The 115,343-nt window shown below is 65.7% G+C and carries 104 protein-coding genes, 2 tRNA genes and 6 pseudogenes (2 of these 112 only partly in view); 52 read left to right on the top strand and 60 right to left on the bottom strand.

Features of this window, described 5'->3' with window-relative positions:
- Nucleotides 1-382, bottom strand: partial view of a hypothetical protein gene (locus AB0L63_RS01790; protein ID WP_364493975.1) — the 5' portion only. Its footprint begins 170 nt before the window's first position; only the first 382 of its 552 coding nucleotides appear in the window; the start codon lies at nucleotides 380-382; its stop codon lies beyond the left edge, outside the window.
- Nucleotides 383-521: 139 nt separating this feature from the next.
- The gene (locus AB0L63_RS01795) at nucleotides 522-1,298 is read right to left on the bottom strand and encodes an isoprenyl transferase (RefSeq protein WP_364493191.1); all 777 of its coding nucleotides are present in this window, start codon (nucleotides 1,296-1,298) and stop codon (nucleotides 522-524) included.
- A 270-nt stretch (nucleotides 1,299-1,568) separates the two neighbouring features.
- On the opposite strand from AB0L63_RS01795, the gene AB0L63_RS01800 reads away from it, so the two are divergent.
- Together AB0L63_RS01800 and AB0L63_RS01805 are read left to right on the top strand one after the other, a co-directional pair.
- Entirely contained in the window at nucleotides 1,569-2,192 is a 624-nt protein-coding gene (locus AB0L63_RS01800) for a hemolysin III family protein (RefSeq protein WP_364493977.1), read from the top strand.
- 468 nt (nucleotides 2,193-2,660) lie between these two features.
- Complete coding sequence (locus tag AB0L63_RS01805) at nucleotides 2,661-4,238, top strand: adenylate/guanylate cyclase domain-containing protein (protein ID WP_364493193.1); 1,578 nt, start codon at nucleotides 2,661-2,663, stop codon at nucleotides 4,236-4,238.
- A gap of 112 nt (nucleotides 4,239-4,350) precedes the next feature.
- On the opposite strand, the gene AB0L63_RS01810 is transcribed toward AB0L63_RS01805, so the two are convergent.
- From AB0L63_RS01810 to AB0L63_RS01830, 5 genes and pseudogenes are all read right to left on the bottom strand, one after another.
- The gene (locus AB0L63_RS01810; protein ID WP_364493195.1) at nucleotides 4,351-4,875 is read right to left on the bottom strand and encodes an AAA family ATPase; all 525 of its coding nucleotides are present in this window, start codon (nucleotides 4,873-4,875) and stop codon (nucleotides 4,351-4,353) included.
- 7 nt (nucleotides 4,876-4,882) lie between these two features.
- Nucleotides 4,883-6,982, bottom strand: a pseudogene (locus tag AB0L63_RS01815) (thioredoxin domain-containing protein).
- A 243-nt stretch (nucleotides 6,983-7,225) separates the two neighbouring features.
- A pseudogene (locus tag AB0L63_RS01820) lies at nucleotides 7,226-7,506 on the bottom strand (transposase); the annotation flags it as partial.
- A gap of 137 nt (nucleotides 7,507-7,643) precedes the next feature.
- A complete protein-coding gene (locus tag AB0L63_RS01825) occupies nucleotides 7,644-8,084 on the bottom strand; it encodes a hypothetical protein (protein ID WP_364493197.1) in 441 nt (146 codons plus the stop codon).
- A complete protein-coding gene (locus tag AB0L63_RS01830; RefSeq protein WP_364493199.1) occupies nucleotides 8,081-8,812 on the bottom strand; it encodes a hypothetical protein in 732 nt (243 codons plus the stop codon). Before AB0L63_RS01830 ends, AB0L63_RS01825 begins: the two co-directional genes overlap by 4 nt.
- Nucleotides 8,813-9,263: 451 nt before the next feature.
- Here AB0L63_RS01830 and AB0L63_RS01835 point away from each other — a divergent pair, with 451 nt between their 5' ends.
- Nucleotides 9,264-10,733 carry a LuxR C-terminal-related transcriptional regulator gene (locus tag AB0L63_RS01835; RefSeq protein ID WP_364493201.1) on the top strand — a complete coding sequence of 490 codons (1,470 nt, stop codon included), beginning with the start codon at nucleotides 9,264-9,266 and terminating at the stop codon, nucleotides 10,731-10,733.
- A 21-nt stretch (nucleotides 10,734-10,754) separates the two neighbouring features.
- Here AB0L63_RS01835 and AB0L63_RS01840 read toward each other — a convergent pair.
- Nucleotides 10,755-11,372, bottom strand: a pseudogene (locus tag AB0L63_RS01840) (catalase); the annotation flags it as partial.
- A 13-nt stretch (nucleotides 11,373-11,385) separates the two neighbouring features.
- On the opposite strand from AB0L63_RS01840, the gene AB0L63_RS01845 reads away from it, so the two are divergent.
- Complete coding sequence (locus AB0L63_RS01845) at nucleotides 11,386-11,754, top strand: MFS transporter (RefSeq protein WP_364493203.1); 369 nt, start codon at nucleotides 11,386-11,388, stop codon at nucleotides 11,752-11,754.
- Nucleotides 11,755-11,767: 13 nt separating this feature from the next.
- Here the strand turns inward: AB0L63_RS01845 and AB0L63_RS01850 are convergent, their stop codons facing one another.
- On the bottom strand, nucleotides 11,768-12,367 hold the full coding sequence (locus AB0L63_RS01850; RefSeq protein WP_364493205.1) for a TetR/AcrR family transcriptional regulator: 600 nt from the start codon (nucleotides 12,365-12,367) through the stop codon (nucleotides 11,768-11,770).
- A 118-nt stretch (nucleotides 12,368-12,485) separates the two neighbouring features.
- Here AB0L63_RS01850 and AB0L63_RS01855 point away from each other — a divergent pair, with 118 nt between their 5' ends.
- The gene (locus AB0L63_RS01855) at nucleotides 12,486-12,710 is read left to right on the top strand and encodes a hypothetical protein (RefSeq protein WP_364493207.1); all 225 of its coding nucleotides are present in this window, start codon (nucleotides 12,486-12,488) and stop codon (nucleotides 12,708-12,710) included.
- A 101-nt stretch (nucleotides 12,711-12,811) separates the two neighbouring features.
- Complete coding sequence (locus AB0L63_RS01860; protein ID WP_364493209.1) at nucleotides 12,812-14,275, top strand: carboxylesterase family protein; 1,464 nt, start codon at nucleotides 12,812-12,814, stop codon at nucleotides 14,273-14,275.
- 394 nt (nucleotides 14,276-14,669) lie between these two features.
- Here AB0L63_RS01860 and AB0L63_RS01865 read toward each other — a convergent pair.
- The 4 genes and pseudogenes from AB0L63_RS01865 to AB0L63_RS01880 form a co-directional block, all read right to left on the bottom strand.
- Nucleotides 14,670-14,843, bottom strand: a pseudogene (locus AB0L63_RS01865) (DUF255 domain-containing protein); the annotation flags it as partial.
- A 300-nt stretch (nucleotides 14,844-15,143) separates the two neighbouring features.
- Entirely contained in the window at nucleotides 15,144-15,452 is a 309-nt protein-coding gene (locus AB0L63_RS01870; RefSeq protein WP_364493211.1) for a hypothetical protein, read from the bottom strand.
- 49 nt (nucleotides 15,453-15,501) lie between these two features.
- The gene (locus AB0L63_RS01875) at nucleotides 15,502-17,091 is read right to left on the bottom strand and encodes an ABC-F family ATP-binding cassette domain-containing protein (RefSeq protein WP_364493213.1); all 1,590 of its coding nucleotides are present in this window, start codon (nucleotides 17,089-17,091) and stop codon (nucleotides 15,502-15,504) included.
- Nucleotides 17,092-17,488: 397 nt separating this feature from the next.
- Nucleotides 17,489-20,041 carry an AAA family ATPase gene (locus AB0L63_RS01880; protein ID WP_364493215.1) on the bottom strand — a complete coding sequence of 851 codons (2,553 nt, stop codon included), beginning with the start codon at nucleotides 20,039-20,041 and terminating at the stop codon, nucleotides 17,489-17,491.
- 614 nt (nucleotides 20,042-20,655) lie between these two features.
- Here AB0L63_RS01880 and AB0L63_RS01885 point away from each other — a divergent pair.
- Both AB0L63_RS01885 and AB0L63_RS01890 read left to right on the top strand, forming a co-directional pair.
- Nucleotides 20,656-21,648 carry a helix-turn-helix domain-containing protein gene (locus AB0L63_RS01885; RefSeq protein WP_364493217.1) on the top strand — a complete coding sequence of 331 codons (993 nt, stop codon included), beginning with the start codon at nucleotides 20,656-20,658 and terminating at the stop codon, nucleotides 21,646-21,648.
- 23 nt (nucleotides 21,649-21,671) lie between these two features.
- On the top strand, nucleotides 21,672-22,619 hold the full coding sequence (locus tag AB0L63_RS01890; protein WP_364493219.1) for a LysR substrate-binding domain-containing protein: 948 nt from the start codon (nucleotides 21,672-21,674) through the stop codon (nucleotides 22,617-22,619).
- Here AB0L63_RS01890 and AB0L63_RS01895 read toward each other — a convergent pair.
- From AB0L63_RS01895 to mca, 3 genes are all read right to left on the bottom strand, one after another.
- Entirely contained in the window at nucleotides 22,571-23,491 is a 921-nt protein-coding gene (locus AB0L63_RS01895; protein WP_364493221.1) for a serine hydrolase, read from the bottom strand. The two genes, AB0L63_RS01890 and AB0L63_RS01895, sit on opposite strands and share 49 nt — an antisense overlap.
- 167 nt (nucleotides 23,492-23,658) lie before the next feature.
- Entirely contained in the window at nucleotides 23,659-23,928 is a 270-nt protein-coding gene (locus tag AB0L63_RS01900; protein WP_364493980.1) for a hypothetical protein, read from the bottom strand.
- Nucleotides 23,928-24,794: a mycothiol conjugate amidase Mca gene (gene mca, locus AB0L63_RS01905; protein ID WP_364493223.1), complete on the bottom strand. Its 867-nt coding sequence runs from the start codon at nucleotides 24,792-24,794 to the stop codon at nucleotides 23,928-23,930. Before mca ends, AB0L63_RS01900 begins: the two co-directional genes overlap by 1 nt.
- Nucleotides 24,795-24,936: 142 nt before the next feature.
- On the opposite strand from mca, the gene AB0L63_RS01910 reads away from it, so the two are divergent.
- Both AB0L63_RS01910 and greA read left to right on the top strand, forming a co-directional pair.
- Nucleotides 24,937-25,377, top strand: coding sequence for a DUF4307 domain-containing protein (locus AB0L63_RS01910; RefSeq protein ID WP_364493225.1), 441 nt, complete (start codon nucleotides 24,937-24,939; stop codon nucleotides 25,375-25,377).
- Nucleotides 25,378-25,674: 297 nt separating this feature from the next.
- Nucleotides 25,675-26,169, top strand: a complete 495-nt coding sequence (gene greA, locus AB0L63_RS01915) for a transcription elongation factor GreA (RefSeq protein ID WP_364493227.1) — start codon at nucleotides 25,675-25,677, stop codon at nucleotides 26,167-26,169.
- An 83-nt stretch (nucleotides 26,170-26,252) separates the two neighbouring features.
- Here the strand turns inward: greA and AB0L63_RS01920 are convergent, their stop codons facing one another.
- On the bottom strand, nucleotides 26,253-27,428 hold the full coding sequence (locus AB0L63_RS01920) for a cystathionine gamma-synthase (protein WP_364493229.1): 1,176 nt from the start codon (nucleotides 27,426-27,428) through the stop codon (nucleotides 26,253-26,255).
- 101 nt (nucleotides 27,429-27,529) lie between these two features.
- On the opposite strand from AB0L63_RS01920, the gene AB0L63_RS01925 reads away from it, so the two are divergent.
- A complete protein-coding gene (locus AB0L63_RS01925) occupies nucleotides 27,530-28,705 on the top strand; it encodes an acyl-CoA dehydrogenase family protein (protein WP_364493231.1) in 1,176 nt (391 codons plus the stop codon).
- A gap of 46 nt (nucleotides 28,706-28,751) precedes the next feature.
- Nucleotides 28,752-28,973, top strand: coding sequence for a hypothetical protein (locus AB0L63_RS01930; RefSeq protein ID WP_364493233.1), 222 nt, complete (start codon nucleotides 28,752-28,754; stop codon nucleotides 28,971-28,973).
- A gap of 122 nt (nucleotides 28,974-29,095) precedes the next feature.
- On the opposite strand, the gene AB0L63_RS01935 is transcribed toward AB0L63_RS01930, so the two are convergent.
- Nucleotides 29,096-30,478: a cystathionine beta-synthase gene (locus tag AB0L63_RS01935; protein WP_364493235.1), complete on the bottom strand. Its 1,383-nt coding sequence runs from the start codon at nucleotides 30,476-30,478 to the stop codon at nucleotides 29,096-29,098.
- 94 nt (nucleotides 30,479-30,572) lie between these two features.
- On the opposite strand from AB0L63_RS01935, the gene AB0L63_RS01940 reads away from it, so the two are divergent.
- The 3 genes and pseudogenes from AB0L63_RS01940 to AB0L63_RS01950 all read left to right on the top strand — a co-directional run bounded on the left by AB0L63_RS01940 (nucleotide 30,573) and on the right by AB0L63_RS01950 (nucleotide 32,547).
- Nucleotides 30,573-31,046: a hypothetical protein gene (locus AB0L63_RS01940; RefSeq protein WP_364493237.1), complete on the top strand. Its 474-nt coding sequence runs from the start codon at nucleotides 30,573-30,575 to the stop codon at nucleotides 31,044-31,046.
- Nucleotides 31,047-31,080: 34 nt separating this feature from the next.
- Nucleotides 31,081-31,257 (top strand): annotated as a pseudogene (locus AB0L63_RS01945) (SGNH/GDSL hydrolase family protein); the annotation flags it as partial.
- Between the two features lie 69 nt (nucleotides 31,258-31,326).
- On the top strand, nucleotides 31,327-32,547 hold the full coding sequence (locus AB0L63_RS01950; RefSeq protein ID WP_364493239.1) for an acetyl-CoA C-acetyltransferase: 1,221 nt from the start codon (nucleotides 31,327-31,329) through the stop codon (nucleotides 32,545-32,547).
- A 60-nt stretch (nucleotides 32,548-32,607) separates the two neighbouring features.
- Here AB0L63_RS01950 and AB0L63_RS01955 read toward each other — a convergent pair whose 3' ends face one another.
- A complete protein-coding gene (locus AB0L63_RS01955; RefSeq protein ID WP_364493241.1) occupies nucleotides 32,608-33,456 on the bottom strand; it encodes a Bax inhibitor-1/YccA family protein in 849 nt (282 codons plus the stop codon).
- A 162-nt stretch (nucleotides 33,457-33,618) separates the two neighbouring features.
- A complete protein-coding gene (locus AB0L63_RS01960) occupies nucleotides 33,619-34,767 on the bottom strand; it encodes a methyltransferase (protein WP_364493243.1) in 1,149 nt (382 codons plus the stop codon).
- 128 nt (nucleotides 34,768-34,895) lie between these two features.
- Between AB0L63_RS01960 and AB0L63_RS01965 the strand changes: the two genes are divergently transcribed.
- From AB0L63_RS01965 to AB0L63_RS01980, 4 genes are all read left to right on the top strand, one after another.
- A complete protein-coding gene (locus tag AB0L63_RS01965) occupies nucleotides 34,896-35,471 on the top strand; it encodes a hypothetical protein (RefSeq protein ID WP_364493245.1) in 576 nt (191 codons plus the stop codon).
- Nucleotides 35,472-35,534: 63 nt separating this feature from the next.
- Nucleotides 35,535-35,939 (top strand): DUF6153 family protein, encoded by a 405-nt coding sequence (locus AB0L63_RS01970; RefSeq protein ID WP_364493247.1) that lies wholly within the window; start codon nucleotides 35,535-35,537, stop codon nucleotides 35,937-35,939.
- 81 nt (nucleotides 35,940-36,020) lie between these two features.
- The gene (locus AB0L63_RS01975; RefSeq protein WP_364493249.1) at nucleotides 36,021-36,707 is read left to right on the top strand and encodes a DUF305 domain-containing protein; all 687 of its coding nucleotides are present in this window, start codon (nucleotides 36,021-36,023) and stop codon (nucleotides 36,705-36,707) included.
- Between the two features lie 220 nt (nucleotides 36,708-36,927).
- Complete coding sequence (locus AB0L63_RS01980; RefSeq protein ID WP_364493251.1) at nucleotides 36,928-37,470, top strand: hypothetical protein; 543 nt, start codon at nucleotides 36,928-36,930, stop codon at nucleotides 37,468-37,470.
- Between the two features lie 33 nt (nucleotides 37,471-37,503).
- Here AB0L63_RS01980 and AB0L63_RS01985 read toward each other — a convergent pair whose 3' ends face one another.
- Both AB0L63_RS01985 and AB0L63_RS01990 read right to left on the bottom strand, forming a co-directional pair.
- Nucleotides 37,504-37,791: a hypothetical protein gene (locus AB0L63_RS01985; RefSeq protein ID WP_364493253.1), complete on the bottom strand. Its 288-nt coding sequence runs from the start codon at nucleotides 37,789-37,791 to the stop codon at nucleotides 37,504-37,506.
- A 110-nt stretch (nucleotides 37,792-37,901) separates the two neighbouring features.
- Nucleotides 37,902-39,503 carry an FAD-dependent monooxygenase gene (locus tag AB0L63_RS01990; RefSeq protein WP_364493255.1) on the bottom strand — a complete coding sequence of 534 codons (1,602 nt, stop codon included), beginning with the start codon at nucleotides 39,501-39,503 and terminating at the stop codon, nucleotides 37,902-37,904.
- A gap of 88 nt (nucleotides 39,504-39,591) precedes the next feature.
- Here AB0L63_RS01990 and AB0L63_RS01995 point away from each other — a divergent pair, with 88 nt between their 5' ends.
- Nucleotides 39,592-40,308 carry a TetR/AcrR family transcriptional regulator gene (locus tag AB0L63_RS01995; protein WP_364493257.1) on the top strand — a complete coding sequence of 239 codons (717 nt, stop codon included), beginning with the start codon at nucleotides 39,592-39,594 and terminating at the stop codon, nucleotides 40,306-40,308.
- Nucleotides 40,309-40,452: 144 nt separating this feature from the next.
- Here the strand turns inward: AB0L63_RS01995 and AB0L63_RS02000 are convergent, their stop codons facing one another.
- Together AB0L63_RS02000 and AB0L63_RS02005 are read right to left on the bottom strand one after the other, a co-directional pair.
- Complete coding sequence (locus tag AB0L63_RS02000; protein WP_364493259.1) at nucleotides 40,453-42,465, bottom strand: glycosyltransferase family 39 protein; 2,013 nt, start codon at nucleotides 42,463-42,465, stop codon at nucleotides 40,453-40,455.
- 137 nt (nucleotides 42,466-42,602) lie between these two features.
- Nucleotides 42,603-43,799 carry a hypothetical protein gene (locus AB0L63_RS02005; protein WP_364493261.1) on the bottom strand — a complete coding sequence of 399 codons (1,197 nt, stop codon included), beginning with the start codon at nucleotides 43,797-43,799 and terminating at the stop codon, nucleotides 42,603-42,605.
- Between the two features lie 240 nt (nucleotides 43,800-44,039).
- Here AB0L63_RS02005 and AB0L63_RS02010 point away from each other — a divergent pair, with 240 nt between their 5' ends.
- From AB0L63_RS02010 to AB0L63_RS02025, 4 genes are all read left to right on the top strand, one after another.
- On the top strand, nucleotides 44,040-44,927 hold the full coding sequence (locus tag AB0L63_RS02010; RefSeq protein ID WP_364493983.1) for an alpha/beta fold hydrolase: 888 nt from the start codon (nucleotides 44,040-44,042) through the stop codon (nucleotides 44,925-44,927).
- 118 nt (nucleotides 44,928-45,045) lie between these two features.
- Nucleotides 45,046-46,167: a metallophosphoesterase gene (locus AB0L63_RS02015; protein WP_364493263.1), complete on the top strand. Its 1,122-nt coding sequence runs from the start codon at nucleotides 45,046-45,048 to the stop codon at nucleotides 46,165-46,167.
- Between the two features lie 59 nt (nucleotides 46,168-46,226).
- Entirely contained in the window at nucleotides 46,227-47,399 is a 1,173-nt protein-coding gene (locus tag AB0L63_RS02020; protein ID WP_364493265.1) for a permease, read from the top strand.
- A gap of 74 nt (nucleotides 47,400-47,473) precedes the next feature.
- Nucleotides 47,474-48,778, top strand: a complete 1,305-nt coding sequence (locus AB0L63_RS02025) for a family 1 glycosylhydrolase (protein WP_364493267.1) — start codon at nucleotides 47,474-47,476, stop codon at nucleotides 48,776-48,778.
- 64 nt (nucleotides 48,779-48,842) lie between these two features.
- On the opposite strand, the gene AB0L63_RS02030 is transcribed toward AB0L63_RS02025, so the two are convergent.
- On the bottom strand, nucleotides 48,843-49,610 hold the full coding sequence (locus AB0L63_RS02030; RefSeq protein ID WP_364493269.1) for a hypothetical protein: 768 nt from the start codon (nucleotides 49,608-49,610) through the stop codon (nucleotides 48,843-48,845).
- Between the two features lie 51 nt (nucleotides 49,611-49,661).
- Complete coding sequence (locus tag AB0L63_RS02035) at nucleotides 49,662-51,083, bottom strand: MFS transporter (RefSeq protein WP_364493271.1); 1,422 nt, start codon at nucleotides 51,081-51,083, stop codon at nucleotides 49,662-49,664.
- A gap of 72 nt (nucleotides 51,084-51,155) precedes the next feature.
- Between AB0L63_RS02035 and AB0L63_RS02040 the strand changes: the two genes are divergently transcribed.
- Nucleotides 51,156-51,812, top strand: coding sequence for a TetR/AcrR family transcriptional regulator (locus tag AB0L63_RS02040; protein ID WP_364493273.1), 657 nt, complete (start codon nucleotides 51,156-51,158; stop codon nucleotides 51,810-51,812).
- Between the two features lie 34 nt (nucleotides 51,813-51,846).
- Here AB0L63_RS02040 and AB0L63_RS02045 read toward each other — a convergent pair whose 3' ends face one another.
- The 3 genes from AB0L63_RS02045 to AB0L63_RS02055 form a co-directional block, all read right to left on the bottom strand.
- Nucleotides 51,847-52,008, bottom strand: a complete 162-nt coding sequence (locus tag AB0L63_RS02045) for a hypothetical protein (protein ID WP_364493275.1) — start codon at nucleotides 52,006-52,008, stop codon at nucleotides 51,847-51,849.
- Nucleotides 52,009-52,179: 171 nt separating this feature from the next.
- Nucleotides 52,180-52,530 (bottom strand): hypothetical protein, encoded by a 351-nt coding sequence (locus tag AB0L63_RS02050; RefSeq protein ID WP_364493280.1) that lies wholly within the window; start codon nucleotides 52,528-52,530, stop codon nucleotides 52,180-52,182.
- Nucleotides 52,531-52,704: 174 nt separating this feature from the next.
- Nucleotides 52,705-53,625, bottom strand: a complete 921-nt coding sequence (locus AB0L63_RS02055) for a LysR family transcriptional regulator (protein WP_364493282.1) — start codon at nucleotides 53,623-53,625, stop codon at nucleotides 52,705-52,707.
- Nucleotides 53,626-53,711: 86 nt separating this feature from the next.
- Between AB0L63_RS02055 and AB0L63_RS02060 the strand changes: the two genes are divergently transcribed.
- The gene (locus AB0L63_RS02060; protein WP_364493284.1) at nucleotides 53,712-55,046 is read left to right on the top strand and encodes an aspartate aminotransferase family protein; all 1,335 of its coding nucleotides are present in this window, start codon (nucleotides 53,712-53,714) and stop codon (nucleotides 55,044-55,046) included.
- 2 nt (nucleotides 55,047-55,048) lie between these two features.
- Here the strand turns inward: AB0L63_RS02060 and AB0L63_RS02065 are convergent, their stop codons facing one another.
- Nucleotides 55,049-55,390, bottom strand: coding sequence for a hypothetical protein (locus AB0L63_RS02065; RefSeq protein WP_364493286.1), 342 nt, complete (start codon nucleotides 55,388-55,390; stop codon nucleotides 55,049-55,051).
- 222 nt (nucleotides 55,391-55,612) lie between these two features.
- On the opposite strand from AB0L63_RS02065, the gene AB0L63_RS02070 reads away from it, so the two are divergent.
- The 4 genes from AB0L63_RS02070 to AB0L63_RS02085 all read left to right on the top strand — a co-directional run bounded on the left by AB0L63_RS02070 (nucleotide 55,613) and on the right by AB0L63_RS02085 (nucleotide 60,542).
- On the top strand, nucleotides 55,613-56,299 hold the full coding sequence (locus AB0L63_RS02070) for a hypothetical protein (RefSeq protein WP_364493288.1): 687 nt from the start codon (nucleotides 55,613-55,615) through the stop codon (nucleotides 56,297-56,299).
- Entirely contained in the window at nucleotides 56,300-56,614 is a 315-nt protein-coding gene (locus tag AB0L63_RS02075; RefSeq protein WP_364493290.1) for a hypothetical protein, read from the top strand.
- Nucleotides 56,615-56,966: 352 nt separating this feature from the next.
- A complete protein-coding gene (locus tag AB0L63_RS02080; RefSeq protein ID WP_364493292.1) occupies nucleotides 56,967-57,833 on the top strand; it encodes a hypothetical protein in 867 nt (288 codons plus the stop codon).
- A 756-nt stretch (nucleotides 57,834-58,589) separates the two neighbouring features.
- Nucleotides 58,590-60,542 (top strand): serine/threonine-protein kinase, encoded by a 1,953-nt coding sequence (locus AB0L63_RS02085; RefSeq protein ID WP_364493294.1) that lies wholly within the window; start codon nucleotides 58,590-58,592, stop codon nucleotides 60,540-60,542.
- Here the strand turns inward: AB0L63_RS02085 and AB0L63_RS02090 are convergent.
- The 3 genes from AB0L63_RS02090 to AB0L63_RS02100 all read right to left on the bottom strand — a co-directional run bounded on the left by AB0L63_RS02090 (nucleotide 60,494) and on the right by AB0L63_RS02100 (nucleotide 63,312).
- Nucleotides 60,494-61,579 carry an IS481 family transposase gene (locus AB0L63_RS02090; RefSeq protein ID WP_364493296.1) on the bottom strand — a complete coding sequence of 362 codons (1,086 nt, stop codon included), beginning with the start codon at nucleotides 61,577-61,579 and terminating at the stop codon, nucleotides 60,494-60,496. The two genes, AB0L63_RS02085 and AB0L63_RS02090, sit on opposite strands and share 49 nt — an antisense overlap.
- 69 nt (nucleotides 61,580-61,648) lie before the next feature.
- Nucleotides 61,649-62,539: an alpha/beta hydrolase gene (locus tag AB0L63_RS02095; protein ID WP_364493298.1), complete on the bottom strand. Its 891-nt coding sequence runs from the start codon at nucleotides 62,537-62,539 to the stop codon at nucleotides 61,649-61,651.
- On the bottom strand, nucleotides 62,536-63,312 hold the full coding sequence (locus AB0L63_RS02100) for a TetR/AcrR family transcriptional regulator (protein ID WP_364493300.1): 777 nt from the start codon (nucleotides 63,310-63,312) through the stop codon (nucleotides 62,536-62,538). The genes AB0L63_RS02095 and AB0L63_RS02100 overlap by 4 nt, the downstream gene beginning before the upstream one ends.
- A gap of 71 nt (nucleotides 63,313-63,383) precedes the next feature.
- On the opposite strand from AB0L63_RS02100, the gene AB0L63_RS02105 reads away from it, so the two are divergent.
- The 4 genes and pseudogenes from AB0L63_RS02105 (at nucleotide 63,384) to AB0L63_RS02120 (ending at nucleotide 66,054) form a co-directional block, all read left to right on the top strand.
- A complete protein-coding gene (locus tag AB0L63_RS02105) occupies nucleotides 63,384-63,713 on the top strand; it encodes a DUF4158 domain-containing protein (RefSeq protein WP_364493302.1) in 330 nt (109 codons plus the stop codon).
- Nucleotides 63,710-64,080, top strand: a pseudogene (locus AB0L63_RS02110) (Tn3 family transposase). The gene AB0L63_RS02105 and the pseudogene AB0L63_RS02110 overlap by 4 nt, the downstream one beginning before the upstream one ends.
- A gap of 117 nt (nucleotides 64,081-64,197) precedes the next feature.
- A complete protein-coding gene (locus AB0L63_RS02115; protein ID WP_364493304.1) occupies nucleotides 64,198-64,629 on the top strand; it encodes a hypothetical protein in 432 nt (143 codons plus the stop codon).
- Nucleotides 64,630-65,118: 489 nt separating this feature from the next.
- Nucleotides 65,119-66,054 carry an immunity 49 family protein gene (locus AB0L63_RS02120; protein WP_364493306.1) on the top strand — a complete coding sequence of 312 codons (936 nt, stop codon included), beginning with the start codon at nucleotides 65,119-65,121 and terminating at the stop codon, nucleotides 66,052-66,054.
- Between the two features lie 105 nt (nucleotides 66,055-66,159).
- Here the strand turns inward: AB0L63_RS02120 and AB0L63_RS02125 are convergent, their stop codons facing one another.
- The 4 genes from AB0L63_RS02125 to AB0L63_RS02140 all read right to left on the bottom strand — a co-directional run bounded on the left by AB0L63_RS02125 (nucleotide 66,160) and on the right by AB0L63_RS02140 (nucleotide 70,598).
- Nucleotides 66,160-67,098: a site-specific integrase gene (locus AB0L63_RS02125; RefSeq protein ID WP_364493308.1), complete on the bottom strand. Its 939-nt coding sequence runs from the start codon at nucleotides 67,096-67,098 to the stop codon at nucleotides 66,160-66,162.
- 287 nt (nucleotides 67,099-67,385) lie between these two features.
- Nucleotides 67,386-67,459 (bottom strand) — tRNA-Leu (locus AB0L63_RS02130).
- A 106-nt stretch (nucleotides 67,460-67,565) separates the two neighbouring features.
- On the bottom strand, nucleotides 67,566-69,089 hold the full coding sequence (locus AB0L63_RS02135) for an amino acid permease (protein ID WP_364493310.1): 1,524 nt from the start codon (nucleotides 69,087-69,089) through the stop codon (nucleotides 67,566-67,568).
- 42 nt (nucleotides 69,090-69,131) lie between these two features.
- Nucleotides 69,132-70,598, bottom strand: a complete 1,467-nt coding sequence (locus AB0L63_RS02140) for a peptide MFS transporter (RefSeq protein ID WP_364493312.1) — start codon at nucleotides 70,596-70,598, stop codon at nucleotides 69,132-69,134.
- A gap of 294 nt (nucleotides 70,599-70,892) precedes the next feature.
- Between AB0L63_RS02140 and AB0L63_RS02145 the strand changes: the two genes are divergently transcribed.
- Entirely contained in the window at nucleotides 70,893-71,705 is an 813-nt protein-coding gene (locus AB0L63_RS02145) for a neutral zinc metallopeptidase (protein WP_364493314.1), read from the top strand.
- A 48-nt stretch (nucleotides 71,706-71,753) separates the two neighbouring features.
- On the opposite strand, the gene AB0L63_RS02150 is transcribed toward AB0L63_RS02145, so the two are convergent.
- The 9 genes from AB0L63_RS02150 to AB0L63_RS02190 all read right to left on the bottom strand — a co-directional run bounded on the left by AB0L63_RS02150 (nucleotide 71,754) and on the right by AB0L63_RS02190 (nucleotide 81,262).
- Complete coding sequence (locus AB0L63_RS02150; protein ID WP_364493316.1) at nucleotides 71,754-72,701, bottom strand: Ppx/GppA phosphatase family protein; 948 nt, start codon at nucleotides 72,699-72,701, stop codon at nucleotides 71,754-71,756.
- Nucleotides 72,694-73,236, bottom strand: coding sequence for a DUF501 domain-containing protein (locus AB0L63_RS02155; RefSeq protein WP_364493319.1), 543 nt, complete (start codon nucleotides 73,234-73,236; stop codon nucleotides 72,694-72,696). Before AB0L63_RS02155 ends, AB0L63_RS02150 begins: the two co-directional genes overlap by 8 nt.
- The gene (locus AB0L63_RS02160; RefSeq protein WP_364493321.1) at nucleotides 73,233-73,880 is read right to left on the bottom strand and encodes a septum formation initiator family protein; all 648 of its coding nucleotides are present in this window, start codon (nucleotides 73,878-73,880) and stop codon (nucleotides 73,233-73,235) included. Before AB0L63_RS02160 ends, AB0L63_RS02155 begins: the two co-directional genes overlap by 4 nt.
- A 94-nt stretch (nucleotides 73,881-73,974) precedes the next feature.
- Complete coding sequence (eno, locus tag AB0L63_RS02165) at nucleotides 73,975-75,261, bottom strand: phosphopyruvate hydratase (protein WP_364493323.1); 1,287 nt, start codon at nucleotides 75,259-75,261, stop codon at nucleotides 73,975-73,977.
- Nucleotides 75,262-75,417: 156 nt separating this feature from the next.
- Entirely contained in the window at nucleotides 75,418-76,107 is a 690-nt protein-coding gene (locus tag AB0L63_RS02170) for a lytic murein transglycosylase (RefSeq protein WP_364493986.1), read from the bottom strand.
- Between the two features lie 247 nt (nucleotides 76,108-76,354).
- Complete coding sequence (locus AB0L63_RS02175; RefSeq protein WP_364493325.1) at nucleotides 76,355-77,908, bottom strand: ATP-binding cassette domain-containing protein; 1,554 nt, start codon at nucleotides 77,906-77,908, stop codon at nucleotides 76,355-76,357.
- A complete protein-coding gene (locus AB0L63_RS02180) occupies nucleotides 77,905-78,777 on the bottom strand; it encodes an ABC transporter permease subunit (RefSeq protein WP_364493327.1) in 873 nt (290 codons plus the stop codon). The genes AB0L63_RS02175 and AB0L63_RS02180 overlap by 4 nt, the downstream gene beginning before the upstream one ends.
- Nucleotides 78,778-78,821: 44 nt before the next feature.
- Complete coding sequence (locus AB0L63_RS02185) at nucleotides 78,822-79,748, bottom strand: ABC transporter permease (RefSeq protein ID WP_364493329.1); 927 nt, start codon at nucleotides 79,746-79,748, stop codon at nucleotides 78,822-78,824.
- The gene (locus AB0L63_RS02190; RefSeq protein WP_364493332.1) at nucleotides 79,745-81,262 is read right to left on the bottom strand and encodes an ABC transporter substrate-binding protein; all 1,518 of its coding nucleotides are present in this window, start codon (nucleotides 81,260-81,262) and stop codon (nucleotides 79,745-79,747) included. Before AB0L63_RS02190 ends, AB0L63_RS02185 begins: the two co-directional genes overlap by 4 nt.
- A 313-nt stretch (nucleotides 81,263-81,575) precedes the next feature.
- On the opposite strand from AB0L63_RS02190, the gene AB0L63_RS02195 reads away from it, so the two are divergent.
- The 6 genes from AB0L63_RS02195 to AB0L63_RS02220 all read left to right on the top strand — a co-directional run bounded on the left by AB0L63_RS02195 (nucleotide 81,576) and on the right by AB0L63_RS02220 (nucleotide 88,899).
- Nucleotides 81,576-82,769, top strand: a complete 1,194-nt coding sequence (locus tag AB0L63_RS02195; protein ID WP_364493334.1) for a TauD/TfdA family dioxygenase — start codon at nucleotides 81,576-81,578, stop codon at nucleotides 82,767-82,769.
- On the top strand, nucleotides 82,741-83,751 hold the full coding sequence (locus AB0L63_RS02200; protein WP_364493336.1) for an ornithine cyclodeaminase family protein: 1,011 nt from the start codon (nucleotides 82,741-82,743) through the stop codon (nucleotides 83,749-83,751). Before AB0L63_RS02195 ends, AB0L63_RS02200 begins: the two co-directional genes overlap by 29 nt.
- A complete protein-coding gene (locus AB0L63_RS02205; RefSeq protein WP_364493338.1) occupies nucleotides 83,742-85,253 on the top strand; it encodes a Y4yA family PLP-dependent enzyme in 1,512 nt (503 codons plus the stop codon). The genes AB0L63_RS02200 and AB0L63_RS02205 overlap by 10 nt, the downstream gene beginning before the upstream one ends.
- Nucleotides 85,254-85,304: 51 nt before the next feature.
- Nucleotides 85,305-86,336: a cysteine synthase family protein gene (locus AB0L63_RS02210; protein WP_364493340.1), complete on the top strand. Its 1,032-nt coding sequence runs from the start codon at nucleotides 85,305-85,307 to the stop codon at nucleotides 86,334-86,336.
- Nucleotides 86,337-86,511: 175 nt separating this feature from the next.
- Nucleotides 86,512-87,918, top strand: a complete 1,407-nt coding sequence (locus AB0L63_RS02215) for an MATE family efflux transporter (RefSeq protein ID WP_364493342.1) — start codon at nucleotides 86,512-86,514, stop codon at nucleotides 87,916-87,918.
- A gap of 66 nt (nucleotides 87,919-87,984) precedes the next feature.
- Nucleotides 87,985-88,899 (top strand): putative PEP-binding protein, encoded by a 915-nt coding sequence (locus tag AB0L63_RS02220; RefSeq protein WP_364493344.1) that lies wholly within the window; start codon nucleotides 87,985-87,987, stop codon nucleotides 88,897-88,899.
- Here AB0L63_RS02220 and AB0L63_RS02225 read toward each other — a convergent pair.
- The 8 genes from AB0L63_RS02225 to AB0L63_RS02260 all read right to left on the bottom strand — a co-directional run bounded on the left by AB0L63_RS02225 (nucleotide 88,881) and on the right by AB0L63_RS02260 (nucleotide 98,140).
- Nucleotides 88,881-89,456, bottom strand: coding sequence for a TerD family protein (locus AB0L63_RS02225; protein ID WP_364493346.1), 576 nt, complete (start codon nucleotides 89,454-89,456; stop codon nucleotides 88,881-88,883). The two genes, AB0L63_RS02220 and AB0L63_RS02225, sit on opposite strands and share 19 nt — an antisense overlap.
- Before the next feature lie 76 nt (nucleotides 89,457-89,532).
- Entirely contained in the window at nucleotides 89,533-90,018 is a 486-nt protein-coding gene (locus AB0L63_RS02230; RefSeq protein ID WP_364493348.1) for a hypothetical protein, read from the bottom strand.
- Nucleotides 90,019-90,139: 121 nt separating this feature from the next.
- Entirely contained in the window at nucleotides 90,140-90,598 is a 459-nt protein-coding gene (locus AB0L63_RS02235; protein WP_364493350.1) for a flavodoxin domain-containing protein, read from the bottom strand.
- Between the two features lie 182 nt (nucleotides 90,599-90,780).
- Nucleotides 90,781-91,899, bottom strand: a complete 1,119-nt coding sequence (locus AB0L63_RS02240; RefSeq protein WP_364493352.1) for a glycerol dehydrogenase — start codon at nucleotides 91,897-91,899, stop codon at nucleotides 90,781-90,783.
- Nucleotides 91,900-92,060: 161 nt separating this feature from the next.
- The gene (locus tag AB0L63_RS02245; RefSeq protein ID WP_364493988.1) at nucleotides 92,061-92,693 is read right to left on the bottom strand and encodes a MazG family protein; all 633 of its coding nucleotides are present in this window, start codon (nucleotides 92,691-92,693) and stop codon (nucleotides 92,061-92,063) included.
- A gap of 173 nt (nucleotides 92,694-92,866) precedes the next feature.
- Nucleotides 92,867-96,478: a transcription-repair coupling factor gene (gene mfd, locus AB0L63_RS02250; protein ID WP_364493354.1), complete on the bottom strand. Its 3,612-nt coding sequence runs from the start codon at nucleotides 96,476-96,478 to the stop codon at nucleotides 92,867-92,869.
- A 216-nt stretch (nucleotides 96,479-96,694) separates the two neighbouring features.
- Nucleotides 96,695-97,342: a TetR/AcrR family transcriptional regulator gene (locus AB0L63_RS02255; protein ID WP_364493356.1), complete on the bottom strand. Its 648-nt coding sequence runs from the start codon at nucleotides 97,340-97,342 to the stop codon at nucleotides 96,695-96,697.
- 183 nt (nucleotides 97,343-97,525) lie between these two features.
- Entirely contained in the window at nucleotides 97,526-98,140 is a 615-nt protein-coding gene (locus AB0L63_RS02260) for a TetR/AcrR family transcriptional regulator (protein ID WP_364493991.1), read from the bottom strand.
- 406 nt (nucleotides 98,141-98,546) lie between these two features.
- Between AB0L63_RS02260 and AB0L63_RS02265 the strand changes: the two genes are divergently transcribed.
- From AB0L63_RS02265 to AB0L63_RS02295, 7 genes are all read left to right on the top strand, one after another.
- Nucleotides 98,547-98,617, top strand: a tRNA-Gln gene (locus AB0L63_RS02265).
- A gap of 92 nt (nucleotides 98,618-98,709) precedes the next feature.
- A complete protein-coding gene (glmU, locus tag AB0L63_RS02270; protein ID WP_364493358.1) occupies nucleotides 98,710-100,200 on the top strand; it encodes a bifunctional UDP-N-acetylglucosamine diphosphorylase/glucosamine-1-phosphate N-acetyltransferase GlmU in 1,491 nt (496 codons plus the stop codon).
- On the top strand, nucleotides 100,197-101,177 hold the full coding sequence (locus AB0L63_RS02275; protein ID WP_364493360.1) for a ribose-phosphate diphosphokinase: 981 nt from the start codon (nucleotides 100,197-100,199) through the stop codon (nucleotides 101,175-101,177). Before glmU ends, AB0L63_RS02275 begins: the two co-directional genes overlap by 4 nt.
- Before the next feature lie 147 nt (nucleotides 101,178-101,324).
- A complete protein-coding gene (locus tag AB0L63_RS02280; protein ID WP_364493362.1) occupies nucleotides 101,325-101,546 on the top strand; it encodes a hypothetical protein in 222 nt (73 codons plus the stop codon).
- 58 nt (nucleotides 101,547-101,604) lie between these two features.
- Nucleotides 101,605-101,865, top strand: a complete 261-nt coding sequence (locus AB0L63_RS02285) for a hypothetical protein (protein WP_364493364.1) — start codon at nucleotides 101,605-101,607, stop codon at nucleotides 101,863-101,865.
- Between the two features lie 38 nt (nucleotides 101,866-101,903).
- Nucleotides 101,904-102,575 (top strand): hypothetical protein, encoded by a 672-nt coding sequence (locus AB0L63_RS02290; RefSeq protein WP_364493366.1) that lies wholly within the window; start codon nucleotides 101,904-101,906, stop codon nucleotides 102,573-102,575.
- Between the two features lie 198 nt (nucleotides 102,576-102,773).
- Nucleotides 102,774-103,424, top strand: coding sequence for a DUF2461 domain-containing protein (locus tag AB0L63_RS02295; RefSeq protein ID WP_364493368.1), 651 nt, complete (start codon nucleotides 102,774-102,776; stop codon nucleotides 103,422-103,424).
- Between the two features lie 24 nt (nucleotides 103,425-103,448).
- Here the strand turns inward: AB0L63_RS02295 and egtD are convergent, their stop codons facing one another.
- The 4 genes from egtD to egtA all read right to left on the bottom strand — a co-directional run bounded on the left by egtD (nucleotide 103,449) and on the right by egtA (nucleotide 108,090).
- A complete protein-coding gene (gene egtD, locus AB0L63_RS02300) occupies nucleotides 103,449-104,420 on the bottom strand; it encodes an L-histidine N(alpha)-methyltransferase (protein ID WP_364493370.1) in 972 nt (323 codons plus the stop codon).
- Nucleotides 104,417-105,250, bottom strand: a complete 834-nt coding sequence (gene egtC / locus AB0L63_RS02305) for an ergothioneine biosynthesis protein EgtC (protein WP_364493372.1) — start codon at nucleotides 105,248-105,250, stop codon at nucleotides 104,417-104,419. The genes egtD and egtC overlap by 4 nt, the downstream gene beginning before the upstream one ends.
- Nucleotides 105,251-105,359: 109 nt before the next feature.
- Nucleotides 105,360-106,700, bottom strand: a complete 1,341-nt coding sequence (egtB, locus tag AB0L63_RS02310) for an ergothioneine biosynthesis protein EgtB (protein WP_364493374.1) — start codon at nucleotides 106,698-106,700, stop codon at nucleotides 105,360-105,362.
- 55 nt (nucleotides 106,701-106,755) lie between these two features.
- A complete protein-coding gene (gene egtA / locus AB0L63_RS02315) occupies nucleotides 106,756-108,090 on the bottom strand; it encodes an ergothioneine biosynthesis glutamate--cysteine ligase EgtA (RefSeq protein WP_364493376.1) in 1,335 nt (444 codons plus the stop codon).
- A 267-nt stretch (nucleotides 108,091-108,357) separates the two neighbouring features.
- On the opposite strand from egtA, the gene AB0L63_RS02320 reads away from it, so the two are divergent.
- From AB0L63_RS02320 to AB0L63_RS02330, 3 genes are all read left to right on the top strand, one after another.
- Nucleotides 108,358-109,536, top strand: coding sequence for an aminotransferase class V-fold PLP-dependent enzyme (locus AB0L63_RS02320; protein WP_364493378.1), 1,179 nt, complete (start codon nucleotides 108,358-108,360; stop codon nucleotides 109,534-109,536).
- Complete coding sequence (locus AB0L63_RS02325; RefSeq protein WP_364493380.1) at nucleotides 109,536-110,453, top strand: ribonuclease Z; 918 nt, start codon at nucleotides 109,536-109,538, stop codon at nucleotides 110,451-110,453. The genes AB0L63_RS02320 and AB0L63_RS02325 overlap by 1 nt, the downstream gene beginning before the upstream one ends.
- A gap of 478 nt (nucleotides 110,454-110,931) precedes the next feature.
- The gene (locus AB0L63_RS02330; protein WP_364493382.1) at nucleotides 110,932-112,569 is read left to right on the top strand and encodes a fatty acyl-AMP ligase; all 1,638 of its coding nucleotides are present in this window, start codon (nucleotides 110,932-110,934) and stop codon (nucleotides 112,567-112,569) included.
- A gap of 13 nt (nucleotides 112,570-112,582) precedes the next feature.
- Here the strand turns inward: AB0L63_RS02330 and pth are convergent, their stop codons facing one another.
- Together pth and AB0L63_RS02340 are read right to left on the bottom strand one after the other, a co-directional pair.
- A complete protein-coding gene (gene pth, locus AB0L63_RS02335) occupies nucleotides 112,583-113,164 on the bottom strand; it encodes an aminoacyl-tRNA hydrolase (protein WP_364493384.1) in 582 nt (193 codons plus the stop codon).
- 24 nt (nucleotides 113,165-113,188) lie between these two features.
- The gene (locus AB0L63_RS02340) at nucleotides 113,189-113,782 is read right to left on the bottom strand and encodes a 50S ribosomal protein L25/general stress protein Ctc (RefSeq protein ID WP_364493386.1); all 594 of its coding nucleotides are present in this window, start codon (nucleotides 113,780-113,782) and stop codon (nucleotides 113,189-113,191) included.
- Between the two features lie 359 nt (nucleotides 113,783-114,141).
- Between AB0L63_RS02340 and AB0L63_RS02345 the strand changes: the two genes are divergently transcribed.
- Nucleotides 114,142-115,343, top strand: the 5' portion of a protein-coding gene (locus tag AB0L63_RS02345; RefSeq protein ID WP_364493388.1) for a peptide chain release factor 3. 442 nt of this gene lie beyond the right edge of the window; the window shows 1,202 of its 1,644 coding nt (coding positions 1-1,202); it begins with the start codon at nucleotides 114,142-114,144; its stop codon lies off the right edge, out of view.

A 115,343-nucleotide genomic window follows, 5' to 3' on the forward strand; every position in this document is an offset into this window, starting at 1 on the left:
CATTGACGCGGACGTCGCTCGGGCGCGGTTCGGCGATATCGATGATTATCCGCAACGGTTCGGCGGTGCGCACGGTCAAGTGCAGGTGGATATTGCCGTCGACCTGGAAGCGGTGCCGATCGATGGCGAGATCGAGCAGTAGATCGAGATCGAGCGAAATGATCAGCTCGAAGGAGATGACCTTGTCGACGTACCGTTGCAGCTTCGGTTCCCCGAGTTGCACCTGCGCGGAGACCTTCGCCAATCTGGCGGGCCCGACGCCGATCGGGCCGAAATCGAAGGCGGCACCGGTCAACTGGGCAAACGCTGCCAAGATGCGCTGCTCGGAAGCCGCGTATGCCAGGAAGCGCCGCCCGAATTCCTCGTAGCCGATGTAGGACATATCCCCATCGCCCCACTGCGGGTTCACTTTTCGACCCCACCCGTCGTCGCCGACGCAACCACAGCGGAGCGAGTCTTACGAGCGACGTTCGCGGTCCGTCTCGCGTCCGCGCCGAAGGCGCGGCCATCGAACACAGAAATCAAACACCGAACCGGCGATGTCGAGCGGCATAGTCGCGCAAGGCGCGCAGGAAGTCCACCCGTCGGAATTCCGGCCAATACGCCTCGGTGAACCATATTTCCGAGTATGCGCTCTGCCACAGCAAAAACCCGGAAAGCCGCTGCTCACCGGAGGTTCGGATGACCAGATCGGGATCCGGCTGACCGGAGGTGTAGAGGTGCTGGCCGATGGAGTTCACGGTGATCGACTGGACCAGATCCTCGCCGGTCTCCCCTGCCGCGATCTCCTGGCGGACCAGCTTGCGGACCGCGTCCGCGATCTCTTGCCGACCGCCGTAGCCGACCGCGACATTCACGTGTACACCGTCGCGTCCGCTGGTGCGTTCGGCCGCGGTGCGCAGCCGCTTGGCGACCAGCTCTGGAAAGCCGTCGAGCGTGCCGACGATGCGCACACTCCAGTTCTGCTCCGGTGCGGACAGTTCCTCGACGACATCGGTGATCACCTCGAACAGGGTCTCCAGTTCGTCGGGATCGCGCTGCAGATTCTCGGTGGACAGCAGATAGACGGTCACCATCTCAATGCCCTCGTCCGCGCACCAGCCGACCAGCTCCGCGATCTTCAGCGCGCCGATCCGATGTCCATGACTCACATCGGTGAAGCCGTTTTCTCTGGCCCAGCGCCGATTACCATCGCACATCACCGCGACGTGCCGAGGATGTTGTTTGCCGGTCAGCTGCTTGGACAGCCGCGACTCGTAGATGCGGTATGGCAAACGCACCGGACTCGGAAGCTCCACGGCGACCCACCCTACGCCTCAGCGGCGCGATCCCGGCATCGGCTGTGTTCGATGTGCGCGCGCAATCCCTCCGCGGTCACGCTGCACTACCGACTCCGGACCCGTCGCGCGCGTCGCGGGTTTCCCGGTACAGTTACGGAGCACCGCAACTTACGACACCGTAGGTTACTGACGGGTACCACTAGGAGGTAACTCGTGTCCGAATTGGTCCGCACGGCCGATGCGACACCGGTCGCGATCCCGGGCACAGCGACACCGATCAAGCCACGGATGCGGGGCTGGATTCACACCTGGGCGGTCGGCATCGCGGCAATCGCGGTGCTGGTGTTGGTCTCGAGCGCAGCGCGCGTCTCAGCGACGGCAGGCTGGTCCACCCTGGTCTACGGGCTGACCGTGTGCGGGTTATTCGGGATCAGCGCCGTCTACCACCGGGTGACCTGGGCGACCGCGCAGACACGCGTCCAGATGAAGCGCGCCGATCATTCGATGATCTTCCTCTTCATCGCGGGCAGCTATACGCCGTTCGCATTACTCGGCCTGCCGGGGCGGACGGGCCGGATACTACTGCTGGTGGTGTGGCTCGGCGCGCTGGCCGGTGTGGCATTGAAACTGTTGTGGCCGACCGCTCCCCGCTGGGTCGGGGTGCCGCTGTATCTGCTGCTCGGCTGGGCGATCGTGCCGGTGGCCGGGCAGCTCAATACGAATATCGGAATCGCACCGCTGCTCCTGCTGCTCATCGGCGGCCTGGTCTACAGCGGCGGCGCGATCCTCTATGCGACCAAATGGCCGAATCCGTGGCCCACCGTCTTCGGCCACCATGAGTTCTTCCACGCCGCGACCGTCCTGGCCGCCCTCTGCCACTACGCCGCCATCTGCCTTGTCGTGCTGCGCTGAGCGCATAGGAACATCGTGGGCATGCCGAATTGCCCTTTGCGGCAATAGAGTTGGGGAGCGATGCGGATCCGGAAGATGGCGGGGCAGACAACACCCCGAGCGGGCGGTGAGCGCGCCGTGCCGTCGGATGCGATGGCACGGCCCGCGGCATTCGGTATCGCGGCCCATGGCGGCGAAGACTGCATTCGATTCCACTTATGCCGATCGACTGGTCCGGGAAACCCGCGACGAGAGCGCTCGCGCTATCAGGTGACGTTCTGGTCGACGGTGTTCGCCGATATGTCCGACGAGATCACGGGAAACTGCCACTGGTGGTCGCGCTGGTTCTATGCTGGTCGTTCGTGCTGCTGCTGCGATCAAGGCAATAGTGTTGATATTTCGGGTTGGTGATCCCGTGCGCGTTGGAGTTTCGGTGCGCACTCACGCGCCCGCGCAGGCGGGATCGATACCTCCGTATGTCGGGGCGCCGTGATCACCAGGCTTGTCGTGTGGGCGCTGAAGGCGCGGTGGGGGTTGGCGGCGGTGGTGATCACCGCGAATCTGGGTGGCCTCGCGGTGATCGTGACCGAGCTGTGGCTCAGCGGATTTCTCAGCCGGATCGGGGCGGACTGGCGGCACATCATCGCGATGGTTTCGATCTATCCGGTGGTGGGTTTCGTGGCCGGAGTCGGGCTGGCCGTGCGCGATCGGACCGCGTACTTCGGATGGCTCGATGCCGAACGTGAGCCGACCGTCGACGAGGCGCGGCAACTGCTGCGCCTGCCGGTCGCGATCACCGCCCGAGCACTGGCGATCTGGCTGCCCGGTGTCATCGTGGCGACCGCGATGTTGTCGCATCTGACCCCGCACAACAGTGCCGCGGTGGCCGCGGCACTGTTCACCCTCGGCGCGCTGGAATCGGCCGGATTCACCTTCCTGATCGTCGACCGGCTGATCCGCCCGACCATTCCAGTGGTGTCCGACGTACTCGGCCCCACCGCGCACTGGAGTTCTTCCGTGCTCATGCGGGTCGTGATGACCTGGGCGGTGGCGGGTGCGATGCCGCTGCTCATGCTGATCACGGTGCTCGCCGATCCGGCCTCGGTTGCACCGGACCGCATTCGCGCCGCCATCTGCCTCTCCGGTGTCGGCATCGGCGTCGGTGCGCTTGCGACCGCCTTCCTGGCGCGTTCGGTCGCGACGCCGATGCGCACACTGCGCCGGGCGCTGGATCGGATCACCAAGGGCGAGTTGGATGTTCGGGTGCAGGTCGGCAGCACCAGCGAGATCGGGCGGCTGGAGAATTCCGTCAATGAACTCGCCGCCAATCTGCGCGAACGCGAGCGGATGCGGGATGTCTTCGGCCGTCACGTCGGCACGGAGGTCGCCGAGCGGGCGTTGGCGGGCGGGGTCGATCTGACCGGCGATGTGCGCGAGGTGTCGGCGCTGTTCGTCGATGTCACCGGATCCGTCGAGCTGTCCAGTGGTCTGACGCCGCATGATTTCGTGGCCAAGCTCAATCGGCTGCTCGCGATCGTGGTCGCGGCGACCGAGGAGAACAATGGGCTGGTCAACAAGTTCGAGGGCGATGCGGCACTGTGCATCTTCGGTGCGCCGATCACGTTGCGGGACAATGCGACACCCGCGCTGCGGGCGGCGCGGCGCATTCGCGACGAGGTCACGGCCACCGGCGAACTCGATATCGGCATCGGCGTCGCGCGCGGGCGGGTATTCGCGGGCGATATCGGCTCCGATACGCGCTTGGAGTACACGGTGATCGGCGATGCGGTCAATGCGGCGGCCCGGCTGACCACCGCCGCAAAGCCGGTGCCGCGCCGAATTCTGGTCAGCGGCGCGGTCATCGAGGCGGCGGCCGCGCACGAGCGCGCCAAATGGGCTCTCTACGACCACATTACGCTGCGCGGGATGCCCGAACCGACCGCCTGCTGGACCGATCTGGAGACCGCTCCAACAGCCGACGGCGCGGAACCCGATACCGATGCGGCCGCCGTCAGCGTCGCCGAAGTACGAACCGCGGTAACCGAATCCCCATCCCAGAATTACTGATCGCGATTACGTGCAGTGCCCTCGTCTGGGTTCAAGTCGGTAGGGCCGCCGACCTCCGCCCCGGAATCGGCGATCGCGGGACCGCGGTCACACCCGGTGCCATCGGCCGAATTCAGGGCAACCAGCCGCTCAGGACGACGATCTCCGCCGCGATGTCGGATACTGTGCGGCCATCAGTGCCGACCCTATGCACCCAGTCCGGAGCCTCGGTGTCCAGTTTCGCCGCCATTTCCCGGCTGCGCTCGATGTGCGCATCCAGCGCGATACCGATCTCCCGGCCCGCGAGCCGCTGGGCAGCTGTCGGATCCGTACAGGTCAGCAGGACCGCGGTCACCTTCGGCTGCTCCCCCATCGCCGCGACGAGTTCGCCGAGCACACCCTCGAACACACTCGCGGTATTCGTATACACCATCCGCCGATACCCGAGCGCACGGTAATTCGCCCACATCGCGGCAAGATTCCGCTCGGCGAGACCATGCTCCCAAGGAGCGGGATAAGCCTGATCCAGGTTGTCCCCCTCGATCAAACAATGCCGCACCCGCGCGGCCGAAAACCGCGCATGAACCTCGAACGCCACCGTCGTCTTGCCAACCCCGGACCGCCCACCGATGAACAAAGCCTGACTACGCAAGGTCACCCACCCACTAGCGCCGGTTCAGGGAGGTACGCAGGTCGGGTGCGGTCGTTACCGGGAGGTCGCAGACGGAGCCGCGACAGACGTAAGCAGAGGGGGCACCGTTGACCGGGGAGCGGTCGGCCAGGAGGGGGACCGAGTCGGCGGGGGCGGCGATGATGACGGTGCCGCCGGGGGCTTCGGTACGGGCGGTGGCGATCAATTCCGTTGCCGCGGTCGTGTTATCGGGTAGGGCGATGGCTACCTGGAGGGGACCGCGGAGTGCGGGTTCGGCTACGGTGAGCCACTGGCCGGCCGAGCGGGGCGCGCGGGCGAGGACGACGGCACCGCGTTGGAGGGTTTGGTCGGCCAGTTCGCGGTAGCGGAGCGCGGGTTCCGGAGCGCTGGTGGCCGCGGCCGTGAGGAGGGCCTCGGCGAGTGCGGATGCGCCTGCGGGGGTCGCGCCGTCGATGGGATCGCGCGGGCGGGTGACCAGAATTTCGGCGTCGTCGGCGGTATCGAACCAGCTGCCGGGCGCGGCCGGGTCGGCGAAGTGCTGAATCGCCTTGTCCAGCAGGCATTGTGCATGTTCGAGCCAGTCGAGTTGGCCGGTCGCCTGGTGTAGTGCCAGCAGGCCGGTGACCAGCCAGGCGTAGTCCTCCAAGATGCCTGGAGACGTGCCGACCACGCCACCGAGCGAGGCGCGACGCACCCGCCCGTCGACCACATGCTCGGCCAGCAGGAAGTGGGCGCAGCGGGCGGCGGCGGACACCCAATCATCTTGCCGCAGTGCAGAACCCGCCTCGGCCAGGGCAGTAATAGCCATGCCGTTCCAGGCGGTCACCACCTTGTCATCGCGGTCCGGCTGCGGGCGTCGCGCACGAGCATCGCGCAGGCTGGCGCGGACCCGTTCGAAACGCTCGCGGGCAGCCATGGCAGTCCCGTTGTCGGACACCGCATCCGGATCGAAATACCGGGTCGGCACCGAGGTGCCCTGTTCGAAGTTTCCGGCGGTCGTGACCCCGAAAACCTCGGCGGCCCAGACACCTTCGATAGCGCCGAGTTCGCCGATCAACTCGGCGGGTGTCCAAACATAGGTCGCGCCTTCGACACCTGGCCCGCCCGGCTCCAAGTGGGTATCGGCGTCCAGGGCGGACGCGAACCCGCCGTGGTCGGTGCCGAGGTCATCGAGAATGAACTGCACCGTCTCACGAGTAACCCTGTGCGCCAAAGACTCTCGCTCCCGCGGCGGAGTCCGGCGAGCAAGATGCGCATAGGCGCGGAGCAGTTGCGCATTGTCATAGAGCATCTTCTCGAAATGCGGCACCACCCATGCCGCATCGACGGAGTAGCGGGCGAACCCACCGCGCAACTGGTCGTAGATGCCGCCGCGGGCCATGGCTTCAGCCGTGCGGTTCACCACATCGAAGGTCGAGGCGTCGCCAGTACGCTCCCAACTCCGCAGCAACCCCTCCAGCAGTGCCGACGGCGGAAACTTCGGCGCGCCGCCGAATCCACCGTGCCTCGGATCTTCATCGCGCAATACCGCCGCGACCGCGTGATCGAGCAGCTCGGCCGAAATCGTCACATCGGCATCGGGCAGCCCGGCGGCCTGTGCCCGCAGCGCATCGGTCACCTGCGTGGCGGCCTTGTCCACCGCATCGCGCCGGGTATTCCAAGTATCGGTAATGGCCGTGAGCAGTTGGGTGAACGACGGCATCCCACCACGCGGCACCTTCGGGTAATAGGTGCCGCAGTAGAACGGCTCACCCTCCGGCGTGAGGAAGCACGTCATCGGCCAGCCACCCTGCCCGGTCATCGCCACCGTGGCATTCATATAGACGGCGTCCAGATCCGGCCGCTCCTCACGATCCACCTTGATGCATACGAAGTTCTCGTTCATCTGCGCCGCCATCCGCGCATCCTCGAACGATTCGTGCGCCATCACATGGCACCAGTGATTGTTCGGCCGAAGCTACCAATGGCAGGATGCGTACCCCACTGAAAGAAGAATGGGTACGTCCCGCCTGGTTGCTTCTGCCATCGCCTCCTCTCCCCACTCCTGCCAATGCACCGGGTTGCCCGCGTGCTGGCGAAGGTAGGGCGACGTGGCACCACCTAATCGGTTCATACGTCCCAGCCTTCCATACCCGGCCAGCTGAATCGCCCCGGCATGTCGGGAGGCTTCATCTCTTGGGAGAGGATGAAGCCTGTGAGTTCGAAGAAGTACCCGCCAGAGGTGGGTGAGCGGGCCGTGGGGTTCACCCCGGGTAGTGGACACCGATTTGACAGGCGAGCCGGTCGGCGCGGGTGCGCAGCGGGTGGCCATCACGCCGTCGTGGTCTTCGCACCGAGCCCGCAGGTAGCCGGCCTGGCCGTAGGCTTCGTCGGCGGTGAACCACGCGAACGGCACCTTCGCCGCCAGCGCGCGTTCGAGCATGGCGATCATCTGACGCGGTTTGGTCGCGAACTCGACCTCGTCGGGAATCCCAGCGTCACGACACCGCTCACGATCGGCCGTCCACGACTGGGGAACATAGAGTTCCCGGTCGATCAGGGCGTGCCATGGCGCGACGCGTACGCCAGAAACACACCGATCTGGCAGTTTTCTGTACGGCCGGCCGTTCCGGAGTATTGACGTTGCACGCCAGCAGAAGCTGGGGTTGGCCGGTGAAACCTGAGCGCGAGAGGGTCGTTTCCTAGTGACGTTCAGGCCTCGGTGTGCCGGTGGCAAAAAGTCGACAGCAACCTCAACTCCGCGGAGCTCGGCATCGTCGGTGGTGGAACGGCTGTCAGTTTTGGATCCCTGCGAGGACGTCTTGGGTGAGGGTGTCGGCCGTGCGGCAGTCCGTAGGTGGCGCGTCGAAGGAGGTCTTGTCGGGGTCCGTTTCACCCTCGGGGGTTTTTGCGCTCGTGGTCAGGTTCACGCTCAGTAGGTGGAAGTCTTTGCCGTCCTCGTTGCTGGCGGGCTTGATGACCAGACTGCTGCCGCAGCTCGTGGTTATGGCGACATCCTTCTCGGTGCGGACGCCCTCGAAGCCGCCCAGACTCATCGACTCACTGTGCACGATCGTGCTTCCTGAGGTCGGAGTCTGTTTCTCGTTGGTGCTGAAGTGAATCGACACCGTGTATGCATGAGATTCACCGCGCTTCGCGATCTCCATCTCGCACATGTACGGCGACGAGCGGCGGACGCTGTCGGTCAGCCAGCCCGGGAAGCGGCCGGCGATCACGTCCTTCTGTTTGCACGGTCCTGCCCCACGATGTCGCCGGGCGCCGGATGCGGATTCGGCCGCAGCTGGTCGATCTTTGGATAGATCGACTCCAGGTACTCCGCGGCCGACGCGCACGCCTCCGGCCACGGCGAATCCGGTGCGCCCTTCGGCGGGGTGCGCACCAGCCGCAGACTCAGCGCACAGTCGACCCCGGCGTAGGGGACCTTGTAGGTGCAGCTGCGGTGTGTGGTGCGGTCGTTGGGCACCGAGGTCCGGTAGGCCTGGCGGCCCGCGACCCGGCCGGGCTCCGCGGACGCAGTGTCGCTGCTGTCGAAATGCACATTCAGGTCCAGGTAGAACAGATACACATCGCCGTCCGGCTTCTGCACGGGGCCGTACTTCTTCAGTACGTCGCTCTCCCCGGTCGCGCAGGGTTCGGCCGCCCGTATACGCGCGAAATGTTCCACATTCGCCGTATTGGGATCCTCGCCGACGCGCGACTGGGCCGCGCCCTGCTCCGGCATCGGCTTGCCAGGAATAGTGCATGCGCTGAGCCCGACGATCAACGACGCTCCCGCCACGACCGCAACAGCACGCCCGAGACTGCACATGAGATTCCCCGACGATCCGGCTGGCGCGGCCGAACCGGCATACACCGTGTCGGCCGCACCCCCCGTGTACGCCCCGTCGGCAGGTGCCGCGTTCCCGGCACCCCCGCTCGGGCGCGCCCACGCCGTATTCGTCACTCTCATGAGCCTTCCTCCACGTGTCCGGATGACGGTGACGAGTGTGCCGACGCCGGGCCCACACCACATCGGTATATCCGTCCGATGGATACCGACGGACACTCCTACGCGCCGGGGCGCCATCACATCTGACCGGCGGATAATCGGTCCGCCGGGAACGACTACTGTGACCGACATGACTGTGCGGTACCCAGACAGTCCGAGCGATCTGCCAACGGCCACGGGGGCTTCGTAGGGCGAGATGCGGAACTGGCCGAACTCACCACCCTGCTTCTAGGACCACAGCGGCTGATCACGTTGATCGGATCCGGCGGAATCGGCAAGACCAGGCTCGCCACGGAGGCCGTCCACCGGCTCCGCAACGCGACGCGGATTCCGGTGCACTACGTGCGGCTGGCACGGCTGGCGCAGGAGGGATCCGGCGGCGATCGAGGAGGCGATCGCTACCACGGTGCTCCCCGGTTTCGCCGGGCCGTCGACCTGGACAGCCCTCGTCGACACCCTGTCCAGGACCGATGCGACAGGCCGCAGCCTGCCCACGGTGGTGGTGCTGGACAACTGCGAGCACGTACTCGCCGGCGTCGGGCGGGTGATCGCCGAACTACTTGCCGCGGTGGCGGGTTTGACCATCCTGACAACCAGCCGCGAGCCGGTGGGCTGGGTCGACGAGCGGCTGCTGCGGGTTCCGCCGCTCTCACAACGTCAGGCGCTGGACCTGTTCCGGCAGCGCGCCGAGCTCACCGGATATCCGGTCATCGGGGCGGACCAAGTCGAGGTGGCCGAACGCATCTGTCGTCGAATGCACGGACACCCGTTGTTCATTCGGCTTGCCGCCGCCCGCACGTTCTACGAGCCGCTGCCGATGATCCTGCAGCAGCTCAGCGGCAACGATGACGACAGACGGATGCTCTGGCGCCACGGGCCGCGCGTGGGTACCGACAGCCGTCCCGAGACCGATTTCGGGCTTCCTGCCGCCGTCGAATTCGCCTGGGGCGCAAGCCTATTGCTACATCGATGCGATGTCAGGTCGGCCGTCGTGCTGGCGCGAGCACGCGAAAAGTATGCCGCGCAGGGTGATCGCGGCGGCGAATCGCTGAGCTCGCTCTTCGGAGCCGTCGCCATGGCATTCTTCGGCACCGCTTCGCATGCACTCGACGCCACCCGAAACCACCTGGAACGCACGGCGAGTTCGGGTGCGCGGTGGGCAATGTCCTGGGCGGAACTCGCCTGGGCTATTGCCCTGACCAAACACGCGGACCCGGCGGAGGCGCTGACCGCCGCGCATTCGGCACTGACATACCAGATTCCGCGGCGCGATCTGTGGGGAGTACTGTGGGCGGCGCATATTCGCATGTGGTCGTTGGCGCGGATCATCACGGATGCGACCGCCGCGTCCCCGGCCGAGAAGACTCGGCGCATCGCTCTTGCCACCGAAATCGCCCAGCTCGCAGGCGGATCCACCACACTGCGAACGAGGCTGGGCACGGCGGAGGTCGGCCCGTTCGCCGAGGAGACCACCAGAGCACTTGCGGTCGCCCGCGGCGTCCTGGGACAGCAGACACTCGACGTTGCACAAACACAGGGTTCTCGCCTGAGCATCGAATCCGACGAGGTGCGGCACCTTGCGCTGGGCACATCGACCACTTCCGACCCCCGACGCGACGTTTCCGACACCTGGTGCACCCTGACCGGCGCCGAGCAGGACGTCGCGATTCTGGCCGCGGCGGGCTGGTCGAACAGCGCGATCGGGGTGCGTCGAGGCACCTCTATCAAGACGATCAACACCCAGATGACGTCGATTCTGCAGAAGCTGACGATCACCTCGCGGGAGGACATCATCGGCTTCGTCCCGGCCGACCACCGCGAGTTGGTCTCGAGGGAACACTCACGACGACCGCGCCGCAACCGAATTGGCCGGTGATCGCCGAAGACTCGGCGCGGATCAGGACTTACCGGCGTGGACACCCTTATGTGCGTTGACGCTCTGCTCGACCCGGTCACCCAGGTTGGTATCGACGTTGCGCAGGTATGCGAAGGCGCGGTTCAGCACCGGCTCGGTCACACCGGCCAGCAGGTGGCTCACGATGTTGTCGACGAGGCGATCGCGGGCGGCGTCGTCCATCACCGTGCGCACCAACGTGCGCGCCTGGACCCAGTCGTCGTCTTCGCGGTGTCGGACGTAGGCGGTGCGCATGATCTCACCATCGGCATACCAGATGGCCGGCTGGTAGTGCTCGCTGTCGGCGCGCGGACCGCCCTTGGAGTTGGGTGCGTAGACCGGGTCGGTGCGGTTCTGGATCCGCATCACCCCGTCTTTGCTATAGGTATGCACGGGCACGACCGGCGCGTTCACCGGGATTTGCTCGTAGTTCACGCCCAGCCGGGCTCGGTGCGCGTCAGCGTAGGAGAACAGGCGTGCCAGCAGCATGCGGTCCGGGCTCGGCCCGATACCGGGCACCAGATTGTCGGGCTGGAAGGCGATCTGCTCGATCTGCGTGTGATTGTCGACCGGGTTGCGGTCCAGGGTCAGCCGCCCGACCTCGATGAGCGGGTAGTCGGCCGCGCTCTCGCTCGTGCTCGCCCTCTACGCGACTCCCGCGGGGCGCACCCGTGCGGTGGGCATCTGGGGCGCTGTCGCGGGTGTCGGCAGTCTCATCGGTGTCTTTCTCGGCGGAACGCTGACCGAGCTGCTGGGCTGGCAGGCGGTGTTCGTGGCCCCGGTGCCGTTCGGCATCGCCGGGGCGGCCATCGTGTGGCGCTCGGTGCAGCCGGTTCCTGGCCGGCCCGGCCGGTTCGACGCGCTCGGCGCCATCACGATCACCCTCGGGATCTCCGGGCTCGCACTGGGCATGGTCACCGCCTCCGACGCCGGGTGGACCGCGGCCGGTACCGTCCTCGGCCTCGCAGTCACAGACCCTCGACCGATGGCCGGAACTCTGTGAGCGCGAACCCTGTCTAATCGGGGAATATGCGGTCGAGTTGCCGATCGATCATGTTTATCGAATGGTCCGGCGACCACTGCCCGAGCAGTACCCGGGTCTGTAGCCCTTCGGCACCTGCGGTGAGGTATACAGCCTCGACAGCGGCGTCGATGTAGGGCGGGACCTCGCCGAGTTCCTGCCCGCGTGAGATCAGATCGGCCACCAGGTTCGCCAGTGGGGGTGGCGCGGCGCGGGCCACGGCGGCGAGGTCGGGTTCGGTGAGGAAGCGGACGAAGTAGGCCGCGTACACCACATGCCGCTGGCGCCGTTCCTCATCGAGCGGAAGCATTTCCAGCAGGACTCCCCGCACTATCGCCCGCATACCAGGCGCGTCTCCGAGCTCGGCCATGCGTTGTTTGGCTTGCTGCTCGGCCTCGGCGTTCAGGATCTCCAGCGCGCCGAGCAGCAGCTGGTCCCGTGAGCCGAAGTAGTACTGCAGCAGCCGGGCCGATACGCCCGCTTCAGTGGCGACCTGGCGCAGCGTGACCTTTTCCAGCCCCCCTCGCATAGCGAGTTGCCAGACCGCCTCCGCTATTTGCCGTCGACGCTGATCGTGGTCGACCCGACGTGGCATCACATTCTCCTTCCACCGAGCGGCGGCGATCTTCGTGGTGCGATCGTACCAACGCCATGTTATGGTTCGATCGAACCATAACCTCATCGTGAGAGTGGCCGAGAAGGGACGACGAGCCGTGCAATATGTAATCGGGCTGGTGGCAGGCATGGTGCTGCTGGCGCTCGGCGCGCAAGGCGCTATCCGGATACTGGTCGACCACAGCAATTCAGGCCTGTTGGGCTGGATGCCAGGTGGGTTCGCAGTACAGCTGCTGTGCTACGTAGTACTCGCCGGCGCCGGAGCGGCTCTCGCCCACTGGGGCAACAGCCAGCGCAACGACCAGGCAGGACGTAGCAAGTAATGCGCTGGCATACAGCGGTTTCGGCAATTATCATTGCGCAGCTGGCTGTGGCAGGGTGCGACACATCCGCCGCGGCACGACCCGATCATGACCCTGTGGTCATGACCGACGCGGGCGCAGTCCGCGGGAACCGGGACAAGGGACTGGTCCGGTTCCAGGGCATCCCCTACGCCGCCGCACCAGTCGGTGAGCATCGCTGGCAGGCACCACAACAGCCGAGCGCCTGGGAAGGCACCCGTGATGCCACGCAGTCGGGTCCGGTCTGTATCCAGCCGCAAGCGCCCGAGATGCCGGAAAATGTTGCGCAGAGCGAGGATTGCCTGACCCTCGACGTGACCGCCCCCGCCGGACAGAACAAGAAGCGGCCGGTTCTGGTCTGGATTCCCGGCGGCGGGTTCATTACCGGCGCCGGCTCGATCTATGATCCGGCTCGGCTGGTACGGTCCGGCGACATCGTGGTCGTCACGGTCAACTACCGGCTGGGAATATTCGGCTTCTACTCACATCCGGAACTGGGCGACAGCAACTTCGGCCTGCAGGATCAGGTGGCGGCCCTGCGCTGGGTGCGCGCAAATATCTCGCAGTTCGGCGGTGATCCCGACCAGGTCACCCTGGCCGGTGCATCGGCCGGAGCGATGAGCGCCTGCACCCTCATGACATCGCCGCCGGCTCGCGGCTTGTTCCAACGTGCGATCGTGCAGAGCGGCTCGTGCCGCACCAGCCATCCGGCCGGGGCGTTCGGCGACGGGGTAGGCGCGATCTCGAGCTGGCAGCCACTGTCCACCATTCAGAGCGCCGGACATGATCTGGCACAACAGCTGTCGTGCCCGGACGTAAGCTGCCTGCGCGGAAAGACCACCGAAGAGCTCCTGCCGTACACAGCGATGTTCCCACTGGTGGCCTTTGGAACCGAACTCGTCCCCGATGAACCGGCCGAGGCCTTCGCCGCCGGACGGCAGGCGAATGTGCCACTGTTGCAGGGAAATACCAACGACGAGCATGTCGAGTTCATCCTGGGCGTCTATCCCGACGGCATCACCACCGACCAGTACTCGAAACTTCTGCGGACCGCGTTCGAGTCGGCCGCCGCAGAGGTGGAGCAGCAATACCCGGCAACCGAATTCAAGTCCCCGATCGCAGCGGCAAGCCGAGTACTCAGCGACCGCGATTGGATTTGTCCCTCCTGGCAGTCCGGTCGACAGCACGCTGAGAAAGCGCCCACCTATTCGTATGTGTTCACGGACCCGACGGCCCCCACTCCCGCCGGAAATCCGCTGCCCGAGATAGTGCAACCTGCCACCGCACACGGGTCCGACCTGTACTACGTGTTCGATTTCCCCGACGGACCGCAGCTCACCTCCGAGCAACAATCACTGGCCGCCCAGCTCGTCGGCTACTGGACCGCCTTCGTCCGCACCGGCGACCCCAACGGCGACGATCGTCCTGTCTGGCCGCGTCTTGCCGCGGACGACACTGCCCTCGAATTCGTTTCGGACGGCATTCGGCCCATCGACCTGCGCACCAGTCACCACTGCACCCTCTGGGATCTCTCCGCGGAGCGCTGACGATCCCACGTCATCGACGAAATCCGCTGGTACGCGGCACCTTACAGTCCTGGTACCAGCGGATTTCGTCGATCGAGCACCGATATGGCCGCGCTACAGCAGTGGACCGCGCATCCAGCGCTGACGATAGGGCCGCTCCGGAGCTCGTCGGCGCATTCCACGATACCGGTCAGTTCCTGCACACACAGTCCTCCTGATCGATGCGATGGGGATGTCGGCGCGCCGGCGTAAGCGGACGGCGCGCGCGTCCTGCTCCTGCCAGCGCCCCGCCGAGACCCCGGCAGTACCACTCTGCGACGGTTCGGTTGGGTGCAGCGGGCCAGATCACCGCCGGAACACCTGCTCGGACACCGAGATTTGGCGTCTACCAGCACAAATGCAACTTGTAACCTTAAGACATCACATGGCACCAGTGGCAACTCGCGTATCCGATCGAGAGCAGAATCGGCACGTCCCGCGCTGCCGCTTCGGCTAACGCCTGGGCGTCCCACTCCCGCCAGTCCACCGGATTCCCAGCATGCTGACGCAGGTAAGGTGATGTCGCACTAGCCAATCGGTTCACACCCATCAACCTCCTATACCAAGCCGGCTCACTACACGCTCCGCCCACTTCGCCTCGACCCGCCGGGCTCGGAGTTGCCGGAATGGCAAAATCTGCCCTGCCACCGCACCCGCGCACTCATGGGCCATCACATGAAGAGTAGTGCGCCATAACCCGACGAAGTACCCGGCGAGTTGCGGCGGCTGCACAGTTAGCGCGATCACTGTGGACTTGGACAGTGCGCAGGCGGTCCGCCGAGGAGAACATTGCGGGTGCCGATGTCGGGGTGGGTGAATGCCAGGAACGCGTGAGCTTCTCGGTTTCGGATCAGATGAGCTCGGGCAGCGCGCTGCGGGCCACGCCCGGCCATCGGGTGAGCGCGTCGGTCAGCGCGTGGTGGTCGAGCGGTTCGGCGACCGGGTGCACCCAGGCGACATAACCGTCGGGCCGGACGAGTACGGCATCGACGGCGGGCATGTCACCGAACACCGGCAGGTGCCACTGCCCACCGGACTCGCCGCAGGCGAGCCGCGCATCGATGTAGTCCACGCGCGCTGCCCACGGGCCCGGGGTGCCGGTCAATCCGGTGGTGCCGAGGTTGATCAGCAGGGGACGCTCAGCGTCGCGAACGACCATCCGAACAACACGTGAGTCCAACGCCGTTCGCTCTGTTCTCGATGCCGGTCTAGAGGGAGCCGCTCGGCTGCATGCGGCCGTCGGAATCGAGCGCCACGACAGTATCGATGCCGATCCTGCGCAGGAACGGGTAGTCGTGACTGACGATCAGCAGCGCGCCACGGTAGGCCGCCAGGGCCTCGACGAGCTGGTCGACGCTGGCGATGTCGAGGTTGTTGGTCGGCTCGTCGAGGATCAGCAGCTGGGCGGGGGGATCGGCGAGCAGCAAGCGCGCCAAGGAGACGCGGAAGCGTTCCCCGCCCGACAGTGTCGAGACCGGCCGGTCGACACTGCTGCCACGCAGCAGCAGCCGGGCCAGCTGATTGCGGATGGTGGCGGGCGGGATGGTCGGCGCCACCGCGTGGACGTTCTCGAGCGCGCCGGCCTGCTCGTCGAGTCCGTCCAGGCGTTGCGGGAGATACCCGACCCGGTCGGTGAACAAGATGGCGCGTCCGGGATCGCGACCGTGGATCAGGTTCTCGATCAGCGTCGACTTGCCGGCTCCGTTGGGGCCGACCACGGCGACTCGCTCCGGGCCCTGGATGACTACCCGCCGGTCACCGTCGCGCAGTTCGGCGATGCGCCGGCTGCGCGGCACGTCGGGATCGGGCAGCACGAGGTGGATGTGTTCCTCGCGGCGGACGCGGGCTGCCGCGGAATCCAGGACATCCTGGGCCGCACGGACTTTCGCGTCGGCAGTGGTGCGCATCGCGCCAGCGGAGGCCTGCGCCTTGCTGGCGCGGTTGCCCGCCAGGATCCGGGGGATGCCGCCGTTCTGCTGGGTGGCCCGGCCCGTGCGCTCACGCCTGGCCAGCTTGGTCTCGGCCTCGATGCGCTGGCGTTTCTCGACCTTCAACGCCTGCTCAGCGGTGCGCGCCGCCTGCGCAGCCGCCGCCTGTTCCTGCTCGACGTACTGCTTCCAGGCGCTGTAGGGGCCGCCGAAGACCTCCAGTGTCGTGCCGTGCAGTTCCGCGGTGGCATCCATGTGCTCCAGGAGCTCTAAATCGTGGCTGACCACCACGAGGGTGCCCGGCCACGAGTCCACGAATTCGGTGAGTTTGGCGCGGGTTTCGCGGTCGAGGTTGTTCGTGGGCTCGTCGAGCAGGGTGATCGGCGTGCGCCGGATCCGCAGGCCCGTGATCGCGACGAGAACGGCTTGGCCGCCGGATATTTCACCTACCTCGCGGTCGAGATCTACCGCGCTGAAACCGATTTCGTGCAACGACTCGTCGGCGCGGGCTTCGATGTCCCAGTCGTCGCCGATCGTCTCGAAGTGCTTCTCATCGGTTTCCCCGTTTTCGATCGCGCGCATGGCCGCGAGTTTGCTCGCGATACCGAGCAATTGGGCGATGGTGGCGTCGCGGCCCAGCGTGAGTGTCTGCGGCAGATAGCCCACCTCGCCGGCGGTTTCGATTCGCCCGGATGTCGGGGTCAGAATTCCGGCGATCAGCCGCAGCAGCGTCGATTTGCCGGCGCCGTTGCGGCCGACCAAGCCGGTTCTCCCGCTGGTGAAGGCGCCGTTGACCCGGGAGAGCGCGACGGTTCCGTCGGGCCATTCGAACGACAGGTTCTGTAGTGCGATCGTCGATTGCATGGACATGGACATGACTCGGTTGACTCCTCCTGCTCGCCGCGGAAACGGCCGCGAAGCATGACGCCCGGATCGCGGTGAGCACGGGCGCGTGGGATTTCAGACTTTGCGGATGCAGGCGAAGGCGAGGCCGGCGTGAGCACGGGCATGAACGGCCACCGACGTCATGGGTCGGCACGGTGGACAGTGCCCGCGACAACGCTCAATCGAGCACGCGGAAGGCACATTCGAACACAGAGGCGAATGCGCAATCAGGGGCGCCGCCTTCGACCGGGCGGCTAGAGTCTGTCAACCTCGATGAGCACGAGAGCACACTACCATCCGGCATATATGGGGTAAGGGGCCAGACCCTGGGCGCGGGCGGCAATGACCGAGCCCGCGACGCGCGCCTGGTACTTGCCCTCGCTTACGCGCGGGTCTTTCGGTCCGGCATGCTCGCGGCGACCTCGCGCCGTGATCTCAGGTCGAGCTTGGCGAGGATATTCGACACGTGGGACTGAACTGTGCGGTGCGACACGAACATTTGCGCCGCGATGCTGGAGTTGGAGCAGCCGTCGGCGACGAGCGCGGCGACCTTGCGCTCGGTATCGGTCAGCGCCGCCCAGCCGGATTTGGGCCGGTTGCGCCGACCGCGAACACCTCGCCGAATGTCGTATGGCCGCACGCGTGCGACCGTGCGTGCGGTATCCCACGATGCGCCGAGTCGACTGTAGATCCCTATCGCGGTGTCCAGCGAACAGCGGGCGTCGATATCGCGCCCGGCCGCGGCGAGCAGCACGGCGGCGTTCTCATGTGCCTGCGCCTCGTAGAGCAACCGCCCGGACCGCTGGAATGCCTCGGCCGCCGCCAGCAGGCGATGGGAATCGCGCTCGGCCAGACCTCGACACAGCAGCGCTGTTCCACTCCTGGAGGCGGTCGGCTGGCGCGCCACGAGTTCGTCGGCGCCGGCCGCTACCGACCGCGCCGCATCCGTATCGCCGAGTTCCGCGGCCAGTCGAGCGATATCCGGGAAAATGTAGTACAGCGTCGCCGCGGCCGAATGGTCGGCCATTCGCTCGTAGGTATCGACGAGCAGCTTCAAGGCGAGGTCCGGATGGCCGTGTGCCTCGTGCGTCAATGCTTTGGCCCACTGGTGCAGGTGCGCGTGACCGGTGGCGCCAACGAGGTCGTCCGGTATAGGGATACTGTCCACGTCCGGCAGGAATGTGCCGCGGTGAATACCGATCAGCGCGGCCAGGCTACGCGCGACCGTCGAGTACCCGAGGACGTCGGGCGCCGCGGTGTTCGCGCCGCATTCGGCCACCGCGTCATCCCAGCGACCGTTCAGCAGGTAGAGCCGTGCCTTGGCAAACAGGTTCGAGGACGAGTACACGTCAGGGACACCGCGGTTGTGCGCTATCGCCTGCTTCAACACGTCTTCGGCGTCGGTCAGGCGATCGAGCTCGATCAGACAGTGCGCTCGCAGCCCGTATGGATCGAACTGGTCCGGTCCGATACTGGGGATCCGAATGCTCAGCGCCAGCGCCTCGGCATCGGCCATTCGGCCCCGGGCATGGCGGGCTTGGGCGAGCAGCCAGCGCATTTCGATATCGTTGCCGTGCTCCGACCGCGCAACCCACGCCTCTGCCTCGGCGATTCGGCCGCTCCAGAGCAGCGCCTTGGTATACCGGCGGATCAGCTGTGCATCATCGGACTCGGTCGTCGCGCGCCGCAACAGCCGCACCGCCAGCTCGGGTGCTCGAAAGGCCAGTTTGTCGGCCACGGCTACCAGCCAGTCGATGCTGGTGTGATCCAGTTCCTGGTCGGCGACCGCCAGATAATAGGCGATCCGCTCGATCGGCGCGTTGGTCGTCTGCAGGACCCGTCCAGCCCTGCGCAGCAGACCAGCGCGCACCGTGGCAGGCAGCTGATCGGCCAGCACGAGCCGGATCAATTCATGCCGGAACATCACTTCGGAGTCGACAAGTGCGAGCAGTCCGGTCGTCATCGCGTCACTGACGACGCTCCACACATCCAGGAGGGGGCGGTCCAGAATCGCCGCCAATTCAGTGACGTCGACGACCGGGCCGAGCGCGGCGGCGGTCGGCAGCACCTGCCATGCCCGACGCGGCAGAAAGTCCAACTTCCGCGAAATCTCCTGCGCGAGTGTGGTGGACGGGCGCTGCCCGTCGACCGCCTCGGTAATCTCGGCGGTGTCGGCGATGACCGTAATCGCCTGCTCGCGCAACAAGGCGGCCACCAATTCGGTGAGGTAGCGCGGATTGCCGCTTGCACCAGCCACCTCCCGCATCAAGCCACGGCCGGGGGTGGTACCGACGATCTGCGACACCAATTGCGCCGCTGCCTCGTCGGACAACCCGCCGAGCCGGATCAGCGGGGCGCGGCGTTCGACGAGTTCGCCCGCTAATACGGTGAACGCCGAGTCCTGAGGCTGTGGGCGGGCACCGAGCACCAGCAGTAGCGGCAGCTCATCGATGCGGGCGCACAGCCGCTGCAGTACGGACGCGCTCGACGTGTCGACCCAATGGACGTCGTCCATGATCAGCGCGAGCGGGCCGGCGGCGCACCAGGTTTCGATGTGCTCGAAGATCCTCTCGGCGATGACGATCGGGGGCCTTGCCGCGGCGTCACCCGCCCGATCGTCGCTGTCGAGCAGGGCCCGGATCGAATCTGTCCCCGGCGTGTCGGTGTTGTCGAGCCAGCAGAGCAGCGCGGCGAACGGGACGGTCTGCTGTAGTTCTCTGGCGGCCCCGAGTCGACTATGCAGACCCGCCGCCGTGAACCGCGCCCTGGCCGCGTCCAAGAGAATCGTCTTTCCGATACCTGGTTCGCCCTGCACCAGCACCACGGCGCCCCGCCCCGCGGCGGCGCGGCGCGCGAGCGCGGCCAGCATCTCGATCTCACCGTCACGACCGATGACCACTGTCGTGCCGGATTCCTGCGCAGGCCGCGTCGTCACCGAACTGCGCACACTGAAGCCCGATAACCGAATCCGACCGAATCCGGCATCACGTCGGCATACCCGGAGGGATGACGACTCGCACCACCACACAATCGACAAACGTCTGCGGCGCCCCCATCGCCGCGGAGTCGACGCCTATGGCGCATGGACCGGTCGCCACCAGCGTGTATTCGAAGCTGCGCCAACGACTTCCGACGCCCCTCAGCCAAGGGACCTCCCCCGCGGACGCCGCTCGAGGTCGGTCATGGCCGCGGCGGCTCATTCTGGTCGGCGACGCCGCTGAGGGCGTAACAGAAAACGAACGGCACCGCACCGTCGTTGAACCATGCCGATCACGATTCTGCGCATGTGAACTCCTGATTGTCGTCCGCAACCAGCTGAATGGGTCGGTACCGATAGCTGGGCCGACCCTGGCCTCAGCTATCCGGACGGTAGCCGCCGCCCGCGCGGCCCCGCTCGTCCCGAAGCGCAAAAGCATTGTCCGAGCGCGCAGAACTCGAAACCCGAGAATGCTTGGTCGAGCGGTGCATTCGCGCGGTTCTGCAGTACGCTTCGCTAGAGTTGGGGTCGGCGCCGGGGCCACCGATGATCGTCGAGTCGGAGGCGTATTCATGAATCAAGCGGCCATCCCCGGCTCCGCCACGACAAATGTGGTGGATCCACATGAGCGAACCGAGTACTGGGCCGATCTGATCAGCACATACCACTGTCGGCTCGGCTACCGATTCCCTAGCCGCACCGACTTCCGCGGGAACACCCAACTGCGGCGCACCGACACCTACCAGCTCGTCGGGTGGACATCGGATGCCGTCACCTACCTGCGCAACCCGAGCCACATCCGCGCCGACCCCGATGACGACTACCGGCTGATCGTTCCTTTCTCCGGGCAGGTGTCCTTCCACACCGACGACGGGTACGGGATCATCACCCCGGGAACCATGTGCCTGGCGGTCGTCGACCGCCCCTACGAAATGTCCATGTCCGACGGCACGCGCGGGATGATCATCACCATTCCGCGCAAGGAGATCAAACATCGCCTCAACCGCGTCGTTCCACCCAACCAGCCGCTGGATCTCACGACCGGGCTCGGACGGGTGACCGACGGGATCCTCGGCGGCCTGCGTACCGAATCCGCCGCACTCACCGACCTCCAATTCGACAGCGTCTCCGAACGGCTGGTGGATCTGCTCTGCATGCAGATACTCGGTGAACCGGCGAGCTCGCCCACCCAGCTCGCCCATGTCGAAGCGACCGCTCGCCGGTTTATCCACGACCATGCCGGAGATCCGGGCCTCACCGGCACCCGCGTCGCCATTGCGCTCGGCTGGTCACTGCGTCAAATTCAACTCGCGTTCAGCAATGCCGGCACCACACCCAGCGAAGTCATCCGGGAGGAACGCCTTCGGTTGGCGCGCGACCGTCTGCGCAGCCCCGCCTACCAACATCGAAGTATCACCGATATCGCAGCGGACCTGGGCTTCGGTTCGATCAGCAGCTTCAGCAAGGCCTTCCGCCGACGCTTCGACACCACTCCCGGCCAACTCCGCGAGGACTGGCGGGCCGACCCCGCCCCTGCCACACCGATTTCCGGAGCGACCAGCTAGCACGATCACGCTATCGTCGCAGCGTGGATTCCCTGCGCCAGCTGCGGTACTTCGTCGCCGTCGCCGAAGAACTGCATTTCGGGCGAGCGGCCGAACGCCTCGGCATTGCGCAGCCGCCGCTGAGTCAGCGTATTCGCAAACTCGAACAGGATCTCGGTGCGCGGCTGTTCGACCGGGACAGTCGACGTGTCGAACTCACCGAGGCGGGCCAGATCCTGCTCGTCGAGGCCCGTGATCTGCTCGCCCGCTGGGATCGGGCGCAACGGCTGGTGGGTAAGGCACATCGGGGTGAGATCGATGCATTGCGGGTCGGTGTCCCACCTGAACTGGCCGGACGGGTGCTCGCGGCGATCCTGACGGCATTCGAAAGCCGTGACGTCCGAGTCGATCTACAGGAACTGACCACCGCCGAACAGATCCGGCTGCTCGCCGACCGCCAACTCGACGCCGGACTGCTGCAACATCCGGTCGATGTGGTCGGCCTCGAGCTCGGCCCCGAGGTCGAGACACCGCTGGGCGTGGTGCTGCCCCGCGATTCGCCGCTGGCCACGCACGCCGCGCTCACCCTCGCCGACCTGGCCGGCCACGGTCTGGTGATCTTTCCGCGGGCCGCCGCGCCCGGACTCTACGACGCGACCCTACGCACCTGCTGGGAGCACGGCTTCCGGCCCACCCGTGTGCAGCACGCCCGCAATCCCGAATTCGTACTCGGCATGGTGCTTTCCGGCCGCGGCGTCGCCTTCGACCAGGGCATGGTCGCGCAAAAGGAACCGCGCGTGGTCTGGCGACCGCTGACCGATGCCCTGAGCTGGCGGCTCTCGCTGGCCTGGCCGGCCGCGGCACCGCATCCGCTGGTCCGCGAACTGGCCGAGCTCATCGTGACGGTCATCCAGGGCGATGGCGCATCGCGGCCAGCGCCCGCTCAGGAGGTGGCGCAGCGGCCGTGGAATGTCGTATTCGGCAGATCGTGACGGATGCGCTGAATCGCCGACCGCGCTGCGGCACCGATCGCGTGATCCACCTCGGGCAGTCGCTGGGCGAGCGTATCCGCCCTGGTGAATACCGCTACGGCATAACGACTTCCGCCGGGGTACGCCACTACGCCGATCTCATTGCGAATCGCGGGCAGTGATCCGGTCTTGCCCCACACCGCCACCTCGGGCGGGAAGGCCGCGGCGAGCCGGTGCCAGTTGAGCTGCTGGCCCATCAGGTCGCGCACCCACTGGCAGGCGGCGGGATCGCCCGCGCGGTCCTGGCCGAGCAGGATGAGCAGGCGGGTCATATCGCGCGGCGTGCTCGCGGTGGTGCGCAGCGGGTCCATAGCACGGGTGCCCAGCACTTCCGACACGCTCAGGGTCGGGAAGCGCCGCGCGAATTCGGCCGTATCGGATGCGCCGATATCCTCCGCCATGGTCTGCACGACGTATCTGGGCGCACCGACGATCCGGGTCTCGGTGAGCCCCAATTCGCGCACCAGCGAGCGCACATTGTCCAGGCCGACGCGATCGAATAGCAGGTCGGCGGCGGTATTGTCGCTCACGGTCAGCGCGAAGAACGCGGCATCGCGCAGGCTGAACTCGACATCGTCGAGACATCCGGCGGTGCCGACGCCACCGAGCCGGTCCGCCGCGAGCGCCCGCACCCGATCGGTCGGGTCGAGCTGACCCGCCGCCACCTGACGAGCGAACTCCAGCACCAGCGCCACCTTCACCACCGACGCCAGCACCACAGGTTCGTCGGCGCCGAACCCCACCTCACCAGCACAATCGAAACATCTGGCGTGCACCCAACCGCGCACACCGGCCTTACGGAAGATCTCCTTCACGACTGCCAAAACTTCCATACGGGACGGCTCCGGGGCAGCTTGACTCTCCCGCCGATAGAAGGTTCACGCTCGTCAGCGTCCGAGATGTCGATACCGAAGGGCTCACGATGCGACTACCCCACTGACGAAGTCGGACGGGTAAACGCGACAGCGGCCGCCCGAGATTTCGGACGGCCGCTGCGACATCAGGTTTTATCAGGCCCGTCGTCGGATTCGATGTCCTTCTTGTCGAGCCGGGCGATACCGGGTTCGGTGCCCTCGTCGGCCGCCTGATCCGGTTCCGGATGTTCGGGCTCGAAGGTCGTGGGCAGGCCCTTGATATGCCGGTTCATCGAACGCACCAGCAGAACCGTCCCGGCGAGCAACACCAGAATGATCACCAGACCGAGCGGCGACGCCTTACCGAATTCGGGTCCGGTAGGCGTGCCGGGAGTTTGCGCGAGGAAAACCAACATCACCGGTGCTCGTCTTCGATACCGGCGAACAGATCGGTCTCCGGCAGCGTGGATTCGACCCTGGACTTGGCCAGCTCGAACTCCTCGGTGGGCCAGAGCCGCTGCTGCATTTCCATCGGAATCGCGAAGAACGCGCCGTTGGGATCGATCTGCGTCGCGTGCGCGCGCAGCGCGTCATCACGCAGCGGGAAGTATTTGGCGCATTCGATCTGGGTGGTCACCCTGGTCATACCGTCCGGACGGCCCTGTCGGTAGGCGCGGGTGCGTTCCAGCCACTCCTGCAGCGGGAACGGCTCACCGATCCGGTCGTATTCGGCGGCGAAGATATCCAGGCGCGCCATGGTGAAGCCGTGGTCGTAGTAGATCTTCAGTGGCTGCCACGGCTCGCCCGCGTCCGGGAAGCGCTCCGGATCGCCGGCGGCCTCGAACGCGGCCATCGATACCTCGTGGCAGCGGATGTGATCCGGATGCGGATATCCGCCGTTCTCGTCATAGGTGGTCATCACATGCGGCTTGAACTCGCGAACCACCCGGACCAGCGCCTCGACGGCCTCCTCCAGTGGGACCAGCGCGAAACTGCCCTCCGGTAGCGGCGGCGGCGGGTCGCCCTCGGGCAGGCCCGAGTCGACGAAACCGAGCCAGGTCTGGCGCACACCGAGCGCGGCGGCCGCGGCCTCCATCTCCTCGCGCCGGATCTCATCGATCCGCTCCAGCACGCCGGGGGTATCCATCGCCGGGTTGAGGATGCTGCCGCGTTCGCCGCCAGTCAGCGTGACGATAAGGACATCATGGCCCTCGTCGGCATACCGCGCGGTCGTCGCGGCGCCCTTGCTGGATTCATCGTCGGGGTGCGCATGAACCGCCATGAGCCGGAACCCACTCACGTCTCGTTCACCTCATCAACCACCGTCATACCTCGTACTCTCCGCCGCCGGGGTCCGATCTACCTGTCCCTATAGTTCCATTCGACAGACTTTTGTTCCGACATACCCCCCGGAGTGAGACGGCATGAGTGAAACGCCCAGTGACACGCCGATCGACCGACATGCCGACCGGTACGGAACCGCGCCACGCCCGAAGCGCCGATGGATTCCGTTCGCTCTGGGCGCGGTCGTGCTCGCCGCGGGTCTCGGGGTCGCCTACATCGGCTTCCAGAAGTACGGACCGGGGGATATCGACGCCGAACAGCTCGGTTACACCGTCGTCGACGACTCCACCATCTCGGTCCATCTCAAGGTCACCCGCAAGGATCCGCAGCAGCCGGTGGTGTGTTTCGTCCGCGCGATGGCCAGGGACGGGTCCGAATTGGGCCGTCGCGAGGTGCTGATCGAGCCGTCCGGCAGCGGCACCATCGAGCTGACGACCACCGTCCGCGCCTCTGCCCAGCCGGTCTCGAGCAGCATCTACGGCTGCAGCGACAATGTGCCGAAGTATCTGCGGGCGGGCTGACTCCGGGCGATATGCCACTGAGACCGTCCACAAAATGAACGCCGACCTGCATGTTTGTGATTCATGCTAAAATAGCGTGATACACGGTTCCGGGGCTCGGAGCCGTGTTTGCTGCATCGGCGGCCAGTGCTGTCAGTTCGGGATCCATGATTTGCCGGATCTGAAGCCTGTCGGGGTTCGATGAACTTCCCCAGGATGGCACTAGCCGTCGGCTGGTGCATGCCCGCCCCCTGTGGGCACTGCAGCGGACCAGGGAACCCGGCCCCGGCCGGGAACAACTACTAGGGAGTGATCGAGATGACTGAGACGCAAGTGACTTGGCTGACCCCGGAGTCGCACGACAGGCTCAAGGGTGAACTCGACGCGCTCATCGCCAATCGTCCGGTCATCGCTGCCGAGATCAACGAGCGCCGCGAAGAGGGCGACCTCAAGGAAAACGGCGGATATCACGCCGCGCGCGAGGAGCAGGGTCAGCAGGAGGCGCGCATCCGGCAGCTGCAGGAGCTGCTGAACAACGCCAATGTCGGCGTTGCGCCCACCAAGTCCGGCGTCGCACTGCCGGGTTCGGTCGTCAAGGTCTACTACGACGGTGACGAATCCGACACCGAGACCTTCCTCATCGCGACGCGCGAAGAGGGTCTCAACGATTCCAAGCTCGAGACCTACTCGCCGAATTCGCCACTCGGTGGCGCGCTCATCGATGCGAAGGTCGGCGACACCCGTGAGTACACGCTGCCGAACGGCAAGATCATGAAGGTGACGTTGGTCAGCGCCGAGCCGTACCACAGCTGATCTCGGGCCGGGCACCCTTCCTGAAGCCATGAAGAACGGCCGCATCCGGAAAGTACGGATGCGGCCGTTCTTCGTTTCCATAGCTAGTTCGCCAGTGCCTGTTCGATATCGCCCAGCAGATCGCCGACGTCTTCGATGCCAACCGAGAGCCGCACCAGATCGTCCGGAACTTCCAGCTGCGAGCCCGCGGTGGAGGCGTGCGTCATGGCGGCTGGATGCTCGATCAGGGACTCCACACCGCCGAGCGATTCGGCGAGAGTGAAGATCTTGGTGCGCGAGCAGAGCTCCTGCGCCGCATCCCGACCGCCGTTGAGCCGGACCGAGATCATGCCGCCGAAGCGCTTCATCTGCTTATCCGCGATGGCGTGGCCCGGATGCTCGGCCAGGCCGGGATAGATGACCTGCGCGATGGCCGGATGCCCGGTCAGGAATTCGGCGATGGTCTCGGCGTTGTCGCAATGCCGATCCATCCGCACCGCGAGGGTTTTAGTGCCACGCAGGGTGAGGAAGGCGTCGAACGGGCCGGGTACCGCACCCGCACCGTTCTGTAGGAAGGCGAATGCCGCATCGAGTTCCGGATCGTTGGTAATCAACGCGCCGCCGACGACATCGGAATGCCCGCCGAGGTACTTGGTGGTCGAATGCGTGACGATATCGGCGCCGAGCAGCAGCGGCTGCTGCAGGTACGGCGTGGCAAAGGTGTTGTCCACCACCAGTTTCGCGCCCGCGACATGCGCGACCTCGGCAAGCGCCGGAATATCGCCGATACTCAGCAGCGGGTTGGTGGGGGTTTCGATCCAGATCAGTTTGGTGTTCGGGCGGATCGCGGCGCGCATCTCGTCGACATTGAACACATGCGCGGGCGAATGCTCGATGCCCCACTGGCTGAAGACCTTATCGATCAGCCGGAAGGTGCCGCCGTAGGCGTCGTCCGGAATGACGATGTGGTCACCGGGGCGCAGCGTGGCCCGCAGCGCACAGTCGGTGGCGGCCATGCCGGAGGCGAATGCGCGTCCGTAGCGGCCCGATTCGAGCGCGGCGAGGTTCGCCTCGAGGGCGGTCCTGGTCGGGTTGCCGGTGCGGCCGTATTCGTAGCCTTCGCGCAACCCGCCCACCCCGTCCTGGGCGAACGTCGAACTCGCGTAGATGGGCACGTTCACCGCACCGGTCCGCGCTTCGGGTTCGTATCCGGCGTGCACAGCTCTGGTGGAGAATCCCAGCTCAGCTGTATTCATTGTTCGTTCGCTGCGCTCGCTCATGGGGGTCAGCCTAGACCGGGGCGATCGGCGGGCTATCGGCCGGATCACCCGTTGCGCGCCGATCCCCGCTTTCGCCGCGGCGACGGCGGTAGGTTGAGCTCATGCTGAGCGTTGATGAACTGTTCGCGATCGATGCCCTGTTGACCGAGGACGAGCGCGAGATCCGCAATACCGTCCGCACGTTCGCCAACCATCGATTGCGGCCGCAGATCGCGGAATGGTTCGAGGCCGCGACGTTCCCGGCCCGTGAGCTCGCGCCGGAACTCGGCAATATCGGGTTGCTCGGTATGCACCTGGACGGCTACGGATGCGCGGGCCTGTCGGCGACCGCGTACGGTCTGGCCTGCCAGGAGCTCGAGGCGGTCGATTCGGGTGTGCGCAGCATGGTTTCGGTGCAGGGTTCGCTGGCCATGACCGCGATCCACAAATTCGGCTCGGAGGAGCAGAAGCAGCGGTGGCTGCCGGATATGGCGGCCGGGCGCGCCCTCGGTTGTTTCGGACTCACCGAACCGGATTTCGGGTCGAATCCGGCTGGCATGCGGACCAGGGCCAAACGCGACGGCGCCGACTGGGTGCTCAATGGCGCCAAGATGTGGATCACCAACGGGTCGGTGGCCGATATCGCGGTGGTGTGGGCACAGACCGAGGACGAGGGCAAGCAGGTGGTGCGCGGCTTCCTGGTCCCGGCAGGCACGCCCGGATTCACCGCTCGCGAGATGAAGCACAAGTTGTCGCTGCGCGCATCGGTGACGGCGGAGCTGGACTTCGACGATGTGCGGCTGCCCGCCGATGCGGTGCTGCCGCAGTCGCGCGGACTGAGTTCCCCGCTCGCCTGTCTGAGCGAGGCGCGGTTCGGCATTATCTTCGGCGCGCTCGGTGCGGCGCGCGACTGTCTGGCCACCACCATCGAGTACGCGCGGACCAGGGAGGTATTCGACAAGCCGCTGGCCGCCTACCAGCTGACCCAGGCGAAGCTCGCGGATATGGCGCTCGAATACGGCAAGGGGCAATTGCTCGCACTGCAGGTCGGCCGGTTGAAGGATCGCGGCGAGGTGCTGCCGGAGCAGATCAGCGCGGGCAAGTTGAACAGCACCCGGGAGGCCATCGCGATCGCCCGCGAATGCCGGACCATTCTCGGCGCGAACGGCATCACGCTGGACTATCCGGTGCTGCGGCATGCGAATAATCTCGAGTCGGTGCTCACGTATGAGGGCACTGCGGAGGTGCATCAGTTGGTGCTCGGAAAGGCGCTCACCGACTCGAATGCGTTTCGGTGACAGCCTCCTGCACGGTCGGACCAACGGGAATCGGTCGCCGCCTTCGGTGGACATCCGGTCGAGCCCGGCCAGGAGCATCCGGCTCATTCCGCTGGCGCACGCACTCGGCGACCTGCACCGGCAGTGGTACGGCGATCCCGTCGCGACCGCCGGAACCGTTTGCCGCCGAGCCGAACTCGTCTCCGCCATCGATACCTGGGTGATCACGCGAGTCCCGCGGCGGCGTTCGACCACGCACATCCGCACCGAATCCCTCGGCGCGACATAGATCGAATGGCCGCTGCGTATAGCTCGCACCCCCGCCGAACCGGGTAGCGCGATAAAGATCAGGTGGCGACAGCTGCCGCCACAGCTTCCATCTGATCTCGATCCAGCGGCTACGCGGCGGAGTTAGATGGAGCCGGTGCTGAGGAAGCCGAGGAGGTCGTGGCGGGTGATCACGCCGACCGGCTTGCCGTCTTCGACGACCATCAGTGCGTCGGTGTCGGACAGTGCCTTGGTTGCGGCCGAGATGGGCTCGCCCGAACCGATCAGGGGGAACGACGGGCTCATATGCTTGGCAACCGAGTCCGTCAGGTTCGCACGGCCTTCGAAGACCGCCGACAGCAGGTCCCGCTCGGTCACGCTGCCCGCGACCTCGCCCGCCATCACCGGTGGTTCAGCGCCGACGACCGGCATTTGCGAAACCCCGTACTCGCGCAGGATCTCGATCGCATCGCGCAGGGTCTCCGACGGATGGGTGTGCACCAGATCCGGCAGCGCACCCGACTTACCGCGCAGCACATCGCCGACCAAGGGCTCCGCCGCGCCGTCCAGTCGATCACGCAGGAAGCCGTATGAACTCATCCACTGGTCGTTGAAGATCTTCGACAGGTAGCCGCGGCCGCCATCGGGCAGCAGCACGACCACCAGCGCATCCGGGTCGCGACGGGCGACCTCGATGGCCGCGATCACCGCCATTCCGCAGGAGCCGCCGACCAGCAGGCCCTCCTCGCGCGCGAGTCGGCGGGTCATATCGAAGGAGTCGGCATCGGAGACCGCGATGATCTCGTCCGGCACGGCCGGGTCATAGGCCGCGGGCCAGAAGTCCTCGCCGACGCCCTCGACCAGGTACGGCCGACCGGTGCCGCCGGAGTACACCGAACCCTCGGGATCGGCGCCGATGATCTGCACCTTGCCGCCGGAGACCTCCTTCAGATACCGGCCGGCGCCGGTGATTGTGCCGCCGGTGCCGACGCCCGCCACGAAATGGGTGACCTTGCCGTCGGTATCGCGCCAGATCTCCGGGCCGGTGGTCTCGTAATGGCTGTCCGGGCCGCCCGGGTTGGAATACTGATCCGGCTTCCACGCGCCGTTGATCTCGCGGACCAGTCGGTCGGAGACGCTGTAGTAGCTGTCCGGGTGGTCCGGGGGCACCGCGGTCGGGCACACCACAACTTCGGCGCCATAGGCGCGCAGCACATTGCGCTTGTCCTCGCTGACCTTGTCCGGACAGACGAAGACGCAGTCGTAGCCGCGCTGCTGCGCGACCAGCGCGAGCCCGACGCCGGTATTACCGGAGGTCGGCTCCACAATGGTGCCGCCGGGCCGCAGTGCGCCGGAGGCCTCAGCCGCCTCGATCATCTTCACGGCGATGCGGTCCTTGGAGCTGCCGCCCGGATTCAGATATTCGATCTTGGCCGCGACAATGCCCGCATTGGGCCCCACCACCGAGTTCAATCGAACCAGCGGCGTATTGCCGATGAGGTCAACGACGTGATCAGCGATGCGCATGCCCCTATCGTTGCAGAAGAGGTTGGTATCGGTGCGCGCGCGTCTCGCGCGACAACGCGCACATGATGGTGATCGCTTGCCTAGGATCGCAAATATGAAGCAGCCGAACATCGCTCGCGCGGCGACAGTTCTGGCCGGAGCGGCCGTGGCCGCCGGAGTCGTCGGGGCCGCACCCGCCCGGGCCGCGACCGTCCAATTCCCGCAGGTGCCCACACTGGCGCACGGTGGCCTCTGCTGGACGACCATCCGCACCTGGGCCGATACCGGTCCGCAGTGGCCGGGCCGGGCCATCCTCAATGTGCGCGCGGATCCGGCCGCGGGTCTCGGGCCCGGTGACTATCCGCTGGCTCCGCTGTGCGAGGTTCGCACCACCGTCGCCTGGCGCAATCTGACCACCGGCGCGACGGGCAGCTACGACAACAACGTGGTCACCGGCCTCTACGGCAGCATTCAGTACGCCCTGTTCCAGGACACCGGTCCGGGGCGCGTCGAGGTCACCGTCAGCACCGACACCGCGAGCGTCCCCGCGCACGGGTGGTTCGACGTTCCCGGCGACCCGCCTGCCTGAGTCGCGCGCTATAAGTTCGCTGCCTGCGGCCACCGAGTTCCGCGCCGCACCCGAGCAACTGTTCTCCGAGGACGGATTCCACCCCTCGGCAGCGGGTTATACATTGGCGGCCGCGCTGCTGCTCCCGGTCCTGATCGAGGCAGTCGAGGAGGCGACCCCGGGTGCCCGCCCATCAGGACGCGACGTAGATTCGATCCGGAAGCACAAGTAACAAACGGTTCGAAGACCGCGTTTCGGACACCGTCCGTGGCGCACCTGACCGTCCAACAAAGGAGTCCTCATGCCCGAGGCCGTCATCGTTTCCTACGCTCGCTCGCCGATCGGCCGCGCCGGAAAGGGCTCCCTGGTGAGCATGCGACCGGACGACCTCGCGACCCAGATGGTCCGCGCGGCCCTGGACAAGGTTCCCGCACTCGACCCCACCCAGATCGACGATCTGATCCTGGGCTGCGGCCAGCCCGCCGGCGAAGGCGGTTTCAATATGGCCCGCAGCGTGGCCGTGCAACTGGGCTACGACACCCTGCCCGGTGTCACCCTGAACCGCTACTGCTCTTCCTCGCTGCAGACCACCCGGATGGCCTTCCACGCCATCAAGGCCGGTGAGGGCGATGTGTTCATCTCCGCCGGTGTCGAGACCGTATCGCGGTTCCCGAAGGGCACCGCCGACGGCTGGCCGGACACCCACAACCAGCTGTTCGCCGAGGCCGAGGCCCGCACCGCCAAGCGCGCCGAAGGTGGCGCGGACGTGTGGACCGATCCGCGCGCGGCCGGCACCCTGCCCGACGTCTACATCGCCATGGGCCAGACCGCCGAGAACGTCGCCCAGTACACCGGCATCTCCCGGGAAGACCAGGACCATTGGGGCGTGCGCTCGCAGAACCGCGCCGAGGAGGCCATCAAGGCCGGCTTCTTCGAGCGGGAGATCACCCCGGTGACCCTGCCCGACGGCACCATCGTCACCACCGACGACGGCCCGCGCGCCGGCACCACTTACGAGAAGATCTCGCAGCTCAAGCCGGTATTCCGTCCGGACGGCACCATCACCGCCGGTAACGCCTGCCCGCTCAACGACGGTGCCGCCGCGCTGGTCATCATGAGCGACACCAAGGCCAAGGAACTCGGCCTGACCCCGCTGGCGCGCATTGTCGCCACCGGCGTCTCGGGCCTGTCCCCCGAGATCATGGGTCTCGGCCCGATCGAGGCGGTCCGCAAGACCCTGAAGACCGCCAAGATGACCATTGACGACCTCGACCTGTACGAGATCAACGAGGCATTCGCCGTCCAGGTTCTCGGCTCCGCCCGCGAGCTGAATATGGACCTCGACAAGCTGAATGTGTCCGGTGGCGCCATCGCCCTCGGCCACCCGTTCGGCATGACCGGCGCCCGCATCACCGCCACCCTCATCAACAACCTCCAGACCCACGACAAGCAGTTCGGCCTGGAGACCATGTGTGTCGGTGGTGGCCAGGGCATGGCCATGGTCATCGAGCGCCTGAGCTGATCTCGCGATACGACAAAGGCGGCCACCGGGATTCCGGTGGCCGCCTTTGTGTCGATCGAGCTAATCGTTATTGAAGTAGCTCAGCAGGCGCAGAATCTCGGTGTAGAGCCAGACCAGGGTGACGGTCAGGCCGAGGGCCACGCCCCAGGCGGCCTTCTCCGGGGCCTGGGCGCGGATGAGCTGGTCGGCGGCGTCGAAGTCGAGCAGGAAGCTGAAGGCCGCGACCGCGATCGCGACCAGGCTGAAGACGATGGCGAGCGGGCCGCCGTCGCGCAGGCCGAGGCCGCCGTCGATGAAGAAGCTGGCGATCAGGTTGCCGACGATCAGGACCAGAATGCCGATCATCGCGCCGAAGATCATCCGGGTGAAACGCGGGGTGACACGGATCGCGCCGGTCTTGTAGACCACGAGCATGCCCGCGAAGACGCCGAAGGTGCCGAGCACCGCCTGCGCGATCATGGCACTGCCGCCGACGCCGCCGAATTCGATATTGGTGAACATGAACGACAACGCGCCGACGAAAAGACCCTCAAAGACCGCGTACGAGAGCACGACGACCGGGTTGTCCATCTTCCTGGCGAAGGTCGCGACCAGCACCAGCACGAAGCCGACCAGACCACCGCCGATGACGAACAGCGGCGCCAGCGAGGTGTTCGCGTTGGTCAGACCGTAGGAGATGATCGCCGAGAGGGCGAGCACACCGAGTGTGATGGCGGTTTTGGTGACCACATCGTCGATGGTCATGGCCCGGGTGGCCGGGGGCGCCTGCTGGTACTGGGGGTACTGCGGGTGCTGGCCGTACTGCTGGGTCATCTGGCCCGCGCCCGTCACCCCTGACCCGAAGTTGGCATAGCCACTGCCCTCTTGCCGAGGGAGCTGTCTGAAAACCGGATTGCTAGTGGTGCGCACCGTGAATGCCTTTCTGGAGTCGTGGCTCACGTCGCCGTGGCCGTCAGTCCCGAGCCGTCTCGATTGCGAGCCGGTCGCTCGATATCCAACTAGGTTGTCCAACGCGTGTCGGCCCGGTGGAGTTCCCGAGCAAACCTTTCGGTACGGACAAATCGGACTCTACTACCGCGGCACGTCGCGCAGTCCACGTACGGATCGCGTCACCGTGAATTTCCGATTGCGGCCGATCACCTCGGTCTGGCCGACCATGCGCTCGACCACACCGCGATAGTTCAGATGTGAGTTGTAAACCGTCCACAGCTCACCGCCGGGCCGCAGCACCCGACCGGTCTCGGCGAACATCTTGATCGCGGACCCGGTGTGCACAGCCGCGCCGACATGGAACGGCGGATTGCACAGCACCAGATCGGCACTGTTGTCGGCGGCCGAGGACATGGCATCGTCGCGCACCACGATCACCCGATCGGCGACCGCGTTGACCTCGGCGGTCGCCCGCGCCGATGCCACCGCGGCAGCCGACTGATCGGTTCCGACCACCCGGATGCCGGGCCGGGCCTTGGCCAGTGCGACCGCCAGAATGCCGGTGCCGCAACCGAGATCGATGGCATCGCGCGCATCGGGTTTCATCCACTTGAAGTGCTGCAACAGGAATCGGGTTCCGATATCCAATTTGGCGCCGGAAAACGCGCCGCCGTGCGCGACCACGTCGATATCGAAATCGTCGATTCGCTCGTGCACCGGAAATGGCGGCGCGGCAACGGGTTTCGGCCCGCCGACCAATAGCGTGCGGGACTTCTGCCGCCCGCGGCTGGCGCGCACCTGCGAGAACGATTCGGCCAGTATATCGTTCATGGACTTGGTCAGATATTTATCGCGTCCGCCCGCGAATACGACCACCTCCGGATCGGCGTAGCGGGCGATGGCATCGGCGACCTCGGTCAGTCCGGCGAGCATGCGCGGTAGTCGCAGCAGCACGACCTCGGCGTCGGCGAGCAACTCCTCGGAAAGCGCGTGTGCGGCATAGCGATCCGCGAGACCGAGCGCGCGCGCATTGTTGGCCAATGCGAGTTCGCCGGTGAGCAGGTCCTGATGGACCCGGACATCGCGCAGATCATGCCCGGCGATCGCGCCGAGGGTGAGCGCACCGTAGGCATCGCCGATCACCGCGATCCGGCCGCTGCCAGCGGCATCGATGGCATCGGCGGCGACGTCGAGAATCAGCCGGTCGGCGGCATCGACGGCATAGAGGTTCAGCGCCTCCACATCCGGGTACCGCCGCAGTCGGCCAAGTACATCCTCGACATCTTCCACAGCTCAAGTGTGCTAGATCGTTGCCGATGGATCGCGTCCGCCCCGGCATGTCCGCGACACTCCGGCGCCAAACACCGGGTCATCGCAAATCCCCGACGGTGCACGGTGCGGCTAATACCATCAGCCACATGCGTAACAGGATGGTGCTACTGGTCGCCGCCGCGATGGTGCTCGTCGGCTGCGGCGACGGTGGATCCGGTTCGAACACGACGACCACCGCGCCGACCACGACCGGCACACTCACCGATGCGCAAGGCACCGCGCCGCGCGATGCGCTGCCCAAGCGTGGAACCCCGTCCAATGACGCGGGATTGACTGTGACCGGTATCCGGATCGGGCACCACGCGGGCTTCGATCGCGTGGTCTACGAACTCGGCGGCACGGGCACGCCGGGCTGGATCGTGCAGTACACCGAACAGGCCATCCAGGACGGCAGCGGCAAGGTCGTCGATGTCGCGGGCCGCTCGATTCTGGAGGTCCAGATCACCGGGTCGGCCTATCCGTTCGACAATGGCGTGACGCCGTATTCGGGTCCCGATCCGGTCACCGACCCCAGCGCGCCGATGATCGCCGGGGTGTACCGGAGCGGGGTCTTCGAGGGCACGACCCAATCGTTCATCGGAGTGACCACCGATCACCCAGCCTTCGAGATCAGCGCCATGTCCGATCCCACTCGGCTCGTCATCGATATCGCCAACACCTAGCCGGTGCCCGATACGCCTGGGGGTATCAGCGGGCGGCGCAGGGGCACCCCCTAGAATGACGCCGTGGTCGAACCGCAGCAGCCTTCGCGCACTACCGGACTTGTCCGGGTGCTCGGCGTATTGGTGCTGCTCGCGGGCATTGCCGCCATGCACGCCGGAGTTTTCGCGGTCGCGCCCGCCGACGACCACCACACGATGTCGACCATGGCACTACCCGCCGACCGCAGCGCGACCGCCGGACCGGACTGTACCGATGACGGTTGCGGCCACGCACACGGCGGCATGCACGCCTGTGTCTTCATCCTGACCGCCGTCGCGGTTGCCCTGACGCTCGTCCTGCTCTACTGGATCACCATCGATCGACCGGGTGGCGGTTCGTCGAAACCGCGCCAGTGGCGGCCGGTGCGCGAACGCGCACCACCGTGGACCGTGCTGTCCCTGGCTGAATTGTCGATTCTGCGGATCTGACAGACCCACCGCGCCCGTAACCACGGTCGCGGCTGCCGCCTGCCCGAAACCGCTCATTCGCAATTCATCAGGAGCACAGACATGTTCATCACCCGTAGCCGTATCGCCATCGCCATCGCCACAACCACCACCGCCGCAGCGCTTTTCGCCGCGGGCTGTAGCAATGACAAGTCCACGCCGGCCATGGATCACGGCTCCTCGTCGGGCCTGGCGATCTCCGGGAAGCCCGCTGCCCGAAGCGATTTCAACGACGCCGATGTGACCTTCCTACAGATGATGTACCCGCACCACGCGCAGGCGGTCGAGATGGCGCGGCTGGTCCCGAGCCGCACCCAGAACGAGCAGGTGCGCGCGCTCGCCGCGGATATCGAGAAGGCGCAGTCCCCGGAGATGGAGCAGATCACCGCGTTGCTCACGAGCTTCGGTAAGCCCGCGCCCACCACCTCCGGCCATGGCGGGCACGGCATGGAGATGCCGGCTATGACCGGCACCATGCATATGCCCGGCATGACCACGATGCCCAGCACCTCGACTATGCCGGGCGTCATGTCGACCGAGCAGATGAACGCACTGGCAGCGGCATCCGGTGCCGATTTCGACCGGCAGTGGTCGGAGATGATGATCGAGCACCACAACGGCGCGATCGCCATGTCCGATACCGAACTCGCCAGCGGCGTCAATCCGGACGCGAAGGCACTCGCCACCGCCATCGTCGCCGCCCAGCAGGCCGAAATCGGCACCATGCGCGGACTGCTCGGCCAGCGCTGACACCACGTCGCGGATCACACCGGGACGATCGCGTTCCCGGTGTGATCCGCGCCGACCAAGCGGTCCATAACCAGTACTTTTTCCACCGTTCGATATCGGTTGGTCATCGATATCGGTCCAGTCGACTGATGTCGACAGTCGCGAAGAAGTACGGTCCTTATGTCCGGCTTCCTTCACGCCTCCAGCGGCCGGATCTTCGGCGAGGAGAGAGGAAGCCGACATGCGACGACTAGAGCGGACCGGCCTCGTCGCCGCCGCGACGGCCACCGCGGTGGGTGTCCTGACCATCGGCGCGTGCTCGAAACAGATCAATGGCAGCGCGCAGGTCAACAAGACCGAACTGGCCGCATATGCCTCCGAGGTCACGGCATCGTCGGTAGTCGCATCCTCCGCACGCGCGGCGGCGGCCGAACGCGCCGCCGGCACCGCCTGCGACACTTTCGCGAGCGCGAACAGCAGCTCGATCCGCATCTTCAACGACTACATCGACGCGAGCAATAACAAGGGTGTCAACGATCCGGAGACCAACTCCAAAGCTAATGACGCCGTGACCGCATTGCGCAATAATGCGCGCACCATAGACGCGAAGGTGACCTCCGAGGTGCCACTGGCTGTCGCGGGCCCGCTGCGCAGCTACCGCGACGACACCAACGCCCTGGCAGACACCCTCGATCGGCATGCGCCGACCGATACCCTCAATGCCGCTATCGATAAGTTCAACGCCACCAAGAACGCCGCCGAGGATGCCTGTAAAGGTCACTGACGCAGGCTATTTCGCATTCTTGTCGGTCGGCTGTCAGCGGGCGGATCGCTCCGGGGCACGCGGATGGCGAGGGTGGCCGCGTCGCTCGACGAGCACGAGGGCGATACCCGTCAGCGAGGCGGCGAGAGCGATGAGCGCGAAGATGAACGCGGCGCCCGGAAAACCGACCGCTCCGATTACCGCGGCGACGATCGCGACGAGTCCGCCAATGATCAGCAGGACGAATCCGGGCCAATTTCTGGCGTCCGCCAACGTGATTGCCGGCGGGGGCTCGGTTGCACGGGCGATATCCGGAGCGTCGTCGAGCGGGGAATTTCCCACGACCCTTCCGCCGTCATGGTGGTACCTCACATTTCGCTGTCAGGCTGGGCGCTTTATGCCTGATGCCGATAAAGTGCCCCCACCGTGCCGATCCGAAACGGCCAGGTGGGCTAGCCGACGGTGCGGCCGAGCACTCGCGCGAGCGCGCGAGTGAGTTCGTCGGCCGGATCAGACGGGGTGGCCGGCGCACGCCAGCCGATGATCTGATCGGGTCGGATGAGCAGCGCACCACGGTCGGTGATTCCGACTCGCTCTGGCCAGTCCGGAGCTTCGACCGCCACCGCGGGAAGGGGTACGAGCAGACGGTCGGCAACCTGCTGTGCGGCGCGCAGCCACACTGCGCTGTCGCGGCCGACCAGGAGCGTGAAACGGGATTCGATGAGGTCGAGTGTGGAGCACCGGTTGCCGTTTCGTACCACCCAGGTGTGCGGTAATCGTGATCCCGGAGTGCCGTCGAGGACGAGTTCGATGTCCTCGGTCGAGGGCAACTCCGGCCGCGGTTCGATCACCGCGGTGGAGTCGTAGCGGTAGCCCATATGCACGACCGGTGCGTTGACAATGCCCATCACGGCCCGCTCGGCAGCCGCGATCGGGCTCGAATCCCAGTGCAGGCGCGGGGCTTTCAGTCGCAACAGCGCTTGGGTCAACGTATTCGTCGCGACCGGTCGCCGCTCGGCGTCGTAGGTATCGAGGAGGGCCGGATCGGCGGCACCGGCCAGCACCGCACCCAGTTTCCAGGCCAGATTGTGCGCGTCGGCCGCGCCGGTGTTCAGGCCGAATGCGCCGAGCGGCGGCACCGCGTGCGCGGCATCACCGACCAGGAAAACTCGGCCCTGCTGGAATCTGTCGGCCACCGAACCCCTGGCCCGCCAAGACAATCTGCTGACGATCAGTGGATCGAGATCGGGATCACCGATCGCAGCGCGGATCAGTGCACGGCAACGGTCGATGGTGAAGTCATCGGCCGATTCGCCCCGGTCCGGATCGTAATCACTGTGGAACGCCCATTCTTTCGCGCCGTCCACGGTCATCAGGATGCCCGGCGCCTCCGGGGTGGTGATATCGCACGCGACGAACTGTCGCCCATCGGTATACGGGCGAAGGTCGGCGTGGAACAGGATATTCATCTTCGGATTGCCCAGCGCCCCAGGGCCGGTCGTGCCGATATCGAGCGCTTTACGCACGCCGCTGTGCACACCGTCCGCGGCGACCAGATAGTTCGCGCGAATCGTCTGCCCGTCATCGAGGTGCGCGGTGACACCATCGGCGTCCTGCTCGAAGGACAGCAGCCGCGTGCCGTACCACACGGTGGCTCCGCCCTGCGTGGCCGCGGGCAGCAGTACCGAATCGAGGCGATGTTGTGGGCAGGTGCCGCGGATGGTGGCCGGGGTGACCGGGTCCGAACGCCAGCCCAAGCGCATGGGTGCGGCGTCGGGCAGCCCGGCGAGGTCGGCCGAGGCGAGGGTCGCCGCGGATAGTTTGCCGAGATTGCCCGCGGACATATCAACCGCCACGGCATCGACCGCGTCGATGACGCCGGCCGCGCGCAGGAATTCCAGCGTGCGCGGGCCGAGACCGGTGGCCCGTGGGTGCACCGACGGCTCCCGCTGCGCCTCCACCACCAGCGCCTCGACCCCGTGCCGGACCAGAAATAGCGAGGTGAACAGGCCGACCGAGCCGCCGCCGACGATCAGAACCTTGGTGTGCAACATGACAACTCCAGTATGGCTACGGTGTACCAATTACGGATACACCGTAGCCATACTGCTACGATGTTCGCAACCGCCCAAAGGAGTAGCAGTGACGAATTCGGCGAAGCCCCCCGCGCTGGTCTGGAGCAAGCAGCGGCGGACCCCGCGCCGCCAAGCTCCCGGTGTGGAGCAGATCGTCCGCACCGCCATCGGACTGGCCGATAGCGAGGGACCCGATGCGGTCTCCATGCGCCGCATCGCCACCGAACTCGAATCGGGCACCGCATCGCTGTACCGCTACGTCGCCAGCCGTGACGATCTGCTGGATCTGATGATCGATGCGGTCCGCGGTGAGGTCGCGCCGCCCGAACTCGCCGGCGACTGGCGCACCGACCTCACCGCCGTCGCCGAGCATCTGCGCGACACCATGATCCGCCACCCGTGGCTGGCCTCCGAACTCACCGGCCGCCCCACTCTCGGCGCGAATTCCCTTCGGCTGCACGACACTGCACTCGCCGCAGCCACCGAGCTGACCGCTGACATCACCGAGGCGGCCGCGATCGTGGATACCGTGCACGCCTATGTCTTCGGCGTCACCGCGGCCCAACTGGCCGAGGAACAGGCGCAACGTCGCACCGGACTTACCGAGGATCAGTGGCGCGACACCATCGCGCCGTATATTCGCGAAGTAATCGAGAGCAACGAGTACCCGCATTTCGCTCGCCGGGTACGTGATGCCGCCGACGCCGACGCCGACGAGCGCTTCGAATTCGGGCTCGGATGTGTGCTCGATGGGATTGCCGCCCGACTACGCGACCGCGATTGAACTGCTGAGCTGTCGGCGGCGACCCGCCGTCCAACTCCTGGAGCTGATCATCGTCGCAGGTTGGTATCGCTCGTTGAGGACCGTAATCAACAGTGCCCGAATCGAATTCGAACCCTGGGCGCGCCCGTTTCCGACGCGGACCGCTCAGTTCGGTGTCGCGGCCAAGTCGTAGACCGCGAGATTGCCGATGTGGGTGGCCTGGTAGTGCCGGGCCACCCAGTCGCCGATATCCCGGTGGCCGATGGGTCGCCACAGCTCGTCTTCCGGTGCCGGCGTCGCGGTTTCGCCTTGGCTCGGCACTCGCCAGGAGTCCGGCAGCTGCACTTCCTGTGCCAGGTAGTAGCGAACCTGGTGAGTGCGGACCAATTCCTGGAACTGGTCGAGGGTGGGCACCGGATCCGCGGAGGTGAAACCGCCGATCGCGATAACCGCGGTGCGGCTGGCCAGTTCTAGGGTCGCGGCGGTCGAGGAGCGGTCCACCGCCGCCGACCAGCGGGTCGTGGTGTCGCTCAGCATGCCGACCACTTGTGGCTCCGCGAAGTTGCCGCCCATGATCCGGTCCACCTCGGATTGCTGCTCGGAACCGGGCTTACTTGCCTTGGCCGGACCGACCGTTGGGTTGCCGCCGGTATGCGACTGCGGCAGCGTCGCCACCGCGTATGCCGTCGAACCGCCCAGACCGGCGATGACGCCCGCGATCACCAGCACCGAGGTCACCCGGTCCCGCAGGCGTCCGCGCCCGGCCGCCGGAACCGATGCGATGAGCAGACCGACCGCGGCGAGCACCGCGATCGCGATAATCGTCCAGCGCAGCCACGGCTGCCAATCCGAATTCCGCTGCAGGACAACGAAGGACCACAAACCAGCGGTGAGAATGAGTGCGGCCGAGCCGATCCGGCCGAATGCGCCGGCACGGTGGCGCCACATTTCGTGCACACCGAGTGCGAACATGCCGGCCACGGCGGGCCCGATCGCCAAGGTGTAGTACGCATGCATGCCGCCCTTCATGGTCGAGAAGGCGATGCCGTCGATGATCAGCCACAAACCGAAGGTCAATGCCGCGCCGCGGACCAGATCGGTGCGTGGTGCGCGCCACCGGGATGCCAGCACCACAACGAAGGCGAGGATCGCCGCGGGCAGCAACCAGGAGATTTCATAGCCGATTTCGCCGGTGAACAGCCGGTCCGGTCCCGAACCGAAACCGCCGAAGCCCGGTCCGGGTCCGGGGCCGGCATTGTGCGGCATTTCGTAACCGGGTGGCAGCTCGAAGCGGTTGCCGCCCTTGTGGTTGCGGCCGAGGAAGCGGGCGAAGCCGTTGTAACCGAGCACCAGATCCATGAAGGTGTTATTCGTCGATCCGGCCAGATACGGCCGCGCGGATTCCGGCCACAGGATGGTCAGTACGACATACCAGCCGGACGAGACGACCAGCGCGGCCGCCGCGGCCAGCACATGCGACAGCCGTGCGCGCAGTGTGGCTGGCGCGACGATCAGATAGGCGATGCCTAATGCAGGCAACACCATCAATCCCTCGAGCATCTTCGCCAGGAATGCGAAACCGAGCGCGACACCGGCCAGCATCAGCCAGCGCACACTGGCCTGCCGCAGGGCTCGGATCGTGCAGTACGCGCCCGCCGTCATCAGCAGGACCATCACCGCGTCGGGATTGTTGAAACGGAACATCAACGCCACCACCGGCGTCACCGCGAAGACGGCACCAGCGAGCAGTCCCGCACCGCGGCTCAGCGCCGCCCTGGTCACAGCGCCATAGATCAGCGCGACCGTCGCAACGGCCATGAGCGCCTGCGGTATCAACATGCTCGCACTGCCGAAACCGAACAGCTGACCCGAAAGTCCCATCACCCACTGCGATACCGGCGGCTTGTCGACCGTAATGAAATTCTCGGGATCCAGCGAGCCGAACAGCAGCGCCTTCCAGTCCCGCGAACCCGACCAGGCCGCCGCGGCATAGAAGCCATTGCCCATGGCATTGACAGTGATATTCCACAGGTAGGCCACCGTCGTCCCGATCAGCAGCACCGCCAACCCGATGCGCTCCCACCGTCGGATCGGTGGCAACGCGGTCGCGGGTGCGGATGGGGTGGTATCGGGTGGGGTCGTTTCGGGCAGGGACGCCGGGGCACTGGTCACTGTCACCTGGGGAGTATCACAGCCGTCCCGGTGGCCCCCCTTGGCGTTTCCTGTCAGTCCGCTGTGAGCCATGCCCCGACCCCTGCGACCATGGATTCGGGAGTCGGGATGCGATGCGGACCACGGCATCCGCGCAGATCTGATCAGATGGCCGGAAGTTCGCGTTGGAACCAGTCGAGGATTTGCGGGAGCGCGATGGGGGCGGTGGCGGAGTGGTCGATATCGCCGAGATCGGTGAGAGTGGCCCGGTCGGTGTGCATGGCCTGCAGACAGTGTTCGGCATTGGCGTAGAGCACATTTCGATCGCCGGTGGCGGCGTAGAGGTGGACCGGGACGCGTGGGGTCCAATCGCAGGTGCCGTCGCTGGCGGCGACCGCTGCGCGCGCGGTTCCGGTCGGATCCTGTGCCAGCGCGAGGAACTTCGGCGTCAGCAAGAGTTCGGGGCGCACAGGTAGGGCGGTGCCGATGGTCATCTCGTTCTGATGTCCGTCGAAGAGTTGTTCGATGCGGTCGGCAATGGGTTCCTGGAAGGCGTCGGCGGGCCGGTCGTAGAGGTGGTAGATCCGGTTCATCGCGGTGATCCAGTAGGCGAGATAGAAGACTGCGGCCGCCGGAAGGACTCGCCCCGCGATGGCGCCGGGCGTCTCGACGTGCTGGACGTCGTAGAGGCCGCTGATCGGTGCCAGCGCGGCCAGTCCGAAGCCGGGGGTGGCACCGCCCTGTAGGGCCTTGCCCAGCGCCGTTGCGGCCTGGCCGCCCTGGGAGAACCCGGTGACGAGGATATCCGGGTCCACATCGTGCTGCTGTCCGGCGGCCATGGTGCGGGCGGCGCGCAGCAGATCGACCGACGCGCTGACCTCCGAGGGCGCGTGGCTGTATGGATGAGTGCCCGGGCCCTCGCCGAGGCCGAGGTAGTCCGGCGCGACGGCCGCGTACCCCGCGGCGGCGAACATAACGGTGCGGGCCCGATCGGCGCGCGTGTCGTTCACCGACGGCGCGTCGCTCTTGAGTACCAGCGTGCCGTGCTCATAGGTGACGACGCGCAGCCGCCGAGAATCGGTGCGCGGCAGGACGACCAGGCCGCTCGCCGTAGTCGGGTCACCCGTCGCAGTGACGGTTCGGTACACGACGCGGTAGGCATCGACGCCATTGCGCACCGGTGTGTCGATATTCGCATCGGCCAAATAGGTCGTGGTCTGTTCCGGCGACAGCTGCGCGACCGGCGTGGTGCTGACAATCCCGCCGCGCGGGACCGCTGGTGCGTTATCGAAAGCGCAGGCCGGGGCGACGAGCAGGGCCGCGGCGAGCAGCGCGATTACCGAACGTGGCGTGCTGCGCATGAATTCGGTTCCTCTCGAACGACCACACCGACCATCGTGACACCGCCGGCTCGTGGTTTCCGCGACTCGCCAGCCGACCGGACATGTTTGCTCACTATTCGCTGTCATGTTATTAACCAGGCGATTGACAGCCGCTTCGGCCCTGATCACCGAGCCGATGGCGTGTTTCCTTTGCATGTCCCGATCTGTGAGCGAAGGAGCGTTGCGGTGTTTGCGAAAGGTTCGCGTCTTCTCTTATCAATGATCGTGCCCGCGGTACTCATCGGCACCCTGTTCGGCGTGCACGTTCCGGCACACGCCGACGATGACCAGCCGGACGGGAGCGTGCCACCGGCCGGTGCCAATGATTGGGCTTGTCGCCCTTCGGCGGCGCATCCGCAACCCGTTGTCCTGATTCACGGCACCTGGGGGAATCAGAACTCCTGGGATGTGCTCGCACCACAGCTGAAAACGCAGGGCTACTGCGTATTCTCGCTGAGTTACGGGCGCGCGGTTTCCAGCATCCGAGGTGCGCAGCCCGGGGTCTACGGCACCGCGGATATGCGCAGTTCGGCCCGGGAAATCGCGGGATTCGTCGATACGGTGCGGGCGGCCACCGGAGCACCGAAGGTGGACATCGTCGCGCATTCCCAAGGCGGTCCACTGGTGCGGCAATTCATGCGCTTCGAGGGCGGCGCGAATCCGTGGAATCCGGCGGATAACAAGGTTGACCATCTGGTCACCATCGCGGCGACCAATCACGGCACCACCGCGGAAGGGCTCGGTTTTCTGCTGCCGACCGGAAGTGCGCAGGCGCCGACCCTCGGCCTGATCGCGAGATATCTGGGTGCGGCCGCACCGCAACAACTGATCGATAGTGAATTCCTGCGCAGGCTCAATGCCGGAGGCGATACCGAGCCCGGAGTCAAGTACACGGTTATAGCCAGCCATCTCGATCGGGTCGTCACCCCGCCTGAGACCACTTTTCTCACCGCCGGGATCGGGGCAACGGTCGACAATGTCTGGGTGCAGGACCTGTGCCCGGACGATGACTTCGACCATGGCGCGCTACCGAAATCCCCCACCGTCGGCTACGTCGTGCAGAAAGCCCTCGATCCGTTGTATCTCGGTATCCCCTGCCAGAGCTGACCTACCCGGATTCGGGGCGGCGACGCGGTTGGGTTGACGCTGTTATCGTCGATAGCGCCCTTGGTGCTCCGGTGGTGGGACCGTGCGCCGCGCCGTTCCCCGCGAGGATTGAACTTTCGTGAAATACGTTCCGCGTATCGCCCTGTTTCTGGCGATTCCCGCCCTGCTGTTCGTGGTGCCGTGGTGGACCTTGATCGGTGCCACGACCGGCGGGCCACTGTTCTGGCTCGGCTCGGCGGTTTTCCTGGCCGGTTTCCTCTGTCTGCCCGCGGCGATGTTCCTCGGCCATGGGCCGAGGCAGCATGATGCGGCGTCCATTGTCGGCGACACGTTGCTGGGCCTGATGTGGGTGGTTTTCAGCTGGTCGGTGCTCGGCAATGTGGTCGGGCTCGGATTGGCAGTGTGTGGGGTGGACGATCCGGCGCGCTCCAGGGTCGTCGCGGCCGGGGTATTCGTGATCGCCGCGGCGCTGTCGGTCTGGGGTGTGTTCGAAGCGCGCCGGGTGCCGCGGGTCCGCACCGTCGATGTCGCGATCCGCGGGCTCGGACCAGCGCTCGACGGACTGCGCATGGTGGTCATCACCGATACCCACTACGCCGCGTTGGACCGGTTGCGCTGGTCGGAGCAGGTCGTCGATGTTGTGAACGCCCAGCAGCCCGATATCGCTTGCCACGCAGGCGATCTCGCCGACGGATCGGTCGCTAAGCGGCATCGGCAGGTCGATCCGCTCGGCAAGATCGAGGCACCGCTCGGGCGGTTCTACATCACCGGCAATCACGAATACTTCGGCGACGCACCGGGCTGGATCGAGCATATGAGCTCGATCGGCTGGCAGCCGCTGCACAACCAGCACGAGACGATCACCCGCGGCGACAACCGACTGGTGCTCGCGGGGATCGACGACCCCACCGGCGTCGGCCTGCCCGGTCACGGGCCCGATCTCCCCGCCGCCCTCGCGGGCGCGGATCCGGACGCACCGGTCATCCTGTTGGCCCACCAACCCCGCCAGGTCACCGCGGCCGCCGCTGCCGGAGTGGCCCTGCAGATTTCCGGCCACACCCACGGCGGCCAGATCTGGCCGTTCCATTATCTGGTCCGCCTCGAACAACCCGTCGTCGCGGGCCTGAGCCGCCACGGCGACACCCAGCTCTATACCAGCCGCGGCACCGGCTTCTGGGGTCCGCAATTCCGCGTCTTCGCGCCCAGCGAAATCACCGTCCTCGTCTTGCGCAGCGCCTGAACGAGAGTTGCGCGGTGGGTATAGCTTCGCGTGCAGACGCATCCCGCTGAGACGAGGTTGTGGTGAACGCTATCTGGCACGCGCTATCCCTGGCCGGGTCGATGACCTGGGAGATCCTCTGGGCTCTCATTCTCGGTTTCGCGCTGTCGGCCGTCGTACAGGCGGTGGTGCGTAAGTCGACCATTCTGCGGCTGATGGGCGACGATCGACCGCGCACCCTCGCCATTGCCGCCGGGCTCGGCGCGGCCTCCTCGTCGTGCTCATATGCGGCTGTGGCGCTGGCCCGTTCGCTGTTCCGCAAGGGGGCGAACTTCACCGCAGCGATGGCGTTCGAAATCGGCTCCACCAATCTCGTCATCGAACTCGGCATCATAGTGGCGCTGCTCATGGGCTGGCAGTTCACCGCGGCCGAATTCGTCGGCGGGCCCGTCATGATCGTGCTGCTCGCGGCGCTTTTCCGGTTGTTTGTGCGGGCCGAGCTCGTCGCCGAGGCCCGCCGCCAAGCCGATCGCGGACTGGCTGGATCGATGGAGGGCCACGCGGCCATGGATATGGCGGTCGCCGCCCAAGGCTCTTTCATGCGCAGGCTGCTGTCACGGTCGGGGCTGACCGCGGTTTCCCAGGTATTCGTCATGGAATGGGCCGCGATTCTGCGCGATCTCGTCCTCGGTCTGCTCATCGCGGGCGCGATCGGCGCCTGGGTGCCGGAGACGTTCTGGCAGAACTTCTTCCTCACCGGTCATCCGCTGCTGTCGGCCATCTGGGGACCGATTGTCGGGCCGCTGGTGGCGATCCTGTCCTTCGTCTGCTCGATCGGCAATGTGCCGCTGGCCGCGGTGCTGTGGAACGGCGGCATCAGCTTCGGCGGCGTGATCGCCTTCATCTACGCCGACCTACTGATCCTGCCGATCCTCAATATCTACCGCAAGTACTACGGCACCCGCATGATGCTCACCCTGCTCGGCACCTGCTACGCCGCCATGGTCGGCGCCGGGTATGTCGTCGAAATCCTTTTCGGCACAACACATCTCATCCCCGCCGAACGCAACGCCAAGGTGCTGGCGGAGGGAATCCGGTGGAATTACACCACTTGGCTGAATATCGCCTTCCTGATCCTCGCCGCCGTGGTGGTCACGATCTTCGTGCGTACCGGCGGAATCCCGATGCTGCGCATGATGGGCGGCTCACCCGACCCGAAACACGATCATGGCTCACCGCACGCCGGCAGGTAATCCGTTCGCCGTCCCAAAACCGAGCGCTGTACAGTTTTCATTGGGGGTCCCCTCGACGAACAGGAGCTCATCCGATGCGACTCCGTGCCCTTTGGGTAGCCGCCTTGGCCGCCGCACTCCTGCCCAGTTCCCCCGCCTTCGCGCGGCCGGAGCCGCCAGTACAGGTTGCGCCGCTCGGCCCGGACTTTCTCTGGGGTGTCGCAGCCTCGGGGTATCAGTCCGAAGGCCATGCGCCGGACAGCAATTGGAGCCGCTATGTCGCGGCGGGTAAAACCGATGACCCGTATCAGGATTCGGTCGACTTCTACAGCCGCTACAGCTCCGATATCGACTTGGCCGCAGGCCTTGGTGTGCAGGTGTATCGGATCAGTGTCGAATGGGCGCGCCTGCAACCGCAGCCGGGGGTGTGGTCGGAAGAGGGATTTCGCTTCTACGACAACGTGATCAGGAAGATCGAGGCGGCCAATATGCGGCCGATGATCACCCTGGACCACTGGGTGTTCCCCGGGTGGGAGGTCGACCGTGGCGGCTGGCACAACCCGGATATGGTGGCGGACTGGCTCGCCAATGCCCACATGGTCGTGGACCGCTATGCCACGCACAACCCGCTCTGGGTCACCTTCAACGAACCCACCTTTTATGGGCTGAACGAACTGCGCCACGGCGGACTCCAGATCACCGATGTGCCCGCCATGCAGGACCGACTCGCCCAAGCGCATAACGCCATCTACGACCACATCCACCAGGCGCAGCCCGGTGCCATGGTCACCAGCAATGTGGCCTACATCCCAGCGGGCGAGGATGTGGTCAACAAGCCGTTCATCGATAGAATCGCCGCCAAGCTCGACTATGTCGGGATCGATTACTACTATGGTTTGTCCCCGGATACTGCGTCGCAGGTGGAGAACCTGACGAAACTCTGGAACAACCCGCTGCAGCCCGAGGGCATCTACTATGCGCTGCAACACTATTCACGCCAGTTCCCCGGTAAGCCGCTCTACATCGTGGAGAACGGCATGCCCACCGAGAACGGCAATCCCCGCGCCGATGGCTACACCCGCGGCGACGATCTGCGCGACACGGTCTACTGGATTCAGCGCGCCAAGGCCGACGGCATGAACGTCATGGGCTACAACTACTGGAGCCTCACCGATAACTACGAATGGGGCAGCTACACACCGCGTTTCGGCCTCTACACCGTCGATGTGCTGACCGATCCGGCACTCACCCGCAAGCCCACCGACGCGGTGCCCGCCTACACCGCGATCACCCGCGACAACGGCGTCCCCGGTGACTACCGCCCGACCCGGGCACCCCAGCCCTGTTCCCTGGTCGACGCGGCAGCCAGTTGCACCGACCCGGTCACGGTTCCGCACTGAAGCTGTCGTGAAACGGCTCTTCAGTAGGGCAGCGGTGGCAGGCCGCCGGACCGGCACCGAACTGTCAGGTGGTGGTGTCGGGGTTCGAAGATGCGCGCGAGATGGTAATGGGCATCCGCAACGACAGGCGGACCGGATTGTCGGTCGCGCGACGCACGAACAGCCATTGGGCGATGGCCGCCATGGTCGAACCGAGCGAGGTCACCACGGCGAGAAATCCCCAGTGGGTGAGGGCGGCGGATGAGTAGCTGGAGGTAGCAGTGCCCGGGAGGACGAATTTGCCTCTGCCGGTAGCCCAGTTCAGTACCTGTCCGACGTAGCCGCCCAGATCACTAGCGCGACCGGTCATGGCCTTGAGTTCGGTGCCTTTGCTATTGAGGTAGATCAAGCAGAGGATCACGAAAAGCGCGGCACACGCCAGCGAAATCGTCGTGAGGCGGGCGAGAAACTCGCTGCGAAGGCGGATGTTCAGCACGATGGCACAGAGCGCGATGATGATGGCGGCGCTGGCGAGGATGGCCCAGGTGCCGGTGACCGTCGGCGTTTTGGGCTTCGCTTGCGACCAGACGTTGAGGTAGTTCGTGGTTGCGTCGAGCCGACCGAAGGCATTGGCGGCGACCTTGCCGTCGGGCCCCTGTGCGGTGATCCACGACTGGAACAGCAGGATCAGGGTGGCTGTACTGCCGACCGTGGCCAGTATGTAGCCCCAATAAGATCGGAGCGGTCCCAGCCGCGCCCGGAGATCAGCCAGTTCCGCGGCGCGGCCTGGTATCGGTCTCTCCGGCGCGGTCCCGGGGGATGTGCTGGCTCGGGAGGAGTTCGGCTGCTCCATGAATTCAGCTTAAGTGTCGAAAACCATGCATATTCACCTTCAGTGGGAACCTCAGTGGGTGGCGACCGCCGCCCGCCGCGGCAGGAATGCGGCGAGCGCACCGGCGGCTAGGGCCGCGACCGCCGCGATTGCCAGCACCACTCGGAACGCGTTTTCCGACGGCAGTTCGGTCCCGCCGAGCGAGATGGTCAGCTGCGCGATCACCACGCCGGTCACCGCACTGGCAATCGAGGTTCCGATGGAACGCATGAGGGTATTGAGCGCATTGGCCGCGGCGGTTTCGGTGACGGGTACCGCCGACATGATCAGCGCGGGCATCGCGCCGTAGGCCAAGCCGATTCCCGCACCGATGACGCAGGATACGAATACCAATCCCCAGATGGCGGACATGAATTCGACGCCGAGGCCGTATCCCGCGGCCACCACGATCGCACCAACGATGAGCGTGGTGCGCGGACCGCTGAGTGCGCTGATGCGCGCGGAGACCGGAGCGATCAGCATCATCACCAGACCCGACGGCGCCATCACCAGACCGACGGCCATCATCGACCGACCGAGTCCGTATCCGGTGGCCTCGGGCAATTGCAGTACCTGCGGAATCACAAGCGACTGGGCGAGCATGGCGAATCCGAAGGCCGCCGACGCCATATTCGTGATCAGCACCTGTGGCCGCGCGGTGGTGCGCAGATCCACCAGCGGCTGCCTGACGCGCAGCTCCCACCAGCACCAGATCAGCAGTGCCACAATACCTATCGCGAACAGACCGAGCGTCAGGCCGCTGGTCCAACCCCAACCCGCGCCCTTGGACGCCGCCAACAGCAGGCAGATCAGCGCCACCGACAAGCCGACCGCACCCGGCAGGTCGAAGCTGCCGCCGGAGCGCTGCGCGGACTCCGGTACCAGCAGAAAGACCAGCGCGGTGACGATCACGCCCGCACCCGCGGCGGTCCAGAACAGCACATGCCAGTCGGCATGTTCGGCGAGGAAGGCGGCCGCGGGTAGACCGAGCGCACCGCCGACGCCGAGTGACGCGCTCATTAAAGCCGTTGCCGCACCGAGCTTTTCGGCGGGCAGTTCGTCGCGCATGATGCTGATGCCCAACGGGATGACACCGGCGGCCAGCCCCTGCAGGGCGCGAGCGCACACCATCGGCGCGAGGCTATTGCTGAGCCCGCCCAGCGCCGACCCCGCCACCATCAGGGCCAGGCTGACCAGCAGCATCCGCCGCTTGCCGTACATATCGCCGAGCCGCCCCATGACCGGTGTGGCCACGGCCGCCGCGAGCAGGGTCGCGGTAATCGCCCACGCGGTATCGGATGCGCTGGCCCCCAACAGTTTCGGCAAATGCGGCAGCAGCGGAATCACCAGGGTCTGCATGAGCGACACCACGATGCCGCCCGCGGCGAGCACGGCGACGATGACATTGGTGCGTGGCGGAGCGCCGACTTCCGGCGAGGCGAGGACATTAGCCATTTCAAGAACATTAAATCAACTGACTGACTTACTGCAACTGACTTAGCAGGGCCCGTTACCATGGTCGACGATATGAGCGGCAACATCACACGTCCGGACCGGACCGCGGCCACCAAGGAAGCCATCCTGTCGGCGGCCGAACAGCTCTTCGCCGAGCACGGTGTCTTCGCGATTTCGAATCGGCAGGTCAGCGAGGCGGCGGGCCAGGGAAATAATGCCGCCGTCGGATATCACTTCGGCACCAAGACCGATCTGGTGCGGGCGATCGTGCGCAAGCACACCGAGCCGATCGAGGAACACCGCATGCGTCTGCTGGCCGACCATCCCGGCTCGACCGAGCTGCGCGACTTGGTTTCGTGCCTGGTCCGGCCGGTCACCGAGCACTACGCCGACCTCGGCTCCGCCAGCTGGTACGCGCGTTTCGGCGCGCAGGTGATGACCGATCCGACACTGCGCATCATCATGCGCGAGGAATCGCTGAGCTCACCGTCGCTGCAGTCGATCGTCGAGGGCTTCGACCGGTGCCTGTCCGACCTGCCGCCGGAGGTCCGCCAGCAACGCGGCGAAATGGCGCGGTACCTCATGGTGCACGGCTGCGCCGAATTCGAACGCACCCTCGCCGACGGCCGGACCGGACCGCGCGCGAACTGGTACGACTATGGCACCGGACTCATCGATGCGATCGTGGGCATCTGGCAGGCGCCGGTAACCGGACAACACATCCGGTAACCGAGGTGTTTTTCGGCCGCAAATCGGCACAGCCCTATTCGGATTCTTCCGCGGTCGACTTGGCGGTAGGACCGAGGCGGACCACACCCGCGTCGAGATCGATCTCGACGCGCGGCCGATGCACCTGCCCAGCACTGTCCTCACTGCCCTCATCGGCCAGCTTCTGCCCTGGAAACAGTTCACCGATAACGCCCATACCTCGACGATAGTCCGCTAAGTGCAGGTCCGGCGGGGGCATTGATGGGGGCGGTCGTTATGGGTTTCGGTGAATGATCAACTGGGGATCCCCGAACACAACCCAGAAGTTAAAGGTCAAGCTAGAGCCCGTGTCTCACAATTGATCTCGCGGTGAGCCGGGATGAGCGTTTCAGTCTCCCTGCGACCACGCGGCTGACGGGAGTGACAGGTAAATGCCGAAGTCGCGGAGTCCAGTCGCGGTCCTGATGTCCTCGTGCAGCTTGTCCACGCGTTCCTGGCGGTTGGCCGCCCTGCTCTCGAACCACTTGGACTTTACCTCGATCACCACGTACAAGCCGCTGCGGTCCAACGGACTCAGCCTTCGGAAGCGAATCTCGACATCCCCCGGCTGCAGGGCCCCGTCGTAGGGTTCTTCGGGACACTCCACGGCCTTGGACACCAAGTGTGGCAGCACCGAACCCAGTTCGCGCAGCTCCGATTCGGCGACACCCGGAGCATAGGTCACTTCCACAAGCGGCATTGGGCCACTGTAGGACCTCTCTGGCAAATGATCACGTTGGATACTCGCGGAGCCAGCGGATGAGCGAAGCAACGTGCGAGTCGGCGAGATGACAATGTGCTTGTGCGGGCTCGACGTGCCATTGCGGTGTTGCAATAGGGACTCGGCGATTGCCCCGAAGGCCGAAAGTAGCTGTCACGCTTCAAAAGTCGTCGATAGACGCGGGTCGACCGACAGTTCGCGAATCCGACGCAGCTCTTCGAGAACCAGATTGACGGCGGCCCGTGGCGGTGCGCCGCGGCGAACGACGGCGGTGATCGTCCGGGTGACGGGGTTGGCGAGTGCTCTCGTCACGACGCGATAGCGCGGATCGACCGCCAAGCCCGGGAGCAGGGTGATCGAGAGTCCGGCTTCGACGTGCTGCAACGTCATCAGGTAATTGCTGAAGCGGCAGACCACCCGTGGCTCGAATCCGGATTCACGGCACAGCCGGGTGGCCAGATTTGCCATATACGACTTCGGCATATCGAAGGCCCACGGTTCATCGGCATAGGCGGCGAGATCGGCGGGCCCACGGACGGCACGATCCGGTGGCAGCACGAGCACGATCGGATCGGTGGCCAGCGGCACGATATCCACATCCGAGCCGAGCGGATGTTCGACGAAATCCGTTGTGGTGATGATGATGTCGGCGTCGCCGACCCGCAGCGCAGGCATGCTCTCGTGCGGTTCCAACTCGACCAGTTCGACATCGAGATGCGGATGCGTCTGCGCGAGGCGCATCACCGCGGGCACACACAGCGAGTGGATGGCGCTCTGGAATGCGCCGAGCCGCACCAACCCCACCGGTTCCTCGCCGAGGCCGCGCAGCTCCACCTCGACACTGTCCATCTGATCCAGGATGGCCCTGGCGCGGCGGGCCAACATCAACCCGGCGGGCGTGAGCCGAACCCGGCGACCGGTTCGTTCCAGCAGCTGAGTGCGAGTTTCGGCCTCCAACACCGCGAGCTGCTGCGACACACTCGACGCGCTGAGGTGGGCCGCCTGCGCGACCGCGCGGACGGTGCCGAGCGAGTCGAGCTGACTGAGCAGGCGCAGTCGCCACGGGTTCAGCATGGACCCATTATTGTGCGGCTCTGCCGAACAGCACAGTCGGAAATGTGAGATGGACCCGACGCTCGGGGCGCCCTTACCGTCGGAATATGGCCGCTCCAACCCCCGTAGCACTGTCCACCGACGACTTCTGGGCCGACGCCGATCGGCACCTCGTCCGCTATGCGGGCGCGGGCGAATTCACCCGTGAAATCATCACCCGGGCTGCGGGCAGCTTCCTGTACACCGAAAGCGGCAGGGAAATACTGGATTTCACGTCAGGTCAAATGAGTGCCATTCTCGGACACGCACATCCGGATATCGTCGCGACTGTGCGACGTCAGGTCGGTGAACTCGACCACCTGTTCAGCGGCATGCTGAGTCGCCCGGTCGTCGATCTCGCCCGCCGGCTGGCCGAGACCCTGCCCGAACCGCTGGTGAAGGTGCTGCTGCTGACCACGGGTGCGGAATCGAATGAGGCCGCGATCCGAATGGCCAAGCTGGTCACCGGAAAACACGAGATCGTATCGTTCGCGCGGTCCTGGCACGGTATGACGCAGGCGGCGGCGAGTGCCACCTACAGCGCGGGGCGCAATGGCTACGGCCCTGCCGCACCGGGGAATTTCGCCATCCCCGTACCGAATTCGTATCGCCCCGATTTCACCACGGCCGCCGGCGAACTCGACTGGCGTCGGCAACTCGACTTCGCCTTCGACCTGATCGATGCCCAGTCGGTCGGCAGCCTCGCGGCCTGCCTGGTCGAGCCGATTCTCAGTTCCGGCGGCGTCGTCGAACCGCCGCCCGGCTACTTTGCCGCGCTGCGGGACAAATGCCGCGAGCGCGGCATGCTGCTGATCCTGGACGAGGCCCAAACCGGCCTGTGCCGCACCGGATCCTGGTACGCGTTCGAGCGCGACGGCGTGGTGCCGGACATTCTGACGCTATCCAAGACACTGGGCGCGGGATTGCCGCTCGCGGCCGTGATCACCAGCGCCGAAATCGAACAGCGGGCACACGATCGCGGGTTCCTGTTCTTCACCACCCACGTCTCGGATCCGCTGGTCGCGGCCGTCGGCAATACCGTGCTGGATGTCCTGGTCCGCGACCGTCTCGACGAACGTGCCGCAGAACTCGGCACGTTCCTCCGTCGCGGCCTGGAGCGAATCGGCCAGCGGCACAGCGTAGTCGGCGATATCAGGGGGCGCGGCCTACTCGTCGGACTGGAACTCGTACTCGATCGGGAAACCAAGCAGGGCTCCGACGAACTCGGCGCAGCCGTCACGCGCCGTTGCCTGGAACTGGGCCTGCATATGAATATCGTGCAACTCCCCGGCATGGGCGGCGTCTTCCGCATCGCCCCACCCCTGACCGCGACCGAAGACGAACTGGCCCTTGGCCTTTCGATCCTCGATCAAGCCATCGGCGATGCCGTCGCCGGCGGCTAGGGTCAGTTGCCGTTGACACCGGTGTCGAGCCGGACCACGACCTTGTCATCGGTGATTTCCTGCACCGTCCCGCTGAGCCCGTTGGCGGGTTGGGTTTGCCCTACCGGAATGTCGACCTGCTGACCGCCCACCTTCAAGGTGACCGTATTGCCGTTCACCGCAACGAGTTCCGCATCGATACCGAGCACACTTGCCTTGGCATCGACCCCGCGTGTGAAGGTCACCGTACAACCGCTGACCTGGCATTCGGATTCATACCCGGCCCCTTCGGATGAGCACGCCGCCCCCACGAGCGGCGTGAGCAGGGCAAACGTGGTCAATGCGAGCATCCGTGGCACAGACATGCGGGCCAGCATAGGTGTAGTCGTTGCGGCCCACCCACGGTGCGATCGGAGTCGTTTCCGATGCCGTCAGGGTCGCACGCCGCGACCGCTGGCCGCACCGAGCCGGACGACCGGCCCACCGGTTACCCGATGTGGCCGGTCCCCGGGCATCGCGGTCAACCCGGGTCGGGTACGCCCCGGTCAGTAACTGGCCAACTGCATGCGCCTGGCCTGCTGCCGAAGGTGATTCAGCTGCATTTCCGCCTGATTGGCCCGGTCATTCGCCCGTACTGCCTGATCTTCGGCCTGCTGCGCCAACTGGACGGCCTGGTCGGCCTGATCCTGCGCACTGGAAGCCCGCTGCTGGCACTGATTGGCCTCGCTCTGAGCCTGCTGCGCCTGACCTTGTGCCTGATCCGCATCACTCTGGGCCTGCTGCGCCTGATTTGCTGCCTGTTGCGCCTGATTTGCGGACTGCTGCGCCTGCTGACGAACCTGCTGCGCCTGCTGAACCGCATGGATTGCGCTCTGGTGCGCCATCTGTGCCTGATGATGCACCTGCCGTGCCTGCGTCTGCGTCTGGCGTGCCAGAGCCGCGGCCTGGTTCGCGGCTTGGCGGGCGTTCTGTGCGTCGAGGCGTGCTTCATTGCAGTAGGCCTGGCACTGAACCTCTGCCATTTCCGCGTCTCGCCTCGCCATATCAAGCTCGTCACCCGCGCGGGTGCCTGCCGTCGACCGCCGCTCAGCGGCTTTCTCGGTAGCTACATCCTGTGCTGCCATATTCGAGCTCCCTTCCAGAAAGTGTGGGTGGTACTGGGGAAGAACTCGCATATCAACGGGTCTCATCATTACCGAAGCTGTCCGCTGCCGCAGCAACTTCGACGCAATCAACAGAAAGGGCCGCACACACGAGGCTCGGCGCCCGCGTAATTGCGCAGCTCTAAGTGCCCGCCATTTCGGTGGGCGCGGTGGGCCGGTTTGGTCGCGGCGAATTGGCTGCGCCGGGAGGCCACGACCGTCGGCTCGCTCATGTGCCATTTCCGCACCGGCTCGTTGCTCGGTTCCTTCGCCGTGGGCTTTCCCGCCGACGCCGAGATCTCTGGCGAGGAACACCCGCACCTGAACGAGGCGCATCTGCTCGCCGAGCGGCAGCGGCGAATCGATCGGGACGCGTTCGAGGTCGGCCTCGAACCGGTAGTGGATGGGCTGGCGGGTCGGTACTGGTCGCTGCGGCGTGGCCGGTAGCTCAATTCCGGTGCGCTGGTAGGTATCCGGAGTCGGCTGTCTATCGGGTCACAACCAGCACGGTGGCCGGGGCCGCACCGGCGTGCCTGCCCACGCAACGTGCGCACCGCGAAAAGGCCTACGACAGAGCAAGTTTCAGCGGAAACGTCCGACTGGCAAAGCTCCGATCACGACCGTTTCACAAGTATCGTGTGCATGGGGTCACGTTGCCCCGAAGAGCGCGGAGTCCTAACGTAAATTTCGCTAACAGACGATGCCGTCTGTACCAATTCCTTTTATTCGTCCCAGGAGGACATGCCCCGCAGCGTCCGTTTCCTCGAATCCGGAACCGGCACAGCAGGTGTGGTTAGAAATGGCACACACAACGCCTTGGCAAGAGAATGATGTTCAGCTCGGTCGCTCCGATAACGATGACGATCTCATCGGCGAGGTGACCACCCAACGTTTCGACCTACGATCCGACTGGGGCTATCTATGTGCCCCGGCTCTGGGTCTGCTCACCTTCCTACTGCTGTTGCAACCCTGGATTTCGGCAACCGGCCCCAACGGCACAATCAGCTCCAACGCCTTCGGCCGAATCGACGGATTCACCACCGGCTCATTCCAATCCGTGGTCAGTATCAGCAGCACCTGGGCCGTCCTGACCACCCTCGCGGTCGCCGGTACGGTCGTCACGACCGTCCTGTTTTTCCGGGTCCGCAGCCGGGTACTTTCGTTGCTGACACTGGGCTGCAGCACTGCGTCCGCCCTGTTCGTACTCGCCGCCATGAACTACCTCAACGGCAAGGTGCCGGAGCTGCGCGAAATCACCGAACCCGCAAGCCGTGCCGGACTTTTCAGCTGGCTGTTCGGCGATAACTCGGCAACCGACCTCGTGAGTGGTGAGCACCGAATCGCCGACGCCGGTCTCGATTCCGCCGCGACGCTCGGCGCGATCGCCGCATGCTGCGCCGCGCTCGCCGCCGGTGTCATGAGCCTGCGCAAACAAGGCTTCGCGGTGCGTCAGATCTCGACCCCCCTGCCGAATAGCACCACGGCGGAGAACTCGCCGCAGCCGTCCGCGGCGAAGGCATCGGACACCAACATATTCCTCTGGGAACAACTGGCTTTCGACGATGACCTGGCCGTATACGACCCCCAGGTCCGTCGCCGGATGGTCCGCCGAACCAGGACGGCCGACCGTCGTCCACCGGCGCGCGAGACGGCACTCACCAGGTAAACGTCTACGCACGCAAGGAGAGGGCCGGGCAGCCGATAGGCGCCCGGCCCTCTTGCAGTGTGTTCGACTACCTCCGATGCGTGACCTTCACGAGAACGGCGAGTAGAAGCCCATAGCGGCACCGACAATTGCGCCGATGGCACATCCGAAGATGGCGCCGACCAGGAAGAACCAGGTGCCTATCGCGACGCCGACCACGCAACCGATCCGACAAATGATGCGCCGCGCAATTGATTGATGTAATCGAATAGCGACGAGTGGTCGATTTCATTTCTCCGCCGAGCGTGTAGTCGAACTACGCACAGCGCCACTGAACGCCGGAAAATCGGTCGCCGATCGGCGCGAAATTCAGTTACCGCACTACTCGATACTTCCCGGCTCATGGCAGCCGGACCTCGTCTCGCATCCTCGCTCCGTCGGATGCACTGCGTCGTCGGCGACCGCACCCGACTGCCCGAACCTCGTGACCCGACCCGAATTCGCTTCGATGCCCGAGGTCGAACCTCACGCTGCTCGCATCGGCAGACGCCGACAGCAGCGCGTTGCTCTTGCGGCAGGCAACGCGAATCCGTAAGTGTCAGCGCTACAACGGCATTCGGCACCGTGCCGTCGTGCGTCGCGCCGGCGCATTCGCCGGGAGCATGCGACCGTACGGTGATGCAGCGGGATCGTCCGGGCCTATACGATCAGTACACAACCGTTTCACAAGGCAGATCCCTCGCGATACATGCGATCGATCGGTGCGGGAGGTGGTTGGTGGACGGTATTTCATTCGGTCGCTATCAGTTGCGAGAGCTGATCGGTGCGGGTGGCATGGGCCAGGTGTGGCGGGCCTATGACACCGACACCGACCGCATCGTGGCGGTCAGACTACTGCCCGAATACTGCACCGCCGATCCGAGCTTCCGGGAACGATTCCGGCGCGAGGCCAACGCCACGGCCCGGCTGCGTGAACCCCATGTGATCCCGATCCACAACTACGGCGAAATCGGCGGCCGCCTTTACCTGGATATGCGGCTGATCGACGGCACCGACGCGAAAACCCTGCTCGCTCGCGAAGGTGCGATGTCGCCACAGCTGGCGGTGTCGGTGCTCGGCCAGGCCGCGGCAGCGCTGGATGCAGCACATGCCCAAGGTCTGGTGCACCGCAACGTGAAACCGTCGAACCTGCTGATCACCGATACCGGTTTCGTTTATCTGATCGATTTCGGTATCGCCCAAGCCGCCACCGAGCTCGGCCTGACCAGCACCGGCGCGGCGGTCGGCACCTTGGCCTATATGGCTCCGGAGCGATTCACTTGCGGCGTCGCCGACGCCAGATCGGACGTGTACTCCCTGACCGGTGTGTTGTGCGAATGCCTCACCGGAATCCGGCCCTACCCGGGCGAGGGCTTCGAACAACAGATCGCGGCGCATCTGACGGCCGACCCGCCGACGCCGAGCCGGTGGCGCTGCGATCTGCCGGTCGGATTCGACGACGTCGTCGCTCGGGGCATGGCGAAGGACCCGGACCACCGCTATCGGACCGCCGGAGAACTGGCCGCCGCCGCCCGCGCCGCCCTCCCCGGCGCCGCCGCACCGCCAGCCGCGCCGCGCCCGAAGCAAGCACCGACGATTCACGCCCGCCAATTCGATAGCCCGCCACTCGCCCGATCCGAAGCGGAGACGATACGTCGGGAGACTCCCGCACCGCTGCGGCGTAAACGACCCGGCATCTATGCAACAGTGACCCTGATTGCCGTGCTGACCGCCGCTGTGGTCGTAGCGGGACTGTGGCTGAACGACCATCGGATCACCGAACGGGCCCACACCAGCCAGCCTCCGCAGCCCGAGCTCGCCTTCAACGGCAAATACGAGGTCACCCGCACAGCCCGAACGATCAACGGGAAGTCGGTCGACTCCCCGAACCAGTTCACCCAGGTGTGGTCGGTCCGGTCGTACTGCCCACCACACAGCGAACGCTGCGTAGCCTCGGTAACCGCCCAGGACCCGTCCGCGCCGGAGCAAGCCGCGGCCCAAGTCGTCGCGGACTATCGCGACGGCGCATGGATCATCACAAGAGAGCTACCGCCCAGGCCGGACTGCACGAGTTCGGTCAACGAGGCATCCATCGAGGCCCCGGTATGGGAGCGGATCGTTGTCCGATTCGCCGCCCAAGCGTGGACCGGCACCGCCTCCAGTTACGGCACCGGACCATGCACGAATGTCCAGGAGGACGCAATGACGCTGCACCGCGTCGGCACGATCGACCCGAACGTCGCCGTCGTCGCACCGGAAACCATCCCCGCCCGCGTCGATATGCCCATTGCGCGGATCAGCGGAACCTACGACGTGACCCTCACCTACATCCCGACACCGGACTTTCCCAATCCCCCACCACCGGATAAAGTTCGGCAACGATACGACACCATCTGCATGCGCAGCGCAGATCGTTGCGCAGCAACAACATCCCCGGCACCTGATGCCACGCTTGTACCGCTGTTCGTACTCGAAGGCGGGTCATGGTGGAGCGTCTACACACTTCCGTACGCGTGCTACCCGGGATCGAACGAGCCGGTCACCAATGCAACAGTTCATTGGGATCTATCCCGGTCCGATGCGGGCCCTGACCCGATCAAATCCTTGACCGGCACCTGGCTCCTCGACAAATCCGCCCCATGTCATGCCACCAACCGCGCCACCGTCGAAATGCTCCGGGTCGGCGACTGATTCCGCCTGCACAGGCAAATGCTCGACCACGTGGTGCGCTCAGAAGGGCCCTGGCTGTACTGATCGGAGACGTTGGTCAATCGTGAGAATGGCGGCTGGTTACTGCAGGCGGTGTGGGGGCGATGGTGGTTGTAGTAGTGCAGCCAGCCATCGAGGGCCTCTCTGCGCTCGGATTCTGAGATGTAGCAGCGGGCGTAGGCCCACCCGTCGGCCAGGGTGCCGTGGAAGCGCTCGATCTTGCCGTTCGTCTGGGGCCGATACGGGCGTGTTCGTTTCGGCTTGATGCCAAGAGCCGCACAGGTATCCCGCCGCAGGTGGGAGCGGTAGGCACCGCCGTTGTCCGACAGGACACGTTCAACGGCGGTGCCACGCTGCGCGAACCAGGTCACGGCGCGTTCGAGAACGCTGGCTGCCGTGATGGCAGTCTCGTCGTCGTGGACCTCGGCATAGGCGACGCGGGAATAATCGTCGATCACGGTGTAGACGAAGGCGTAACCCATCTTCGGTCCGCGTTGGTTGTTCTTGGGCTTGCCTGGTGTGGCTGCGCAGTTCTTGCCTCCTTGGCGGCGGCCGACGTAGCGCCAGCCTCCGCCGTCGGGGATGTTTCCGAGCTTCTTCACGTCGACGTGGATGAGCGAACCGGGGTACGGGTGCTCGTAGCGGCGCACGGGCTCACCGGTAGCGCGGTCGACGTGGCTGAGCCGGTTCAGGCCAGACGCGACCAAGATCCGGTGGACTGTCGAAGGCGCGATATCCAGGCGACACGCCAACTGCACCGGGCCTTCTCGCAGCCGAAGCCGAAGGCTGATGCAGCGCTTCGTGGTGGCTGGCGGGGTCTTGTTGGGGCTGGTGTGTGGACGTGAGGAACGGTCTTGCATGGACTCACCGGCGCGGTAGCGATCGACCCAGCGTTTGACTGTGGGCCAGGACACCTGGAATCGGGCGGCGATCTCACTGATCGGCCATCCATCGTCGACAACGAGGCGCGCGACAATCAGCCGGTGCTTTGGTGTCAGGGCGGCGTTGGGGTGCGTCATGTGTCCTTTCGGGCATGAAGAAGGGGCCAGCCCACGCTGAGTGAACTGGCCCCCTCGTGTGCGTTGATGTCAGGGGTGGGAGCGGGCGGCGAGGTCACGGATGAAGCGGGCGATTTCGGCGGGCTTCTCTTCAGCCATGAAGTGACCTGCGTGGATGGGCTCATACGTCAGATCGGGCGCCCATGCCCGCCAGAGCGACGCGGCGTCGAACCCCAGCTGGGAGCCCCAGTCCTGGGAAATTACTCCGACGGGCATGGTGAGTTGCTTGCCTGCGTCGCGGTCCTCGCGGTCCATATCGAGGTCGACGCTCGCTGTAGCGCGGTAGTCAGCGACGATAGAGTCCACCGCATTCACGGAGCTGCCGATGTAGTGTTCGCGGACCTCGGGCGTGAAAGTTGAACCATCGATGTCCCAGGCGTCCAGGAACGAGCTGAAGAACTCGGCTCCGACGGCGCGGATCATCTTCTCGGGGAGACCAATGGGCTGGGCCATGAGGTAAAGGTGCCAGGCGACCTTGGCGTCGACGCCGTGCAGGACGTCCCAGGTGTCCGCAGTGGGCAGCACGTCGAGGATCCCGAGAAACTGCACCGAGTCCGGATGGTCGAGTCCTGCGCGAACACTGACGAGAGCGCCTCGGTCATGGCCGACCAGGCCGAAACGGTCGTGACCAAGCACTTCGGCTATGCGCAGGATGTCTCGGGCCATCGTCCTCTTCGAGTAGGTCTCTGAACCCTGTTCTGCCGGCTTCGCGCTCTCGCCGTACCCCCGCAGGTCAGGGACGATGACCGTGTGCTGCGCAGCAAGTTCGTGTGCGACATGGCGCCACATGTAGTGGGTCTGCGGGAATCCGTGGAGGAGGACGATCGCCGGCCCAGTGCCGGCGACAGCGACGTTGAGGTCGACTTCGTCTTCTCCAGGCAGTGTCTTGTATTCGAATCCGTCGATGGTTAGGCGATTCATGGAGCGTCCTTCGTGATCGTGGGGGTCGGGTGGAAAGCCGGATGGCCCGAGAAGATGCCCGCGGGGAGAGAACGCTCCGCGGAGGTTGTGGCGTGGAGTGCAGGTATCAGAACGGTGTCTACGAGGGCTTCGAGGTAGCGGTCGTCTATCTCCAGTCCGTTGAGTCGTCGAAGCAGGATCACGGCACCAGCGACTTCCTCGAACGGGAACGGGTCGATGCCCTCGTGCGGCAACTCCCCACGACCGACCGCCGCCTGAACAACGGTCTTCGGAAGTCGAGCCCCGGTCGGCCCCACAGATCGTTCGATTTCCTCGCAGAGTTCCGGATCCTCGAGACCCGCTTGGAGCAGCAGCATCGCGGTCTGGCCATCTGCAGAGCGCATGGACTGCACGAGGCGGCGACACAGGGCGAGCAAGTCACCGCGCAAGCTTCCAGTGTTGACTTCATCTGGCCCGTCGCGGCGTGCGGGACCCACCTTCAGGGCGGCAACCACCATGTCCCTCTTGGACTTCCACCGCCGGTAGAGAGTGGCCTTGGATGCGCCCGCCCGGCGGGCGACCTCTTCGAAGGTGACGCCCTCGTAGCCGACCTCGGAGAGCAATGAGTTCACGGCCATGAGGATCTCGATCTCTCGTTGATCATCACGAGGGCGCCCCACACGACGAGTGCTTGGCTGGGCCCCGTCGAACTCATCCTTATTCATATACGGCACGTTTCGTATCGTAACAGTCTTTGCGGTGAACGCCGCAACCTGCAAGGGGTCGAGGAACATCTTTGAGAAATCCGGCGCTTAAGGATCGGATTCGGCGAACGGGGTTGGCCGGTGGGTGATTTCATGTCGCGGTGACGGATGAGGGTTACGGCCGGTTCGGGTCGTATTCGCGGGTTGAGCTGGAGAGATTCTTCTATCTCGATGATGAAGACCGGCGACTGATCGCGGTCCGCCGCCGTGACTACAACCGCCTTGGATTCGCGCTCCAGATGGTCACGGTCCGTCACTTGGGGATGTTCCTGGCCGATCCCCTCGACGTGCCGGCGGAGGTGGTCGCCTACGTCGCCGAGCAGCTGCCAAGCTCGAACACGCCTGGGAGATCCAGCGGGAGTACGGCCTGGTGGCGTTCGCCGATGTCGAGGCGGAGTTGTCGGCCTGGATCGCGGACCAGTCGTGGATGACCGGCGACGGACCCTACCGGCGCGAAGGCAAGGCCCAGGCCAACCTGACCGAGGGCCGCCACGACCTGGCACGGCGGATCTACCACGGTAAGAAGGGGGAAATGGTGCGCGCCTACTACGAGGGCATGGAAGACCAGCGCTCGGCCTGGTCCTCAACTGTCTCGTATTGTGGAGCACCGTCTACAGCGACCGCGCCCTGGAACAGCTTCGCGCACAGGGCTATCCGGTGCGCGAGGAGGACGCCGCCCGGTTGTCGGCGTTCATCCGCGGCCACATCGGCCTAGACGGGCACTACGCCTTCCACCTGCCCGACCTCGACGGAACCCACCGGCCGCTGCGCGATCCCGATGCCCGCGACGATGAATGACCCGCGTGTCGGTAGCCATGGCGACACTGGTCTAGGCAGGCAAGGCAATCATCCAGCCGAAACCACCATCCAGCCTGGAGAAGGTGACGTGCACTGCGGCTGCCCCACCATTGCCTCATGGACAGCTCTGAACTTGCAAAGCTGGTCGCCCACGAACTGCGGAAAGTTGGCCTGCCGTTCCTGGACTGCGAACCGAAGCGCGACGCAGGAGGAATTGCGCTCGGCGCGGGATTCGACGACACACCTCACGTCTCGGTGGCGTGGGTTGTCTCCGGAGACCTTAATGACGAAGCACAGCAGTCGATGGAGAGTTTGCTCTCGCCGTCCGAGTATCGCCGGCCTGTGCAAGAACGACTGGATGAACTGTTCTCATCCTCCTCGCGCTATGGCTACCGCGATCAAGTCCGCCGCATCATGGCCACTGCGATCCACGAGATTCTCCTGTCAGGAGGGTTCGATGCTCAGGTGAGGATGGACGACACCCATCCCGGGATGACTGTGGATGTGTTCGACCGGGCCGAACCCAGCAAAACACGCGGTCCCCGCTGAACGTTTGATTGCCATAACAGGTTCGCCTGCGTGAGACGACGACCCCCAATGAGGGTTCTGGACTGGTGAGGACTCGTTCGGAAACAACGGATACGGCGTCATCGCATTTCAAGGGTATGGGCTGGCTCAGTGACGTCGGTTGGCGCCGGGGCCGAGGAGGCTGGTGAGCCGGCGCATGGCCTTTGGGGGATGGTTCGAAGTAGCGGCGCAGGTTCTCAGGTTTGCGGTGCCGGGATTTGGCCATGAGTTCGAGGAGGCTCGCCCCGGACTGGCCGGGGCGGGCGAGCCGGGAATGGTGCAGGTCGCGGCGCCCACCACCCGTTCGGCGGTGCGGATAGCGATGTCGCTGCGCCCAGCGGTGGGAGCAAGGAAAGATCGGGACATATCGGGGGCGGATTCATAGTGCCGCGAACTCGCTGGGTTGTGTCGACCCCCCAGCCGAGGGCGTGGCTCCCGCTCCAGACAGATTGAATGTGGAAGGACTGCGGCATGCGGGAAGTGGCGAGCCACCGTATCGATGAGTGGCGAATGGCCTACGCGCTGGACGGAATCCCCGAGCGCACAAGGATCCACTGGGAGCACTGGTACGACGGCCCGACTCTCGGGATTCTGCAGGAGATGTGCGACATGCTCCTCGACCATCTCGCCGCTCGCATCGCGCAGGACCCCGAGCTGTGTTCGCCTCCTTCGGCCGTAGTCCTGCGCACTGCAGCGGAGTGCGCTCTCGGGGCTTTGAGCTATGGCGCGTGCCCCAACGGCGACCAAGAGGTGCCTCTCCCGCTCATCGGTGAGATGTTCAGTAGTGAGGTAGCCGGCTACGATCCTCCCGTCGACCAGGCGCCGACCGCACGAACCTGGCGGCAAGTGTTCTCATTGTGCCTGATCAGCGGCCCATGGGAGCGAGACCGAGCGGTCGGCGGGCTGCTGCGCGTCGACTTTGCGCCCACGATCCGTGAGGGAGTGCCGTACTCGCCGCTGGAATCACAGTCGGATCCAGCGGATATCGCGGAGATGGACGCGTTGTGCAGCTACCTGGTCGGGCCGTGGCGATCGAACTATTCCGAGTCCGGGCTGGTTCTGTGCAAGCCCGACGCGGACGAGCGCGCCGAGGCAGCACGACAGTTGGATGCAGTCGGTCCACTGACATCGGATCAGCAGCTGCTCCGGACACTGCTGGACGACGACCGGTCGACCTTCGAAGACGCATTGACCACCCGTATCAGTCAGTATCGCGATAACGCAGCAATCGACGCGCCTCCACGAACCCTGTTGCCGTTCGGCACGATCTCGCTGGTCAAGCTCGCCACCCAGGTTCACGGGTGGGAGTTGGGCATCCGATCCGACTACCTACCGGCGGGCCTACTGCACGGCGAATACAGCCTTCCCACGGAGCCGGAGGTCGAGGAAGATCTCTGCGAGAAGTGACGTTAAGGATTTATTGTTGGTGCCATCCCATATTTGACGTGCTCGTATGCCCTCGACGCTGCCGACCTTGCTCATCGGCCGGCCCCGAACGGAACCCCGACAGGATCAGCGGCCCGACCTGCGACGCGCGGCCGGATCGCTGTCTGCCTGATAGCGCCGTAGCGCTTCGTCGGACACCCTCGCGTATTTCGCAAGGCTGCGCACCGAGGTATGCCCCGACAACTTCATCAACACCGGCGTTGACGCGCCTTCCTCGGCTGCGTGGGTCAACCGGGAATGCCGCAGCTGGTGCAGCGTGTACGGGCCGTCATCGAAGCGCTCGGTGTGGGCCTCGAACAGCTCCGCGGCGCGACGGTAGGACAACCGCGCCCGCCCGGTCACCAGGTCCACATCGTTGGTCGCCGCCGCTGGGCGGGCCTTGCGGTCGGTGAGGAATAACGGACCGCTCCGGCGGCCGGTCAGCATCCGAGGCAACAACCGGGCAGTGCCGGTCTGCCATGCGATGACCTCGCGTGCCCCGCCCTTGCGCGTCACCACCGCGCACCGATTCCCTGTATCGAGATCGGGCACATCCAGCATCAACACCTCCTCGACGCGAGCCGAAGACTCGTAGAGCAGGTGCCACAACACTCGATTCCGCAGCGCCGCATCCGATCCCAAGATCTCCGCGACCCGATCCCGGCTCAGCGCCTTGCTGGTGTCCGGAGGCGCGGGCCGCGCCCGCAACCGCACCAGTGGATCACCAGCCAGCCAGTCCTGCTCTCGCCAATACCCGCACGCCGATACCAGCGCGGTCAACCGGATGTTGAACGTCTTCGCCGACTTGCCACCCCACACGAACATGAACCAGCCACTAACCCGATCCGGCTGCGCATCCAACAGAGCCACATTTGTGTCCGCCCCGAAATCGGCCACCAACCGATCCAACGCCGCCGCGTAGGTCGCCCGGGTGTTGGGCACCGTGATCGTGGCCAGGTAGATCCGTACCGCGTCGGCCAATCGCACACCACTCAGCTCCGTCGGCAGCACCCGGACTCGCCCCATTCGACCGACCTCCCACGCACTACCGCACATAGTTTCCTGAGCCGCCCCCGCTCGAACGGTGTATAGCGCCAGGACGACTCTGAGGTTACCGCACATAGTGTGCGGCTATGCGCGGTAACCGCTAAGCGCCGGATTTCTCAAACATGTTCCTCGACCCCCTGCAACGACCCAGATCGACCCTTCGGCCTTCGATCAACGTGTCCGGCCAGTACACCTAGCCCGCGCCGGAGTGGCCGCTGGTCTCGACCTGCCTCCGAACCACAAGCTACCTACCAGTACTTTTGCTGTGCCCCCAGTCGGACTCGAACCGACACTTTGCAGATTTTAAGTCTGCTGCCTCTGCCAATTGGGCTATGGGGGCGCCCGGTCAGCGTACCGACTCGTACTGCCGTACCGGATTCTCTCTGCAGGCTAGTGCATTACCGGTGGTGGCGAGAGTAACGCGGCCATCGCGCTACCAGGTACCACTAGTCACGGGCGGCTACCGGTGCGGGTGGTTGGCCTCCGTCGGAGGAATCGTTATCCGGGGTGTTGGCGAGGACGGAGTGTCGGCGGCTGTAGCCGAAGTAGACGATCAGGCCGAGGGCCATCCAGACGAGAAAACGCAGCCAGGTTTCGACCGAGAGATTGAGCATCAGCCACAGGCAGGCGAGTACGCCGAGGATAGGGATGAGCGGGACCAAGGGGACGCGGAAGCCGCGCGGGAGTTCGGGGCGGGTGCGGCGCAGGATGAGGACACCGATGGCGACCAAGACGAAGGCGAAGAGGGTGCCGATATTGACCATCTCTTCGAGGGTGCCGAAGTCCACGAAACCGGCGAGCACGGCGCAGACGACGCCGACGACGGCCGTCAGCCTGACCGGAGTGCCATTCTTGCCGGTTTGCGCGAGCTGACGCGGCAACAGTCCGTCACGCGACATCGCGAACAGCACGCGGGTCTGTCCGAGGAACATGACCATGACGACCGTGGTGAGTCCGGCGAGCGCGCCGATGGAGATGATGTTCTTGGTCCAGGTGGCGCCGTGCTGCGCGAAAGCCGTCGCGAGCGTTGCGTGATCACCGGAAAGCGCGGTGTAGGGCACCATTCCGGTGAGGATCAGTGACACCGCGACATAGAGAATCGTGACGATCACCAGCGAGCCGAGAATGCCACGCGGCACCGCGCGCTGCGGATTCTTCGTCTCCTCCGCCGTGGTCGCGACGACATCGAAACCGATGAATGCGAAGAACACCAGACTGGCCGCGGCGAGCAGACCGTACCAACCGAAGGTGCTGTGACCGGCGCCGGTGAAGTAGGAGAACAGCGACTGGTGCAGCCCCTCCCCTTCCGCGCTGGACTGCGACGGCGGGATGTAGGGCGTCAGGTTCGACTTGTCGAAGTAGGTGGCGCCGACAACGAGTACCACCGCGATGACGCTCAGCTTGATGGCAACGGCCACCGCCGAAACCCGTGAGGACACCTTGGTGCCGACCGCAAGCAGCACGCCAAGGACCGTGATGAGAAGTACCGAACCCCAATCGAAGTCGATCGGACCCAGATGCACGATCGGCGAATGCGATCCCATCACCTCACCGAGGTACTGCGACCACCCCTTGGCGACCACCGACACCGCGAGCGCGAACTCCAGAATCAGGTCCCAGCCGATGATCCATGCGATGAGCTCACCGAACGTGGCATAGGAGAACGTGTACGCGCTGCCCGCCACCGGCACCGTCGAGGCGAATTCGGCGTAGCACAGCGCGGTCAACCCGCAGGCGATGGCGGCGAAGACGAAGGCAAGAGAAACCGAAGGACCGGCGACATTGCCCGCGGTCCGCGCGGTGAGCGTGAAGATGCCCGCACCGACGACCACGGCGACACCGAAGATGGTGAGGTCCCAGGCGGTCAGGTCCCTGCGCAGTTTCGAATCGGGTTCGTCGGTATCCCGGATGGACTGCTCGACCGATTTGGTGCGGAACAGACCGCCCCATCGAGTTCCTGGGGTAGCCAACACTCTCTCCTTGCTGTCGTCGACGGGTTCTCCGCCGATTCTCTAATGCACACCGGCCATATGTCGTCCCACCCATGGTGTTAGTGCGAGGACGATAAGACCGGCACAGATCGCGACTGCTCCGGTGATGCCGAAGTACGCGAACTCGTGATCCGCGTCATAGAACCGAGCCAAAGTACCCGACATCGAGGTTCCGATGCCAACGCTGAAGAAGTACAGCGCCATCATCTGGGCACGGAACGCCTCGGGCGCCAACTGCGTGGTGACCGACAGACCGATCGGGGAAAGCAGCAATTCGGAGACCGCGAATCCGCCCATGATGAGCAGTACCAGCAACGCAGGTACCGACTTGCCACTGCTGCCCGAGAACAGCACGAACAACCAGAACGCCAGCCCCATGCCGATGACGCCGCAGGCGAATTTACGCGGTGTGCTCGGCGCGCGATTGCCCAGCTTGGTCCACATCAGCGCGAACAGCGGCGACAGGCAGATGATCCACACCGGCTCGACCGAACCGATCCAGTTCGACGGTGCGGTCCAGCCGAAGATGTTCCACCGCATCCGCTCATCGGAATACACCGCGAGCACCGTGAAGATCTGCTGGAACAGCGACCAGAAAACGGCATTCGCGATGAACAGCGGAATAAAGGCACGAACCCGGCTGCGCTCGATCGGCGTCACTTTGGCACTGGTCAACATGAGTACGAAGTAGGCGAGCGAGGCCGCGATGATGACCCCGGTGGTTACCTCCGAGAGGTTGTCCAGGTTCACCAGTCCGGTGCTCAATGCCAGCGCGACCACGATGGCCGCACCAGCCCCGATGCCGACAATCGGTCCGGCGGCACTTCGCGGCAATGGGTTGGGCACCCGCCTGCCCGCTGCGCCGAGGTTGCGCCGGAACACCACATACTGCGTCAGCCCGAACGCCATGCCGACCGCGGCCGCACCGAAGCCGTAGTGAAAGCCCCAATTCCGTTGCAGCAGGCCGGTGAGCAGCGGACCGACGAACGCACCGAGGTTGATGCCCAGATAGAACAGCGTGAAGCCGCCGTCGAAGCGCGGATCCCCCGGGCGGTAGAGGGTGCCGAGCAGCGAGGACGCATTGGCCTTCAGTCCGCCGCTGCCGAGTGCGACCAGCACAAGACCGACGCCGACACCGGGCAGTCCGGGCAGAATCGCCAGCGCGATATGCCCGGCCATCACCACGACACCACCGTAGAAAACGGTGCGTTCCATGCCGATCAACCGGTCGGCGATCCACCCGCCGAGCACGGTGGACAGATACACCAACCCGCCGTACGCGCCGACGATCCCGACGCCGGTGCTCTTCGCTAGGCCCAGTCCGCCATCGGTCGTCGAGTAGTACAGGTAGTACCCGAGGATGGTGAGCATTCCGTAGAACGAGAACCGCTCCCAGAGTTCGACCCCGAAGAGGTTGGTCAACCCGATGGGGTGGCCGAATACAGTCCGCTCCCGAACCGATTGCTCTGCCATTGCTGCCTCGGACATGCTCAGACCATCCCATACGGGCAGGGAATTTCCGGCATACCGAACAAAGTTTCCCTGCTCACGGCCGATACGACCAGACAGGCCGGAGCCGCCGTTCGAGCAATCCGTCAACCAGTACGTCCATCTTGCAAGTATCCATCCACCCCTCTTCGCAGCGAATTCGAGGCAACGTCGAATATTCGTCGACCACAATCGGTGACCCACAGCACTCGACGAGAAAACCGGAGAATTTCCCGGTAAAGTTCGCCTCGCTAGACGGGGAAACCTCGTTTGTTGGCTGGACGGGGGTACCTGATGAAGCGCTCGAACGCGCATGCGGCGCTGCTCCTCGCCGTGATCGGCGCGCTGGTTTCGCTGCTGAGCACCGGATGCGCGTCGGTATCCGCGTTGGACGCCGAGCCAGTTGTCGGTGCGATGCCGGAACCGCCCCTGACCGCGAATACGTTGCACGCCGAGCTCCGGCTGTCCCCGCTGCGGTGTCAGCTGCCGACGATCCAGATGAGCGCCGGGGGCCAGCGGCAATTCGTGCAGGCTGAGTTGGACTGCTTGACAAAGGCCTGGGATCCGGCCCTGCGCGCCGCGGGTATGAGCCTCGCGCCGCTGCAACTCGTGGTGGTCGACAACGTGACGACCGGCTGCTCGAGAGAGGTCCAGTCCACCGATCCCGCTTTCTATTGCGGCGGCAGTGTGTACTGGCCGACCGACGACCCGATCCATCGGGGTTGGGGTTCACAACTCACGCAATACCTGATGTTCGTCGTCATGCACGAATACGGCCACCACCTGCAGTCCTCCACCGGAATCCTGCGCACCGCCGATAGAGATATCGGTTCCGCGGGCGAGAAGTCGCCGCTCGGATTGGAACTCAGCCGACGCATCGAACTCCAGGCCCAGTGCCTGGCCGGGGTGATGCTGGCGGCCGCGCAAGCCGGTGGCATGCTCACCTCGGCCGCGGCCGTGGATTTGATCGATATCCAATCTGATGCCGAGGAGGATCCGACCCACGGCACCGGCGTGAACAGTCGCCGTTGGGTCGAATCCGGCTTCCGCGGTGCCGCCACGTCATCGTGCAATACCTGGGCAGCCGCGCTCGACGAGGTGGAGTGACCAGTTCGATCGGGCCGACGAATGGCAGCCCGCGGCCGCGATAGCGCGTCAGGCGATGGACAGGGCTATGCCGTCGAGGATGTCGTGTTCACTGACGATGAGGGCGGAAATATCGGTGCGGCGGGACAGCTCGTATGCGAGCACCTCGGTGATGACGGCGCCGCCGCCGATTACGTCGACGCGGCCGGGATGCATGGGGCCGAGGGCGGCGCGCTCGTCGTGGTTCATGCCGATCAGGCGGTCGCAGACCTCGCGCACCTGGTCCAGGGTGAGGCTGGTGAGATGGACACGCTCCGAATCGTATTCGGGCAGATCGAGGGCGACGGCCGCGATCGTGGTCATGGTGCCCGCGACGCCGACCCAGGTGTGTACGCCATCGACGGGCACCTCGGCGAAGGCCTCATCCAGTCGTTCGGTAGCAAATTCCCGTGCGGCGGCGACCTGTTCGGCGGTCGGCGGGTTGCCGGGCAAGCATCGCTCGGTAATGCGGACGCAGCCGATATCGGCAGAGAAGGCGGCACGGACGCCGCCGCTGTCGCCGACAACGAGTTCGGTGGAGCCGCCGCCCAGATCGACGACAACGAAAGGCCCCGCCTCGCTGGCCAATTCGCCGACCGCACCGGTGAAGGACAGCCGCGCCTCCTCGTCACCGGTGATCACCTCGGCCTCGGCCCCCACCACCACCTTGCCGAGTTCGACACGGGCCATGGCGAAGAAGTCCTCGCGGTTCGCGGCATCGCGCATGGCGGAGGTCGCGACCATCCGCACCCGCGCGACCCCCGCCTCCCGCATCAGCTCGACATAATCGGCGAGCGCAACCCTGGTGCGCTCGATCGCCTCCGGCGCCAGTGCCCCCGTCGCATCCACCCCCTGCCCGAGCCGCACGATGCGCATCTCCCGATGCACATCCGCCAAACGGCCATCACCGAGCACCTCGGCGATCAATAGTCGGATCGAATTCGTCCCGCAATCAACTGCTGCTACCCGATCACTCATGCTCAGCTCCGCTCATATCCGGGTGTGTGGGCGGGTTGTATTCGGGCCAGTCGGCGGGGATTGCGGTGCCGCGGAGGCCGGTGTCGGCGGCCATCGCTACCGCTTCGTCGCCGAAGGGGTTGACGCCCGGGCCCTTGGCGAGGGCGTGCGCGATCAGGACGTGCAGGCATTTCACTCGCTCGGGCATGCCGCCACCGGTGAAATCGGTACCGAGCGATTCGATTTCATCGCGCTCGGCCAGATAACTCTCGTGGGCGGCGCGGTAGGCGGCGGCCAATTCCGGGTCGGTGGCGAGGCGTTCGGTCATTTCCCGCATGACTCCCGCGGATTCCTGCCTGCTCGCCTCGGCGGTGAGGCGCGGATCCGTCAGGTAGTACAGGGTCGGGAACGGGGTGCCGTCGGGCAGCCGCGGCGCGGTCTTGACCACCGCGGGCAGCCCGTCCGGGGTGCGGTAGGCGATGGCGAGTACGCCGCGCGGTTCGCGTCCCAGCTGCTTGGCGATGATCTCGAGATCGCGTTCGTTCGGTGCGGTCACCTGGGTCCTTCCGGTACTGGCTGCGGCGGGGCGGGCGGCCCAGCCGGTGCGGCGGCGGGCGTCTGGGCCTGCTGCGGTCGCGAAATACTGCGCCACAATTCGGTGTACCAGGGCTCCGGCGCCTTCGACTGGGTCGGTGCGGCGGGCGGCGCGGGCGCCTCGATACCGGGCACCTGGACGATATAGGGCGTCTCACCCGGCATGACCAGCCGCAACCGGTCCCTGGCCTCGGAGCGCACGTAGGCCGGGTCCTGCTGCTGCGCACGGCGATCCCGCAACTTGGCGAGATCGGCCTCGAGTTCGATGCGCTCCTGCGCCAGGTGCGCGGCCTCGGCTCGCTGGGTGAAATAGGTGCGCAGCGGCACGGCCAGCGTCAGTGCGAGTGCGCCGACGACGATGGCCAGGATGACCGCCTTACCGGTGGACAGGCCGAGGATGGTGCGATCGTGCCGGTCCTCATGCCCGCCGGTGCGCAGCCCTACCTTCTGTGGCTTGGCCTTCTCGGCGGATTCGGACCGCCTGCGGGTCGTCCGCTTCGGTGCGGCCGCCGGCGATTCGGCGGCCGGGCGCGATCTGGCAGAACGCGACGTGCGGCGGTTCCCGCGTCCGGCCGGACTGGATCCACGCGCACGTCGCTCTGTCATACCGCTTCCCTGCATCTAATGTGCGGTGCTCCCGGGGCCCTTCGTGGTTGCGCTGGCTGCCGCCTCCGGGCCCATCGCTCGCACCGCGCGGTGACTAGCCTTCGAACGCGAACCGTGGGAACGCGACGTCACCGGCGTACCGTGCGGAATCGCCGAGTGCATCCTCGATGCGCAGCAGCTGGTTGTACTTGGCGACGCGCTCGCTGCGCGCCGGGGCACCGGTCTTGATCTGACCGCTGCCGACCGCGACGGCCAGGTCGGCGATGGTGGTGTCCTCGGTCTCACCGGACCGGTGGCTCATCATCGTCTTGTAGCCGTTGCGGTGCGCGAGCTCGACGGCATCCAAAGTCTCGGTGAGCGTGCCGATCTGGTTGACCTTCACCAGCAGCGCGTTGGCGGCTCCCTTGGTGATGCCCTCCTCCAAGCGCTCCGGGTTGGTGACGAACAGGTCGTCGCCGACCAGCTGCACCTTGTCGCCGATCTGATCGGTCAGCGCAATCCAGCCGTCCCAGTCGTCTTCCGAGAGCGGGTCCTCGATGGAGACCAGCGGGTAGGCGGTGAGCAGTTCGGCGTAGAACTGCGCCATGTCGGCGGCCGAACGGACGCTGCCCTCGAATTTGTAACCGCTGCCCGCGGTGTAGAACTCGGTGGCGGCGACATCGAGCGCGAGCGCGACATCGGTGCCCAGCTTCAGGCCGGTCTTCGCGATGGCGACACCGATCAGGTCGAGCGCTTCCTTGGTGCCCGCGACGGACGGCGCGAAACCGCCCTCGTCACCGAGACCGGTGGACAGGCCCTTGGACTTCAGCACCGACTTGAGCGCGTGGTACACCTCGGCACCCCAGCGCAGCGACTCCTTGAAGGTCGTCGCGCCGATCGGGGCGACCATGAACTCCTGGACGTCGACGCCGCTGTCGGCGTGCGCGCCACCGTTGAGGATGTTCATCATCGGCACCGGGAGCACATGCGCGTTCGGGCCGCCCAGGTAGCGGAACAGCTCCAGACCCGAGGATTCGGCCGCGGCGCGTGCCACCGCGAGCGAGACGCCGAGCAGGGCGTTCGCGCCGAGGCGGGACTTGTCCGGGGTGCCGTCCAGATCCAGCAGGACCTGGTCGACGGTGCGCTGCTCGACCGCGTCCAGGCCGATGACGGCGGGCGCGATCTCGTCGAGTACCCCCTCGACGGCCTTCTGTACACCCTTGCCGCCGTAGCGCTCGCCGCCGTCGCGCAGCTCGACGGCCTCATGCTCACCGGTGGAGGCACCGGAGGGCACGGCAGCCCGGGTCAAGGTGCCGTCGTCGAGGGCGATCTCGACCTCGACAGTGGGGTTTCCGCGAGAATCGAGGATCTCGCGAGCTCCGACCTGTTCGATGATGGCCACGAAAACGACACTCCTTCGGCTGTTGGCACGGTAGGTCTGACGGGAAGGGCCGTGCGCCTCGAGCCTAGCGTCCTTGCGGATTTCGCAGTAACCGGCACTCCGACCAATCGCCGCGCACTGTCGTGATGAACACCCGTTGTTTTGTCCAATAGGTGCTCATGCCCGGCGTCCGACGCTGTAGGCGGCGGCGCGATCGCGGACGGTCAGTAGATAGGCATTCGACTGGTTGTAGGTCAACAGGGCCTGCTGCCAGCCGCGCTCAGAGGTCAGATCGCCACCGCTCGCGCACAGGTAGCGGGCCGCGGTGAGGGCGGCGTCATCGATATTCTGCGCATCCGCGACGCCGTCGCCGTTGGCGTCGACACCCCAGCGCTTCCAGGTCTCCGGAATGAATTGCAGTGGGCCCAGCGCCCGGTCGAACTCCGGGTCGCCGTCGAGTGCGCCGCCGTCGGTGTCTTTGACCAGCGCCACACCCGGCGCACCGTTCAGCGGGATGCCGATGATCAGCGGGCGCACCGTGCCGTCCGCGCCGACCTTCGAGCCGCCATGGGTGCCGTGCTTGCTCTCCACGCTGGCGATCCCCGCGATGGTGGTCCAGGCGATCCCACAGTCGGGCCGGGACCGACCCATGACCGCCGCGGCATAGCCGTACGCCTCCAATGCGACAGTCGGGATACCGAGTTTGCCGGATTGCGCGTCGGCCCAGTCGCGCAGCTGCTCGGCGGTCCGGCCGGGCGCATCCAGATCGATCAGCGGCAGCGGTGTGCCGGGACCGGGCGGGATGCCTTCGGGAATGGGCGGCAGATTGCGTTCCGCGCCGCAGCCGGCGAGCACAAGGGTCACCATGGCGGCGGCCAATACGCCGGTCAGCTTCGCGAGCACTCCTCCATCATCCAGATTCGAACGACCACCCCCGCGAAGCACACATCGCGGCAAGCCGAGCGCCATGTATCCCTCCCCTGCGAACCCCGCCGATGGCGCACGCCCGGTGGTCGCGCGCTCCGTGATCCGAGACTACCGAGCCGATCACCGATAACGCGGTCGTGCTGACGCCTTCATATAGCTTCCGTTCAACGCAGAAGCTGCGAACCAGCTAACCGAGGAGTTCCCAGGTCGCGGTGTGGGTCGGTCTGGTGAGGACCGCTGTCGCCGAACCGGATTCGACAATGCGGCCGTGGTCGAGGACGACGAGCTGGGCACAATGACCGGTGACCAAGGTCATATCGTGGGTGATCACCAGGAGGCCGGTGTCGTGTTCGGCGCGGATGCGGTCGAGCAGGGTCATGATCGAGACGGCGGTGTTGCGATCGAGGGCCGAGGTGATCTCGTCGCAGACCAGGACGGCGGGCTCGGCCGCGAGCGCCCTGGCGAGTGCCACCCGCTGGCGTTGGCCGCCGGAGAGTTCGTGTGGGTAGCGGGTGGCGAGATCCGATGCGAGTTCGACCGAGCCGAGCAAATCGGTAATGCGCTGCGCCAGTCGTCGTTTCGATACTCCGCCGATTCGACGAAGCGGACGGCCGAGGGTTTGGGCGACGGTGCGCCGCGGATTGAGCGCGGATCGTGGGTTTTGCGTGACCAGCTGAATACCGTTGCGGCCGTGGCCAGCTCGCCGGCCGAGTCCGATCGGTATCGACGCACCACGCAGTTCCAGCGATCCGGTCGCCTCCCGGTGCAGGCCGGCGATAACCCGCGCGAGAGTGGTCTTCCCCGCTCCGGACGCACCGGCGATCGCCAGTGCCGCGCCGCCCGGCAGCACGAAATCGATATCGGCCAATACCTCGTGCCCGTCGATCGAGGCACCGATATTCCGGGCCCGCAGTACGGGCTCCGCTGCCGACTCGACCGTCCTGGAGCGCACCGCTACCGCCCCGTGTCCTTCGCTCGGCTCCGAAGCCGAGCCGCCGGTGTCGAGCTCTCGGCCGAATGGCAGCCCTGGAGCGGTCGCCACGATCGACGCGATGGCCCCGTTCGGTCGCGCTGAATTCGATGCACCGTGCACCGCAGCCAATTCGACCACGTCATCGGCGATGGCATGGATAGTCGCGGTGTCATGGCCGGACAGCACGATCGCGGTAGCGCCCTGAGCGGCGATATCGGCGAGCAGACGGGCGATTTCGGTACGGAGGGCACCGTGCAGACCCGCCAGGGGTTCATCGAGAATGAGGATCCCGGTGTGGCGGACCAGCGCACGGGCGAGGGCAACGCGACGCTGCTGTCCGCCGGAGAGTTCGCCGGGGCGGCGGCGCAGGTGTTCGTCGGATAGGCCGACCAGTCCCAGAGTTTCGGCCACGGCGGCAGCGGGGTGACGGACCTCGTTCAGCAGGGCACGCACCCGCATCAACGGATGCAGAGCCGAACCCGGATCCTGTCCGACATAGGCGATGTTTTCACGCCGAAATCGTTGCAGCTCAACGTGATTCAACGCGAAAACATCCTGCCCGGCGACCACGACCGAACCCGCGGATCGCCGCGCTCCCGCTGGCAAATGCCCGAGCAGTGCCCGCATCAACGTGGTCTTGCCCGATCCCGACGGACCGGTCAGGGCGGTGACCTTACCCGCCGCGACGCTGAAACTGGTCGGCTCGAACAACTTCTGACCATTCGATCCGCAAACGGTCAGCGCATCGACAACGACGGATGCCTTCATCCCTGCTCCTCCAACGCATTGCCCGGCAATTCCGGCCCGCCCACAGGTGAGCGAACCAGCGACGCGGGATCGTGCGCCCTTGTCCATCGTGGCGAACGATGCTGATCGAATGAGGTCACCGCAAGATTCACGCTGACCGCGACCACCCCGATCGCCAAGCTCGGCGCCAGCACGGACCAAGGGTTGAGGAGCATGCCGGAGGAGTTCTCGCGCACCATGACCGCCCAGTTGCTGGCGCCGAGCGTGGTCGGCAGTTGCAGGAACGATGCGGTGCTGACCACATACACGCCCTCGACGAAGCGAAGACCGAGCTGGGCGGCGAAGACCTCGCGCAGATTCGGGATCACTTCACCGAACACCAAGTGCGGCAGAGTTTCACCGCTGGCCTGGGCGGCTTCGACATAGCCGCTCGCCGCGACAATAGCGGCGGCCGCCGCGAAAACTCGTGCGCAGTATGGAGTTCCGAAGAGCAGAGCCACCACGACAAGCCCGTAGCCGCCCGCATCCGGCCATGCCGTCAACACCAACAGGATCCCGAGTACCGCCGGAACCAGGATCGCGAAATCGGCGATGCCCTCGATCAACGCACCGACCCGAGGACGCAGCGCCGCGATCGCACCGAGCACACATGACAGCACAGTCACCGCGACCGCGATCACACCCGCAAGCAGCAGCAGACCCCAACCGCCATAGAGCAATTGGGCCAGTACATCGCGGCCGAGCCGGTCCGTGCCCAGCAGGCTGTCCGCACCCGGCCGCGCGAACGGTATCCCGACCGCCTCCTCGGCGGGGCGAGTCGCCAGATTCGGCCCGAGCGCGGCGGCGACAACCACCACCAGCGCGGGCAATACGGTGAGGAATCTTCGCACCCGCGACCTCCCAGTCCGAGCCATCGGAATCCGCGGCGCGCCGGTCATATCCGCCCCCGCGATGCCCAGGCCCGAATCCCGTCCGCCAGCGCCAGCATCGCCATGATGACCACCCCGGTCAGCGCGACTACCGCGGCGATCAGGGAGGTGTCCCGATCGGCCACCGAACCCGCGAGCACCGCACCCAGTCCCGGATAGTTGAAGATGGTCTCCACCACCAGCGCACCGCCGAGCAGCATGCCGACAGTGGTCGCGAAACTCGCCACAATCGTCGGCAGCGCAAACGGCAGCACATGCCGGGTCAGCACCGATGTGGTCGAAAGTCCGTCCAGCACCGCACTTTCCACATGTGGCGAGCGCGCCGAATCCAGCAGGGCGGCCCGCACCACCCGGGTATTCCAGCCGATCTGCGGTATCGCCAGTGCGAGCACCGGGAGCACCAGCATGTCGGGACCGGCCGGAAATCCGGAACGCCCGGTAATGGTGACAGCGGGCAACCAACCCAGTCCCAAGGAGAACACCAGGATCAACAGAGTCGCGATGACGAACTCCGGAATCGCCGCCGCCGCGGTGGTAGTCGGCTGCAGGAACCGGGTAGCGAGACTGCGCCGCGCCGACCACCAGCCGCCGAGCAGCAGCGAAGCGACCACCGTCACCAGGAAGGCGAGCCCGCCGAGCAGCAACGTCGGCGGAAACTTGTCGGCCAGTAGCTCATCGATCGATCGCCCGCGCGCCGTGCGACCGAAATCACCGGTCGCCACACCGGATATCCATTCGAGGAACCGCACCGGCAGCGGACGGTCGAGGCCCAGTTCATGTTCCTTGGCCGCGAGCTGCGCCGCGGTCGCATCGCGGCCGAGCACCGCGCGGGCGGCGTCGCCCGGCAGCAGGTCGATGGCCGCGAATACCGCAGCCAGCAGCGCGACCAGAAGGACGACCCGCCGGATGAGGAGTCGGGCGATGGACATCATTGCGCGAGCCAAGCTCGTTCCAACTGCACCCTGGCGAAGCCGCCGAGGGTAGGCACATCGCGCACCCGGGATGCCGCGATATCGATACCGTCGGCCATGCCCCACACCAGATAGCCGCCGCGGGCGTACTGAATCCGCTGCACATCACGGCAGGCGGCCATATATTCCGAGTCATCCGCAGCGGCAAGGGCTTTCGCGGTGGACGCATCGAATTCGAGATCGGTGAAGGCGGTTTCGTTGCGATTGGATGTCGAAGACATCAGCTTGGTCGCGAAGAACAGCGTGGAATCATTGGTGCCCCAGGAGACCGTGTACAGCGGCGCCTTCATCCAGGTCTGGTCGTAGAAGGTATTCGACTCCTGTGTCACGACATCGAGGCGCAACCCGATATCGGCCAGCTGGGTGGCGATCACCTTCGCCGATTCGACCTCGCCCGGCGCCTCGGCCTTGGTGTGAAACCGATATCCGCGCCCGGTATCGAATCCGGCATCGCGCAGCAGCGCCTTCGCCCGGTCCACATCACGGGTCCGCTGCGCAATGGTGTTGTCGTACAACGGATCGCCGGTGCCGAGGATATCGTTCGCGACCGTGCCGTACCCCGAATGCACCTGACTGACCAGGGCCTTGCGATCGACGCCCAGCCGAATCGCTTCGCGTACCCGCGCATCGGCGAACGGCCCGTCGGAGGTCCGCATCGCGACCCCGACCATGGTGTCGTTCGACCGTCGCACCACGCGCAGATCACCGCGCCCCTCGGCGATGCGTCCGGCGATCGCACCGACGTTCGAGGCCAGATCGATCTGCCCGCCGAGTACCGCATTACCCAATGCCGTCACGCTGTCGAACATGGTGACCTCGATGGCGTCCAGCAGCGGCGCCGGTCCGTACCACTGATCATTGCGCACCAGCCGGGCATTGCCGCTCTGATAGGACTCCAACCGAAACGGCCCGGTCCCGATGGCCTTGGTGAAATCGGTGGTGTCCTTCTGCACGGTGAAGGTCATCAACCGAACCAGCAGCGGCAGTTGGGAATTCGGTTCGGGCAGCGCGATCACCACCCGGTTCGGCCCGTCCGCGGTGATGTCCTCGACGGCGGCGGGCATTTTCGACGCACCGCCGACGGTCCGCAGCCGACGCAGCGACCACACTACGTCAGCGGAGGTGACCGGGGTTCGGTCGTGGAAGGTCGCGCCGTCGGCAATGGTGAAGCTCCAGCGGCGGCGCTGCGCATCGGCTTCCCACCGATCCGAAAGGCGCGCAGCAACATTCGGGTTCGCACCCGGTACCGTGAGCGCGTCGTACACCAGCGAGGTGATGAGGAAGTCGCTGTCATTGCTGAGATTCGCATGCGGATCGCGTTCGATCCGCGCCGCGCTGCCGAGCGCACCGACTCGCAGGGTGCCACCACGGCGCGCGGGGCCGTCCGAATTGCCGCCGTTCGAGCAGGCGGCGACCAACAGCAGCGCGCCGATGCCGGTTCCCGATCGCAGGAGTTGTCGTCGATTCCATTCCATGGTGCTGCCTTCCTCGAACCTTACGAGTTGCCCGCGCGCAACGGCGAACTCTAGCGAATCTAGCTAGGACAGGCTAGCCTAATAGGGTTCCGGTCGTTGAGTTTCGCCGAACCACAGCCATCAGTCACCACCCCGAGGGCGATGCCGCAAATTTGCTACAGCTAGCCGCGGCAGACTCGGCCTCCATCCGCGCACGCTCAGTAGTCTACGACTCGCTTAGGTAAGCCTTGCTTAACGCGGCCGGACCCGCTAGCTTCGCAGATCGAATCGTCATAGCCCCGCTTTTCGACCCGATGCGAAGAAGGGATCTCTGGTGAAAGGCGTTCTCTCCGAACGTAAGACGCTTCACCCACTGGATATCGAACGGCGCGAGCTGCCCACCACCGCCGGACATGCGGTGCGCGCGCTCGCACGTGAGATATGCGCCATACTCGACTCCCGGCCCGATGGCCCGGCCGATACCGCTCGCACGCTGACCGATCCGGCATTGCTCGAGCACATCGATGCGCGCGTCGGTGAGTTGCCCGACGCGGTACGCGTCGCCATGCGACCGCCCGCGACCGCGGCCGGCGCCACCATCGTCGGCACACTGCCGCTGACCGACGCCGAATTCGGCCCGACCCCGCCGAGCTGGGTCGAGGCGGCCCGCTGGAGTGGTGAATCCGACCGCCGCGCAAGCTCATTCGAACTCGATATCGTGATGCTGCTGCTCGCCCGCAGCGCGGGTGAACCGTTCGGCTGGCAGGGCCAGCAGGGCGGGAGGCTGGTCAACAACATCGTGCCCTCCCCCGGCCACGAACACGAACAATCCGGTGCGAGTAGTAAAACCCTGCTCAGCCCGCATACCGAGGACGCGTTCCACCCGGACCGGGCCAACCTGCTGATGCTGGCCTGCCTGCGCAATCCAGACGGTGTCGGCACTACCGTCTCCTCGGTACGTCGCACCGAGCTGTCCGATGACGAACGCCGACTGCTTGGCGCGCCGACCCTGCCGATCCTGCCCGACGTCTCCTACGGCACCGGTCATGAGCACTACTCCGCGACCCCGTTGCCGACGCTGTGGAGCGCCGAATCCGCCGACGACACAGCGGATTTGACGCTTCGCTACGATCCCGCATACACCCCGCTCGACAATGCCGATGCCGAATTCCGGTACGCATACGCGCACCTCACCGCGGAACTCGAACGCGTCTGCGTCACCGCCGCACTCGCACCCGGCGAGCTATTGCTGGTGGACAATGACGTGGCCGTGCACGGTCGGGTACCGTTCACCGCGCGCTACGACGGCACCGACCGCTGGCTCAAGCGCGTCAATGTCCGCCTCACCGAACGACGACGGCGGGCCGCCGAGGCCGACGAAAATGGTTATGGGCAACGGATCGTCGCCCCGTTCCGAGCGGCAAGCAACCCGCTCGCGATCGACGGTGTACCGGCTCGGGCTACCGCCCGGACCGCAGTAAGACTGGATACGACACAACATGATCGAGGAACCGTTGAGCACTCGTGACCGGAGCACACCACTGCGTGTGCTGAGCCGCAGCGACCTCGCGGACGTGCCCATCACGCCCGCCGAGGTGGTGCGCGCGGTGGAGGATGCGTATCTCGCCTTCGCCGCGAGCGATTCGGATAATCCGCGCAAACTCAGCGTCGCGAATCCGGACGGCTGGTCGGTGGCCTACGCCATGCTCGGGCGCGACGGCCGGCGCCGGGTGGTCGCGATGAAGACCTCCTATAAATTCGATCCCGGCCACGACCGCAGCACCAAGCGCTACTACACGACCATCACGCTCTATGACGACAGCACCGGCGCACCGATCGCCATGATGGACTGCGCCAGGGTCGGCGCGCTGCGCACCCCGGCAGTTTCGGCGTTGCTGGTGCGCGAGACCGCACGCCGCGGCGCGGAAAGCGTGCTGTTGATCGGCACCGGCACCCAGGGCCGAAATGCCCTGCCGCACTTGCTCGCCGCCAATCCGCAGCTGCGCAAGCTGATGCTCTACGGCACCCATCCGGAGGGACTGGCGGCGGTAGGCGATTACCTCGCCGCGTACAACCCACACGCTGTGCTCGAGACCGTCGAGGATCCGCGCGCGGCCGCGGGTATCGCCGATGTGGTGCTGGCGACCGCGGGGCCGGGTACCGAGGTCGCGATCGAATCCGAGGATCTCGCACCGGGGTCCACCGTGGTGCTCGTCGGCTACGGATTGGCGCCGTCCACGCTGGTCGACGCCGATCGGGTCATCGCGACCAGCGCCGAGCAGATGGCGCTGACCGGCACCGATATGGCCGGTCCCGACGGCAGGTTACGCACCGTCGACGCCGAACTGCCGCAGATCCTGAGTCGCCGTGCGATCGCACGCCGCTCCGACGACGAGCGGATCTTCGTCTACAACAGTGGATTGGTGCTGACCGATATCGCCGTCGCGCACGCACTCGCCGAACGCGCCATTGCCGAGGGCCGCGGCACGGAGGTGCCCCTGTGGGACTAGACATCAGCGCCGTCGAGTTCGACAAAGCGGTGCACAACCTCGGCACCGCCGAACCCGACGGCACGCTGCTGTTCGACAATGGCTCGACCCGCGACAAAGTCAAACTCGGCGAGCCTGCTTCGGGTACCGAGACTGCCCCCGATCCCGCTGTACTGGCGGCAGTGCAGGGGCTGCTGAACATCTGCGCGCCTGCCCTGCCCGCACACACCGACGACTGGGAGCGCAGGCTACTCGCCGATCCGAATCTGCTCGGCGATATCGCCTTTGCGATCGGCGGGCCGTTCCATGTGATGTATCCCCCGCGGATCGCGGTGAATATCAACGGGTTCCAGCGGGCATTCGAACAGGCCGGTGTGGATGGAGTTGTCTACTACGGCAAGAAGGCCAATAAAGCCGCCTGTGTGGCTCGCGCCTGCGCAGAATATGGTGCGGGCGTAGATGTTTCCAGTGTCGGCGAGCTGCATGCCGCACTGTCACAGGGTATTCGCGGTGACGAACTGATGATCACCGGTCCCGCCAAATCCGACGATCTGCTGTGGCTGGCGGTGCGGCACCGCGCACTGCTCGCCGTGGACAACCTCGACGAACTGCACCGGTTGGCCGCTTTCACCACCTCGGCCGCCGCGGCGCGGGTGCTACTTCGGATACTGCCCAACGGATCCGCGAGCCGATTCGGCATGACCGCCGAGGAATTGGACCGGGCGATTTCGGCAATCGGCACCGTCGGTCACGAATCGATTCGCCTGCAGGGCTTCAGCTTCCACCTCTCCGGCTACGATGCCGTCGCACGCGCCGAACAGGCCGACGAATTGATCACCCGCTGCCTGGATGCGCGCACACTGGGCCATCCGGCCACCACCATCTCCATCGGCGGTGGATTCGGCGTCGACTATGTGCCCGCGAGCGCCTGGTCGGAGTTCACCGACCACGCGAACGACCAGTGGTTCCATGCGGGGAAGTCCTTCGATTCGTACTACCCCTACCACTTCCCGGCACCAGGTCCGGCCATGCTCACCGCCATTCTCGAACACAACGCACTGGCGCAACGATTGCGCGACAGCGATATCCGGCTCGCCATCGAACCGGGCCGGGCATTGCTCGACCGCGCCGGCTCCAGCGTCTTCCGGGTGCGGGGCAGCAAGACCCGCACCGCCGACGGTCACCCCTACCAATTACTCACCGTCGACGGCACCAGCCTGAGCCTGTCCGAGCAATGGTTCGACAGTGAATACCTGCCCGATCCGATTCTGTGGCCGCCGCGCCCCGGCGACCTCACCCCGACCTGCGTCGGCGCGGCCAGCTGTCTGGAGTCCGACATGCTCAGCTGGCGGCGCATCCCACTACCGCGCCGAGCCGAGGTCGGCGATCTGCTGATCTATCCGAATACCGCCGGTTACCAAATGGATTCGAATGAATCGGCCTTTCACGAACTGCCGATTCCGCCGAAGGTCGTGCTGCACGACACCGGCGATCTACTCCGCTGGACGCTCGACGCCGGATAATCCGGCACCCCATTCGACCATTACCCTTACGGCCCGAACGAGGAGACCTCCATGCCGCTCGTCACGCGCGTGACGGATCTGATCGGTCGCACCCCACTATTCGAACTGGCGACCACCGCGACCGGCACCCGGCTGCTGCTCAAACTCGAGCAATTCAATCCGACGGGTGCGGCCAAGATCAGGATGGCGCGCGCAATGATCGACGATGCCGAGCGTCGAGGTTTGCTCAGCGATGGCGGGCATATTATCGAGTCCACATCCGGGAATACCGGGCTCGGCCTCGCGGTAGTAGCGGCCGAACGTGGGTATCGCTTCACCGCCGTGGTCGATCACCACGCATGTAAGGACAAGTTGCGCGCTATGCGAGCAATGGGTGCGGAATTGGTATTCGTCGCCGATGAGGGCGATGACGACCTGGCCACCTCGGCGCGCGAAGACCTGGCCGAGGCCATGGCAGCCGGGCTGTCGGACGCGTACTTCACCGAACAGCACAACAACGACGCGAATGCGGTCGGGTACTACGCCGTGGCCGAAGAATTGCTGGAGGACGTGGAGCGCGTCGATATTCTGCTCTCCGCGGTGGGCACCGGCGGTTCGCTGTTCGGCACCGCGACCCGCCTGCGCCAACTCGGCTGCACGCCACGGGTGATCGGCGTGGAGCCCGTCGGCTCGATCGCCTTCGGCGGGCCGGGCGGTCCGTACTGGCAGTCCGGCACCGGCACCCCGCCCGGCGCCACTATCGGCACCGCCGTGGACTATTCGCTGCTCGATGAGGGCGTCAAGGTCTCCGATATCGCGGCCTTCGCCACCGCCCGCGCGGTCGCGGCCGAACTCGGCCTGATGATCGGCGGCTCCGCGGGCGGCTCGGTGCACGCCGCGCTCACCCGCCTCGCGGAGTTCCCGCCCGGCTCGACCGTGGTCACCATCGTCTGCGACGGCGGCGAAAAATACCTCGACACGGTCTTCGACGACGAATGGATGAGCGAACACGATCTGCTCGATGCCGCGACCGAACGCGACGTGCACGCCATGCTCGACCGCTACGCCCCCACGCGACGCGACCAACTCCTGGAGGCGCGATGAGGTACTCGCGCGCCGGGATCGGCCCCTTCGATACAGCGCGGGACGCTCGCGCAACACCCCGTGCACCTGAAATGATCACCTTATTAAGGTTGCCTAACCAAAACAGACAAACTCAGCGACGAGTTGGGATGCGGCAGATGGCGATCGGTTTCGGGATTCGACGAGTGGAGGCACGATGGTGAAACTGGCCACCCTCCGTGCCGATGGGCGACAACTCACCGCACTGGCGGCACCGATCGCGCTCACCCAACTCGCGCAGATCGCGGTGTCCACGACCAATATCGCGCTGATGGGCACGCTCGGCGTACGCGAGGTCGCCGCGGGCGGGCTGGCGATGGTGCTGTTCAACCAGATTCGCACGATGTGCGTCGGGCTGATCACCGGGACCGGAAATCAGATCGCGTCCGCGGTGAGTGCGGCGGGTAAGCGTGGTGAGTCGGTTGATGGCGAGGTCCGCGATATCGTCCGGTCCAGTTTCCTGATCGCCACCTTCGCCGGAATCATCGGCGGCGCGGTGCTGATCGGACTCGGCTGGGCGCTGCGCTGGCTCGGCCAGGACGCGGGCGTGCTCGCCGACGCGCGACCGCTGATGCTCGCACTCGCGCCCGGACTGTTGCCCTGCCTGTGGTTCCAAGTGCTGCGACAGTACACGGTCGGTATGCGGCGTCCGCAGGCGCTGCTGCTGGTCACCCTCGGCTCGGTGGCGCTGAATCTGGTACTTGCCCTGACCTTCATGCACGGCTGGATCGGACTGCCCGCACTCGGACTGACCGGCATCGGCGTCGCGACCTCATTGGTCTTCCTGATCACCTTCGGTGTCTTCTTCGCGATGGTGCGCGCCGATGCGGAACTCGGCGCCACCCTGCCACTGCGTCCGTGGCCGGTGCATATGCCGACCATCCGAGCCGAGATCGGACTCGGTGCGCCGATCGCACTCACCTATGGTTCGGAGGCGGGCATGTTCTCCGTACTCGCCCTGGTGATGGGCAGTATCGGACCGGCCGCGCTGGCCGCGCACAATGTGGTCTACCAGATCATCTATATCGTCTTCCAGATCGCGATCGGCCTGTCGCACGGCGCGTCCATCCTGGTCAGCCACACCGTCGCGCAGGACGAATTCGGCCATGCTCGGGCGCTGGCCTGGCTGGCGCTGCAGCACGCGGGCATCGTCGCCGCGGTCACCGGCGTGGTCTATATCGTCGCGCCGAAGCTCGTACTGAGCCCGTTCCTCGAACCGGACGACACCGCGACGATCGAACTGGCCCGCGCACTGCTGCTCATCGGCATCGTGCTCCAATTCTTCGATGCCGCACAGAACATCGGCACCGGCCTGCTGCGCGGGCTGAAGGAAACCAAGGCGGGCTTTCGCCTGTCCTTGATCGGCTACTGGCTCGTCGGCCTGCCCACCGCCCTGCTGCTGGCCTTCCCGCTCGGCCTCGGTGCCGCGGGCGTCTGGTGGGGACTCACAGCGGGTCTGGCCAGTACCGCTGTGCTGATGCTGCGCCGTTACTTCGCGCTGCTGGATACCGCGGCGTCGGCTCACCCCCATGCGACGCCACAATCCCTACCCGCCCCTTCCTGACCTCGTAGAATACGGACCGACTGGGCGGCGGAAAGCGTTGTGCAGCAACCTGATAGCGTGCCGGGAATGCGGCAGAGCCTGGCATTGAGTTGTGAGCGGATCTCCGCTGAACTGCTCGACCACTTCGACGGGGTCGGCATGGTGCGCGGTGAGTACGTGTTCCGCGCGGCCGGGAAATATCCGACGCCCGAATCGGTTTCGGGTTATCTCGTGCCGTATCTGCGCCATATTGCGAAGCGGGCGAGCGGAACGATCTGGTATCGCACCATGGAAGCCGATACCGCCGAATGCAATACCCTCGACGGCGTCGACGAGATCATCGATGAGCCGCATAAACTGCTCGGCCTGCGCGGTATTCGCCGAGCGCGCCGCTTTCCCGACGCGTTCATCGCCGAACTCGAGGGCATTGCGCAGGTACGCGACGAGGGCGCGGATATCGGAGTGCTTTTCCCCTTCGTCACCTATGTCGACGAATTGCAGTGGGCCATCGAGCAAACCCGGGCCGTGATCGGCGACTGCCCGGTCGCCACCATGATCGAGATCCCGTCACTGCTGCTCGAGGTCGACCGTGTCGTCACCACCGGAGTGTCACGGGTGGTGATCGGCTGCAACGATCTGTCCTCGCTGCTGCTCGGCCAGGCCCGCGCCACCCTGCGACCGGTCCGCCCCGTTCCGCCGCTGCTGCGCGCGATCGAACGGGTGACCATGGTGGCCGCCGCCGCCGGCGTGCAGACCGCAGTCGCGGGCTATCCGCATCCGGACCTCCTCGCGGCCTGCGCGAACCTCGGCGTCGACGAGTGCGTGCTGCACTACTCCGATCTGCCCGAAGTACTGGGTGAGCAGTTCGCGGACCTGCCGGATCTCGATGTGCTGCAAGCGATCAAGCGCAAGACCCGCGCAGCGATCGCGGTATACGAGGCAGAGCGGGCAGCCGGTTCTGATCCCGACCACCCGCACGCCCATCAGACGTTGACGCCGTAATCGCGGGCGATGCCCGCGAGCCCGGAGGCATAGCCCTGACCGATGGCGCGGAACTTCCACTCGCTGTTGTGCCGGTACAACTCCCCGAACACCATGGCGGTCTCGGTGGACGCATCCTCGGTGAGGTCATACCGGGCCAGCTCGGCACCCGTGGTCGCGTCGACCACGCGGATGTAGGCGTTGCGGATCTGGCCGAACGACTGTCCGCGCGCATCGGCATCGTGAATGGAGACCGGGAAGAAGATATTGGTGATCGTCGGCGGCGTCGCCGCCAGATCGACATTGATCACCTCGTCATCGCCTTCGCCCTCACCGGTGAGATTGTCACCGGTATGTTCGATTGTGCCCTCGGGCGAGCGCAGATTGTTATAGAACACGAAGTGCTGGTCGGACAGCACGCGCTGATTCGGCCCGGTGGCGAGCGCACTCGCATCGAGGTCGTAATCGGCCCCGGTGGTCGTTCGCACATCCCAACCGAGCCCGACCGCTACCTTGGTGAGATTTGCGGTCTGCTTCGACAGCGAGACATTTCCGCCTTTGGCCAATGTGACGCTCATGATCCCCTTCCATCCGACGCCTTCGCGTCGTCTTTCATCACGATTATTACTCTGTACCGGACAGGGTTGTGCCGGTTCAGTTCTGGATATCGGCCCAGGCACGCAAGGTCTGCACACGCCCTTCGAGCGCATGCAACTCACTCGAGTCGAGTACGGTGCGCTCGATTCCGTGTGCTACCGCGAAGGCCGACTGTCGGTGGTCATCGATGACATCCACATCGATCTGCACCGCGACATAGTCTGTCGCACTGGGCATTTCCTCGGCGACGACCCGTGCCTGCCCCCGCGCGCACAGCGCGACATTGCCACCGCCGAGAATAAGCAGTGCGACATCGGGCCGTTCCCGTAAGCGGGCCAGCGAGCCGCGATCGAATTTCAGGCTGAGCAGAATCCGCCGATCACCGGCGCGCACCGGCCAGGACACCGGAATCGCATGCGGCGCTGGATCGGTGGTGACCAGCACCGCGATCGTTTCCTGCGGCCATTCCGGGAGTACGTCCAGTTCGGGATGATCGGAAGTCGCGTGGTCTTGACGTTGCACGGGGCTCGCTCCGGCTGCCATGTTCGTCACCTCTTGATCGCTGCAACGCGGCGGGCTGTGCCACGTTGCCTGCAAGTCTAAGGTCCTGTGGCGCTTGTTCGCTGGCGCTGCGACCTTTGTCCGAAGTGCTCACAGGCACCTCTCAGGACACCGATACGGCGTCGCTGGTGCAGGGCAGAGCCCTGGCCCAGTCGCGCGCCATATCCTTGACGCGGATCTCGCTTGACGCGTCATGGCGTCCGTGCTCGCCGATCTGAGTGGCGCCGCGAGCCGTGAGCAATTCGGCGGCGATCTCCCCGCCACGGTTGAAGGTATCGCCGTAGACCGAATCGCCGAGGCCGAAGACCGCGAAGGTCAGCCCGGTCAGATCGGGTTTACCGGCCTCGAGTGCGTCGAAGAAGGGTTCGGCGCCGGTCGGCAGTTCACCGTCACCGTAGGTCGAGCAGACAATGATGTGGAAGGCATCGATGTCCAGGTCGTCGATATCGAAGTCGGTCATGTCGTGGACCGAGACGTCATGGGCCGACAGCTCATCGGCCACGCACTCCGCGACCGCCTCGGCGGTGCCCATCTCCGAGCCGAACAGAACGACTACCCGCACTTCCCGACTCCTCTCACCCAACAAAGTCAAGCAAGGTAAGGCTACCTTAATTTGCAGTCGATTGGTCGGTCTCCGGAATGTCTTCGGCACAACGCCCCGAAGGTCATGCCCAGAGGCCCCACCAGCGTCCGGGCCATCTCATCGAAAGACGACATGCTTGCGGGTGGGTACGTTCGGCGTCATTACGCCCGGTCAGGGGCAGCTTTGTCGCCGCTGACACCGAGGGCGTCAGCGGCACGGAGGGCGTCGAGGGCCATGCGGGTGTCGACGATGAAGGGTTCGTTGTGAATGGTTTCGCCGGGGGCGGTGGCGCGGTCGGCGATGGCGGCCAGGGTTCGATTGTCAGCGTCGGCCAGGCCGAGTGCGGCGAAGGTGGTCGGCAAGCCGACCGACGTGCAGAACTCGAGGACAGTTGAAATCTCTTCGGTGGGAGCGCCTTCCAGTACCAACTGGGTGAGGACGCCGAAGGCAACCTTTTCGCCGTGCAGGTACGGGTGCGTTTGCGGGGCGGCGGTCAGGCCGTTGTGGATGGCGTGAGCGGCGGCGAGGCCGGAGGATTCGAAGCCGAGGCCGGAGAGCAGAGTGTTGGCCTCGACAATGCGTTCGAGGGCCGGGGTGACGGTGTGGTTGCGAACCGCGGCGAGGGCGTGGGTTCCGTCGGCGAGCAGGGTGCGGTAGCAGAGTTCGGCCAATGCGGTGGCGCTGCGGGTGGAGGCACCGCCGCGCATATTCCGGACCCGCGCGGCACTACAGGTCCGCGCCTCGAACCAGGTCGCGAGCGCGTCGCCCATCCCAGCGGTGAGCAGCCGCGCCGGAGCCTGCGCGACAGCGGAGGTATCGACCAGCACCAGTGCCGGATTCCGCCGAACGAGCTGATAGGACTCGAATTCCCCGGCGTCGGTGTAGATCACCGACAACGCACTGCATGGCGCATCACTGGACGCGGTCGTCGGGCAGCTGATCATCGGCAGCTCCAGATCATCGGCCACCGCCCGCGCCGTATCGATCACCTTGCCGCCACCGGCCCCCAACACCACCGTGCTCTCGCTCTCCAGCACAGCCGCCGTCACTCGCGCGATCTCGGCCCGACTGCATTCGCCCCCGGACCGATGGACCGAATACTCGATCTTCGCCTCGGTCAGCGACTCCCGCCACGTCTGCGCCAACAACCGATACGCACTGGCCCCGGCCACGATCAACACCGGCCCCCCGATCCCCAGCCGCGTCATCTCCGCCCCGAGCGCCGCGGTCGCATCCCGCCCCTGCACATAATGCCCCGGCGAAGAAAACACACTCAGCATCTGCCACCTCCCGATCCCGGGCACCGCCGATTCGCCCACCCGACCGACGCCCGACAGCCGACTCCGTATCGCAAACGCTACGCGCCTGTGCTGGCTCTGGCTGAGCCATCAGACCTATCGCATCGGCACCCTCGATACCGAGGGGCTTGCCTGACTCCCGGCTACCGCGGCCAGTACATGCGCCAATCGGCGGGTAATAGTGCGGTGCGCTCGCCGCGGGTGGCTTCGGCGGCGTCCTCGGTGGCGCGGATTTTCGACGCGAAGGACAAGGTGGCCTTGCGGAGGCGTTCTTCCGCGCTGTCCTCGCCGCCCAGGTGGACGGTGCGCAGGGCGTCGGGGATCAGGTCTTCGGGCAGGCCCGCTTTGAGGCTGCGGGAGCGGATTTTCTCGGCCAGGGCGAGGGCGGGTTGGGCCATGGCTATACCGTCGAGGCAGGAGCGGCGCGACTTTTCCGCGGATTTACGCTCCTCCCAGGCTTTTTCCTGGGCGGCGATCTTTTCCGCGACGGTGGCCGACGGGTCGATGGGCTCGTCGGCGAGGTGGGGGCTGCGATTGACGAGTTTAGCAACCAGGGCGGCGGCGACATCATCGACTGTGAATTCGCCTGCGGCCTGGGCGATTCGGGAGTGGAACAGCACCTGCAGCAGCAGGTCGCCCAGTTCCTCCTTGATGGTTTCGGCATCGTTGTGCTGAATGGCGTCGAGGAGTTCGTAGGTTTCCTCGAGCAGGTAGGGGCGCAGCGAATCGTGGGTTTGGGTTACTTCCCAGCCGCCGAAGTTCCAGAGGCGATCCATCACTTCGACCGCTCCGGCCAAACCGGCCGCCACCACAGCGGTATCGGTGCGTCCGGAATCCGAGTCGGTACCGATGACCGGCTCGGACTCGCGGTGACCGGTGTCGTTCGCCGGACCCACCGCCGCGGCGGCATGGCGGGCCGCACGCAGGACTGCTTCCTCGCGGTTGGAGTTCATCGAACGGTTGCCTCGGTGGCGACGCGCAATTCGACGAAACCCTTCGGCTTGCCATCCAATTGCAGCAAAAGGTCGGCAACGAATTGCAACAGGACCAGGTCGCGCACCCGGTCCGCACCGACGCTGTCCTCCACCCGAGGCAGCGGCAATTGCACAACACCACTTGCCGCGCGATAACCCGCGCTCGGGTACAGCCGCTTCAACCGCATCTGCTTGGAATCGGGCAGGCTCATCGGCGAAACCTTCAATGTGGTTCCGGTGACCGCGATTTCGGTGACATCGTATTCGCGAGCCAGCAGGCGCAGTTTCGCCACCGACACCAACCTGCCGACCTCGACGGGCAGCGGCCCGTATCGGTCGACGAGTTCCTCGACAACGGACTCCACCGCCGGATCATCTTGCGCCGCAGCGAGTTTACGATAGGCCTCCAGTCGAAGCCGATCACTGGTGATGTAGTCGGGCGGTATGTGCGCGTCCACCGGGAGGTCGATGCGAACCTCCTTGATCTCCTCGGTCGTAATCGGCTTACCGTCGGCGGCGGCCCGATACGCCTCCACCGCCTCACCGACCAACCGCACATACAGGTCGAAGCCGACTCCGGCCACATGCCCGGACTGCTCCGCACCCAGCACATTTCCGGCACCGCGGATTTCGAGGTCCTTCATGGCCACCGCCATACCCGCGCCGAGATCCGAATTCTGCGAAATGGTGGCGAGCCGGTCGTAGGCCGTCTCGGTGAGCGGTTTCTCCGGTGGATAGAGGAAGTAGGCATATCCGCGCTCACGACTGCGACCGACGCGCCCGCGCAACTGGTGCAGCTGCGAAAGACCGAGGGCATCGGCGCGTTCCACGATCAACGTATTCGCATTGGAGATATCGAGCCCGGTCTCGATAATGGTGGTACAGACCAGCACATCGAATTCGCGCTCCCAGAACCCCTGCACGGTCTTTTCGAGCATGTCCTCGTTCATCTGACCGTGTGCGACCACCACCCGCGCCTCGGGCACCAGATCGCGAATCCGCTTGGCCGCCTTATCGATCGACGACACCCGGTTGTGCACGTAGAAGACCTGGCCGTCGCGCAGCAGCTCACGCCGAATGGCCGCGGTGACCTGCTTATCGTTGTACCCGCCGACATAAGTGAGCACCGGATGCCGTTCCTCCGGCGGCGTGAGGATGGTCGACATCTCGCGAATGCCCGCCAGACTCATTTCCAGGGTGCGCGGAATCGGCGTCGCGGACATGGTCAAAACATCGACGTGCGTGCGCAGCGCCTTGATGTGTTCCTTGTGCTCGACACCGAAACGCTGTTCCTCGTCGACGATGACCAGGCCGAGGTCCTTCCACCGCACGCCCGTCTGCAGCAGCCGGTGCGTGCCGACCACGATATCGACGGCACCATCGACCATTCCCTCCAGCACGGCGCGGGATTCGGCCGGATCGGTGAAGCGCGACAGCCCCTTCACCGTCACCGGAAATCCGGCGACCCGTTCGGTGAAGGTCTGCAGATGCTGTTGCGCAAGCAGCGTTGTCGGCACCAGCACGACGACCTGCTTCCCGTCCTGCACCGCTTTGAACGCGGCACGCACAGCGATCTCGGTCTTGCCGTAGCCGACATCACCACAGACCACGCGGTCCATCGGGACCGCCTTCTCCATATCGGCCTTCACCTCGGCGATGGCGGTCATCTGGTCGACGGTCTCGGTGAACGCGAACGCGTCCTCCATCTCCTTCTGCCACGGGCTGTCCGCACCGAACGCATGTCCGGGTGCGGCCTGCCGTGCCGCGTACAGCTGAACCAGCTCACCGGCGATCTCGCGAACCGCCTTGCGCGCCTTGCGTTTCGTATTCGCCCAGTCGGAACCGCCGAGCTTGGACAGGCTCGGCATCTCGCCGCCGACATAGCGCGAGAGCTGATCCAGCGATTCCATCGGCACGAACAGCCGGTCACCGGGCTGACCGCGTTTCCCAGGCGCATATTCGATGACCAGGTATTCCCGCCGCGCCCCGCCGACGGTGCGCTCGATCATCTCCACGAACCGGCCGATGCCGTGCTGATCGTGCACCACCATATCGCCGGCGGTCAGCGCCAGCGGGTCGACTTGGTTGCGGCGCTTGGCCGGTAGCCGCTTTCCCTCCGCCGGTGCCGTGACCCGATTGCCGGTGAGGTCGGATTCGGCGACGACAACCAGACCGGCGTCATCGAAGACCAATCCGTCGTGCAGCGAACCGCACAGCACACCGACCAGTCCGGCCGTCGGCTCGGCACCCGACGCCAAGGGCGCCGCGGGCACGTCCGCATCCGAGAGCCGTTCCAGAATCCGTTGCGCCGTACCGTGACCCGCGACGACCACGACGGCACGCCCACCGGTCAGCACATGCGCGCGCAGTGACGCGAAGATCGTCGCCACCAGCTCATCGGAACCGCGCGCCGCCGGACCGGCCGACACCGGCAGCACGACCTCGGCGGGATCACCGGAGGTCAGCGGGCTCAGAGTCCACCAGGGCAGACCGAGCGCGTTTGCGCTGTCGTGGATTTCGGGCAGCGCGCGGTAGCCGGAGGCGGCCAGATCGAGTCCGTGCCCGCCCAGCGGCGCAGCACCGCCGAACGAGGCCGCGGTCCACGACGCCTCCAGGAATTCCGCACCGGTGCGCACCAAATCGGCCGCGCGCGTGCGGATCTTCTCCGGATCACACAGCAGCAGCTGGGTTCCGTCCGGCAAAGCCTCGGTGAGCAGCCGCAATTCGCCGGGCTGCAGCACCGGCAGCAGGGCCTCCATACCCTCGACCGGAATGCCCTCGGCCAGTTTCTCCAACATCTCGACCAGCGCCGCATCGGCGGCATTCGCCACCGCGACCTCCGCGGCGCGCGCACGAACGGCCGTGGTGAGCAACAGTTCTCGACACGGCGGCGCGACGACCACATCCAGCGTCACATCGGTCAGCGAACGCTGGTCGGCGACCGCGAAGGGCCGCAGCTCGGTTACCTCGTCGCCCCAGAACTCCACGCGCACCGGGTGATCCGCGGTCGGCGGGAACAGATCGAGGATGCCGCCGCGCACCGCGAACTCACCGCGCTTACCGACCATATCGACACGGGTGTAGGCGAATTCGATCAGGCGCAGGAGCAATTCGTCGAAATCGAACTCCGCACCGACGCGCAGCACAATCGGTTCGATATCACCGAGGCTCGCGGCCATCGGCTGCATCAGGGAGCGAACGGTCGTCACCACGACCCGCAGCGGTTCCGGGAATACCGAATCCTCTGGATGCGCCAGTCGCCGCAGCACCTCGAGCCTGCGCCCCACGGTGTCGGCCCCCGGCGACAGCCGCTCATGCGGCAGCGTCTCCCAGGACGGGAACTGCGCGACCGCCGCACCGAGGATTTCCCCGAGCTCGACCGTCAGATCATCGGCTTCCCGCCCGGTCGCCGTCACCACTACCAGCGGCCGCAGGGCCGCGATCGTCGCCGCGACGAACGGCCGCACCGCCGACGGCCCGACCAACTCGACCGGCGACTTCCCGACCAGGTCGGCAACTGTCCGCAGGGCCGAATCGGCCCCGGCCACCGCGGCCAGTCCGGCAAGAGGTGGGCGGTGGGTGGACATCGAACGCTCCTGAGCTCAGACGGGGTTTTTTGATCGGCCAACCGAGTCTAAGCTCCCCCGCCTGCCGAGCCTTTTGCCGGTCGTTGGGTGCCACGACACAATCGTAGCGGGCCGGCGGTCGAGCGGGAGGTCGAGTTCTGGGCATACCCGACGAGTTACCCACGTGCTCACGAAATCAGTCGACACGTCACAACCTACCAACGCGCTATGACACGTTTACGGGACGTAGCGGCGTAGGCGACGGGCGGCGAATTCGCGGAAGTAGGAGAGCTTCTCCGGGGGGACGATGGCCGGCAAGAGGAAGTACCAGGCGCGTTCCATCCGGGCTGCCATCTGATCGATCGAATCGGTGCCGACGGCTGTGATGTGCACCCCCGCGGTCATTTCCTGCAACAACAGGCCGATCACCTCCGCGTCCAGATCGGCCTCGAGGTCGCCCTGGGCAATGGCCCGCTCGGACAGTACGCGATAGGTATCGCCCCAGGTCTTGGCGATATTGTCGCCCTGGGCGCCGCGGTAGTCGCCGATCTGATGGGTCAACTTGAGCATCGCGCCGACCATCGGATCGTTCATGGATAGGTCCGCGACGACATAGGTGATCCCGATGCATGCCTCGAGCGCGGGCACTCTCGGGTCGAAGAAACCCTGGCACGAACTGACCAGGCGCTCATTACCCTGGTCGACCACGGCGCGCGCCAGCTCTTCCTTCGAACCGAAGTGAAAGTACAAGGCGCCCTTGGTCACGTTCGACTGCGCGATGATCTCGCTCAGGCTCGCATTCGCATATCCCAAGCGCAGAAAGACATCGGCTGCGCCCGCCAGGACGGAATCGCGGGTGATCTCCGCGCGCGCTTGCCTAGCCATCAGATCCGCCTGTCATCCTTAAAACCAGCCATCCTGAAGTAGACCGACATCCCGAAGTAGACCGACTTACCGCCCGAACAGCACCCTGAGGATGGGTGAACCGTACCACCAGGCGAGCGCCCGCCAGCGAATTCGAGCATTCGGACGGGCATACCGCGCAATTTACTGGCTACCAATGTGCGCTCAGTCCTCCGTGCCAGCGCGCCATTCCGAGCTCAGCTGCGGGTCGGCTTCCAAATGGCTGAGTCCGTTCCAGCACAGGTTCACCAGATGCGCCGCCACAACCTCTTTCGACGGTTCGCGCTCGTCCAGCCACCAGGTCGCGGCCGTCGAGACCATGCCGACCAATGCCTGCGCGTACAAACCGGTCAGACTGGTATCGAAACCGCGCCGCTCGAAATCCCCGCCGAGAATATGCGCGACCTGGTTGGTGGCCTCGTTGAGCAGGCTGGAATAACGGCCCTCAGCAGTAGCTGCGGGCTGGTCGCGCACCAGGATTCGGAATCCGTCGGTGCGTTCCTCGATATAGGTCAGCAGTGCGAGCGCGACCTGTTCGAGCCGGATCCTGGACCGGTTCCGGGTGAGCGAGGAGGTGATCATGTCCAGCAGCATCGACATTTCGCGGTCCACGACCACGGCGTAGAGTCCCTCCTTGCCACCGAAGTGTTCGTACACCACGGGTTTGGAGACCTGGGCACGCTGCGCGATCTCCTCGATCGAGGTCGCGTCGTAACCCCGCTCGGCGAACAATGCGCGACCGATCTCGATCAACTGCTGCCGCCGCTGGGTTCCCGTCATCCGCGGTCGGGACACCTTGGGCGGCTCACTCGAAGACACCGTCCCGCCTCCTCGCGCATGCCAATAGTCGTCGGCCCCAACTGTTCCAGACAGCTCTGGCTCCCGTGCCGTCACCCCCGGCTCCCAGGACGACAACCGATCTCGCACGCACCTGGGTAACTCGTCGGGTGCGCCCAGAATCCAGCCCCTACCTGGCCGACGGAAACGGTCGGAGCATCAACGACCGGCAAAAGTTCCGGGGAGTCGGGGGAGCATTCGCCCAGATGACGCGACCGGGGCGGACAGAGCGCGGCGACGGGTACGCACTAATTCGGTGAAGCAGTTCGACTAACCGGAGGTCTTCATGCGAGGATTCATGCCGTGCCGCTGGCGCAGTGGCGGGTTTCCAGATCCGCCGGTGTGACAATCCGCCGTAGTGTAATGGCAGCACCTCTGATTTTGGTTCAGATAGTTCAGGTTCGAGTCCTGGCGGCGGAGCACATCGGCACGATGGCTTATTGTTGGCCGCGCACACCGCTGAACAAGCACGACGACAGCCAAGCACGATGACAGGCAGCCGAGGGAGATCCATGCCACAGCAGACCGCCGTCGTCGTTCTCGCAGCCGGTGCCGGGACGCGAATGCGGTCGAAGACTCCTAAAGTGCTGCATTCGCTGGCCGGTCGAAGCATGCTCGCGCACGCGCTGCATGCGGCCAACGAGATCGACCCCGCGTTCCTCATCACCGTGGTAGGACACGATCGGGAACAAGTCGGCGCCGCGGTCGCCGCCGTCGCCTCCGACCTCGGCCGCGACATCACCACCGCCATCCAGGAACAACAGCTCGGAACCGGCCACGCGGTGCAGTGCGCGCTGGCGGCGGTTCCCGAGGATTTCACCGGTGACCTGCTGGTCACCTCCGCGGATGTGCCGCTACTCGACGGGCACACTCTGTCCGCGCTGCTCGACGAGCATCGCAGCTATGGCGAACGCTCCGCCGTCACGGTGCTGACCTTCGAACCGGACGACCCGAACGGCTACGGCCGCATCGTCCGCAATGCCGACGGCCAGGTCATCGAAATCGTCGAACATGCCGACACGTCCCCGGTGCAGTCGGCGATCACCGAGGTCAACTCGGGTGTCTACGCCTTCGACGCGACCGTACTGCGCACCATGATCGGACGTCTGTCCACCGCCAATGCCCAGCACGAGTTGTACCTGACCGATGTGCTGCGGCTGGCTCGCGAGGCCGGACATCCCGTGCACGGCGCACGCCTGCTCGACTCGGCCAAGGTCACCGGCGTGAACGACCGGGTGCAGATGTCGGTGGCCGCGCGCACCCTCAACCGCTACATCCTCGAACGGCATATGCGTGCCGGGGTCACGATCATCGATCCCGCGACCACCTGGGTGGACGCGAGTGTGAAGATCGCCAGAGACGCCGAAATCCGGCCGGGTGTGCAGTTGCTCGGCGGCACCGTCATCGGTGAGGACGCGGTGATCGGACCGGATTCCACGCTCACCGATGTCATCGTCGGCGAGGGCGCGCACGTAGTTCGCGCCCACGGTGATCAGGCCGTGATCGGTCCCGGTGCGAACATCGGGCCGTTCAGCTATCTGCGCCCCGGCACCGTTGTCGGTGATTCCGGGAAGCTCGGCGCATTCGTCGAAACCAAGAACGCATCGATCGGCGCGCACTCCAAAGTGCCGCACCTCACTTATGTCGGCGATGCCACCATCGGTGAGCACAGCAACATCGGCGCCTCCAGCGTTTTCGTCAATTACGACGGGGTGAAAAAGCATCACACCGTCGTGGGCTCACATGTGCGGACCGGCAGCGACACCATGTTCGTCGCACCGGTGACAGTGGGTGACGGCGCGTATACGGCGGCGGGTACTGTGCTGCGTAGGAACGTTCCGCCGGGGGCACTCGCGGTTTCAGGTGGGCCACAGAAAAACATTGAGGGCTGGGTGCAGCGTTACCGTCCGGGGACGGATGCGGCACGGGCGGCGGCGGAAGCCATCGCGGCCAAAGAGATGTCGGGTCAGGCAATCGAGCAAAAGGATGGCAAACAGCAGTGACCGCGTCATGGATCGACAACCAGAAGAACCTCATGCTCTTCTCGGGACGCGCTCATCCTGAGCTGGCCGAGCAGGTGGCCAAGGAACTCGACGTCCACGTCACCCCGCAGACCGCGCGCGACTTCGCCAACGGCGAGATCTTCGTCCGGTTCGAGGAATCCGTGCGCGGCTCGGATGCCTTTGTGCTGCAGAGCTTTCCGGCTCCGCTGAACGAGTGGCTGATGGAACAGCTCATCATGATCGACGCGCTCAAGCGCGGGTCGGCCAAGCGGATCACCGCGGTGCTGCCGTTCTACCCGTATGCCCGGCAGGACAAGAAGCACCGCGGCCGTGAGCCCATTTCCGCCCGCCTGGTCGCCGACCTGCTCAAGACCGCGGGTGCGGACCGCATCATCACCGTCGACCTGCACACCGATCAGATCCAGGGCTTCTTCGACGGCCCGGTCGATCACATGCACGCGCAGCTGCAGCTGGCCGAGTACGTGCGCAACAACTACAGCCTCGAGCACATCACGGTGGTCTCCCCCGATTCCGGCCGGGTGCGCGTCGCGGAGAAGTGGGCCGATTCGCTCGGCGGCTCGCCGCTGGCCTTCATCCACAAGACTCGCGACCCGCTGGTGCCGAATCAGATCAAAGCCAACCGCGTGGTCGGTGAGGTCGAGGGCCGCACCTGCATCCTGATCGACGACATGATCGACACCGGTGGCACCATCGCGGGCGCGGTCAAGGTCCTCAAGGCGGCGGGTGCCGGTGATGTGGTCATCGCGGCGACGCACGGCGTGCTCAGCGATCCGGCGGCCGAGCGCCTTGCTACCTGTGGCGCCAAGGAGGTCGTGGTCACCAATACGCTGCCGATCAGCGAGGAGAAGAAGTTCCCGCAGCTGACTGTGCTGTCGATCGCGCCGCTGCTGGCCCGCACGATCCGCGAGGTCTTCGAGAACGGTTCGGTCACCGGACTTTTCAACGGCAACGCTTGACCGCCGCCCCGGATATCAGGCCATACAAGTTGGGAGCCACGCGGCCTGCGTTCAGGTTCTGCGTCGGGTGAGTGGCTGAGTTCTGGATGTGCCCGGTGAGTTACCCATGTGCTCACGAAATCAGGCATTACGTGGGAAGTTTGTAAAATGGCGGCTCGGACACTGTTCGGGCCGCCATTGCCTTGTCGGGGCGTATTCTGCGGATTGCCCATTGTGATCACCGGACCGGCGGGCATCGTCCTCGGCATCATCAGCCACAACAAAGGTGAATCGCTCGGCAAATGGGCGGTCATCGCCAATGGCGCGGTACTGGCGATCGCGGTCATCCTGGTCATCGCCTTCATCGGCTTCCTCGGGGCCTTCAGCTGACCCGGTTCGCATGCCTCGGATCCCGTGTGCCTGCGATATCGAGGGGGATACTGGGGGTATGGACCGTGACCCGCTTGACCTGGACATGGGGGACGACAGGCAGGAAGACGAGATCCGCGCATACCGGCGCAATGTCGAGGATCCGCCCGATGACCTGTGCATAGGCTATCGGGAGAACGAGGATGACGGCCGACTCGGCATCGGCGAAGAACTCGAACAGGAGTGGACCCCGCATCGTCAGGCGGCCGCGCTCGCCGATGAGGACGAGCGGCCCGCCGAGGTCGCCGCGATGGAGATCGTCGCCGATATGGACCTATAGCCTGCCTCCCCGCCGACCGGAGACACGAGGAGAGTTCGATGACCACTCCGCAGCAGCCCGAGCAAGGCGATGCGTCGCCCGAGAAACCGGTCGGCGAATCCGAGCCGCTCGAACCCTCGGGTACGGCTTGGGCCGCACCGGCTTCCAGCGGACCGTGGGAATCACACGCCGTCGAGCCCGACGCCCCGGATTCCTCCGCAAAGCCGGGCGCGCAGACACCGACCCAGCGAGACGCCGCCGAGACCGCACCCGATCTCGGCGGACAACCGCGGCCATCGAGCGCGGCTCCGGGTGACTCCGCGCCGGCTTTCGGAGTCCCACCGGAGTGGGCACGTCCGGAGCTGTGGGATGACCCATCGGCACGGTACGACCAGGACCAGCCGGGCACGGTCTATCCGCCGATCAACGACACCGCACCGGAACCCACGTACGGCGGCTACCCCACCTACACCCCGCAGCCATACACCCCACCGGGACCGCAATCGGGCGCCCAAACGCTGTCGATCATCGGCTTCGTCTGCGCGGGCATCTCTTTACTGTTCTGCCCCTACCTATTCGGCCCGGTCGGCATCATCCTGGGCATCATCGGCCACCGAAAAGGCGAATCCCTGGGCAAATGGGCCGCCATCGCCTCGGCGATCTCCCTGATCGTCGGACTCATCCTCGTCTACGCCGTCTTCAGCGGCAGCCTGGTCCCGGACTCCGACTGACCCACCCGGTGGCGATCAGGGCCGGTTCGCCGGCCGTGCCAGTTCCGCCACGTTGCCATGGCGCCACACGAGAATTCCCAAGTACGGCTATCGCCGACGGAATTCGCATCACCGCGGCGGCCGATCGCCCAGCCATCGCCGCGTTGGGATCACGCGTCGTAGGGTTGTGCCCATGAATGATGGGAGCGAGGCGCGGCCATGAGTCGATTCGGTGGGTTCCCACTCGCGGGATTGGACTTCTACGAGGATTTGGAAGCCGATAACTCGAAGGCCTTCTGGATGGCGCACAAGGATGTCTACGAGGAGTCGGTCAAGGCGCCGATGGTCGCGCTGACCACGGAGTTGGAGGCGGATTTCGGGACTGCCAAGATTTTCCGCCCGTACCGGGACGTGCGCTTCTCCAAGGACAAGGTGCCATACAAGACCGCGCAGGGCGCGGTGGTCAGCGTGGCCCCGGGTACGGGCTGGTATGTGCAGATCAGCGCGGCCGGACTCTTCGTCGGCGGCGGATTCTACGCGGGCTCCCCCGCCCAGATCGCCCAGTTGCGCGCCACCATCGATGACGAGGTCCGCGGCGCAGAGCTGGCGGCGATTCTGGCCGAGCTCAGCGCGGACGGATTCACCATCGGCGGCGAGCAGTTGAAGACCAAGCCGAAGGGATATGACGCCGACCATCCACGCATCGATCTGCTCCGGCACAAATCGCTGACCTGCAGTAAGGAATACGGCGCACCGGCCTGGTTGGACAAGCCCCGCGCCGCCAAGGAGGTCCGCACCGCCTGGGAGGCGATGCGGCCTTTCATCGAATGGCTGGGCGCAGTGGTCAGTGGTGCACCCGCTCGAACCTAGGGGTGGCAGCTGGGGTGGGTAGGCTCAGCCGCGGGCGGCGAGCACGAGGGCGAAGCGGTCGTCCGGATCGGTCCAGATCTGTTCGGTCTTGAATCCGGCGGCGGCCAGTTCGGCATCCAGGCCGTCGATGCGGAATTTGGCGGAGATTTCGGTGCGCATCTGCTCGCCGCGGGCGAACTGGACGGTGAGGTCCAGTTCGCGGACCGTCACGGTCATATCCTCGGTGGCCGCCAGGTGCATTTCGATCCACTCGTGTTCGGTATCCCAGATGGCGACGTGGTCGAACTTGTCCGGTTGGAAATCGGCGTCGAGGCGACTGTTCAACACATGCAATACATTTCGGTTGAATTCGGCGGTGACACCGGCCGCGTCGTCGTAGGCGGGTACCAGTGCGGCGGGATCGGTGACCAGGCCCGCACCGAGCAGTAGCCGCTCGCCCGGCTCGAGCACCTCGTGGATGCTGGACAGGAATTCGGCCCGTTCGGCGGGAACGAGGTTGCCGATGGTGCCGCCGAGGAAGGCGATCATGCGTCGGCCGCCGCCCGGCAGATTATGCAGGGTGTCGGTGAAATCGCTGACCACACCGTGCACCGCGAGGCCGGGAAATTCGGCCGCGATCTCCGCGGCGGCGGCCCGCAGCGCGGAGGACGAGACATCCTGCGGAACATAGGTTTTCAGTGGTCCCTCGGTGCTCAGTGCCGATAGCAGCAGCCGGGTCTTGGCGGCCGAGCCCGAGCCGAGTTCGACCAGGACCTCGGCCTGTGCGGTCCGGGCCATCCCGCCGACGACCCGCTCCAGCAACGCGCGTTCGGTACGGGTCGGGTAGTACTCGGGGAGTTCGGTGATCTGCTCGAACAGTTCACTGCCGCGCGCGTCGTAGAACCACTTGGGTGGCAACCACTTCGGGTCCGCGGTGAGGCCGAGCCTGGCATCCGCGCGCAACGCCGAGGTGAGGTCGTCATCGGATAGGTGGATCTCCAGCGTCGGTGCAGTCATAGGAGCGAGCCTTTCGTGCTTGGAACGTCGAGTAGCGGTGTGACGGACAGCGCGCCGGGGCGGGCGCTGACCAGCTGTCGATCCGGAATCGACCGCCAGCGCGGATCGTCGTCGAAGGGTTCCGAGGACAGGATGGCGAAATCATCGGTGACCAGAGCGGACAGCGAGTGGTAGACGGTGGTCGCCCACAACTGCTTGCCATCACCGAGCAGGAAATTCAGTCGGGCGCCCGGGGATTGAGCCAGTACGGCCGCGACCAGCAGACTCAAAGCCGCCGGTGCCGCCGCCCAGGAACCATCGGGCGTATCGGTCGAGAGCAGACTGCGCAGGATCACCCAGAGCATCGCCGCATCAGTCGCGGATTCGGCCTCCAGCAACTGCATCGGGTCGAACAACTGACCCGCGCCGAGTTCGGTTGCGGTGCAGCCGAATTCTTCGGCGACCGCGCTGAGCGCCCGCCGCCAATCGGGCACCACACCGTTATGGCTGAATGCCCACCGACCATGCGTGAACGGCGCACAAGCAGTCCGCTCGACCGGCATGCCCACGGTGGCTGAGCGAACCGCCGCCAATACCGCCCACGACTGCAGTTGCGGCAGAACCTCTTCCACGGCGGGATCGGTCCAAATGGGTGCCGAATTGCGATACCGGCTGACGGTCACGCCATCGTCGTCACGCCACCAGGCCACCCCGAAACCGTCCGCATTGATCGTCCCGCCCCCGCGCATATCCTTGGGTGCCCACGCCTGGGTCCGCAGGGAATGCGAACCGAGCGTCAACATGTCGCCCACCCGCACCGGCGGACCGACGTAACCGAGTTGACGACACATCAGCGCTCACCTCCCACCAGCACACGCCGGACTGGAGCGCCGGTCGGCCGTGGTGACGACGCGGCCGACTGCCCGCCGCTCGGGATCGGCGCGGCCATCATCGAGCCCCTCACTCGCCCTCGCCTTCTCGCAGGTCGCGGGCCAGGCGGAAGCCGGCGAAGATCTGGCGGCGGATGGGGTGGTCCCAGTTGCGGAAGGTGCCGCGGCAGGCGACCGGATCGGTGCCGAAGGAACCGCCGCGCAGGACGCGGTAGTCGCCGCCGAAGAAGACATCGGAGTATTCGGCGTACGGGAAGGCGCGGAAGCCCGGATACGCCTCGAAACCCGATGCGGTCCATTCCCATACATCGCCGATGAGCTGGTGCACACCGGCCGGCGAGGCACCGGCCGGGTACGCACCGACCTCGGCGGGTTCCAGATGCCGCTGGCTGAGATTCGCGGTGGCGGAATCGGGTTCGGTATCGCCCCATGGGTAGCGGCGGGAAGTGCCGGTCTGCGGATCGAAGCGCGCCGCCTTCTCCCATTCGGCCTCGGTGGGCAGGCGCTTACCAACCCAGTTGGCGTAGGCCTCGGCCTCGAACCAGCAGACGTGCACCACCGGCTGCTGCGGGCGCACCGGCGTCATCACGCCGAATACCCGACGCCACCAGCGCCCGGCCGGATCGCACTCCCAGAACTGCGGCGCTACCAGGCCCGCCTCCTGCCGGTGCGCCCAACCGCGTTCGGACCACAGCTCGGGCCGCTCGTAGCCGCCGTCGGCGATGAAGGCCAGGTATTGCGCATTGGTGATCGGTGCGACGTCGATGGCGAAGGCGGATACGTGCACCGGATGTGCCGGGCGTTCGTTGTCCAGTGCCCATGGGTCGGTCGAGGTGCCCATGGTGAATTCGCCTGCGGGAATGACGACTTCGCCACCGACCAGAGTCGCCGCCGAGGGCGCGGCGGGCGCGGACAGCACGGCAGGGCCGGTGCGCAATTGATGGGTGGCGAGCATGGTTTCGTCGTGCTGCTGCTCGTGCTGGGCGATCATGCCGAACGCGAAGCCGCCGTCGACCAGCGGATTACCATGTAAGGCACTGGTTTCCAACACATCCCACACCTGATCGCGCACGGTGCCGACATAGTCACGAGCCTGGGTGGGGTTGAGCAGCGGCAGTTCCGGGCGATTGGCGCGAGCGTTTTTGAACGCGTCGTACAGCTCATCGATATCGGCGCGCACCGCTTCGCGTCGGCCGACATCGCGCACCAGCCAGAGTTCTTCCTGATTGCCGATATGGGCGAGATCCCAGACGAGCGGGCTCATCAGTCGCGAATGCTGGGCGACCAGCTCGGCTTCATCGAGGGTGGTGAGGCCGGTGGTGCGATCCCTTGCGCGGGTGAGCACTTCGGCGATCCGGTCACGCAATTGTTCGGTGCCGGAATTATCCGTTGCGGGGTACTGAATGGTCACGATGGGTATCTCCCGAACTCGGTCTGGTCGGCGACGCGCGGTTGCGGGACCACGGTCACGGTTGGTCCTCGGGCTGATCCGCCGCACGGGGCGAAGCGAGTTCATCGGTCGGGGTGCGACCACAGCGACAGCGCTCGGCGGCGGATTCGATCTCACGGGCCGCCGCTGGACTCGCCGCATGGGCCGCGGCCAGGGTCAGTAACTCGACCGCGACGTCACGGATCTCCGGATCAGCCAACCCGCAGCGCGCCGCGTCGAGCCAACGGCCCGCGAGTGGTGTGGCGAGCGCCGTCGCCTCGGCGATGACCACCGCAGACGAGAGCAGGGCGTCGACGACGTGGATCGGGACGGTCCAGTCGTTATCGGGCTGAGCGTCCAGATAGCGGACCTCGAGATGTCCGGACGCCCGTACCGGTGGGAACAGCGTGGTCAGGTGATAGTCGAGATCGCCGATAACGGGACGCCGGCCGATCTCGTCGTCCAGCGCACCGGACAACCAGTCCGCGAAGGTCGCCTCCGGCGGCGCAGACCAGCCGATATCGCTGCCATTGCCGGATATGCCATGGGGGCGACGGATGCACAGCAGCGGGACATCCAGGGCCCAACGCGCATACCCGGCGACCGGGTCCGGCCAGGACTCCACCGCGGGACGGGTGCGCGCGTGGTCGAGACGCAGCCAGGTGCGCATGCGCTGCGATGCCCACGCACCCACCGGGGCGCCGTGTAATTCGGGTGAGCACGCGAAGGCGGCTACTAGCGCGGGGCCGATCGTGTACAGCGCATTCCACCGGGCGGTGACCTCGGCACGGTCCGCACCGGCATCGACGCTGACCTGCGTCGCGGCGGTATTGCACATCATCAATTTGCCGAAGGGGCCGATACCGCCGAAGGACTGTTCCATGGCGCGATAGCGCGGTAACCGTAGGACCCGCTTGGCGCGGCGGTCCGCGTCGGCGGCGGCGGAGACGGGGCGGATGGATCGGGATTCGAGCAGGTCCCGCAGCATCCGAGCATCGGTGCGCAAGCCCTCGCACAACTGCGCGGCAGCGGCGAACGGGGCGCTGGAGAGTTCGATCTGACCGCCGGGTTCGATGGTGACCCGGCTGCCCCCTGGCAACGGAAGTGCCGGTGAATCGGGGGCGATGGACCGCGGTGCATAGGGTCCGAGCGCATCTGCGAATGCAGCCAGTTGCGGGCGGGGGGCGGCCGATGGGCCGGACGACGAACACTCACCCTGCACGGTGAGCCATTCCAGTTCGGCGCCGATGAGCGTCGGTGGTCCCAGCTTGAAGCAGATTTTTTCGAGATAGGCCTCGGCCGCGGCGCGTGAGGACAGTTCGCCGCCTGCGGGCGCGATAGCCCGCTCGGGGTGTTCGAGCGTGACTGCCATACCAACCTCCACCATGTGAACCGGGTAACCGTAGTTGTGCTGCGTATGCGCCGCCGGTTGTCGTTCAGGTAGTTCTGTATCGCCGTGGATGCCGGTCGTATTCCAGTGCGCCGACCCAAACCAGGGTAGCGAGGAGCACAGACGAGAAAGGTGACAAGAGTCTGAATTCGTGGTCGTACCCAGCGGGGGACTCGCGCACCATGGCCCGGACCTGCGCCGACTCGTGCGACGACCCAACGCGCCGATTTCGGCGATACTGTCGAGGCCATGCTCGATGAGAATCGCGTACGTGCCGACACACCGGTCTACGGTTCCGGATCCGACCTGGTCTTCCTCGACAGTGCGGGCTCCTCGTTACCGCCCCGAGTCGTTGTCGATACCGTTGTGGCGCATCTGCGACGCGAGGCCGAAATCGGCGGCTACCGCGCGGCTAACGAGCGACTCGACGACCTCGCCGCAGTGAAAACCGATATCGGTCGGCTCATCAACGCCGATCCGACCAGCATCGCGCTCAGCGACAGCGCGACCCGCGCATGGGCGGACTTCTTCTATTCGGTCCCGCTCGGGCCCGGCGACCGCATCCTCATCTCCGGCACCGACTACGCGAGCAATGCCATCGCCGCGCTGCAGCGGGCCAAGGCGACCGGTGCGGTGGTCGAACAGATTCCCAGCGACAGCAGCGGCCAGCTCGATCTCGACGCACTCGCCGATATGGTCGACGAACGGGTCAAGTTGGTGTCGGTGCTGCATGCCCCCACCAATGGCGGTCTGGTCAACCCCGCCGTCGACGCCACTACGATCGCACATTCGGTCGGCGCACTGGTGCTGCTCGATGCCTGCCAGTCCGCCGGCCAGCTGCCGATCGATGTGGCCGAACTCGATGTCGACGCGCTCTCGGTTACCGGCCGCAAATGGCTGCGCGGGCCGCGCGGCACCGGATTCCTTTATGTGCGACCGGAATTGGCCGCATCGATGGAGCCGCAGCGGCTGGACCTGCACGGCGCGCAGTGGACCGCCCCGCGGGAGTATTCCCTCGTCCCCGACGCGAGTCGATTCGAATTCTGGGAATGCGATGTCGCGGCGCGACTCGGTCTCGGTGCGGCCGTGCGATATCTGCTCGAACTCGGACCCGAGGACGTCTACGACGCGATCGCGGCTCGCGCGGAACACCTGCGCAAGTCACTACCGGAAATCGACGGAGTCACCGTGCGCGACATCGGGATTCGGCACAGCGGCATCGTTTCGTTCACCGTCGAAGGGAAATCCGCGGTCGAGGTGCGCGATCGCCTTGCGGCACAGAATATTACGGTGACGGCGAGCCATGCCAGCTCTACGCTGCTGGATATGACCGCCCGTGGCCTGGATTCGGTGGTGCGCGCCTCGCCGCACTGCTTCGTTCGTTTCGAGGAGCTGGACCGGTTCGTCGACGCGGTCGCAACGCTCTGATGTCACCTCGCGAACTGGTCGTACTCGGCACCGCCAGTCAGGTTCCGACCAAGCAGCGCAACCACAATGGGTATCTACTGCGCTGGGGCCAGGAGGGGATCCTCTTCGATCCAGGCGAGGGTACCCAGCGGCAGATGACCTACGCGGGCGTATCGGTCACCGATATCACCCGGATCGCGGTGACGCATTTCCACGGTGATCACTGTCTGGGACTATCCGGCATCATCCAGCGGATCAATCTGGACAAGGTCGCCCATCCGGTCGACGTGTACTACCCCGCGTCGGGTGAGGTCTTCTTCGATCGGCTGAGCAATGCCAGCTCCTTCTATCGAACTGTCGAGCTTCGGCCGCATCCGATCACCGATCCAGGTCCACTGGATGCGCCCGACGCACCGTTCGTCCTCGAAGCGGTCCCGCTATCGCATCCGGTCGACACCTTCGGCTACCGGCTCACCGAACCGAACGGTGTGCGCATCCTGCCGGAGCGGCTCGCCGCATTCGGCCTGCACGGCCCGGCGGTCGGACAACTGCAGCGTACGGGCAACATCGAATTCGACGGGCGCACAATCACACTGGCGGAGGTCAGCGAGCCGCGGCCGGGCCAGAGCGTCGCATTCGTCATGGACACTCGCCTCTGCCCCGGCGTATCGACCCTAGCCTCGGGAGTGGACATGCTGGTGATCGAGGCGACCTTCCTGGATGCCGACGCCCGCCTCGCCGAGGAATACGGCCATCTCACGGCCGGGCAAGCGGCCCGGGTCGCCGCCGAGGCGGGCGTGCACACGCTGGTACTGACCCACTTCTCCCAGCGCTACCGCGATCTCGACGACCACCGCGCCGAGGCGTCCGCGTACTTCACCGGCGAGATCGCGGTCGCGACCGATCTCGCGAGAATCCCACTCCCGCAACGCCGTTAGCCCGAAGGGGCGCGGGCGGGCAGATCGCACGCGAGCCGGATCCGCACCCGTTGCCAGGATCCACACCTGCTACGGGATTCGCGGCCGATACGGCTGAGACGATCCCGACAACGCTGTGGCTGTCAGCCAGGCGCAGTGCGAGGACTCAGGCGAGGAGAGCGCGCGTGTCGGTTCCCGGGCCGACAAGGCGCAGACTGCGGTTGTCCAGGAGAGCGGCGATGCCATGCAGGTTGGTCCACAGCGCGATAGCGGCGGCCCTCGGGTCGGTGGCGGACGGTCGCAACTTCGTGGACCACTACGCCGCCACCTTTGATTCGAACCGTTCGTAGGTTCGCGCCCCCGATCAGCCGACCAGATCCGACAAGTTCACCGCCTACTGCCGGTGGAACCGTTAACGCGAAGCACAATTGACGGGATAGTTGGAACAGGCCGGTGCACAACGTCCGGCCATCGCACCATGGGCGATCAGGAGTTGGACTTGAGCAGGTTCACCGATGAGATGTACGCGACGGCGCAAACCTCGGTTCGCGGGCTGGTGACCGGGGAACCGAATGCGCCGCTGCGGCAGACCTGGCGCGAGATCCACGGGATCGCGCGCCGGATGGCGGGCGGACTGGCGGCGGCCGGTATCGGACACGGCGACGCGGTCGGCGTACTGGCCGGGATGCCAGTCGATATCGCACCGACGTGTCAGGGCATCTGGATGCGCGGCGCGTCGATCACCATGTTGCATCAGCCGACCCCGCGCACGGATCTGCTGGTCTGGGCGCGCGATACCGAGACCGTGCTGTCGATGATCGAGGCGCGCGCTGTGGTACTCGGCGCGCCCTTCGAGGCCGCCGAACCGGTGCTGCGCGAGCGCGGCATCACCGTGGTGCGCATCGATCAACTGCGCGACGGCCAGGAGACCGATCCGGTGCCGACCGTCGAGACCGATATCGCGTTGCAGCAGTTGACATCCGGTTCGACCGGATCACCGAAGGCGGTGCGGATCACACACGGGAACTTCTACGTCAACGCCTACGCCATGTTCGACCGGGTGAAGTTCCAGCTCAACGACGATGTGATGATCAGCTGGCTGCCGCTTTTCCACGATATGGGGATGGTCGGATTTCTCAGCGTCCCGATGCAGTTCGGCGCCGAAGTGGTCTGCGTGACACCGATCGACTTCCTGATGCGGCCACTGCTGTGGGCCGAGCTGATCGACAAGTACCGCGGCACCGTCACGGCGGCACCGAATTTCGCGTACTCGCTGCTGGCCCGCCGGCTCATGCAGGCCGAGGACGGCGCCTACGATCTCAGCAGCGTGCGGTACATGTGGAACGGCGCCGAACCCGTCGATCCGGACACCATGGAAGCGCTGGCCGCGGCCGGCAAACGCTTCCGGCTCAATCCCATGGCGCTCACCCCGGTCTACGGCATGGCCGAAACCACACTGGCCGTATCTATTCCGGATCCCGGACATGGACAGATCCTCGATGTCATCGATGCCGATCTGCTGGAGGCGCTGGGCAAGGCCGTGCCGGCGCACGACCACCACGGCAATGTCCGCCGCCTGCCAACGCTCGGCTATCTGGTCGACAATCTGGAGGGCCGGGTCGTCGACGCGGAGCGCCAGCCGCTGCCGTCCCGTTCCGTCGGCGTGATCGAACTGCGCGGTCCCGCGGTCACTTCCGGCTATGTCACGGTCAACGGGTTCCGCCCGGCACAGGATCCGGACGGCTGGCTCGACACCGGCGATATCGGCTACTTCACCGATGAGGGCCTGATCGTGGTGTGCGGCCGGATCAAGGACGTCATCATTATGGGCGGCCGCAATATCTACCCGACCGATATCGAGCGTGCCGCCCTGCGCGTGGCGGGTGTGCGCCCCGGCAATGCCGTCGCGGTCCGCCTGGACGCGGGTGAGAAGCGGGAAAGCTTCGCGGTCGTCGTGGAAAGCAATGACCACCAGAATGCCGACGAGGTCAAGCGCATCGAACGCGAAATCGTGCACGCGGTGTTCTCCGAGGTCGGCGCGCGCCCCCGCACCGTCGCCGTCCTCGGCCCCGGCGCCCTCCCCAAAACCTCCTCGGGCAAGCTGCGCCGCGCCGCCACCGCGATTCACCTGCGGTGAACCGAACGGCGTCCTAGTGCAACTGGTTCTGGGCTGGCTCGAGCCCGACGCGCAGTAGCAGTTCGACCGCGTCCGCGGCCTGTTCGACGATCACCGGCACTTCCTTGCGCTCCACCGACGAAAACGGTTTGAGCACATAGTCCGCCGGGTCCTGGCGACCCGGCGGGCGGCCGATGCCGATGCGGGCGCGCAGATAGTCCTTGGTGGTCAGGGCACTGGAGACCGAACGCAATCCGTTGTGCCCGCCCTCGCCGCCGCCGCGCTTGAGCCGGACCTGACCGAACGGCAGATCCAGTTCGTCGTGCACGACGATCACTTCGGTCGGCGGCACCGAGAAGAATTTCGCCAGCGCCGCGACCGGTCGCCCGGACAGATTCATGAACGAGCGCGGCTTGGCGATCAAGACCTGACGCCCGTCCAGCCGGGCCTGCAACAGATCCGCGCCGGACTTCTTGTGCACAGCAAAACGGCCGCCGACACGCTGCGCGAGCACGTCGGCGACCAGAAAGCCGATATTGTGCCGGGTGCGCTCGTACTCGGGACCTGGGTTGCCAAGTCCGACCACGAGCGCGGGCCCGGTCGAGGATTCGGTCATCCGGATAACCGATCCGGGGAGTTCTTACTCGGCGCTCGCGGCTTCGCCGGCTTCCTCGGCGGGAGCCTCGGCGGCCGGGGCGGCGATGATGTTGACGATCAGGGCCTCCGGGTCACCGGCCAGGGTGGCACCCTTCGGCAGCTCGATCGCGCCCGCGGCGATCTGGGTGCCGGCCTCGGCGCCCTCGATCGAGACCTCGATGGCCTCCGGAATGTTGAGCGCTTCGGCCTCGATGGACAGCGTGGTGGATTCCTGGGTGACCAGGGTGCCCGGACCGGCCTCACCGGTCAGCGTGACGTTCACATCGGCGGTGACCTTCTCGCCGCGCTTGACGATCAGCAGGTCGGCGTGCTCGATGTAACGGCGAATCGGGTGCACCACAACGGATTTGGTCAGCGCAAGCTGGTTCTTGCCGTCGATGACGAGGTTCAGCACGGCATTGGTGCCGTGCTCGCGCAGGATGGCGGCGAAGGCCTGGGCGTTGAGCGAGAGGTGCTGCGGGTCGGCGGCGTGGCCGTACAGCACGGCGGGAACGTTGCCCGCGCGACGGGTGCGGCGGGCGGCGCCCTTGCCGAACTCCGTGCGTACGGCGGCTTCGAGAACGTTGGCGTCGGACATGACTGGATCTACTCCTACGGCTCTTACGGGCTGTCAACAGTGCGCCAGGGACCGTTATCCGCCCTGGCAAAGGTTGGTCTATTCGTCGGGCGAAGACCGAACGAGGACGGCCGAGAGCCGCGCCGCGTCGATCACGGTGAACGCATTACGTCTGCGGTCACCCTCGCCGAGACAACCCGAACACCATAGCGCAAGTGTTTATGTCAAGCTGAATTGGGTGGCGGGGTCGCCTATCACCGAGGTCGGTGCGCTCTCCGGTGTGTGCCGTCCGCATGGGCGCCGGTCTGCCGTCGGCATGCCATAGACGGGTCGCGTACGCTGGAGCGGTTGCCGATCGGCCGTCTGAAAGGTTGTTGAAGTTGACCGCCTCCACTGAGGGTGTCGTCACGCCCGCCCCGCGTGGTTTGCCCGCCGAGGTCGCCCGGCGGCGCACATTCGCGGTGATCTCCCATCCAGACGCAGGCAAGTCGACGCTCACCGAGGCACTGGCATTGCACGCCAGAATGATCTCCGAGGCGGGCGCGATCCACGGCAAGGCCGGACGCAAATCCACCGTGTCGGACTGGATGGAGATGGAGAAGGCGCGCGGTATCTCCGTGAGCTCGACCGCGTTGCAGTTCAACTACCGCGCCGCGGGCTCGGAGATCGATAACGTCATCAATCTGGTCGACACCCCCGGCCACTCGGATTTCTCCGAGGACACCTACCGCGTGCTCACCGCCGTGGACGCCGCGGTCATGCTCATCGACGCCGCCAAGGGTCTGGAGCCGCAGACACTGAAGCTGTTCCAGGTGTGTCGCCATCGCGGCATCCCGGTCATCACCGTGATCAACAAATGGGACCGGCCAGGCCGCGCGCCGCTGGAACTGCTCGACGAGATCAGCGAACGGATCGGCCTCATCCCGACCCCGCTGTTCTTGCCGGTCGGCATCGCCGGTGACTTCCGCGGGCTGCTACGTCGCGGTCCGGAGGGTGTGGCCGACGAGTACATCCACTTCACCCGGACCGCGGGTGGTGCGACCATCGCGCCCGAGGAATCGATAGATCCGGAATTGGCCGAGGCCCGCGAGGGGCACGCGTGGACGACGGCCGCCGAGGAGAGCGAACTGCTCTCGGCCACTGGACAGGACCACGATCAGGAGATGTTCCTGGCCGGGCAGACCTCCCCGGTCATCTACGCCTCCGCGATGCTGAATTTCGGTGTGCGCCAACTGCTGGAGACCCTGGTCGCACTGGCGCCCGCACCCGGCTCACGCGCCGATATCGCCGGCACGTCGCGCGGTACCACCGATCCGTTCAGCGCGGTCGTCTTCAAGGTGCAGGCCGGAATGGATGCGGCACACCGGGATCGGCTCGCATTCATGCGGATCGTCTCCGGTGAATTCGAGCGCGGCATGGTTGTCACGCACGCGCAGACCGGGCGACCGTTCGCGACCAAATACGCGCTCACGGTTTTCGGACGCGAACGCTCGACCGTCGACACCGCATACCCCGGTGATGTGGTCGGCCTCGTGAATGCCACCGCACTGGCGCCTGGACACACGCTGTTCGTGGACAAGAA

Origin of the sequence: Nocardia sp. NPDC051990 (assembly GCF_040680755.1) — a bacterium.
GTDB lineage: Bacteria > Actinomycetota > Actinomycetes > Mycobacteriales > Mycobacteriaceae > Nocardia.

Bases quoted from the DNA above. Each gene is read 5' to 3' on its own strand.
- AB0L63_RS02055 (WP_364493282.1), bottom strand. From the start codon at position 53,625: ATGCTGAACCCGTGGCGACTGCGCCTGCTCAGTCAGCTCGACTCGCTC.
- AB0L63_RS01850 (WP_364493205.1), bottom strand. From the start codon at position 12,367: ATGCCACGTCGGGTCGACCACGATCAGCGTCGACGGCAAATAGCGGAG.
- greA (WP_364493227.1), top strand. From the start codon at position 25,675: ATGACTGAGACGCAAGTGACTTGGCTGACCCCGGAGTCGCACGACAGG.
- AB0L63_RS02285 (WP_364493364.1), top strand. From the start codon at position 101,605: ATGGACCGTGACCCGCTTGACCTGGACATGGGGGACGACAGGCAGGAA.
- AB0L63_RS01940 (WP_364493237.1), top strand. From the start codon at position 30,573: ATGAAGCAGCCGAACATCGCTCGCGCGGCGACAGTTCTGGCCGGAGCG.
- AB0L63_RS02190 (WP_364493332.1), bottom strand. From the start codon at position 81,262: ATGGAATGGAATCGACGACAACTCCTGCGATCGGGAACCGGCATCGGC.
- AB0L63_RS01920 (WP_364493229.1), bottom strand. From the start codon at position 27,428: ATGAGCGAGCGCAGCGAACGAACAATGAATACAGCTGAGCTGGGATTC.
- glmU (WP_364493358.1), top strand. From the start codon at position 98,710: ATGCCACAGCAGACCGCCGTCGTCGTTCTCGCAGCCGGTGCCGGGACG.
- AB0L63_RS02060 (WP_364493284.1), top strand. From the start codon at position 53,712: ATGGCCGCTCCAACCCCCGTAGCACTGTCCACCGACGACTTCTGGGCC.
- mca (WP_364493223.1), bottom strand. From the start codon at position 24,794: ATGGCGGTTCATGCGCACCCCGACGATGAATCCAGCAAGGGCGCCGCG.
- AB0L63_RS02340 (WP_364493386.1), bottom strand. From the start codon at position 113,782: ATGTCCGACGCCAACGTTCTCGAAGCCGCCGTACGCACGGAGTTCGGC.
- AB0L63_RS02030 (WP_364493269.1), bottom strand. From the start codon at position 49,610: ATGGAGCAGCCGAACTCCTCCCGAGCCAGCACATCCCCCGGGACCGCG.
- AB0L63_RS02240 (WP_364493352.1), bottom strand. From the start codon at position 91,899: ATGCTGAGTGTGTTTTCTTCGCCGGGGCATTATGTGCAGGGGCGGGAT.
- AB0L63_RS02320 (WP_364493378.1), top strand. From the start codon at position 108,358: ATGCTCGATGAGAATCGCGTACGTGCCGACACACCGGTCTACGGTTCC.
- AB0L63_RS01935 (WP_364493235.1), bottom strand. From the start codon at position 30,478: ATGCGCATCGCTGATCACGTCGTTGACCTCATCGGCAATACGCCGCTG.
- AB0L63_RS01990 (WP_364493255.1), bottom strand. From the start codon at position 39,503: ATGTTGCACACCAAGGTTCTGATCGTCGGCGGCGGCTCGGTCGGCCTG.
- AB0L63_RS02150 (WP_364493316.1), bottom strand. From the start codon at position 72,701: ATGAGTGATCGGGTAGCAGCAGTTGATTGCGGGACGAATTCGATCCGA.
- AB0L63_RS02170 (WP_364493986.1), bottom strand. From the start codon at position 76,107: ATGGTGACCCTTGTGCTCGCCGGCTGCGGCGCGGAACGCAATCTGCCG.
- AB0L63_RS02035 (WP_364493271.1), bottom strand. From the start codon at position 51,083: ATGGCTAATGTCCTCGCCTCGCCGGAAGTCGGCGCTCCGCCACGCACC.
- AB0L63_RS02145 (WP_364493314.1), top strand. From the start codon at position 70,893: ATGAAGCGCTCGAACGCGCATGCGGCGCTGCTCCTCGCCGTGATCGGC.
- AB0L63_RS02080 (WP_364493292.1), top strand. From the start codon at position 56,967: ATGGCACACACAACGCCTTGGCAAGAGAATGATGTTCAGCTCGGTCGC.
- AB0L63_RS01910 (WP_364493225.1), top strand. From the start codon at position 24,937: ATGAGTGAAACGCCCAGTGACACGCCGATCGACCGACATGCCGACCGG.
- AB0L63_RS01900 (WP_364493980.1), bottom strand. From the start codon at position 23,928: ATGTTGGTTTTCCTCGCGCAAACTCCCGGCACGCCTACCGGACCCGAA.
- AB0L63_RS01965 (WP_364493245.1), top strand. From the start codon at position 34,896: ATGCGTAACAGGATGGTGCTACTGGTCGCCGCCGCGATGGTGCTCGTC.
- AB0L63_RS02040 (WP_364493273.1), top strand. From the start codon at position 51,156: ATGAGCGGCAACATCACACGTCCGGACCGGACCGCGGCCACCAAGGAA.
- AB0L63_RS02255 (WP_364493356.1), bottom strand. From the start codon at position 97,342: ATGGCTAGGCAAGCGCGCGCGGAGATCACCCGCGATTCCGTCCTGGCG.
- AB0L63_RS01875 (WP_364493213.1), bottom strand. From the start codon at position 17,091: ATGTCCATGCAATCGACGATCGCACTACAGAACCTGTCGTTCGAATGG.
- AB0L63_RS01980 (WP_364493251.1), top strand. From the start codon at position 36,928: ATGCGACGACTAGAGCGGACCGGCCTCGTCGCCGCCGCGACGGCCACC.
- pth (WP_364493384.1), bottom strand. From the start codon at position 113,164: ATGACCGAATCCTCGACCGGGCCCGCGCTCGTGGTCGGACTTGGCAAC.
- AB0L63_RS02325 (WP_364493380.1), top strand. From the start codon at position 109,536: ATGTCACCTCGCGAACTGGTCGTACTCGGCACCGCCAGTCAGGTTCCG.
- AB0L63_RS01885 (WP_364493217.1), top strand. From the start codon at position 20,656: ATGAATCAAGCGGCCATCCCCGGCTCCGCCACGACAAATGTGGTGGAT.
- AB0L63_RS02225 (WP_364493346.1), bottom strand. From the start codon at position 89,456: ATGAGCGTCACATTGGCCAAAGGCGGAAATGTCTCGCTGTCGAAGCAG.
- AB0L63_RS02140 (WP_364493312.1), bottom strand. From the start codon at position 70,598: ATGTCCGAGGCAGCAATGGCAGAGCAATCGGTTCGGGAGCGGACTGTA.
- AB0L63_RS02185 (WP_364493329.1), bottom strand. From the start codon at position 79,748: ATGATGTCCATCGCCCGACTCCTCATCCGGCGGGTCGTCCTTCTGGTC.
- AB0L63_RS01975 (WP_364493249.1), top strand. From the start codon at position 36,021: ATGTTCATCACCCGTAGCCGTATCGCCATCGCCATCGCCACAACCACC.
- AB0L63_RS02065 (WP_364493286.1), bottom strand. From the start codon at position 55,390: ATGTCTGTGCCACGGATGCTCGCATTGACCACGTTTGCCCTGCTCACG.
- AB0L63_RS02025 (WP_364493267.1), top strand. From the start codon at position 47,474: ATGCGACTCCGTGCCCTTTGGGTAGCCGCCTTGGCCGCCGCACTCCTG.
- AB0L63_RS02115 (WP_364493304.1), top strand. From the start codon at position 64,198: ATGGACAGCTCTGAACTTGCAAAGCTGGTCGCCCACGAACTGCGGAAA.
- AB0L63_RS01870 (WP_364493211.1), bottom strand. From the start codon at position 15,452: ATGGTCGTTCGCGACGCTGAGCGTCCCCTGCTGATCAACCTCGGCACC.
- AB0L63_RS02200 (WP_364493336.1), top strand. From the start codon at position 82,741: ATGATCGAGGAACCGTTGAGCACTCGTGACCGGAGCACACCACTGCGT.
- AB0L63_RS02160 (WP_364493321.1), bottom strand. From the start codon at position 73,880: ATGACAGAGCGACGTGCGCGTGGATCCAGTCCGGCCGGACGCGGGAAC.
- AB0L63_RS02220 (WP_364493344.1), top strand. From the start codon at position 87,985: ATGCGGCAGAGCCTGGCATTGAGTTGTGAGCGGATCTCCGCTGAACTG.
- AB0L63_RS02260 (WP_364493991.1), bottom strand. From the start codon at position 98,140: ATGACGGGAACCCAGCGGCGGCAGCAGTTGATCGAGATCGGTCGCGCA.
- AB0L63_RS02090 (WP_364493296.1), bottom strand. From the start codon at position 61,579: ATGACGCACCCCAACGCCGCCCTGACACCAAAGCACCGGCTGATTGTC.
- egtC (WP_364493372.1), bottom strand. From the start codon at position 105,250: ATGTGTCGTCAACTCGGTTACGTCGGTCCGCCGGTGCGGGTGGGCGAC.
- AB0L63_RS01925 (WP_364493231.1), top strand. From the start codon at position 27,530: ATGCTGAGCGTTGATGAACTGTTCGCGATCGATGCCCTGTTGACCGAG.
- AB0L63_RS02095 (WP_364493298.1), bottom strand. From the start codon at position 62,539: ATGAATCGCCTAACCATCGACGGATTCGAATACAAGACACTGCCTGGA.
- AB0L63_RS02010 (WP_364493983.1), top strand. From the start codon at position 44,040: ATGATCGTGCCCGCGGTACTCATCGGCACCCTGTTCGGCGTGCACGTT.
- AB0L63_RS02120 (WP_364493306.1), top strand. From the start codon at position 65,119: ATGCGGGAAGTGGCGAGCCACCGTATCGATGAGTGGCGAATGGCCTAC.
- egtD (WP_364493370.1), bottom strand. From the start codon at position 104,420: ATGACTGCACCGACGCTGGAGATCCACCTATCCGATGACGACCTCACC.
- AB0L63_RS01950 (WP_364493239.1), top strand. From the start codon at position 31,327: ATGCCCGAGGCCGTCATCGTTTCCTACGCTCGCTCGCCGATCGGCCGC.
- AB0L63_RS01800 (WP_364493977.1), top strand. From the start codon at position 1,569: ATGCGGGGCTGGATTCACACCTGGGCGGTCGGCATCGCGGCAATCGCG.
- AB0L63_RS02045 (WP_364493275.1), bottom strand. From the start codon at position 52,008: ATGGGCGTTATCGGTGAACTGTTTCCAGGGCAGAAGCTGGCCGATGAG.
- AB0L63_RS02295 (WP_364493368.1), top strand. From the start codon at position 102,774: ATGAGTCGATTCGGTGGGTTCCCACTCGCGGGATTGGACTTCTACGAG.
- AB0L63_RS02050 (WP_364493280.1), bottom strand. From the start codon at position 52,530: ATGCCGCTTGTGGAAGTGACCTATGCTCCGGGTGTCGCCGAATCGGAG.
- AB0L63_RS02210 (WP_364493340.1), top strand. From the start codon at position 85,305: ATGCCGCTCGTCACGCGCGTGACGGATCTGATCGGTCGCACCCCACTA.
- AB0L63_RS02280 (WP_364493362.1), top strand. From the start codon at position 101,325: ATGGCGGCTCGGACACTGTTCGGGCCGCCATTGCCTTGTCGGGGCGTA.
- AB0L63_RS02005 (WP_364493261.1), bottom strand. From the start codon at position 43,799: ATGCGCAGCACGCCACGTTCGGTAATCGCGCTGCTCGCCGCGGCCCTG.
- AB0L63_RS02100 (WP_364493300.1), bottom strand. From the start codon at position 63,312: ATGTTCCTCGACCCCTTGCAGGTTGCGGCGTTCACCGCAAAGACTGTT.
- egtA (WP_364493376.1), bottom strand. From the start codon at position 108,090: ATGGCAGTCACGCTCGAACACCCCGAGCGGGCTATCGCGCCCGCAGGC.
- AB0L63_RS02230 (WP_364493348.1), bottom strand. From the start codon at position 90,018: ATGGCAGCCGGAGCGAGCCCCGTGCAACGTCAAGACCACGCGACTTCC.
- AB0L63_RS02125 (WP_364493308.1), bottom strand. From the start codon at position 67,098: ATGGGGCGAGTCCGGGTGCTGCCGACGGAGCTGAGTGGTGTGCGATTG.
- AB0L63_RS02175 (WP_364493325.1), bottom strand. From the start codon at position 77,908: ATGAAGGCATCCGTCGTTGTCGATGCGCTGACCGTTTGCGGATCGAAT.
- AB0L63_RS02245 (WP_364493988.1), bottom strand. From the start codon at position 92,693: ATGGATCGCCTCTGGAACTTCGGCGGCTGGGAAGTAACCCAAACCCAC.
- mfd (WP_364493354.1), bottom strand. From the start codon at position 96,478: ATGTCCACCCACCGCCCACCTCTTGCCGGACTGGCCGCGGTGGCCGGG.
- AB0L63_RS02215 (WP_364493342.1), top strand. From the start codon at position 86,512: ATGGTGAAACTGGCCACCCTCCGTGCCGATGGGCGACAACTCACCGCA.
- AB0L63_RS01895 (WP_364493221.1), bottom strand. From the start codon at position 23,491: ATGGAAGTTTTGGCAGTCGTGAAGGAGATCTTCCGTAAGGCCGGTGTG.
- AB0L63_RS02290 (WP_364493366.1), top strand. From the start codon at position 101,904: ATGACCACTCCGCAGCAGCCCGAGCAAGGCGATGCGTCGCCCGAGAAA.
- AB0L63_RS01860 (WP_364493209.1), top strand. From the start codon at position 12,812: ATGACCGACGCGGGCGCAGTCCGCGGGAACCGGGACAAGGGACTGGTC.